Raw genomic sequence first — 109842 nt, forward strand, 5'->3', positions numbered from 1 at the left:
GCGCGCCTGCGGCAGGCGTTGCTGCGCGACCTGAACTGGCTGCTGAACGCGTCGGACGCGTCGTCGCACATCGATTTCGAGGGCCTGCCCCACGCCGAGCGGTCGGTGCTGAACTTCGGCATGAAGCCGCTGGCCGGCCAGTTGCTGTCGGAGCTGGACTGGAAGGACGTGGAAGCGGCCATCCTGAAGTCGATCCTCCAGCACGAGCCCCGCATCCTGCCCCATACCCTGAGCGTGGCGCTGGCGCCCTCCAGCAAGCTGTTCAACCACCACAACACCCTGCAGTTCGAAATCCGTTGCCAGTTCTGGTCCTCGCCCTATCCGCTGGAGCTGCTGCTCAAGACCAGCCTCGACCTGGAGACCGGGCAGGTGTCCGTGTCCGAGCAGCGGTGAGGCTGCGTGCAATGGGCCGCCCCGGGCGGGCCCGCCTGACGGCCGCGGTGGCGCGGCCTGGAGCTTTTCTGACATGAATCCGCGGCTGGTCGAGTACTACAACCGGGAGCTGAGCTACCTGCGCGAACTGGGCGCGGAGTTCGCTGCCGCCTTCCCGAAGGTCGCCGGGCGGCTGTCGCTGCGCGAGCTGGAGGTGGCCGATCCGTACGTGGAGCGGCTGCTCGAGGGCTTCAGCTTCCTCACGGCGCGCATCCAGATGAAGATGGACGCGGAGTTTCCGCGCCTCTCCCAGCGCATCCTGGAGATGGTCTGCCCCCACTACCTGGCCCCCACGCCGTCGATGGTGGTCGTCCAGATGGAGCCGAGCGGCACGGAAGGCAGCCTGATCGAGGGCTACACCCTGGAGGCCGGCAGCGTGATCCGCGGGCGCAAGACCGCGGAAGACCAGACGCCGTGCGACTTCCGCACCGGGCATGCGGTCACGCTCTGGCCCATCGATCTGCTGCAGGCCCGCCTGGGAGGGCCGCCGCTGGATCTGCCGCTGTCGCGCTTCGGCCTGGCGGAAGAGGCCGCGGGGCACCTGCGTTTCACGCTATCGGTGCGCGGCGCCGCGCAGTGGCGCAACCTGCGCATGGACCGGCTCGATCTGCACATCTCCGCGGGAGATGCCGTGGCGTCGCACCTGCAGGAACTGATCCACGAGTCCGTCATGGGCGTGATCGTCCACGACCCGCAGGACGCCTCCAAGGTCTGGGCCCAGCTGCCGGCGGAGTCCGTGCAGCCGGAGGGGTACGAGCAGTCCCAGGCCCTGCTGCCCTACACCCACCGGGCATTCCAGGGGCACCGTCTGCTGCACGAGTATTTCGCGTTCCCTGCGCGGTTCCGCTTTTTCTCGATCCGGGGCCTGCGGGAAGCGCTCGACCGCGTGCCGGGCGCCCAGGTCGGGATCACGCTCCTGCTGCGGCGCGCACAGCCTTCGCTGGAGGCGCAGGTGGACCGCCACAAGTTCCTGCTGCACTGCGTGCCGGCGATCAACCTGTTCGAGCGTCCGGCCGACCGCATCCATGTGTCCCCGGGCGTCAACGAATACCACGTGGTGCCGGACCGGACGCGGCCGCGCGACTTCGAGGTCTACTCCGTCCTGGCGGTGACGGGTCACCGCGAAGGCCAGCTCAAGGACCAGGATTTCGTGCCGTTCTTCGCATCGGTGCACGGCCTGCGGGCGAGCGAACAGGCCTATTTCGCCGTGCGCAGGGAGCCACGCCTCTTCTCGGAACATGCGACGCGCTTCGGGCCGCGTACGCAATACCTGGGCAGCGAGGTGTTCATCTCGCTGGTGGACCAGCGCGCGGCGCCGTTCGCGGACGATCTCAAGCAGCTCAGCGTGCGGGTGCTGTGCACCAACCGCGACCTGCCGCTGCTCATGGGGGGCAAGGGCGAGCAGAGCGACTTCACCCTGGTGGAATCCGCGCCCGTGGCCTCGGTGCGCACGGTGGCCGGCCCGACGCGGCCCACGGCCAGCATCGCGGAAAACGAGATGACGTGGCGGCTGATATCGCACCTGTCGCTCAACTACCTGGCGATGAGCGACCTGTCGGAGGAAGAGGGCGCAGCGACGCTGCGCGATCTGCTGCGGCTCTACATCGACCACGGGGACCGCGACCTGTCCGGCCAGATCGCAGCGATCCGCTCGCTGGAAATCGCGCCGGTCACGCGCCGGCTGCCGCAACACGGGCAACTGGTCTATGGCCGCGGCGTGGGCATCACCCTGGGGGTGGACGAAGGGCCGCTCGCGGGCGTGAGTCCCTGGCCCCTCGCGTCGATCCTGGAGCGCTTCTTCGCCCGGCACGTGGGCGTCAACAGCTATACCGAACTGTCGCTGCGGTCGCGGCAGCGGGGCGCGATCGCGCGCTGGAAGGTGCGTCCCGGCCAGAGGCCCGCGGCATGAGCGACCACGCGCCCGCGCCGGAGGCCGGCCTGGATGCCTCGGGGTTCTGGCAGCGGCTGCGGCGCGATCCGCATCCGTTCGACCTGTTCTTCGCGCTGCGCGTGCTGCAGGCGCGAAGCCGCGGCCATCCGCGCTTCGGCAAGGCCCTGCGGCCTCGGGACGAGCCGCTGCGCCTGGGCCAGGATCCGTCGCTGGCCTTCGCGCCCGCGACCCTCGCGGAAGTGCTGCCGGCCACCGCGGGCCAGCCCGAGCGCCTCACGGTCTGGAACTTCGGCCTGTACGGTCCCAACGGGCCGCTGCCCACGCACCTGACCGAGTACGTGCGCGAGCGGCTGCGTCAGCACGACGACCCGACGATCGCGCGCTTCTCGGACATCTTCCACCACCGGCTGCTGCTGCTGTTCTTCCGGGCGTGGTCCGATGCGCAGCCGGTGACCTCGCTCGACCGCCCGGACAACGACCTGTTCGGGCGCCACCTGCGCAGCCTGATCGGCTATGGCGAGGCGTCGCAGCGCGACCGCGACACCGTGCCGGACCATGCCAAGCAGTACCTGGCGGGCCACTGGACGCGCTGGACGCGCAATCCCGAAGGCCTGGTGTCGGCCCTGCGGATCTTCTTCGAAGTGCCGGTGGAGCTGGTCGAGTTCACGCTGCATTACCTGGAGCTGGACCCGGAGCAGCAGACCACGCTGTCGCGCGTGCCGCGCAACGCGCGCCTGGGCGTGGACACGGTGGTGGGCAGCCGCGTGCCCGACGCGCAGGGCAAGTTCCGGCTGCGCATCGGCCCGCTGCCGCTCGCGCAGTACGAGCGCTTCCTGCAGGGCGGCGAAGACTTCCGGGCGCTGGTGGACTGGGTGCGCAACTACGTCGGCATCGAGTTCGCCTGGGATTACGAGCTGATCCTGCGCCGCGAGGATGTCCCGCCCTGCCAGCTCGGCGGCAGCGTCCGGCTGGGATGGACGACGTGGTCGTTCTCCGGCCCTGCACAGCGCGATCCGGACGATTTCCGGCTCGATCCCGAACTGTGGCTGGCGTCGCGCAGGCGAGCCTCCGCGGATGCCGGCGCGGGGGCGCGGGCCGGGCCCGTCCCGGCGGCCGAGGCGCACTAGCGTGCGGCACCGCTGCCCGTTTCCCTCCTGTTGATCCCTTCACCGATTTCCATTTCCATCCGCGAGGTCCCATGTCTGAAATCAGCCGGCAAGCCCTTTTCGGCAAGCTCAATCCCCTGCTCTTCAAGTCGCTGGAAAGCGCGACCGTGTTCTGCAAGCTGCGCGGCAACCCGTACGTGGAACTGGTGCACTGGCTGCACCAGCTGCTGCAGGAGACGGATTCCGACCTGATCCGGCTGCTGCGCCATTTCGCCGTGGATTCCGACCGGCTCGCGGCCGACGTGCTGCAGAGCCTGGACCGCCTGCCGCGGGGCGCGACCTCGATCAGCGATTTCTCGGCGCAGATCGAATCCTCGATCGAGCGCGGCTGGGTGTATGCCACGCTGATGTACGGCGAATCGCAGATCCGCAGCGCCTACTGGCTGTCGGGCATGGTGCGCACGCGCGTGCTGGCCAACGAGCTGCGCGCGATCTCGGCGGAGTTCAACAAGCTGGGCGAGCCCGCGTTGAGCGAGGTGTTCGGCCGGCTGCTGCCGGATTCTCCGGAGTCGCGCCTGAAGGCCGCGGACGGCAGCGGCCTGGGCGGCGTGCCCGGCGAGGCGAGCGGCGCCACCGCCGAGGCGGCCGGGCCCGGCGAGGCCCTCAAGCGCTACACGGTGGACCTGACCGAGCGCGCACGCCTGCAGGAGCTCGATCCGGTCACCGGCCGCGACGAGGAAGTGCGCCAGATGGTGGACATCCTCATGCGCCGGCGCCAGAACAACCCCATCCTGGTCGGCGAGGCCGGCGTGGGCAAGACCGCGGTGGTGGAAGGCCTCGCGCTGCGCATCGCTGCGGGCGACGTGCCGCCGCCGCTCAAGGACGTGCAGCTGCGCGTGGTGGACATCGGCCTGCTGCAGGCCGGCGCGAGCATGAAGGGCGAGTTCGAGAACCGGCTGCGCTCCCTGCTCGACGAAGTGCAGGCCAGCACGGTGCCCATCGTGCTGTTCATCGACGAGGTGCACACGCTGGTCGGCGCGGGCGGGCAGGCGGGCACGGGCGATGCCGCCAACCTGCTCAAGCCGGCGCTGGCGCGCGGCGTGCTGCGCACCATCGGCGCGACCACCTGGGCCGAGTACAAGAAATACATCGAGAAGGACCCGGCGCTGACCCGGCGCTTCCAGCTCGTGCAGATCCACGAGCCGGACGAGGCCAAGGCGGTGCACATGCTGCGCGGCGTGGCCGCGAAGCTGGAAGGCCACCACAAGGTGCGCATCGGCGAGGACGCCGTGGCCGCGGCAGTCACGCTGTCGCACCGCTACATCCCCTCGCGCCAGCTGCCCGACAAGGCGGTGAGCCTGCTGGACACCGCCTGCTCGCGCGTGGCGCTGGGCCTGCATGCCACGCCCGCGCGGCTGGAATCGGTGGTACGGCAGCTGGAGGCGCTGGAAGTCGAGAAGGGCATCGTGCAGCGCGAACTGGGCCTGGGCGTGGGTGATGCCGGCCGCTTCGCCGACATCGGCACGGCGATCGAGCGCCTGCAGGCCGAGAAGGTCGAACTGCAGGAGCGGTTCGAGCGCGAGAAGGTGCTGGTGCAGCAGATCGTGGACGCGGAGGCGGCGCTGCTGAAGCCGGCGGGCAAGCCCGCGGGCACGGAGACTGCGCCGGCTTCTTTGGAGGCCGGCAGCGGCAATGCGGCTGCCGCCGGTGCGGAGCAGGGCGCGGCGGTGCCCCAGGGGGCTGCCACGCCCGAGGCGCTGGGTGCGCTGCGCCACGACCTGGCCCGCCTGCAGGGCGAGGATCCGCTGCTGCAGCCCGTGGTGGACGCGGGCGTGGTGGCCGCCGTGGTGGCCGAGTGGACGGGCATCCCCGTGGGCCGCATGGTGCGCGACGAGGTGCAATCCGTGCTGACGCTCGCCGACACACTGGAGAAGCGAGTGATCGGCCAGCGCCATGGCCTGGAGGCGATCACGCGGCGCATCCAGACCGCGCGCGCCCAGCTGGACAACCCTGGCAAGCCGATCGGCGTGTTCCTGCTGGCCGGCCCGTCGGGCGTCGGCAAGACGGAGACCGCGCTGTCGCTGGCCGAGGCGCTGTACGGCGGCGAGCAGAACCTCATCACCATCAACATGAGCGAGTACCAGGAGGCGCACACCGTCTCCACGCTCAAGGGCGCGCCGCCCGGCTACGTGGGCTACGGCGAGGGTGGCGTGCTGACCGAGGCGGTGCGCCGCCGCCCCTACAGCGTGGTGCTGCTCGACGAGATCGAGAAGGCCCACCCGGACGTGCACGAACTGTTCTTCCAGGTGTTCGACAAGGGCTGGATGGAAGACGGCGAGGGCCGCTACATCGATTTCAAAAACACGGTCATCATCCTGACCTCCAACGTGGGCTCGGAACTGATCGCCGGCATGTGCCGGGACCCGGAGCTGGCGCCCCAGCCGGAGGCGCTGGCCCAGGCGGTGCGCAAGCCGCTCCTGGAGAAGTTCCCGGCCGCGCTGCTGGGCCGGCTGGTGGTGGTGCCGTACTACCCGATCTCGGACGCGATGCTCGAGCAGATCATCCGCCTGCAGCTCCAGCGCATCCAGACGCGCATCGCCGAACGCCACGGCGCCGTGCTGGACATCGACGATGCCGCCGTGCAGCTCATCCGCCAGCGCTGCACCGAGGTGGAATCCGGTGCCCGGATGGTGGACGGGATCATCACCCAGAACCTGCTGCCGCGGCTGGCGATGCGCTTCCTGCAGAGCTCGGTCGATGCCAAGTCGATCCGCCACATCCGGCTGGGCGTGGCGGACAGCGATTTCGCCATCGAGTACGAGGAGGCCTGAAGCGTCTGCGGTGCGCGGGCCCCCGGCAGGGGGCTTTGCCCGACTTGGTACATAATGGACGGTTTCCGCGGCCGGGGTGAGGTGCCCTGCGGCCGTGGCGCAACTGCCGGAACGCACGGCACCCATTTCGGTCGATACAAGGGAAGCTGCGGCTTCCCTTTTCACTTTGCCGTGCAGGCAGGCATCGCCTGCCTGTCCCCCGGGAGGCCATGCGGACATTGCACGCACCCCGCTCCGGGGTTACGCTCAGGTTCGGAGCCCGGGCGGCGCAGCCGGCGCCCCGATGGTGAAATTGGTAGACACTGCGGACTTAAAATCCGCCGCTTCCTGCGAAGGGGCGTGCCGGTTCGATCCCGGCTCGGGGCACCACTACGATTCGATCATGTCAAGTTACAACGCTCCTTTTGAAATCCATGTCCACGGCCAGGTGCAGATGCGTGCCGACACCACGTTCGAGCAGCTGCAGGACGCGCTGAAGCCGCTCTGGAAGTACGCGGGCGCCCGTTCGCTGGCCGACGGGGCGGCCAGCGCCTACGAGGAAGAGCCCGGCATCGAGTTCGATGCCAAGGAGCACGTGCTGAACATCTGCTGGACGGTGCACGGCGACGAGGATTTCCGCCAGTCGCTCGACGAGATGTGCATGAGCCTCAACGAGCTGTCCGAGCAGGGGGCGGCCCTCGAGGTCACCTTCTACGACACCGAGTTCGACGAGGACGAGGAAGACGACGGCACCGAGGCGCGCGATGATTTCGTCATGCTCTTCGTGGGGCCGACGCCCGCGGCCATCATGCAGGTGCAGCGCGACCTGCTGGTGCAGGACGTGGTCCACATGATGGAGCGCCATTTCGACGGTGCCGAGCTGGGCGGCGTGGTGGCCGAGATCGACAAGCTGTTCTCGCAGCGCTTCGACGCCTTGGTGAATTCGCTGGAGATCGGCAAGCCTCCTCGCGGGTCTGGCGGCCCCGGCGGTGGGGGGCACGGCGGCGGCGGCCGCAGGCCCCGGCATCTGCACTGATCGCGCGGCCTTCCCGTTTCGCGCCTGCCATTGCCGCCCCGGCGGGGGCCGCGTCCTCCGTGCCGCGGCGGTCCTCCGGGGCGTGATTTCCGCATGCCCGCTACCTCCCTTCCTCCCCGCCATCCCATGCCCTACCTGCAGGGCTATCCCGAGGCACTGCGCGCACAGGTGGCCGCGCTGGCGGATGCCTCGGAACTGGGAAGCGTGCTGCTGCGCAGGTATCCGCGTCCCCATGCGGTGCGCGACGACAAATCCCTCTACCGCTATGCGGCCGACCTCCGGGCGCGCCACCTGCGCCATGCGGCGCCGGTCAACAAGGTGGTGTTCGACAGCAAGATCCACGTCATGCGCCATGCCCTGGGCCTGCACACGGCCTCGTCGCGGGTGCAGGGCGGCCGGCTGGCGGCCCGCCACGAGATCCGCGTGGCGTCCATGTTCAAGCAGGTGCCGGACGAGTTCCTGCGCATGATCGTCGTGCACGAGCTGGCTCACCTGCGCGAGCGGGACCACGGCAAGGCCTTCTACCAGCTGTGCATGTCCATGGAGCCGCAATACCACCAGTACGAGTTCGACACCCGCGTGTACCTGACCTACCTGGAAGGGGGAGGCGAACCGCTCTGGCAGGATTGATCCCGGCGCGGCAAGGCCTGCGGCCCATCGCTGCGCCGAGCTCAGCCCGCCGGGCGCGGAAGCCCTGCGATCAGTTTGTCCAGCGTGACGGGATAGTCCCGCACGCGCACGCCGGTCGCGTTGTAGATGGCGTTGGCGATGGCCGCGCTCACGCCGCAGATGCCCAGCTCGCCCACGCCCTTGGCCTTCATGGGAGATGCGCGGGGATCGGGCTCGTCCAGGAACACCACCTCCTGGTGCGGGATGTCGGCATGCACCGGCACCTCGTAGCCGGCCAGGTCGTGGTTGACGAAGAAGCCCAGGCGCGTGTCCACCGCGAGTTCCTCCATCAGCGCGCCGCCCACGCCCATGGTCATGGCGCCGATCACCTGGCTGCGCGCCAAGAGGGGGTTGAGGATGCGGCCCGCCGCGCACACCGCCAGCATGCGGCGCACGCGCACCTCGGCAGTGAACGCATCCACGGCGACCTCGACGAAATGGGCGCCGAAGGTGGACTGCTGGGTTTCCTTCTCCAGCACGCCGAATTCGATGCCGTCCTCGGCCACCAGTTCGCCATCGCGGGCGGCATCGGCCAGCGCCAGGCTGCGGCCTCCAGCCGATACCTGCCCGTCGGCGAACCGGGCATCGGCCGGGTCCAGGCCCAGCTTCCGCGCGACGGCCTCGCGCAGCTTCACGCAGGCGGCATAGACGCCCGAGGTGGAACTGGCCGCCCCCCACTGGCCACCCGAGCCGGCCGAGACGGGAAAGTCGGAATCGCCCAGCCGCACCGCCACGCGCGAGAGCGGCACGCCCATCATTTCAGCGGCGGTCTGCGCGATGATGGTGTAGCTGCCGGTACCGATGTCGGTCATGTCGGTTTCCACCAGCAGGCGGCCCTGTCCGTCCAGCCGCACGCGGGCGGCGGATTTCATGACGGGCGCGCCGCGGTAGGCCGCGGCCACCCCCAGCCCCACCCACCAGGCGCCCTCGCGGCGCCGTGCCGGAAGCGGATTGCGCGCGCTCCAGCCGAAGCGTTCGGCGCCCAGGCGCAGGCACTCCACCAACTGGCGCTGGGAGAAGGGCTTTTCAGGGCGCTTGCCGTCTTGCTTGTCACCGCCCTTTTCCCCGGTGGTGTCAGGCACGACCTGCGTGTCGTTGCGGATGCGCAGTTCCACCGGATCCATGCCCAGCTTCTCGGCCAGTTCGTCCATCGCGATTTCGAGCGCCATGTGGCCGGTGGTCTCGCCCGGCGCGCGCATGGCGTTGGCTTCGGGCAGGTGCAGTTCGGCCAGGCGCGTGGCGGTCATGCGGTTCGCACCTGCGTAGAGCCTGCGGGTCTGATCGACGGCGCCGTCGGCCTGGCCGCCGGGCAGGTCGCCCGACCAGCACTCGTGGCCGATCGCGAGGATCCTGCCTTCCGCGTCCGTGCCGATGCGCACGCGCTGGATGGTGGCCGGCCGGTGCGTGGTGTTGTTCATCATCAGCGGGCGCTGCAGCGCCACCTTGACCGGCCGCTTCGCCGCGCGTGCACCGAGCGCCGCCAGCAGCGCGTCGGCCCGCAGGAAGAGCTTGCCGCCGAAGCCGCCGCCGATGAAGGGCGACACCAGCCGCACCTTGTCCTTCGGGATGCCGAGAGTCTTCGCGAGTTCGCCCTGGCCCCAGGCGATCATCTGGTTCGACGTCCACACGGTGAGCTCGTCGCCCTTCCAGGCGGCAATGGTGGCATGCGGCTCCATCATGGCGTGCGACTGGTCGGGCGTGGTGTAGGTGGCATCGATCTGCACGGGGGCGGCGGCGAAGGAGCCCGCGAAGTCGCCCACTGCCGTGTCGGGCGCGTCGCCGTTGATGTCCTTGGGCCGGGTGGCCGAGTCCCTGGCGGCAGCCAGGTCGTAGCGGCCGGGTCGGCGGTCGTACTCCACGCGCACCAGCTGTGCGGCGGCGCGGGCCTGCTCGAAGGTGCCGGCCACCACCAGCGCCACGGCCTGGTGGTAGTGATCGACCTGCGGGCCGGCCAGCAGCGGCGCGGTGTTCATCTTTCCCTGGCCCAGCTTGCCGGCCGACTGCGCCGTCACGATGGCCAGCACGCCGGGCGCATGCCGGGCGTGCTCCAGGTCGATGTGGCGGATGGTGCCACGCGCGATGGCCGATCCCACGACGAAGCCGTAGGCCGCGTCGGGTACGACGTCGTGCCGTTCATAGGCATAGGGCGCGGTGCCGGTGGTCTTGAGCAGGCCGTCGATGCGGTTCACGGGCCGGCCCACGACCTTGAGCTGGTCGATGGGGTTGGTGGCGGCGGGGGTGTCGAACTTCATGGTGGTCAGCTCCGGGCCTGGGAAAGGGCGGCGGCCAGCGTGCGCTCGGCCAGCGGCAGCTTGAAAGCGTTCTCCTGCGTGGGGCGCGCGCCGGCCAGCAGCTGGCTGGCCACGGCCTGCGCGCCCTGTGGCATGGCGGCTTCCGCCGCCTCGACGCGCCAGGGCTTGTGCGCCACCCCGCCCAGTGCCACGCGGCCCGTGCCATCGCGCTGCACGATGGCAGCGACCGATACCAGCGCGAAGGCGTAGGAAGCCCGGTCGCGCACCTTGCGGTAGATGTGCGTGCCTCCCACGGGCGCGGGCAGCGTCACCGTGGTGATGAGCTCGCCCGGCTGCAGGGTGGTCTCGATGTGCGGGGTGTTGCCCGGCAGCCGGTGGAAGTCGGCGATGGGGATGACGCGGGTCGCGCCGTCGGCACGCACGGTTTCCACCGTGGCATCGAGCACGCGCAGCGCCACGGCCATGTCGCTCGGGTGGGTGGCGATGCAGTCGTCGCTGCCGCCGATCACCGCGAGCTGGCGGCTGAAACCGCCGATGGCCGAGCAGCCGCTGCCCGGCTGGCGCTTGTTGCAGGGCATGTGGGTGTCGTAGAAGTAGGGGCAGCGCGTGCGCTGCAGCAGGTTGCCGCCCGTGGTGGCCATGTTGCGCAGCTGGCCCGATGCGCCCGCCACCAGGGCGCGCGTGAGCACGCCGTAGTCGCGCCGCACGCGCGGATGGGCGGCCAGGTCGCTGTTGCGCACCAGTGCGCCGATGCGCAGCCCGCCCTGCGGCGTGGGCTCCACCGTGTCCAGGCCGATGCCGTTGACGTCCACCAGGTGGGCCGGCGCCTCGATCTGCAGCTTCATCAGGTCCAGCAGGTTGGTGCCACCGGCGATGAATTTGGCGCCCGGCCGGGCGGCGATGGCGGCGGCGGCCTGCGCGGGCGAGGCCGCGCGTTCATAGCTGAAGGGCTTCATGGCCGGGCCTCCGCGACTTCGGTGATCGCATCCACGATGTTGGAATAGGCGCCGCAGCGGCAGAGGTTGCCGCTCATGCGCTCGCGCAGTTCCTCGGCCGACAGCATGGGCCGGGCCACGATGTCGGCGCTGGCATGGCTGGGTGCACCGCTGCGCAACTCGTCGATGGCGCCCACGGCCGAGCAGATCTGCCCGGGCGTGCAGTAGCCGCACTGGTAGCCGTCGTGCTTGACGAACGCTGCCTGCAGCGGATGCGGCGCGGCGGGCGTTCCCAGGCCTTCGATGGTGGTCACGTTCGCGCCCGGGTGCATGACCGCCAGGCTCAGGCACGACACCACGCGCCGGCCGTCCACCAGCACCGTGCAGGCCCCGCACTGGCCATGGTCGCAGCCCTTCTTGGTGCCCGTCAGGCGCAGGTGCTCGCGCAGCGCGTCCAGCAGGGTGGTGCGGGTATCGAGGTCGAGCTCATGCGCCACGCCGTTGACGCTGAGGCGGACGGCGGCATGGACCGGCGCCGGGGCCGCCTCCGGAGGAGTCGCCGCGGAGGCCGGCATGGCGGATGCCGCCGCCGATGAAGCGCTGGCGATCAATAGATCGCGCCGCGAGAGGGGGAGCTGGGCATTGTGTTCCATCGTGGTTCCGTGGGGTGCTGCCGCAAGGCCGGGAAAGCGCTGCGTGCGTGTGGCACGCGCGAATTCCACAGCCTCGTACAGTCCCCGGCCACGCCGTGTAGGCCGTGCGCTGAAACCGCCGTGGGTTCTTGATTCAGGCCGCCTCCCGGGGCACCTCCACCATGGCGCACGCCGAGGCGGGCAATTGCAGCCAGCGGTGTGCGGCCGCCTGCAGCAGGGGCAGGGCACCGGTCGTGAAGAGACTCGCCGTGGCCGTGGCCGTGGCCGTGGCCGGCCCGTCGGCTGCCGTCAGGGTTCCGGCCGCCTCGAGCAGCCGGCGTGTCTGGCGCGCCACGGGCTCACCCGTTTCCACCAGGCGTACCTGCGGGCCGGTGTGCGTGCGCAGCGCATCCTCGGCGAAGATGTAATGGGTACAGCCGAGCACGAGCGTGTCGATCTCGCCGGGGGCGGTGCCGAACCGGCCGAGCGCTGCGGTGTACCGGGCGCAGAGCGCGCGGATCTCGGCGGTGGCCGGGTCGTCGGGGTGGGTGTCGGCCGTGCTGCGCTCGATGGCATGGGCCAGGCCGTCGCAGGGCTGCACCACGAATTCGACGGCGCCCTGCAGCGAGGCCTGCAGGCGCTGGAACTTGGCGCTCGCCAGCGTCCCGCGCGTTCCGATCACGCCCACGCGGCCGGTGCGCGTGAGCGCCAGCGCGGGCTTGAGTGCCGGCTCCACGCCCACCAGCGGCAGGCCGGGATGCCGGGCACGCACCTCGTGGATGGCGGCCGCGGTCGCGGTGTTGCACGCCACCACCAGTGCCTTGATGCCATGCGTTCGCTGCAAATGCCCGGCGATGGCGTGGGTTCGTTCCGCCACGTAGGCATCGCCGCGTTCGCCGTAGGGCGCATGCGCGCTGTCGGCCAGGTAGACGAAGCGCTCGTGCGGCAGCTCGGCACGCAGCGCGCGCAGCACGCTCAGGCCGCCGACGCCGCTGTCGAACACGCCGATGGGGCGCTGCGTGGCGGCCGGCACGTCAGGCGGCCACGAGGCCGATCGACTTGAACTCGCCCGTGGCGATGCGCTTTTGCCATTCGGCCGGACCCGTGATGTGGGCGCTGGTGCCGCCGGCATCGACGGCCACGGTCACGGGCATGTCCACCACGTCGAATTCGTAGATGGCTTCCATGCCCAGGTCGGCGAAGCCGACGACCTTGGCCTGCTTGATGGCCTTGCTGACCAGGTAGGCGGCGCCGCCCACGGCCATCAGGTAGGCGCTCTTGTGGTTCTTGATGGCCTCGATGGCGACCGGGCCGCGCTCGGACTTGCCGACCATGGCGATGAGGCCGGTCTGGGCCAGCATCATGTCGGTGAACTTGTCCATGCGGGTGGCGGTGGTCGGGCCGGCGGGGCCGACGACCTCGTCGCGCACCGGATCGACCGGGCCGACGTAGTAGATCACGCGGTTGGTGAAGTCCACGGGCAGGGGTTCGCCCCTGGCCAGCATGTCCTGGATGCGCTTGTGCGCAGCGTCGCGGCCGGTGAGCATCTTGCCGTTGAGCAGCAGGGTGTCGCCGGGCTTCCAGCTGGCGACTTCTTCCCTGGTGAGCTGGTTCAGATCGACGCGCCGGGACTTGTTGTAGTCAGGCGCCCAGTCGATCTTCGGCCACAGGTCCAGCGACGGGGCCTCCAGGTACACCGGGCCAGAGCCGTCCAGTACGAAGTGGGCATGGCGCGTGGCGGCGCAGTTGGGGATCATGGCCACGGGCTTGGAGGCCGCGTGCGTGGGGTACATCTTGATCTTGATGTCCAGCACGGTGGTGAGGCCGCCGAGGCCCTGCGCGCCGATGCCCAGGGCGTTGACCTTCTCGAACAGCTCCAGGCGCAGTTCCTCCACCTGGTCGAGCTTCTCGCCGCGCGCGGCCTTGGCCTGCAGCTCGTACATGTTCAGGTCGTCCATCAGGCTTTCCTTGGCCAGCAGGACGGCCTTCTCGGCCGTGCCGCCGATGCCGATGCCCAGCATGCCCGGGGGGCACCAGCCGGCGCCCATGGTGGGCACGGTCTTGAGCACCCAGTCCACCAGGTTGTCGCTGGGGTTCATCATGACCATCTTGGACTTGTTCTCGCTGCCGCCGCCCTTGGCCGCGACGGTGATGTCCACCGTGTTGCCGGGCACGATCTGCGTGAAGATCACGGCCGGGGTGTTGTCCTTCGTGTTCTTGCGCAGGAACTGCGGATCGGCCACCACGCTCGCGCGCAGCGTGTTGTCGGGATGGTTGTAGCCGCGGCGCACGCCTTCGTTGACGGCGTCCTCCAGGCCCTGGCCGGCCGGGAAGCCTTCCCAGCGCACGTCCATGCCGATCTTCAGGAACACGTTCACGATGCCGGTGTCCTGGCAGATGGGGCGCTGGCCGGTGGCGCTCATCTTGCTGTTGGTGAGGATCTGCGCCATCGCGTCCCTGGCCGCCGGGCTCTGCTCGCGCTCGTAGGCGCGGGCCAGGTGGGCGATGAAGTCGGCGGGGTGGTAGTAGCTGATGTACTGCAGGGACGCGGCGACGGATTCCACGAGGTCGTGGTACCGGATGGTGGTGCTCATGGTGGGGATGCGTTGTAGGTAGGACTGACGGCCGTGATTATCGCGCCGCGCCCCGGCAAGCGCTTGCCGGCCGTGGAACCTCAGGCCGGTGCGTCCACTGCGGGGTCGAGCGCCTGCAGGTCGATGATGGACGGGCTGAAATCCGCCGCGCCCTCGGGCTTGTCGCCCACGGCCCATGCGAGCAGGGTATCGGCCGGCATGGGCCGGGCGAAGTAGAAGCCCTGCAGTTCGTCGCAGTGCATGGCTGCCAGGATGTCGCGCTGGCCTGCCGTTTCCACGCCTTCGGCCACCACGCGCAGGCCGAGGGCGTGCGCCAGCCGCACCACGGCGTCCACCACGGCGCGGGCGTCTTCCTGCTCCTCCAGGTCGCGCACGAAGCTGCGGTCGATCTTGAGCTGGCGTGCCGGCAGGCTGCGCAGGTAGTGCAGGCTGGAGTAGCCGGTGCCGAAGTCGTCGATGGACAGGTACACGCCGATGCGTCCCAGCTCCTCGATGGCCCGCTGTGTGGCACGCGTGTCCTCCATCGCCACCGATTCGGTGATCTCGCACAGCAGGTGCGAGGCCGGTACGCCATGCCGCTGCAGGGCCTCCCGGATGCGGTCGGCGAGCCCGCTTTCGCGCAACTGGTAGGCCGAGAGGTTGATGGCCACGCGCATGCGCAGCCCGTCCCAGGTCCAGGCGGCCATCTGCCGGCAGGCCTCCTCGATCACCCAGTTGCCGAGCTGCGCGATCAGGCCGAAACGCTCGGCCACCGGGATGAACTCCACCGGGCTGACGTTGCCCCGCTCCGGGTGACGCCAGCGCAGCAGGGCTTCCACGCCGTTGATGCGGCCGCGCCGGGCATCGATCTTGGGCTGGTAGTGCAGCGACAGTTCCCCGCGGGATATCGCCTGCCGCAGGTCGTGCTGGAGCGACAGCTGGGCCGTGGCGTCGGAATCCATGTGCGACTCGAACATCGCATAGCTGTTGCCGCCGGCCCGCTTGGCGGCATACATGGCGGCGTCGGCGTTCGCGACAAGCTTGTCGCGCTCGCCGTGGTCCGGGTATACGACGATGCCGATGGAGCAGGCGATCTGCACGGTCTTGCCGGCCACCTCGAACGGCTGGCCGAGGGAGTTGAGCAGCCGGTGCGCCACCGCGAGGCAGTCGGCCGGGCCGTTCACGTTTTCCAGCAGGAGCAGAAACTCGTCGCCGCCCACGCGGGCCACGGTATCGCTTTCGCGTGCCTGCAGCCGCAGGCGTTCGGCGGCGCTGCGCAGGATGGCGTCCCCCGCCGCATGGCCGAAGGAGTCGTTGATGGGCTTGAAGCCGTCCAGGTCCACGAACATCACGCCCAGGCGCTGGCCTGCATCGCGGCGCCGCAGGCGGTCCAGGCGCAGCAGGGCGTGGGACAGCCGGTCCTCGAACAGCAGCCGGTTCGGCAGCAGGGTGAGGGGGTCCGCGAAGGCCTGCTTCTGCAGCTGGGCATTGGCTTCGGTGAGGCGGGCGTTGCTCTCCTGCAGGGAGGCGTTGAGCTGCCGCGCGGTGCTCTGCATGCGCGCGTCCAGCACGGAGGTGAACAGCGTGCTCAGCAGGAGCATGCCGGACGACAGCACCACCATGGCCGTGAGGCCGGGCCCGCCCAGGCCGTCGGCGCTCAGGCAGATCGAGCCTTCGGGGAACGACGCGGCAGCCATGCCGGTGTAATGCATGCCGCAGATGGCGATGCCCATGACCAGCGCCGCGGCCGCCTGGTACCACGCCCTGCGCCGGTCCTGCCGGATGTGGATCAGCCACTGGAAAATGTACAGCGCGGTGGCCGACGCGAAAAAGGCCACCGCGACCGACAGCGCGACCAGCACCGGGTCCCACACGATGTCGATGGACATCTTCATGGCTTCCATGCCGATGTAGTGCATGCCGCTGATGCCCGTGCCCATGAAGGCCGCGCCGACGATGATCTGCCACCGGCCGAACCGCTGCAGGCTGGCCAGTCCCAGCGCCAGGGCCGAAGCCAGCACCGCGGCGAGCCAGGACAGCAGCGTGAGGCCGCCGGAAAAGCCCAGTGCGACGGGCAGCTGGAAGGCCTGCATTCCCAGGAAGTGCATGGACCAGATGCCCGTGCCCATCACCACCGAGCCCGCGGCCCACCAGATCACGCCGGTGTGCCTCTGCGATGCATGCACCCGGCGCGCGAGGTCCAGCGTGACGTAGCTGGCCAGCACCGCGATGGCGAACGAGGCCGCCACCACCAGCGGGTCGTAACGCGACGGCATGAAGGCGGTGACGGCGAAGCTGGAAAGGGCGGACATGGTGGGGCGGGCCGCAGCATGCAGTGCGGTCCATTATTGTATCGATTGGTTACAGACCTTGTCCGCCAGCGGGGCTTGGCCGGACGGGCGGGGATGAGAATCGTTCCGTTGATTTATGCTGCGACACGAGGCTTCCTCGCCAGCGTGTTCCCGAAGAGAACGCGCCAGCCGTTGCCGGGGTGCACCCCACACAGCGTGGCTGCACCGGTCTTTACACCTTCCATCCAGCGGAAATCCATCCATGTCCACCCGTACGGAACGCGATACCTTTGGCCCCATCGAAGTCCCGGCCCACCGGCTCTGGGGCGCGCAGACGCAGCGCTCGCTGCAGAACTTCGACATCTCCGGCGAGCGCCAGCCGCGCGAGATCATCCATGCCCTGGCCCTGGTCAAGCGTGCCTCCGCCAGCGTGAACCATGCCCTGGGCCTGCAGGATGCGAAGAAGACCGAGGCCATCATCGCCGCGGCCGACGAGGTCACCGCCGGCCGGCATCCGGACGAGTTCCCGCTCGTGGTCTGGCAGACCGGCTCCGGCACGCAGACCAACATGAACATGAACGAGGTGCTGGCCAACCGCGCGAGCGAAATCCTCGGCGGCGAGCGCGGCGAGGGCCGGGCGGTCCACCCCAACGACGACGTGAACCGCAGCCAGTCCAGCAATGACGTGTTCCCCACGGCCATGCACGTGGCGGCCGTGGAGGCGCTCACCCACCGCCTGCTGCCCGCCATCGCGAAGCTGCGCGCCACCCTGGAGAAGAAGGCGGCCGAGTTCGACGGCATCGTGAAGATCGGGCGCACGCACCTGCAGGATGCGACCCCCCTCACGCTCGGCCAGGAAATTTCCGGCTGGGTGGCCCAGCTGGCGCATGGCGAAAGGCACGTGCGCGATGCGCTGCCCCACCTCTGCGAACTGGCGCTGGGCGGCACCGCCGTGGGCACGGGGCTGAATGCGCCCAAGGGCTACGCCGAGGGCGTGGCGAAGGAGCTGGCCCGGCTGACGGGGCTGCCCTTCGTCACCTCGCCCAACAAGTTCGAGTCGCTCGCGTCATGCGATGCGCTGGTGCATGCCCATGGTGCGCTCAAGACGCTGGCCGCCAGCATGATGAAGATCGCCAACGACGTGCGCTGGCTGGCCAGCGGCCCGCGCAGCGGCATCGGCGAGATCACGATCCCCGAGAACGAGCCGGGCTCCTCGATCATGCCGGGCAAGGTGAACCCCACGCAGAGCGAGGCCGTCACCATGCTGGCGGCGCAGGTCTTCGGCAACGACGTGGCCATCAACATCGGCGGTGCCTCCGGCAATTTCGAGCTGAACGTGTTCCGTCCGATGGTGGCCCACAACTTCCTGCAGAGCGTGCGCCTGCTCGCCGACGGCATGGTGAGCTTCAACGACCACTGCGCCGTGGGCATCGAGCCCAACCGCGAGCGCATCGGCGAACTGGTGGAGCGCTCCCTGATGCTGGTGACCGCGCTGAACACCCACATCGGCTACGACAAGGCGGCCTTCATCGCCAAGAAGGCCCACAAGGAAGGTACCTCGCTGCGCGAGGCGGCCGTGGCGTCGGGCCACGTGACGGGCGAGCAGTTCGACCAGTGGGTGGTGCCCGGCAACATGGTGGGCCGCTGACGCGGCAGCCGCTCAGGCCGCCGCCTTGCGGCGCGTGCGCCGCGCCGGGGCGGCAGGCCGGGCGCGGCTTTTCCTGTCGGCGCGTGCGCGGGCCCGGGCCGTGTCCTGCAGGAAGGCCATCAGCCGGCGCTCCACGGCGCTGAGGCCCCGGGCGCCGGCGGCGCGCTCGCCGATGCGCTCCCACACCGCCTGCATGCCGGGCCCCGCGTCCGATGCGAGCCGCGTGCCGAGTTCCAGCACGGCGGGGTGGATGTAGGACTTCCTGCAGACCGCCGGCGTGTTGCCCAGCTGGCGCGCCACTTCGGCCAGGATGTGCTTGGCCGTCGCGACCGGGGCGCCCTCGGGCTGGGTGCAGGCGATGCGCGTGAGCTCCAGGGCCTGCGCCGTGCCGTGCCAGGTCCGGAAATCCTTGGCGGTGAAGCGCATGCCGCCCCCCGGCGCGCTGTCGTCCGTGCCCGCGATCTCGTGGAGATAGTCGTTCACGTCGCCCGAGCCCACGGTGTGCCGCGTGCCGTCGTCGTCCTCGTACTGGAACAGCTCCTGCCCCGGCAGCTGCTGGCAACGGCGCACCACGCGGGCCACGCGCGGGTCGTCCACGGTCGCCTGCTGCTCCACGCCGCTCTTGCCGCGGAAGCGCAGGGTCAGCGTGCTGCCGCGCACACCCGCGTGCCGGTTGCGCAGCGTGGTCAGGCCGTAGGAGCGGTTGGCGGCCGCGTATTCCTCGTTGCCCACGCGCAGGAAGGTGGTGTCCAGGAGCCGGACGATGGTGGCCAGCACCACCGCGCGCGAGAGCGCGGGCTGGCCGCGCCGGGGCTGGAGGTCTCGCGCCACCCGGGCGCGGATGCGGGGCAGGGCCCTGCCGAAGGCCTGCATGCGTTCGAACTTGGCCTCGTCGCGCTGCTGGCGCCACTCGGGGTGATAGCGGTACTGCCGGCGTCCGCGCGCATCCAGACCGGTGGCCTGCAGGTGGCCTTCGGGCAGCGGGCAGATCCAGACATTCGTATAGGCCGGGGGAATCGCCAGCTTGCGGATGCGGGCGATCTCCTCCTCGTCCGTTACCCACTGCCCGTCGGGCGTGCGGAATTTGAAGTGCTTGCCGCGCAGCACCCGGGTGAGTCCCGGCAGGGTGTCGGGGTGGACGTAACGCAGGCCGCCGGGCAGGCGCTCCGGCGGGGCGGGGCGGGGCCCGGCGTCGCGGGAGCGGGCGGTGCGGTCGGCTGGAAGGTACATGGACGGGCCTGTGTGCGGATCTGGAGCCATCACACACGGTTTCGCTCCGCGGCGCTGTAGGAAGCGCCAGGGCCCGCCGGTGGGAAATCAGCGCGATGCGCGGGCCGTCACTCCGTGGGCGGCTCCAGCGAGAAGCCCACGCCGTACACCGACCGGATCCACTCGTGGTCGCTGCCGTCGGCGGCGCGCAGCTTGCGGCGCAGGTTCTTGATGTGGCTGTCGATCGCGCGCTCGTTCACATCGAGCGTGTCGTCGTACGCCATGTCGAGCAGCTGGGCACGCGAGAAGATCCGGCCACTGTGGCTCGCCAGGGCCTGCAGCAGGCGGAATTCGCGCGGCGTGAGCGAAACGGGGGTGCCACGCAGGTGCACCTGCCAGAACGCCTCGTCGAGCAACAGGGGCGCGTCAGGCGCGGCCGGCGAGGGGTACGCGGTGCTGCGGCGCAGCACCGTGCGCACCCGCGCGACGACCTCGCGGGGCGAAAAAGGCTTGCAGATGTAGTCGTCTGCGCCCAGTTCCAGCCCGATGAGCCGGTCCACCTCTTCCACCCGCGCCGTGAGCATGATGATGGGGCGGTCGGTGCGCCGGCGCGCCTGCCGGAGCACTTCCAGCCCATCCATGCCGGGCAGCATGATGTCGAGCAGGGTAAGGTCCGGCGGCGTGGGCCCGGTAAGGCGGGCGATCGCTGCATGGCCGTCGGCCACGTGTTCGGCCTCGAAGCCGGAATGCCGAAGGTAGTCCAGGACGACATCCGCGATGTCGGGCTCGTCCTCGACCACCAGAATGCGTTGGGGGTCATCGGTCATGGATGGGTGTCTCCAGCAAGGGCAGGGTGAGAAGAATGCGCAGGCCGCCCAGCGGCGAGGCCTCGGCCGTGATCCGTCCGCCGTGCGCCTGCACGATGGCCCGGCAGATGGCCAGCCCGAGGCCGGAGCCGCCGGTATCGCCCGCGGCACGGGTGCGGGAGGCTTCGGCACGGTAGAGCCGGTCGAATACGCGCGGCAGCTCGGGGGCGGGAACGCCGGGGGCCGTATCGTCCCATTGCAGCACGAGCCAGGCACCGTCGCCCGCCTGGCGTTCGGTGCGTGCGGCGATGCAGAGCCGGCCGCCCGTTTCGGTGTAGCGCAGGCTGTTTTCCAGCAGGTTGAGGTACACGCGGTGCAACTGCGCCGGGTCGCCGCGCACCACCGGCGGTGGATGGCTGCCCGCGAAGGCGTCCACGGCCGATGTGTCCAGGGCGATGCCGGCATTGTCGAAGCGTGCCTGCATCGAGGCGACGGCCTCCGACAGCAGCGGCAGCGGCTGTACGGGCTCCGGGGCGGAAGGCGTGGCGTCGCCTGCCGCGTCGAGGCTCGCGCGCAGGTCGCCCACCAGCTGGATCAGCCGCATCACCTGGCGGTGCAGGCGCAGCGCCGTCCTGTCGTCGAAGGTGCGCACGCCGTCCTGCACGGCCTCGATCTCCGCGCGCATGGCCGCCAGGGGCGTGCGGAGTTCGTGTGCAACGTCGCCGATCCACTGGCGGCGGGAGGCCTCCAGGTTCGCGAGCTGCTCCGCCATGTCGTTGAAGGTGGAGGCGAGCCGGGCCAGTTCGTCGTCGCCCTGCACCGGCACGCGCGTGTCCAGCCGGCCGCCAGCCACCCGGCGTGCCCCGTGGACCAGTGCGCCGATGGGGGCCAGCCAGCGCCGCGCCAGCCACCAGGACAGCCAGAGCGCGAGGACCAGGCCGGCCGCGCCCGTCCAGGCGACGAACACCAGTTGCTGGCGCAGGAAAGCCTGGTCCGCCTCGGTTTCCATGTCGAGCGGCGGCAGCAGCACGAGCTGGCCGATGGCTTCCCCGCGGGGGCCGCGCAGCACGCGCCGGGCCGTGCCGGGCACCGGCTGCACGCCGGCGACCAGCTGGCGGTCGCCGTCGATCAGCCCCAGGCGGACCGACAGCGCGTGCTGGTTGGGATCGGGGGGCGGCGGGCTGGCGTTGTCCGAAGTCGTCCCGGCGGGGGGCGGCGGGCTGCCGTCGCTGAATGCATAGGCATCCACGTCGCACGTCGCGGGTGGGGTTCGCGCGCCCTGTCGCGCCGCGGCGGCACCCGGGTCGCCGGGCCTGGCAGGCGGGACGGGCTTCGCGGGACCGAAGGTCGCACGGGGCAGCGCATCGCCGGGCTTGTGCATCTGGCGCCACAGCTCGGGCTGCGTGCGCAGGGTCTGCCAGCCCCCGTGCAGCACATAGACGCGTTCCAGCCGCCCCGCGAGCCAGTCCAGCCGGCCGAGTTCGATCTCCGCGATGTAGGGCCCCAGTCCCCGCTGCAGGCCCAGGCGGGAGAAACCCACGAACAATGCCAGCAGAACGGCCAGCAGGATGCTGAGCGCGAGGAAGGCTTTGCTTTGCAGCGTGAGGCGGGGCATCGGCGATCGGCAGGGGGCTCGGTATCGGTTCAACGGGCGGGCGGCGGGCCTCCGGCGCCCGGCGGGCCTCCGGCCGGCATGGCCACGAGGGTGCCATTCATTGTGCGGCATGTGCCCTGCAGTTTCCTGCCGTCGGGCATGGCCAGCGTGACCGAAGCGCCTTCGGTCTGGTCCTTGCAGGCCGTGTAGGCTTCTGGCGGGGGAGATGGTGGTTCGCGTCCGTCGTGCGGAGGCTGCTGCGCTGCGGCGGGTCCGGCGGACAGGAAGGCCGCGAGGGCCGTGGCTGCCCAGGGGAGGGGGCGTGCCAGGCGGAAAGTCGCTGGTGTGGTGGTGGTCATGGTGTGGCGGCAGGTGCCGGAGGAGGAGCGCGGCGAGCGCGCGGGAGCCGCAGGGCTTTGGCCCCGCGGGCGAAAGGCTCAGGCCGCGATGGAAATCGCGGCGGTGGCGGTGTAGCCACCGCTGCCATCGCTGGCCATCGTGGTCATCTGCAATTCGGTACCGTCGCTGAAGACGTTGTCCGTGGCGAAGCTCATGGCCGCCAGGTTCCGCACGCTGGCGCTGTAGCCGGAGTGGGCTGCATAGATGGCGCCGAGGGTGTCGGTCGGAAAGGCGAGCTGCGTGGTCTTGACGCTTTGGGAGGCAGTGGTCGCGAGGGCCAGGCTGGGATAGATCTCCAGGTGCATGTGGGGCATGCGGCCCGCGTAGCATCCGGGCACCACCGTGGAGAAGGTCACCGTGCCGCCGGCATCCGTTACCTGCACACCCCGCAGGTAGTTCGCTGCGATGCTGCGCTCGGTGTAGACCGAGTAGTTGCCCTCCTGGGAGCAGTGCCACAGGTACACCGCGTAGCCCGCCAGCGCGGCGCAGCCCGAGCGCGTGCCGGTGAGGGTGATGGAGATCGACAGCGGAACGCCATCCACGTTGCCGGTGGCTCCGATGCTCTTGCGGATGTCCTCGCGCACGATGCCGCTCAGGGCCAGCACGTTGTAGTTCGCATTGCTGGCACTGGAGCCGTCCGCGGGGTAGGGGCCCGCCGTTTCTTCGGGCACGACGGAACAGGTTTGCGGCGTGCCAGTGTCCGACCCGCCCGATGTATCCGTCCCCCCGCCGGAGCCCGTGGTGCCGGAGCTGCCGTCCGATCCTCCGCCGCACCCCAGCAGGCCGGCGAGCCCCAGGGTTCCGAACGTTCCCAGGGTCCCGAGGGCGATGCGCCGCCGGGCGATCGCGGCGCCCGTGGGGACCGCGCCATAAGGTGCCAGGGGTTGTGTCATGGTTTTCCTCCTTCGTTGTGGAACGGCCCGCACTTTGCGCGCGAATCCGGGAGGAAAAATGGCATCCGGACCGCATGCCACGGCCCGGCGCTGGCGGAGACTCCCCCGGTCAGTGCCCCTCTGCCATGGCCTGCGCGATCCAGCCGTCGAACGTCTTCTGGTGCGCCCGGATCCAGCCATCCACATGGCGTTCGATGTCGGCCTGCCGGTTCTGGCCCTGCTGCATGGCGAGGTTCTGCGCGTTGATGTCGGCCACCGGCAGCTGCATCACTTCGAAGAGCTTCGCGGCTGCCGGGTTCTTCTCGGTGAAGGCCTTGTTCGCCACGATCTTCTGCACGTTCGGCACGAAGCCGTAGTTCTTGCCGTCCGGCAGCTTCGTGTCGATGCCGGCCTGCTCGCCCGGAAGCGAGGAACGCGGCACCTGCAGCCACACCACGTCCCGGCCGGGGCGCAGCACGCCGCTCACCCAGTAGGGCGTCCAGGTGTAGTAGAGGATGGGCTTGCCCTGCTTGTAGCGCGCGATGGTGTCGGCCATCAGCGCCGCGTAGCTGCCCTGCACGTGCGTGACCGTGCCCGACAGGCCGAAATCCTTGAGCTGGTGCTCGATGACCGCCTCGCAGCCCCAGCCCGGATTGCAGCCCGTGAGGTCGGCGCGCCCGTCGCCGTTGGCGTCGAACAGCTTCGCGAGCTTCGGGTCCTTGAGCTGGTCGATGTGGGTGATCTTGTACTGCTCCGCGGTCTTGCGGTCGATCAGGTAGCCCTGGACCGCGTTGGGCGAATACGCGCCCTTGCGCCAGAGCTTCGCGTCGCCGCCGGCATTTTTGTAGAAGTCGGCATGCAGGGGGTCCCAGTGGTCGGCAATGAAGGTGGCGTCGCCGTTGGCGACCGCGAGATGGGCCGTGGCGTACTCGATCTCCTTGATGGGCTGCACCTCGTAGCCGAGCTTCTGCAGCGCACGGGACACCAGCAGCGTCTGGAAGGTTTCCTCGGCATTGGAACTTTGCAGCGGCTGCACGGGGATGCCCTTGCCGGGCAGGGACTGCGCGCCGGCGGGCAGCGCCGCGGCCAGCGTCAGGGCGACGGCGCAGGCAGCGGCGCGGGCCAAGGCCGGCACGCCTGCCGGAGTGGAAAAGGAGCGGTGGAAGGTGATCTGCATGGGTGAATGGGTTCCTGGATGGTGTGTGTCAGCGGGCGGCCCCTGCCAGTGCGGGCTCGTCCGCGGCAGACAGGGCGGGAGCGGGTTGCGCGCCGCCGCCGCGGGGGGCTTGCCCGCGCGCCGGCCGGAGCGCGGTGAAGGCGGCCACCGCCAGGCCTGCGGGGCCGGTCTGCCACCAGTGGCGCGCGCCGCGCCGGGGCTGTCCCATCGCCTGCGTGAGGCGGTCCAGCGTGATCGCGAGCAGCACGATGCCCAGGCCGCCCACGGTGGCCAGGCCCATGTCCAGCCGGCCGATGCCGCGCAGCACCATCTGGCCCAGGCCGCCGACGGCGATCATCGAGGCGATCACCACCATCGAGAGCGACAGCATCAGGGCCTGGTTGATACCGGCCATGATCGACGGCATGGCCAGCGGCAGCTGCACTTTCCAGAGCATCTGCAGCGGCGAGGCGCCGTAGGCGCGGGCGGCTTCCACCAGGTCGGGGCGCACCTGCCGCAGGCCCAGGTTGGTCAGGCGCACCAGCGGCGGCAGCGCGAACACGATGGTCACCACCACGCCCGGCACGTTGCCGATGCCGAAGAGCATCACCACCGGCACGAGGTACACGAAGGCCGGGGTGGTCTGCATGGCATCGAGCGCCGGGCGCAGCAGGCGCTGTGCCCGGTCGCTGCTGGCCAGCAGGATGCCCAGGGGCAGGCCCAGCACGAGGCAGAACGCCAGCGAGGTGAGCACGAGCGACAGCGTCACCATCGCCTCCTGCCAGATGCCCAGCATCGCCACCAGCAGCAGCGATACCACCGCGCCCAGGGCGAGCGCGCGGCCCGCGAACTGCCATGCCAGCAGGCCCACGACGGCGACCATGCCCAGCGTCGGCAGTCCCGTGAGCACCGACTGCACGCCGGCGAGGGTGGCGTCCACGGGCGCGCGCACGGCCTGGAATGCGGGCCGGAAGTGTTCCACCGTCCAGGTCAGGCCCTGGTTGATCCAGTGTTCCACCGGAAGCGATCCGTCCCAGAACTGGGACAGGTGCAGGCCGCCGGCGGCCTGCGACGGATCGCCCGCGCCGCCCAGGGCGTCGTGGGGCAGCGTGGCGCCGCTGGCGGACGCATCCGGTGCGGCGTTCAGCCAGTCCGCGCTGCCGGCATCGGGCCCGGTGGCCGAAGAAGCGGCCCAGGGGTCTGCCGCGGGTGCGGCCGGGGGCGTGGCAGTGGCAGGGTCCGCCTGCGCGCCCAACGGAGCCACGGCGGCGGGGCCGTCGCCTGCTGCCGCCCAGGGGTTGGTGTCGGGCGCGGGGGCGGGATGGACCTGGGCCAACTGGGTGGCCTGGAGGGCGTCGGTACCCGTGGAATTGGAAGAAGGAAGCGTCGGGGTGGCGTTCATGCGTGGCTCCTTGCGGGTTCGGATGCGGCGGGGCTGTTCGCCTGCGCGAGGGACGGAACCGTCGGCGGCACGGGGGGGGTATCGCGGTCCAGGAAGCGCAGCAGCGTGGTCTTGCTGACCACGCCCCGGAAACGGCCGTCGGGATCCACCACCGGCAGGGCGCAGGGGGCCTGCGCGACCTGGCCGAACAGGTCGGCCACGGGGGCATCGGCCGGGATCGTGCCCACCTCGGGGATGAAGGCATGCTGCAGCCCCAGCGGACCCGAGTGGCCCTGCAGTGCGGCCCGCAGCGAATCGGCGGACACCGTGCCCAGGTACCGCTGCGCGGGCGTGACCACGTAGGCGAAGTTGTCGTCATGCCCTTCGATGAGCTGCAGCGCGGGGCGGCAGCCCCGGTCGGTATGCTCGCGCACCACGGTCAGCCGTTTGCGCGCGATGTCGCTCGCCTTGAATACCGCGGCCGCATCCACGCCGCGCACGAAATTGCGCACGTAATCGTTGGCCGGATTGCGCAGGATCTCGTCGGGTGTGCCGACCTGTACCACGTGGCCGTCCTTCATGATGGCGATGCGGTCGCCGATGCGCATGGCCTCGTCGAGATCGTGGGAGATGAAGACGATGGTGCGGCGGCGGATCTGCTGCAGCCGCAGCAACTCGCTCTGCATCTCGGTGCGGATGATGGGATCAAGCGCCGAGAACGCCTCGTCCATCAGCAGGATGGACGGATCGGATGCCAGCGCGCGGGCCAGCCCCACGCGCTGCTGCATGCCGCCGGAGAGCTCGTCCGGATAGCTCTGGGCCCAGGCGGCGAGACCCACCTGTTCCAGCGCGGCGGCGGCCTGCTGCTCCCGCTCCGCCCGGGCCACGCCCGCCAGCTCCAGGCCGAACGCGGTGTTGTCGAGCACCGTCATGTGGGGCATCAGGGCGAACGACTGAAACACCATGCTGATGTCCTTGCGGCGCAGCGCCCGCAGGGCGCGGTCCGGCAGCACGTTGATGTCGGAGCCTTCGACCAGGATGCGGCCGGCGGTGGGCTCGATGAGGCGGTTGAGCATGCGCACCAGCGTCGATTTGCCGGAGCCCGACAGGCCCATGACGACGAAGATCTCGCCGGCCTCGATGGTGAAGGTGGCGTCGAAGACGCCGATGGATTGGCCGGTGCGCTCCAGGATCTCCTGCTTGCTGCAGCCCTGGCGCACGAGTTCGAGCGCGGTATCGGGCGCGTCGCCGAATACCTTGAACACATGGTCGATGGTGATTTGCTTGGCCACGTCGTGGGTCCTCCCTCGGTCGGAACGGGTTGAACGAACACGCCCGGCGGCGATCCTGGGCGCAGGAAAGCCTTCCGGGCACGGGGCCGGTCGATCGGCTGCAACCTGATGCGGCGGCCCCGCGCGGCGCTGCGAAAAAAGCATGCGCCGGCGTTGCCGGAAAGAAGGTGGGCTGGTGGCCCGGGTTTGGCCCGCATGGCACGCAGGACGGTGCGCAAGGGCGAGGGGCGCGCGGCGGAGAGGTCGGGGCTGCGAGGACTCCGCCGGTGCCCCGTGGGGCATCAGGGCCGGGAACCGGCCGTGGCGCCGGCGGACCGCAGGCGAGGCCGCGGCGGTGCCGACTCAATGATCCGGCGCCCGCTGCCCTCCGAAATGGGAGGAGAGGACCGGATTACCTGCACTGCAGGTGGTAAAACACCCACAAAGTGTAAGCATTCGGTGTTTTTGAGTCAAAACACCGGGTTTTACGGATGTGTTATGCGCGGGCGCGGACGTGCCGCCCCGCGCGCCGCCCGCACGGCGGGTTTCAGTGCTTCTCGTGCGAGACGTGCAGCAGCCGGTCCGTGTAGGCGATGGCGATCGCGCTGGCCAGGAAGGCCACATGGATGATGGTCTGCCACATCAGCACCTTGGTGTCGTAGTTGGCCGCGTTGATGAAGGTCTTGAGCAGGTGGATCGAGCTGATGCCGATGATGGACAGCCCCAGCTTCACCTTCAGCACCGAGGCGTTGACATGGCCCAGCCATTCGGGCTGGTCGGGATGGGTGTGCAGGTTGAGCCGGCTCACGAAGGTCTCGTAGCCGCCCACGATGACCATGATGAGCAGGTTCGAGATCATCACCACGTCGATGAGCGCCAGCACCACCAGCATGATCACGGTCTCGTTGAGCGCGACGACCTCCACGCCCGGCTTGTAGCCGATGCTCGTCACCAGCGCCTGCAGCGCCGGCTGGTGGCCGAAGGCGGCCTCCACCAGATGCCAGAGCTCCACCAGGAAGTGCCAGACGTACACCCCCTGGGCGACGATGAGCCCCAGGTACAGGGGCAGCTGCAGCCACCGGCTCGCGAAGATGAGCGAGGCGAGCGGGCTCAGGGCAGGGCCCTGCGGGCGCGGGGCGGAGTCTTTGGGGAAGGCCATATCGGTGGGGAAAAGGGTGGTGAAAACCGGGCAGCGGGAGGGTCGCGGCGGGATTCTAGGGCCTGCCGTCGAGCCGGCGGTGCGTGGGGCTGCTGCCCTGCAGGAGCGGGCGGGAGCGCCGGCCGCACTGCCGCGCCGGGAGTAGCATGTGGGCCGTGCCGGTGGCGGGCTGCCGCCGCATGCGGGCATGCGTCAGTGGCCTGTAAGTGGGCCCCCTGAAAGTACCGGCGAAAACCTCTTCCAACGACTCCCAGGAGACACAAGCAAATGAGTGCGTCATCGTCCACGATCGAATCCGTGTTGGTGGAAAACCGCGTCTTCCCCCCGCCCGCCGCCTGCGAGAAGGGGGCGCGCGTCTCCGGCATGGCCGGCTACGAGGCCCTGTGCGCCGAGGCCGAGCGTGATTTCGAAGGCTTCTGGGCGCGCCTGGCCCGCGAGAACGTGCAGTGGACCAGGCCCTTCACCCGCACGCTCGACGAGTCCAACGCCCCGTTCTTCCAGTGGTTCGCCGACGGCGAACTGAACGCCAGCGCCAACTGCCTGGACCGCCACATCGGCACGCCGGTCGAGAACAAGACCGCGATCATTTTCGAGGCCGATGACGGCGCCGTGACGAAGGTCACCTACAGGGAGCTGCTGGAGCGCGTGGGCCGCTTCGCCAACGCGCTCAAGGCCGAGGGCGTGAAGAAGGGCGACCGCGTGCTCATCTACATGCCGATGACCATCGAGGGCGTGGTCGCCATGCAGGCCTGTGCGCGCATCGGCGCCACGCACAGCGTGGTGTTCGGCGGCTTCTCGGCCAAGGCGCTGCAGGAGCGCATCATCGACGCGGGCGCGGTGGCCGTGGTCACCGCCAACTACCAGATGCGCGGCGGCAAGGAGCTGCCGCTCAAGGCCATCGTCGATGAAGGCATTGCCATGGGCGGCTGCGAATCGATCCGCAGCATCCTCGTCTTCCAGCGCACGGCCACGGCCTGTAACATGGTGGCGGGCCGCGACAAGACCTTCGATGAAGCGCTGGCCGGCCAGAGTGCCGAGTGCGCCCCCGTGCCCGTGGGGGCGGAGCACCCGCTCTTCATCCTCTACACCAGCGGTTCCACCGGCAAGCCCAAGGGCGTGCAGCACTCCACCGGCGGCTACCTGCTGTGGGCCAGGCTCACGATGGACTGGACTTTCGACCTCAAGCCGGAGGACGTTTTCTGGTGCACGGCCGACATCGGCTGGATCACCGGCCACACCTACGTGGCCTATGGCCCGCTGGCCGCCGGCGCCACGCAGGTGGTGTTCGAGGGCGTGCCCACCTACCCGAATGCCGGCCGCTTCTGGCAGATGATCGAGCGCCACAAGGTCTCGATCTTCTACACCGCGCCCACGGCCATCCGCTCGCTCATCAAGGCGGCCGAGGCCGACCAGGCGGTGCACCCGTCCAGCTCGGACTTGTCCAGCCTGCGCATCCTGGGCAGCGTGGGCGAGCCCATCAACCCCGAAGCCTGGATGTGGTACCACAAGAACGTGGGCGGCGAGCGCTGCCCCATCGTGGATACCTTCTGGCAGACCGAGACCGGCGGCCACGTCATCACCCCGCTGCCGGGCGCCACGCCGCTGGTGCCGGGTTCCTGCACGCTGCCGCTGCCCGGCATCACTGCCGCCATCGTCGATGAGTCCGGCAATGACATTCCCAACGGCACGGGCGGGATCCTGGTCATCAAGCGCCCATGGCCCAGCATGATCCGCACGATCTGGAACGACCCGGAGCGCTTCAAGAAAAGCTACTTCCCCGAAGAGCTCAAGGGCTACTACCTGGCAGGCGACGGCGCGGTGCGCTCGGCCGACCGCGGCTACTTCCGCATCACCGGCCGCATCGACGACGTGCTGAACGTCTCGGGCCACCGTATGGGCACGATGGAGATCGAATCGGCCCTGGTCGCCAAGACCGACCTGGTGGCCGAGGCCGCCGTGGTGGGGCGCCCCGACGACCTGACCGGCGAGGCCATCTGCGCCTTCGTGGTGCTCAAGCGCCCGCGCCCCACGGGCGACGAGGCCAGGGCCATCGCCAAGGAACTGCGCGACTGGGTGGCCAGGGAGATCGGCCCGATCGCCAAGCCGAAGGACATCCGCTTCGGCGACAACCTGCCCAAGACCCGCAGCGGCAAGATCATGCGCCGCCTGCTGCGCTCCATCGCCAAGGGCGAGGCGATCACGCAGGACACCAGCACGCTGGAGAATCCCGCCATCCTGGATCAGCTGGCCCAGGCCAACTGATCCGGGGACTGGCGCGTCCTGTAGGACGGAATCTGTTTCGCCGGCTCCGCACCGGCGGGACGGCCATGGCCGGGTTACAACCGGGTGCCAACGCCGCCGCAGCCCTCGCGGCGCGGCGCCCGACACCCTCTCCGGAGAACAACCATGGCCTTCCGATCCATCGTCATCCTGCTCATCGTCGCGGCCATCGCCGTGCTCGCCGCGCTCAACTGGACCACCCTGGCAACGCCCTCGGCGATTTCGCTCGGGTTCACCTCGTTCCAGGCGCCGCTCGGCCTGCTGATGCTGGGGCTTACCGTGCTGCTGGGCGTTTTCTTCATCGCCTACGTGCTGTCCCTGCAGGGCTCCGTGCTCCTGGAGACCCGCCGCCATGCCAAGGAGCTCCAGGCCCAGCGCGAGCTGGCCGACCGGGCCGAGGCATCGCGCTTCACCGAACTGCGGGCCTTCCTGGAATCGCAGCACCAGCAGGGCCAGGCCGCGCTGCTGGCCCGCATCGACGTGCTGGAGTCGCATGTCGCGGCCCGGGTGCAGGAGTCCGACAACGCCACGGCGGCGTATGTCGGCCAGCTCGAAGACCAGTTGCGCACGCGCCGCGATCCGGTGCTGTGACGCGGGTGGGGCGCCATGCGCCCCATGGAAAAAAAGCCGCCCAGGCAGTGCCGGGCGGCTTTTTGCATGCAGGGGTGGGACGGTGGCTGCCTGCCGGCGCCAGCCGCTGCCGCGGCGCTTGCCTGCTTACTTGAGCGACAGCACCCAGGCCGCCAGCTTCTTCGCATCGGCCTCGTTCACCTGGGAGTTGGCCGGCATGGGCACCGGGCCCCACACGCCGGAGCCGCCCTTCATGATCTTGGCGGCCAGCTTGTCCACGGCATCCTTCTGGCCGGCGTACTTGGCCGCCACGTCCTTGTAGGAAGGGCCCACGAGCTTCTTGTCCACGGCATGGCAGGCCATGCAGTTCTTGGCCGTGGCCAGGGCCTGGTCGGCCAGGGCCGGCGTGGCAGCGGAGAACGCCAGCAGGAGGAGGGGGAGCGTGCGCTTCATGGCGGGGCTTTCGTGTGGGTTAGTATGCGGCTCAATGAAATTGTAGTGGGCGGGGTTGACGTGCCGTGGCGCTCTTTCCGCCACCTGCCCGCACCATGCCGGAGTTGCCACCATCATGTATACCCTGGGCCTCGGAATCCTGCTGGTCGTGCTCAAGTACCTGGAGATCGGTCCGGTCGCCCAGTGGAGCTGGTGGTGGGTGCTGTCGCCGTTCGCCGTCACCGCGGCCTGGTGGGCCTGGGCGGATGCCACGGGCTATACCAAGCGCCGTGCCATGGAGAAGATCGACCGGCGCCGCCAGGACCGCATCGACCGTCACAAGGAAGCCATGGGCGTGAAGCCGCGCAGGCCCCGGTGAAGGTCCCGGCCGGTTCCGGGGGCCTGCTGCCGGGGCCGCGATAGGCATGCCGCCCGGCGGGGGAAGGCACTGGAGGATAATTCCGCGTCGCCGAGCGACCGCCCCCTCCAACCGATTTCCCCGATCCACGATGCCCGCATACCGTTCCAAGACCTCCACCGCCGGACGCAACATGGCCGGTGCCCGCTCCCTGTGGCGCGCCACCGGCATGAAGGACGAAGACTTCAGCAAGCCGATCATCGCGGTGGTGAACTCGTTCACCCAGTTCGTGCCCGGCCACGTCCACCTGAAGGACCTGGGCCAGCTCGTGGCCCGCGAGATCGAGGCAGCCGGTGGTGTCGCCAAGGAGTTCAACACCATCGCGGTCGATGACGGCATCGCCATGGGCCACGACGGCATGCTGTATTCGCTGCCCAGCCGCGACATCATCGCGGACTCGGTCGAGTACATGGTCAACGCGCACTGCGCCGATGCCATGGTCTGCATCTCCAACTGCGACAAGATCACGCCCGGCATGCTGATGGCCGCGATGCGGCTGAACATCCCCGTGGTGTTCGTCTCCGGCGGCCCCATGGAGGCCGGCAAGACGCGGCTGGCCAACCCCGTCACCAAGACCATCGAGTTCAAGAAGCTCGACCTGGTGGATGCGATGGTCATTGCCGCCGACGACAAGTATTCCGACGCCGACGTGGCCGAGGTGGAGCGTTCCGCCTGCCCCACCTGCGGTTCGTGCTCGGGCATGTTCACCGCCAACTCCATGAACTGCCTGACCGAGGCGCTGGGCCTGTCCCTGCCCGGCAACGGCACCGTGGTGGCCACGCACGCCGACCGCGAGCAGCTCTTCAAGCGCGCTGGCCGCCGCATCGTGGAACTGGCCCGCCAGTACTACGAGCAGGACGACGAGCGGGTTCTGCCGCGCTCGGTCGGCTTCAAGGCCTTCGAGAACGCGATGACGCTGGACATCGCGATGGGCGGCTCCACCAACACCATCCTGCACCTGCTGGCGATCGCCCAGGAAGCCGGCATCGACTTCACCATGGCCGACATCGACCGCCTGTCGCGCGTGGTGCCGCAGCTGTGCAAGGTGGCGCCCAACACCAACAAGTACCACATCGAGGACGTGCACCGCGCCGGGGGCATCATGGCCATCCTGGGCGAACTGGACCGCGCGGGCCGCCTGCACACCGATGCGCCCACCGTGCACGCCCCCACGCTGGGCGATGCGCTGGCGCAGTGGGACATCACCCGCACGCAGGACGAGGCCGTGCGCCATTTCTACATGGCGGGCCCGGCCGGCATCCCGACGCAGGTGGCGTTCAGCCAGAACACGCGCTGGCCCAGCCTCGACCTGGACCGCGCCGAGGGCTGCATCCGCTCCGTCGAGCACGCCTTCTCGAAGGAAGGGGGCCTGGCCGTGCTGCGCGGCAACATCGCGCTGGATGGCTGCGTGGTCAAGACGGCCGGCGTGGACGAATCCATCCACGTGTTCGAGGGCACGGCCCACGTGACCGAATCGCAGGACGAAGCGGTGGAGAACATCCTGGCCGACAAGGTCAAGGCCGGCGACATCGTCATCGTGCGCTACGAGGGCCCCAAGGGCGGCCCCGGCATGCAGGAAATGCTCTACCCGACCAGCTACATCAAGTCCAAGGGCCTGGGCAAGGCCTGCGCGCTGCTGACCGACGGGCGCTTCTCGGGCGGCACCTCCGGCCTGTCGATCGGCCACTGCTCGCCCGAGGCGGCGGCCGGCGGCGCGATCGGCCTGGTGCAGAACGGCGACCGCATCCGCATCGACATCCCCAACCGCACGATCGACGTGCTGGTCTCCGACGAGGAACTGGCACGCCGCCGCGCCGAGCAGGATGCCAGGGGCTGGAAGCCCGCGAAGCCGCGCCCGCGCAAGGTGTCGGCGGCGCTCAAGGCCTATGCCAAGCTGGTGATGTCGGCCGACAAGGGCGCGGTGCGCGACCTGTCGCTGCTGGACGACTGACCGCGCCGGGCTGCCTGCCGCATGGCAGGCAGTCGCTGCCGGGACAAAAAAAGGCCGCACCGGCGACGGTGCGGCCTTGTTCCATGGGGCAGCGCGCTGCGGGCGCAGCCGGTCAGGGCGTGCCGGGGGCGGTCTGCGACTGCAGGTAGTTCTGCAGGCCCACGCGTTCGATCAGGCCCAGTTGCTTCTCGAGCCAGTAGGCGTGGTCTTCTTCCGTGTCCTTGAGCTGCGCCAGGAGGATGTCGCGGCTCACGTAGTCGCGCACGCCCTCGCACAGGTGCACGCCCGTCTGCAGGGCGGCGCGCACCTCGTATTCGGTGTCGAGATCCTTGCGCAGCATCTCGGGCACCGTGGTTCCGGGCGTGAATTCGCGGGGGCGCATGTCGGGCAGGCCACCGAGGAACAGGATGCGGCGCAGCAGCGCGTCGGCATGCTGGGTTTCTTCCTCCATCTCGTGGTTCAGGCGCTCGTAGAGCTTCACGAAGCCCTGGTCCTCGTAGATCCGCGAATGGATGAAGTATTGGTCGCGCGCGGCCAGTTCGCCGCGCAGCAGATCCTTGAAATAGTCGATGACCTGTGGGTTGCCCTGCATGGTGTGCCCTTTTTCCTTGTTTTTGTGAGGCAGGTAGTATCGCGCCGTTGCGTGACTTTGTCGCATAAAGCCCCCGCCGCGGCGGTTTGCATGCGTACGGGGATCAGAATCGTTCGCGTTGGATGGTTTTGTGCATCAGTTGCGTGCAGCTACCTGTCCTTCCGACTTGCATGCGGTGTTTCGTCCCTGCCGCGGTCCTGGGCGATGCCGGTTAGCTGTATTCGCTTCCCCTGACGTGCGTTCGTCTGCTCGCAGTCGACGGTTCTGCGATGGGTGCATGCTGGCGGCTTTGCCAATTATTCGTGCACGCACGTGTTTCACATGCCGAAGATTCATCAATCCAATGCATCCACCAGCTCCCATTATTCCCGCGACCTGTTGGGGAACTTCGATCAGGAGCCCGTCGTCAAGTTGCACAAGGCGGTTCTTCCGCAGACTCTGGGGCTTTCATCTTTCAGTTCAAAAAAGGTTTCTGTCAAATCAGGCACCTTGGAGAATCTGAAAATTGCGGAAGAGGTGGTAATGAAAACAAAATACCTGCTACCCCACGGTGCAGGTAACCAGAAAACGGACATCAGCTATACGCAAGGAGAGTCGTGGGCTCGGCAATCCATGCTCAGGGATAATGAGTTCTGCCAGGATCCTATCCAGCACGCACGTGAAGCGGCTCGCTATGGGGCCGGAAATTGCGCAGAACATGCCAACGTGGCATACACGGTGTTGGCGTCAAAGCAGTTGAACGCGCCGCTCATGCGGGTAAGCGATAGCCAGCAAGATCATGCCTACGTCTTGGTGGGAGATCCCCGCGATCCCCGTTGGGGCGAGAAAGACACCGTAGTCGTCGATGGCTGGGTTACCCATCCTTCCGCACTTACCCTCGGACAATCCAGGGACCTTGCACCCAGCATGCCGCCGATCAGGCAGCGGCCGCCCGGAAGCGCTCCAGATCCTGACGCGATAGCTGCTTTCAAGAATGTCGAAACCATTCCCCTCCCCGCGGTCAATCAATACCTGGAATCACGAGCCGCTCCCCCGGTGGGTCAGGGGCTGATGGATTATATTAATCAGTATCAAAATACTGACAGATTTTTCCATGAGCAGACATTTGCACGTGATCCCAGCACGCGCTATTCCAGCTCCGCCTTTTCTGCAAGTTCGACGGACAGGATACTCCAGCGGACAGTGGAGGGGGAGAGCGCCGCGTATGTCGCATGGCAGAACAACGGCTTCAGGTGGTAGGGGGCCCGCTTGCGTGCAAGGCGGCCTTGCATCCGCGGGGGGACTGGTTCTCGGGGAAACCCGCGTAACCATCCCTTGAGTGGCATCGAGCCCTTTTGACGGGCCCCATTTCCGGGCAGGCCCCTGGTACCGCGTCCGATTCCTCCAGGTCCTCGGTGGTGGCGGGCACAATACCGCCCACCATGCTCATGTACCCGCATATCGATCCCATCGCCCTGCAGATCGGGCCGCTCGCCATCCACTGGTACGGCCTGACCTACCTGGCCGCGTTCGGCCTCTTCATGTTCCTGGGCACGCGCCGGCTGCGGCACGAGCCGTACGCCTCGTTCACCGGCGCGCAGGCCTGGACCCGCAAGGACGTGGAGGACATCCTCTTCCTGGGGGTGCTGGGCGTGGTGGCCGGCGGGCGGCTGGGCTACTGCCTGTTCTACAAGCCGGGCTACTACCTGTCGCACCCGCTGGAGATCTTCTACATCTGGCAGGGCGGCATGAGCTTCCACGGTGGGCTGCTGGGGGTGATCGCATCGATGGTGTGGTTCGCCCGCTCGCGCCACCGGCCCTGGCTGCAGGTGGCGGATTTCGTGGCGCCCTGCGTGCCGACGGGCCTCGCGGCCGGGCGCGTGGGCAACTTCATCAATGGCGAACTCTGGGGACGGTTCTGCGATCCGTCGCTGCCCTGGGGCATGGTGTTCCCGCAGAGCGGCTCGATGCTGCCGCGCCATCCTTCGCAGGTGTACCAGTTCCTGCTGGAAGGACTGCTGCTGTTCGTGCTGCTGTGGCTGTATGCGCGGCGCGAGCGCCGGCAGGGCGAGGTGGCGGCGGCGTTCCTGGTGGGATATGGGTGCTTCCGCTTCATCGCGGAGTATTTCCGTGAGCCGGACGCGTTCCTGGGCATCCTGTCGCTGGGCATGAGCATGGGCCAGTGGCTCTGCGTGCCGATGATCGTCGCCGGGGCGTTGCTCTGGGCGTGGGCGCGTCGGCAGCCGGCGCGCGTGGCGCCGGCACACTGAGGGATTCCGGGCCGGCCCGGCGCAGCCTGGACCTGGAGGCGGGCGCTCAGGCCACGGGCCGCAGACCGGTGCGGATCCACAGCACGGCGCAGGCCAGTGCCAGCAGGGGCAGGGCGGCCAGGTTGATGGCCGTCCAGCCGATGCCGGCCAGCAGGACGCCCGAGCCGAAGGACATGACCACTGCCGTGGCGCCGTTGCACAGCTCCATCAGCGCCTGCGCCGCGCCGCGTTCTTCCGGCGCATGGCTTTCCGCCAGCAGCGTGGTGCCGGCGATCACCATGAGGTTCCAGCCCAGGCCCAGCAGCAGCGAGCTGGCGAAGAAGTGCGCCATCTCCAGGCCCGACAGGGCCGTGCAGGCGCTGGCGGCCAGTATGGCGGCACCGGCGGCCGCCACGCGGCGCGCGCCGAAGCGGTCCACCATCGGGCCGGCGAAGAAGGCCGGCAGGAACATGCCGATCACGTGCCACTGGATCACGGTCGCCGCCGACGCGGTGGAAAAGCCGCAGCGGTCCATGGCCAGCGGCGTGGCGTTCATCACCAGGATCATCAGGCCATGGCCGATGGCCGTCATCAGCACGGCGGCACGCAGGGCCGGCCGTGCCAGCAGCAGGCGCAAGGTGCCCGGCGCGGGCCGGGGTGCCGCCACCGCGCCGCCGGGCAGCCGCGAGACGGTGGCCACGCCCAGTGCCGCCAGCCCGGCGATCACCAGATAGGCCCCCGCGAACGGCGTGGCCAGCGCGTCGCGCGACCACACCGCCAGAGGCGGTGCCAGCACCGCCGCGCAGACGCCGCCGCCCACCACCCAGGCTGCGGCGCGGCCCCGGCGCTGCGGCTCCACGGCCTCCAGAGCCGCGTGGCGGTAAAAGCCCGATGACGCCTGGTACACGCCGATGCCCGCCGCGCCCAGGCACAGCAGCGCGAAGCTGCTCTGCCGCAGCGCCAGCGCGCAGAGCAGTCCGCCCGCCATGCCGAGCGCCGCGCCCAGCATCAACGCCCGCCGCCGCCCATGGCGCTGCATGGCGGCCGACAGCGGTATCACCGCCACCAGATTGCCCAGCACCAGCAGGGCCAGCGGCAGCGTGGCGAGCGCCTTCCACGGAGCCAGGTGCAGCCCGGCCAGCGAGGTCAGCGTGATGCCGATGATGGAGCACGACCAGTAGAGCGCCTGCGCGGAAAACAGCAGGCGGAGGGTGGGATGGCGCAGAAGAAACATGGGGCGGTGTGGAAAGGGAGTGGATCGATGGGCGCGCGGCGGGGTCAGCCGGCATCGGCGGCGCCTGCCGGCCCGAAGCGCTGCGCGAAAGCCTGCGGGCTGACCGAGAGATGGCGATGGAAGGCGCGCCGCAGGGTCTCCGGGTGCTGGAAGCCGCAGAGGCGGGCGACCGTCGTCACCGAGGCCTGCCCGTGCGAGAGCAGGGCCGAGGCGGTTTCCACCCGCACCCGTTCGACATAGCGTGCCGGCGTGGTGCCCAGCTCGCGCTGGAACACCCGGGTGAGCGTGCGCGGGGCCATGCACGAGCGCACCGCCAGTGCTTCCAGCGACAGGTCTTCGCCCAGGTGGCCGGGAATCCATTCCAGCAGAGGCGTGAGGCGGGGCGTGTGCTCCGCATCGGGCGCCACCAGGCGGCTGAACTGCGCCTGCCCGCCCGGCCGGCGCAGGTAGATCACCAGGCGCCGCGCCACGGCCAGCGCCAGGGTGCGGCCCAGGTCATGTTCCACCAGTGCCAGCGCCAGGTCGATGCCCGAGCTCACCCCCGCCGAGGTGAAGACGTGGGCGTCGCCGTGCACGCCGGCCGGGTCATAGGTGTGCAGCCGGTCGCCCTGCAGATCGATGCCGGGATGGCGTGCTCGGAATTCGGCCACGCGTTCCCAGTGCGTGGTGGCGGGGCGGCCGTCCAGCAGGCCGGCCTGCGCCAGCAGCAGCGCGCCGGAGCACACCGAGCCGAGTCGTGCCACCACCGGCTCCGCCTGCTGCAGCCAGCCCAGCAGGGCGGCGTTGTCCAGCTGGCTGGCCACGCCCTGGCCCCCGGGCACGATCAGCGTGTGAATGCCGGCCAGCGGTTCGCCGGCATAGGCGGCCTGCGCCACCGTCTCGAAGCCGGCCGAACAGGCCACCGGCCCGGGTGCCTCGGCCAGCAGGCGCAGCACATAGAGCGGCGCGCGCCCCTGGCGGACCAGCTCCTCGTTGGCGGAGGACATGACCTGCAGGGGACCGACCACGTCCAGGCTCATGAAGCCGGGGTAGATCAGGCAGGCGAACGTGATGGGCGAGCGGAGCATGCGGGAAGTGTCGTTGGCGCTGTCTCTGGCCGCAATGACAACGGTCCCACCTTTCCGGCCACATTTTTTTTTTTTTTTTTCAGCGCCAGTCGGCTGCCACGCCTGGATGGATTTTTTGAGGCCAGGCGGGCCGATCGGACGATCCAGCCATTGACCTGGATCTGTAATTATGAAAAATTACGTGAAATGACGGATGGGCGTCGCCCTCCGATCCCTCCGTCATGCCACCTGAGGAATGCCATGCCCCCTGCGCTCGCCATCGTCCGGTCCCAGGTCCCCTCGCTGCACGAGGAGGTGGCAGAGCGGCTGCGCGAGCAGATTTTCGCGGGCGCGCTGCCGCCGGGCAGCCTGCTCGACGAGGTGGCGCTGTGCGAGCGGCTGGCCATCTCGCGCACGCCGCTGCGCGAAGCGCTGAAGGTGCTGGTGGCCGAGGGCCTGCTGCGCCATGAGCCCCGGCGGGGCTGCTTCGTGGCCGAGGTGACGGAGCGGGACCTCGACGAGATCTTCCCCGTGATCGCGCTGCTGGAGGGCCGCGCCGCGCACGAGGCGACGCTGCGCGCCGGCATGGCCGACGTGGCTGCGCTGGAGGTGCTGCACGACCGGCTGCAGGAACACGCTGCTGCCGGCCGCATTGCCGAGTACTACGCGGCCAACCATGCGATCCACGAAGCCTTCATCGTGCTGGCCGACAACCGCTGGCTGGCCCAGGTGATCGGCGACCTGCGCAAGATCCTGCGCCTCGCGCGGCTGCAGCAATTGCACGCGCCCGGCCGCCTGCAGCAGAGCCTGGCGGAGCACCTTGCGGTGTTCGCCGCGCTGCGGCGCGGAGACGCCGAGGCCGCCGAGCAGGCCATGCGCAACCATCTTCTCGCGCAGCGCGTGGCGCTGCGCGACATTGCCCGCCACCATCACTCCAGGATCGCCCCATGAATGCCGCTTCCGAATGGATCACGCGCAGTGTCGCCCGCCTGCGCACCGAAGCCCCGCTCGCCGACGTCGATGCCGCGGGTGCGGCAGGAGGTGGCCGACCGCCCGCCCCTGCTGCCGCTTCCCCTGCCGCTCCGGCTCCTGCACCGGCCAAGCCACCGCCGCCGCGTTCCACGTCGGAGCGCCTGGCGGCGACGCTGCGGCGCGGGCAGGAGGCCCTGTCCCCGCGCGCGCTGCGCCGGCTGCTGGCCGACCTGCAGGCGGTCGCGGCGCCACAGGCCAGCGAGGTGGAGGGCGGCCGGCAGGCCGAGGCCGTGGCTGCCTGGTATGCAGAGGCCAAGCCCGAAGAGCGCCGCGACATGTGGCTGCTGATGTGCGAGCAGTTCGCGCCCGATGCAACCCGCTTCAAGACGGCACAGAAGCGCTATGAGGCCGCCGCCGGCACGGAGGACGAGGCGCATGCTGAAGTGCACCTGCGCCGCGCGCTGGTCTCGCCGCGCACGCGGCTGCTGCAGCGCTTCGCGGTATTCCCGCAGGGCATGCGCTTCCTCGTGGACCTGCGCGCGGAACTGCTGCCCCAGCTCAAGGGCGACAAGCGGCTGCTGCCGCTGGACGCGGAACTGGAGCAGCTGTTTTCCACGTGGTTCGACGTGGCCTTCCTGGAGTTGCAGCGCCTGTCGTGGGATTCGCCGGCATCGCTGCTGGAGAAGCTCATCAAATACGAGGCCGTGCACGACATCCGCAGCTGGGCGGACCTGAAGAACCGTCTGGACAGCGACCGCCGCTGCTACGGTTTCTTCCATCCGCGCCTGCCGAACGAGCCGCTCATCTTCGTGGAGGTGGCGCTGGTCAACGAAATATCGGACAGCATCACTCCGCTGCTGGACGAAGACGGCGCGGCGGTGGACATCGCGCGCGCCAATACCGCGATCTTCTATTCGATCAGCAACACGCAGACGGGCCTGCGCGGCGTGAGCTTCGGCGATTCGCTCATCAAGCACGTGGTGGAGACGCTGTCGGCCGAGTTCCCGCGGCTGCGCACGTTCGCCACGCTCTCGCCGATTCCGGGTTTCCGCGCATGGTTCGGCAAGCACTGCGCGGGCATGCTCGAAGCCCTGGACGACAAGCGCCGCGCCGAACTGGGCCGTGCCATCGGCGCAGAGGCTCCGCAGGCCGCACAGGTGATCGCCGCAGCCGAGAAGGCGCTGGAGCTGCCCGTGAAGTCGCCGCTGCGGCAGTGGCTGCTGCAATGCGCGGCCCGCTACCTGGGTCGCGAGTTGCAGGACGGCCGGCCCGTGGATGCGGTGGCGCGGTTCCACCTCGGCAACGGCGCGCGCGTGGAGCGGCTCAACTGGGCGGGGGACCCGTCTTCCAAGGGACAGAAGCAGTCTTTCGGCCTCATGGTGAACTATCTCTACGACCTCAAGCGCATCGACAAGCACCGGGCGCTCCTGGCCCAGGGCCGGGTGCCGGTGTCGGGAGACATCGACAGCCTGGCCCGCGGATGAGCCCTCCGGCCGGCCATGCCGGCCCCCGGTTTCGGATATCGGATCGACGAATCACCACAACGACGACAGGAGACAAGACCGATGCCAGTGAATCCTTTCCATGCGCCCGCTGCGGCGCTGCCGCGGCGCGCCGTGCTGCGCGGGGCCGCCGCGACGGGCCTCGCGCTCGCAGCCGGCCATGCCTTCGCGAACGACCCCTGGCCGGCCAAGCCGGTCACGCTGGTGGTGCCATTCCCGGCCGGCGGCGGCACCGACGCGTTCGCCCGGCCGCTGGCGGCGCAGTTTTCCAAGTCCACCGGCAAGACGCTGGTCATCGACAACCGCGGCGGTGCCGGCGGCACGGTGGGCGCGAGCTATGCGTCCAAGGCCGTGCCGGACGGCTACACGCTGTTCATGGGCGGGACGCACCACGTGATCGCTCCGTCGATGTATCCGCGGCTGGACTACGACATCGAGAAGGATTTCATCCCGCTGGCGCTGCTGGCCAACGTGCCGCAGGTGCTGGTGGTGAACCCGCGCAACGTGCCGTTCACGGCGTTCCCGGCCTTCCTCGACCATGTGCGGCGCAACCCGGCCAAGCTCAACTACGCATCGGCGGGATCGGGGACCTCCCATCACCTCGCGGGGGAGCTTTTCAAGCTGCAGTCGAACACGTTCATCACGCACATTCCCTATCGCGGCGCGGGGCCGGCGCTGCAGGACCTGATCGGCGGCAACGTGGACATGATGTTCGACGGACTGGGTTCTTCCGCGGCGCACATCAAGGGCGGGCGCATCCGTGCGCTGATGGTGTCGGGCAAGCAGCGCAACCCGGCCTTTCCGGACGTGCCGTGCGCGGCCGAGGTGGGCCTGCCCGACTACACAGTGACCACGTGGTACGGCCTCTGGGCGCCGAAGGGCACGCCGGCGGACCTGCAGGCGCGCATCGTGGAGGAGGTGCGGCGCATCGGCGCGGCCGACGAGATCAAGGCCGTGTGGGCGAAGAATGGCGCCGACTACGGCGGGCTCACGCAGACGCAGTTCGGTGCCATGGTGGGGACGGAGGTGAAGCGCTGGGCGCAGGTGGTGAAGGCTTCCGGGGCGAAATTGGAGTGAACCCCCCTGAGGCGCTGCGCGCGGAAGGGGGGACGACGCCGGTGGCCCGGCGGAGCCGGTTCCACGGCGTCTGCTGGCTTGGCCTGCTCCGCGGCCTCTTGAACGGAGGCATCGCGCGGGTTCCGGGATTTGTGGGCTTGGCGATGGTCGGGTGAACAGATGAACTTTTGTTGAACAGGGGGCCGTGGAATGGCAGGTGGTGAGGTCGGGGTGGTCTGGCCGCAAGAGGGTGCGCCGGATGGGCGTGGCATCGTGCGTGTCACGTTGCGGCATCCGGGGCGGCTCAATGCCATGTCGCGGGCGATGTGGCGGCAGTTGCGGGAGGTGTTCGAGGGCATCCAGGCCCGCGAGGATGCGCGCTGCGTGCTGATCGAGGGGGAGGGCGATGCCTTCTGCGCGGGCGGCGATATTTCCGAATACCCGGCGTTCCGGTTCGATCCCGGGAGCCTGCGCGACTTCCATGAACGCGAGGTGTGGGGCGGGCTGTCGGCGATGCTGGCGTGCGACGTGCCGATCGTCGCCGCGATCCGTGGTGCCTGCATGGGCGCGGGGGTGGAGATCGCGGCCTGCTGCGACGTGCGGTTCGCCGCGGAATCCGCGCGCTTCGGTGCGCCGATCGCACGGCTGGGGTTTCCGATGGCGCCGCGCGAGGCCGCGCTGGTGGCGCAGGCCGTGGGCGATGCGCTGGCCCGCCGCATGCTGCTGGAGGCCGCCACGGTCGGGGCCGGGCCGCTGGCCGCGCAGGGTTTCCTGGCGGCCGTGGTGGCGGACGACGGACTGGCCGCGCAGGCGTGGGCGAGCGTGGAGCGCATCGCGGCGCTCGCGCCCCGGGCGGCTCGGCTCAACAAGCAGACGCTGCGTGCGTGCCGGCAGGGCGGGGGCGGTGGGCCGCAGGCCTTGTCCGACCCGTATGCCTACGCGGCCGGCGCGGAGCACCGCGAGGGCATCGCGGCCTTCCTCGAGAAGCGGCCACCGCAATTCTGAGAGAAGCGCCAGCCATGCTGCCCATCGCTACTGCACTCCACCGCCCTCCGGCATCCCTCCGTTCCCGTTGTCTTTCCTGATTCCTTTTCGTCGATCATTGCCAACCATGTCTTCCCAACCGCTCGCATCGCCTTCCCGCACGCCGGACTCCGCACCGTCCGCCGGCCACCAGAACCTCTACAGCGCCCTGCGCGCCGCCTTCCCGGCGGACCTGGACGGCATCGCCGTCGAGGCCACGTCGCCCGAGGGGCTGCCCCTGCACTACAGCTGGGCGGACCTGGAGCAGGCCAGCGCCCGCATCGCCAATCTGCTCGCATCGCTGAAGCTGCCCGAGGGCAGCCGCATCGCGGTGCAGGTGGAGAAGTCGGTCGAGGCCATGCTGCTGTACCTCGCGACGCTGCGCGCGGGTTTCGTGTTCCTGCCGCTGAACACCGCCTACCAGAGCGCGGAGATCGAATACTTCATCGGCAATGCCGAGCCGGCGGTGGTGGTCTGCACGCCGGCGAATTTCGGCTGGGTCTCCAAGCTGGCCTTCACGGCCGGCACGGCGCATGTGTTCACGCTCGGCGACGACCGCACGGGCACGCTGCTGGAGCGCGCGACGCACCATTCCAGCGTCCACGAGCCGGTGGCACGTTCGGCGGATGACCTCGCCGCCATCCTCTACACCAGCGGCACCACGGGCCGCAGCAAGGGCGCGATGCTCACGCACGGCAACCTGCTGTCGAACGCATTGGTGCTCAAGGACTACTGGGGCTGGCAGCCCGGCGACGTGCTGATCCACGCGCTGCCGATCTTCCACGTGCACGGCCTGTTCGTGGCGATCCACGGGGCGCTCATCAACGGCAGCCCGATGGTCTGGTTCGCGAAGTTCGACCCGAAGGCGGTGATCGCCGCGATGCCGCGCGCCACCGTGTTCATGGGCGTGCCCACGCTCTACGTGCGGTTGCTGGCCGAGCCCGCGCTGAACCGCGAGAGCACGGCCCGCATGCGCCTGTTCGTGGCCGGCTCCGCGCCGCTGCTGATCGAGACGTTCAAGGAGTGGCAGGACCGCACGGGCCACACCATCCTGGAGCGCTATGGCATGAGCGAGACCATCATGCTCACCAGCAATCCGTACGCGGCCGACGCGCGCCACGGCGGGCAGGAGGAGCGCCGCGGCGGCACCGTGGGCTTCCCGCTGCCGGGCGTGGGCCTGCGCGTGGTGGACGACGCGGGCCAGCCGGTGGCCACCGACGACATCGGCCATATCCAGGTGCAGGGGCCCAACGTGTTCCAGGGCTACTGGCGCATGCCGGAGAAGACGAAGGAGGAGTTCGCCGTCGACGGGCAGGGCGGCCGCTGGTTCAAGACGGGCGACGTGGGCAAGATCGATGCGCGGGGCTACGTCCACATCGTGGGGCGCAGCAAGGACCTCATCATCTCCGGCGGCTACAACGTCTATCCGGCCGAGATCGAGGGCTTCATCAACGAGATGCCCGGCGTGGCCGAGAGCGCGCTGGTGGGGGTGCCGCACCCGGACTTCGGCGAGGTGGGCGTGGCGGTGGTGATCCCCAAGGCCGGTGCGCAACTCGATGGCGAGGCGATCATCGCGGCGCTCAAGGCGCGCCTGGCGAACTTCAAGATTCCCAAGCGCTGCTTCGTCACCGAAGAGCTGCCACGCAACACCATGGGCAAGGTGCAGAAGAATTTGCTGCGTGAGCAGTACAAGCGGCTGTTCAACTGAATGCCGGACGGCCCGGGACCGGGCGCATGGCATCATGCCGGGCGAGAGCCTTGCCATCGCCCACGCGTCCGGGCCCGTTTTCGATGCCATGAAGATTTCCGAGCTTCTTTCCCTGGTGCGCCTGCGACACAGCATGCGCCTGCGGCCCTGTCCCGTTTGTGGCTCTGGCGCGTCGCGTGAACTCCTGCGCTATGACCGGTATCTCCTGCCCGGCCGCATCCGCGAATGCGAGGGCTGCGGAATGATCTACTACGGCAACATGCTGCCGCCGCAAGAGCTCGAGGCTTTCTACGTGTCGCTGTACGGTGCCTTGATGGGCTTCGAAGCGTCCGAGCGCCAGGTTGCCGTCTATCGCGACGAGGCGCGTTTTCGCGTGCAACTGATGTCCGGCCACCTGGGCCCGCTGGACGATGTGCTGGAAATAGGCTCGGGCTACGGCTATTTCCTCGATGCATGCCGGGAGGCAGGAGCGACGCGCCTGCGGGGCATCGAACCGTCCGCCGCCGGAACCCGCCATGCCTCTTGCGTGCTGGGCCTCCAGGACGTGGTGGTCCACGCCCCGCTCCTCGGTGCGGGCAATCCGCCGTTCGTTCCCCGCGTCGTGGCGCTGTTCCATGTGCTGGAGCATCTCGCCGATCCCGGGGCCGCCCTGGCACTGCTTTCGAGCTGGTTGCCCGATGGCGGCCACCTCGTCGTCGAGGTACCGGACACCGCGGGCGACTGGTCGTCGCTGGGCATCGCCAACTTCCATCTTTCCCATGCGAGCTACTTTCGCGAGGAGACGCTGGCGGCGCTGTTGCGCCGGCACGGGTTCCGCCCCGGCCGCGTCGATCGCGAGGCCTGCGGAATCTACCCCGGCAATCTGCGCGTTTTCGCGGTCCGCGACAGCGCGGTCGCCGCGGCCGGACCGGAGGCGCCTCCGCCCTCGCTGGCAGGCCACGTGGCGCGGCTGGCCCGGCACTGGTCGCTGAAGAACGGTTACCCGCGCATGGCGGCGCGCCTGGCGCGGTCGCTGGCGCGGCGCTGAAGATCGGGCCTTCGGCCCGCGGATGGCCGCGGTTCAGGCCGTCTCCGCCGTGCAGAAGATGCAGCCTTCCGCAGGGAAGGCGGTGCCATGCGCCGCCGATGGCGCGTGGCTGCAGCAGTGCTCCAGCCACGCGGCCACCAGCTTGTAGACCGACAGGTTGGTGCGGGCCGTGGGCGCGCACAGGTAGTAGCCCAGAGGGCTTTCGAACCGCCGCCCGAGCGGCTCCACCAGCGTGCCCGCCTGCAGTTCGTCTTCCACGAGGCAGGTGGGCACGATGCCCACGCCGAAGCCGGACACCGCGGCGCGGATGATGAGCGAATAGAGGTTGAACCCCGGCCCGAAGCGGCTGCCGGCGGTGTCGCACTGGTGCGCCTCCATCCAGTCGTGCCATGCGAGCGGCACCTCGATGTGCTGCAGCAGCGTGGCGTGCTGCAGGTCCTGCGGCGTGCGCAGGCGCAGGGTGTCGCGCAGCTGGGGGCTGCAGACGATGCTGGTCTCCTTGCCGATCAGGTAGCGGGCATTGGCGCTGGGCCAGTTGCCGTAGCCGTACTGGATGGCGGCGTCGAATTCATGCGGCACCGCGAAATCGTGCGCATGCTGGTAGCGCACGAAGTTGAGCGCCACCTGGGGCAGGGTGCGCTTGAAGTGCCCCAGCCGCGGGAACAGCCACTGTGCCGCGAAGGTGGGCGGCACCGAGAAATTGAGCGCGCCGCCGCTGCCGCCATAGGACATGAGCTGCGCCGTCGCCGATTCCAGCGCCGCCATCGCGGGCCGGGTGGCGTTGAGGTACGTGGCGCCCGCGTCCGTGAGTTCCAGCCCACCCGCCTTGCGGATGAACAGCTTTTGTCCGAGGTAGTCCTCCAGCGATGCGATGTGGCGGCTGATGGCGCTCTGCGTCACGCACAGTTCGCGCGCGGCCATGGTGAACGCCTGGTGCTTTGCCGCGGAGTGGAAAGCGTTCAGTTCGGAGATGGTCGGGCAGAGGCGGCGCATAGGGCGTATGAGTCCTGCTCATGGGGTGGTGAGATTTTAGGCGTTGCGGCCGGGGTGACTCTGGCCCGATAAATGCGTCCGTGACGTCCATGTGACCCAGGCAATCCAGGTGCCGGGCGCCTTCGCACCACCGGGGTGCGGCGCTGGCGGCGACTGCGGGCTCGGGCCATGGTGCCATGAGTAATTGCGAAGCCGACCCTTCCATCCAACGACACAATTCATGACTTCCCTGCTGATCGAAAACAGCCGCGTCCTGGACGTGCATGCGCTCGTGCTGCGCTCCGGCGTCTCGGTGCTGGTGACGGACGGCCGCATTGCCGCGGTGGGCGAACAGGTGCAGGCCCCCGAGGGCACTGTGAAGATCGACGCCCGCGGCATGACGCTCATGCCGGGCCTGATCGACTGCCACGTGCACGTGGTGGCGTCCTCGTTCAATCTGGGCGCGGTGGCGAAGATGCCCAATGTGTTCACGATGCTGCGCTCGCTGCCGATCATGAAGGGCATGCTCGATCGCGGTTTCACGTCGGTGCGCGACGCGGGCGGCGCGGACTGGTCGCTCGCCGAAGCGGTGCGCACGGGCCTGGTGCAGGGGCCGCGCATCTTCCCCTCGGGCAAGGCGCTGTCGCAGACCGGCGGCCACGCGGACTTCCGCCAGCGCAACGACGACCTGGATGTGTGTTCGTGCGCGTACAAGCTGGGCAACATCGGCCGCGTGGTCGATGGCGTGGACGCCTGCCGGCTCGCGGTGCGCGAGGAGATCCTCAAGGGCGCGACGCAGATCAAGGTGATGGCCTCGGGCGGCGTGGCCTCGCCCAACGATCCGATCGGCAACCTGGGCTACTCGGAGGCCGAGCTGCGCGCCATCGTCGAAGAGGCCGACAACGCCAACACCTACGTCATGGCCCATGCCTACACGCCGCGCGCGATCGCCCGTGCCGTGCGCTGCGGCGTGCGCACCATCGAGCATGGCAACCTGGTCGATGCGGCCACGGCCGGCCTGATGGCCGAGAAGGGCTCCTTCATGGTGCCCACGCTCGTCACCTACGAGGGCCTCGCCAACGAGGGCGAGCGCTATGGCCTTCCGGCCGTGTCCATCGCCAAGATCGATACGGTGCGCGGCCAGGGCAAGCAGGCCATCGAGATTCTGGCGAAGGCCGGCGTGAAGATGGGCCTGGGCAGCGACCTGCTGGCCGAGACGCACTACCTGCAGTCCGACGAACTGCGCCTGCGCGCCGAGATCCTGGGCAATGGCCCGGTGCTGCAGCAGGCGACCCTGATCGGCGCCGAGATCCTGGGTCAGCAGGGCCGGCTCGGCGAAATCACACCGGGCGCCATCGCCGACCTGCTGCTGGTCGATGGCGACCCGCTCGCCGACATCGCCTGCCTGCTGGGCCAGGGCGAGCGCATCCGCGCCATCGTCAAGGACGGCGCCTTCGTCAAGAACATCCTGTAATCCACCCCCTGTCCGGAGACCACCATGCAACGTAGAAACCTCATGAAGCTCGGCGGCGCCGCGGCTGTCCTGCAGTGCCTTCCCTCCATCGGCTTCAGCCAGCAGGGCGAGGCGTTCCGCATCGGCTCGCTCACGCCGATCACGGGCGCGGGCAGCCCCTACGGCCCGGGCATGCAGCAGGCCATCCGCCTGGCCGTCGATGAAGTGAACGCCGCCGGCGGCGCCGGCGGACGCAAGCTGGAGCTGTTCACCGAGGATTCGCAGACCAAGCCCGATGCCGCCGTGCTGGCCGCCAAGAAGCTCATCGAGGTGAACAAGGTGCAGGCCGTGCTGGGCACCTGGGCCTCGGGCGTGTCGCTGGCCGTGCTGCCGCTGACCGAGGCCGCAGGCATCATCGAGATGAACGTGTCGGGCGCGCCGGCCATCTCCACGCTCGACACCAAGGATCTGGTGTGGCGCTTCCAGGCGACGAACGACCGCTTCGGCGCGGCCTTCGCCGAGATCTGCGCCAAGCGCGGCTTCAAGCGGCCGGCCACCATGGCGTTCAACAATGCTTCGGGCCTGGGCAACGTGGAAGGCTTCACCAGGGTGTGGGAAAAGCGCGGCGGCAAGGTGGTCGCGAACGTCACGTACGAACCCAACCGCCCCAGCTACCGGAGCGAACTGCAGAAGATCCTGGCGGCCAAGCCCGACGTGATCGTGATGGGCTCCTACCTGCCCGACACCACCATCATCCTGCGCGAGTGGTTCCAGTCCGGCGCGGAAAACAAGTGGGTCATTCCCGGCTGGGCGGCCAACCCCGACCTGGTGAAGGCCCTGGGCCCCGAGGTGTGCGAGGGCATCATCTCGGTGGACACGGTGTCCAACGAGAAGAGCGCCTCGTTCGCGAACTTCGATGCGGCTTTCACCAAGGCCACCGGCAAGTCCGCCGCCACCAATATCTACGCCGCGATGGCCTACGACATGGTGATCTCGCTGGCGCTGGCGATGGAAGCCGCCGGGCCCAAGGCCACGGTGGAGCAGGTCAACGCGAAGATCCGCGACGTCTCCAACGCACCGGGCACCGCCGTCCATACCTTCGCCGAAGGCAAGGCGCAGCTCGCGAAGAAGGCCAAGGTGAACTACGAGGGGGCTTCCAGCAAGCTGGATTTCGACAAGTACGGCGATGCGACGCCGGACTTCGGCGTGTACGTGATCGAAAAGGGCCAACTGGTGCGCCGCGACGTGGTGTCCATCGCGGTGTGATGGCGCGGCGGGGCGGCCCCGGTGCCGCGCCGCCTTTGGTTCTTCCCTGTTTCCGGACTGCAATGGCGGGTGGCCTTCTGCACCCGCCAGGGGCGATGCACGAGATGACGCAATGACCTGGATCGATTTCGCAAACCTCCTGATCAACGGCTTGATCGAAGGCCTGGTGGTGGCACTGCCCGCGCTGGCCATGACCCTGGTGATGGGCGTCAACCGCTTTCCCAATGCCGCCACGGGCGACCTGATGACCACCGGCGCCTACGCGGCGGTGGGCGTGCAGCTGCTGGGCGGCGTCCCGCTGTGGCTGGCCGCCATCGCCAGCGTGGCGGCGACCGCGGCGGTCTCGGCCGGGTCCTACCAGCTCATCTTCCGCAAGCTGGCGGGGCGCCCCATGGTGGCCTCGATGCTGGCGGCCATCGGCCTGGGCTTCGTGCTGCGCAGCCTGATCTCGTTTTTCGCGGGTCACGACCAGCGAACGTTCGAGATGCCGCTCATGCGCGCCTGGAACTTCGGCGGCATCCGCCTGCTGCCGACCGACCTGCTGATCGCGGCCATCGCCGCGGCCTGCCTGGCGGTGGTGTTCGTGCTCATCTACCGCACCAGCTTCGGCCGCCAACTGCGCGCCGTGGCCGACAGCGCCGACCTGGCGCGCGCCAGCGGCATCCGCGCGGGCGGCCTGATGCTGTGCCTGTGGCTGCTGGTGGGCGCGCTGTCGTCCATCGGCGGCGTGCTGCTGGGCATGAAGGCCGTTGTCACGCCCGAGATGGGCTGGGAGAGCCTGATCCCGGCCTTCGCCGCCATGGTGCTGGGCGGCATCGGCAGTCCGGTGGGCGCGGTGCTGGGCGCGCTGCTGCTGTGCGTGGTGCAGGAGTTGTCGGTGCCGCTGCTGGGGCCGTCGTACAAGCTCGTGCTGTCGTTCGTGGTGCTCGCGCTGGCGCTGCTGCTGCGGCCCGCCGGGATCATGGGCCGCGTGCAACTGGTGCGCTGAAGGGAGCGAGGAAAAGACATGATTGCCTATCTCTGTGCCATCGGCATCGTCGCGTTGATCTACTGCCTGCTGGCGCTCGGCCTGAATCTGCAGTTCGGCCTGACGCGGCTGGTCAACTTCGGCGTGGTGGCGTTCTTCGCCGTCGGCGCCTACACCTCGGGCCTGCTGTCGCTCAAGGGGCTGCCGCTGCCGGCATGCTTCGTCGCCGCGGGCGTGCTGTCGGGCCTGCTGGCGCTGCCCATCGGGCTGCTGTCGCTGCGCCTGCGCGACGACTACCTGGCCATCGTCACGCTCGGCTTTTCCGAAGCGGTGCGCATCACCATCCAGCAGGAGAGCTGGCTCACGAACGGCGTGCAGGGCCTGCCGGGCCTGCCCAAGCTGTTCGCCGGCTGGGGCCCCGGGGCGTCCGACCTCGCCATCTTCGCCGCGCTGGCGCTGATCGTGGGCCTGGTGTGCTGGGGCACGGTGCGCCTCACGCGCAGCCCCTTCGGCCGGCTGCTCAAGGCCATCGGCGACGACGAGGCCGCGCTCTCCGCCCTGGGCAAGGACCCGGCGCGCTTCAAGGTGCAGGTGTTCATGCTGGGCGCGGCGCTGGCCGGCGTGGCGGGCGCCTTCTACGCGCACTTCATCACCTTCATCACGCCCGAGCAGTTCATTCCGCTCATCACCTTCTACGTGTGGATGGGGCTGGTCATGGGCGGCTCGGGCACCGTGCGCGGCGCGATGTTCGGCTCGCTGCTGCTGATGGTGTTCCTGGAGGGCTCGCGCTTCGCCAAGGACTGGGTGCCGGGCGTTTCGGAGGTGGGCATGGCCAGCCTGCGCCTGGCCGCCGTGGGGCTGGCGCTGATCCTGGTCACGCTGTACCGGCCGCACGGCCTGTTCGGAGGCAAGGCGAAATGAGCATGCTGCAAGTGGAGGCCGTGACGCGGCTGTTCGGAGGCTTCAAGGCGGTGGATCACGTGTCGCTGCGCCTGGCCGAGCGGGAAATCCTGGGCATCGCCGGTACCAACGGCGCGGGCAAGAGCACGCTGTTCGCCGCCATCGCGGGGCAGCAGCCGGCTGACGCCGGGCGCATCGTTTTCGCGGGGCAGGACATCACGCGCCTGCCGCCGCACCGCCGTGCCCGCCTGGGGCTGGTGCGCACTTTCCAGATCCCGCGCGAATTCAAGAGCCTGACGGTGCACGAGAACCTGATGGCCGCTGCCGCCAACCCGCAGGGCGAGCGGCTGGTGAACGCCTTTTTCCAGACGCGCGGCCTGCGCGAGCACGAGGCGCGGCTGGCGGCCAAGGCGGACGGCATCCTGCAGTTCCTGAACCTGGCGCGGGTGCGCGACGTGCCGGCCGGGGGCCTGTCGGGCGGGCAGAAGAAGCTGGTGGAGCTGGGCCGCGTGCTGATGCTGGACCCGCGCTGCATCCTGCTGGACGAGCCTTTCGCGGGCGTGAACCCGGTGCTGATCGAGGAGATCTGCGACCGCGTGCGTGAGCTGCAGGGCCGCGGCATCGCCTTCATCGTCATCGAGCACCACCTGCAGGCGCTCAAGGCGCTGTCGCAGCGCATGATCGTGATGGACCGGGGCCGCATCCTGGCCGAGGGCGACCCGCACCGCGTGCTGGACGATCCGCGGGTGCAGGAAGCGTACATGGGAGGGGTGGTATGAGCGGCGCAGCCATGAATGCACAAAACCTGCTGCAGATCGGGCAGCTGCGCGGCGGCTATTCCGAAGTGGACATCATCCACGGCATCGACCTGGCGGTGGCGCCGGGGCAGATCGTGACCATCGCCGGTACCAACGGCGCGGGCAAGTCCACGCTGGTGAAGGCGCTGCTGGGCCTGCTGCCGCGCGTGGCGGGCTCCATCCACCTCGATGGCCGCGACATCACGCGGCTGTCGGCCGAGGACCGATTCGACGCAGGCCTGGCCTACGTGCCCCAGGTGGCGAACGTGTTCCCCTCGCTCACCGTGCGCGAGAACCTGCAGGTGGTGCGCGGCGTCAAGCACCTGAAGCAGCGCATGGAGCAGGTGCTGGCCGACTTCCCCGCGCTGGTGGAGCGGCTGCCGCAGCCGGCGAGCAACCTCTCGGGCGGCGAGCGCCAGCAGCTGGCCTTCGCCCGCGCGCTGATGCCGTCGCCGCGCATCATGGTGCTGGACGAGCCCACGGCCGCTCTCGCGCCCTCGCTGGTCGGCAAGGTGTTCGACATGGTGCAGCGGCTGCCGGCCGCCGGCGTGGCCGTGCTGATGGTGGAGCAGCGCGCGCGGCAGGCGCTCGCCATCAGCCAGCAGGGCTACATCCTGGACCAGGGCCGCTGCGTGCTGCACGGCCCCGCGCAGGAGCTGCTGGAAGACCAGCGCATGGCGCAGCTGTACCTGGGCAGCCACTGAGCCGGCGGACCCGGTCTCAGCGCAGCACGAGCACGGGCACCTTCGAGTGCGTGAGCACGTGCTGGGTCTCGCTGCCCAGCAGCAGGCGCTTGATGCCCTTGCGGCCGTGCGAGGCCATCACGATGAGGTCGCAGTCGTGCTTGGTGGCCGCGGCGATGATCGCCTCGGCGACGAGGTCCGACTTGGTCACCACGGGCTTGACCTTGACCCCCTGGGCGTCGCCCAGCTGCCGGATGCCGTCCACCAGCGCCTGGGCGTTGGTGGCCCACTGGCTCTCGATGCGCCGGGCCTCGGCGGCATCTACCGGCGAGCCGCCTTCGAAATAGCTGCGCGGGTAGCGCGGCACGACCTTGAGCGCGACCACGCGGCCGCCCGAGAGCCGGGCCAGGGACAGCCCGTGCTCGACGGCCTTGGCGGACAGGTCGGAGCCGTCGGTGGCGATGAGGATGCGGCGGTAGGACATCGTTGTTCTCCTGGAAAAGATGGGAGATGCCGGGGCCGGCACGGCTTTGGCGTGACGGCAGAGTAGGGTGAAGTGGTTGCCCGTGTCTTGACATGCGTCAACGCGGACCGGTGCCATGGGGCCTAGCCTCCAGGGCCATGATGTCCGATCCTTCCGCGCCGGCGGGCGCCGACGATTCCGCTGCCGAGCTGCTCGACGATCCGCAGGAGTGGCCTGCCTTCGGGCGCCCCGTGAGCGCACAGGCCGGCGGCGCGGCGCAGCCGGCGCGCGACAGCGAAGGTGTCTGGGAGTCGCACGTGGTGCTCGGGGGCATGCATTGCGCGGCCTGCGCGCTCACGGTGGAGGATGCGTTGCGTGCCGTGCCCGGCGTGCTGCAGGCCGAGGTGAGCGCAGCCACGCACCGCGCGCGGGTGGTGTGGGATGCCCGGCACGTGCGCCCGTCGGGCTGGATGGCCGCGGTGGCCCGCGCCGGCTACCCCGCTTTGCCGGCGATGGATGCGCTGGCGCGCGAGCAGCGCCGCCGCGAGGGCCGCCGTGCCCTGTGGCGCTGGCTGGTGGCGGGCTTGTGCATGATGCAGGTGATGATGTACGCGTGGCCCGCGTACGTGGCGCAGCCGGGCGACCTCACGGCCGAGATGGAGCGGCTGCTGCGCTGGGCCTCCTGGGTCATCACGCTGCCGATGATGATCTTCTCGTGCGGCCCGTTCTTCTCCAGCGCGCTGCGCGACCTGCGCCTGCGCCGCGTGAGCATGGACCTGCCGGTGGCGCTGGGCATGGGCATCACCTTCGTGGTGAGCACGGCGGGGACTTTCGATCCGGCCGGCGCCTTCGGCCGCGAGGTCTATTACGACTCGCTGACCATGTTCGTGTTCTTCCTGCTCACCGGCCGCTGGCTGGAGATGCGGCTGCGCGACCGCACGGCGGGCGCGCTGGAGGCGGTGATGAACCGCCTGCCCGACAGCGTGGAGCGGCGCGGCACCGATGGCGCGTTCACGCGCGTGGCCGTGCGCCGGCTCGCGGTGGGCGATGTGGTCCGCATCCTGCCGGGCGAGGCCTTCCCGGCCGACGGCCGCATCGAGCGCGGCAGCACGCAGGTGGACGAGGCGCTGCTCACGGGGGAGTCGACCCCGCTGCCGCGCGCGGAAGGCGCGGCCGTGACGGCTGGCAGCTACAACCTGCGCGCGCCCGTGGAGGTGCGCGTGGAGCGCGTCGGCGGCGATACCCGCTTCGCCGAGATCGTCGTGCTGATGGAGGCCGCTTCCGCGCAGAAGCCGCGCCTGGCGCAACTGGCCGACCGCATCGCGCGGCCCTTCCTGGTGGGGGTGCTGCTGGCTGCGGGCCTGGCTGCGGCGTGGTGGTGGAAGACCGACCCGGAACACGCACTCATGGTCGCGGTGGCGGTGCTCATCGTGACCTGCCCGTGCGCGCTTTCGCTCGCCACGCCGGTGGCCATGCTCACGGCGGCGGGCGCGCTCGCGCGGCAGGGCGTGCTGGTGCGCAACCTGCAGGCCCTGGAGGCGCTGGCGGCCGTGGACACGGTCGTGTTCGACAAGACCGGCACGCTGACGCAGGACGGCATCCGGATCGCGGGCGTGCATCCGGCGCAGGGCTTCACGCAGGCGGATGCGCTGGCCCTGGCGGCGGCGCTGGCGCGGCACTCGCTGCATCCGCTCTCCCGCGCGCTGGTGGAGGCGGCCGGGCCGCAGGGAGAGGGCGCCGGCGCGCGCTGGCGGCTGAGCGATGTGCGCGAAGTGGCGGGGCGGGGCCTGGTCGCGAGGGTGGATGACCTGCAGGGCCTGCGGGCGCCTGCCGTGCTGCGCCTGGGCCGGGCCGTGGATGCCGGTGCAGCCGCCACGCAGCGGGTGGCCCTGGGCGCGGAGCCTTTGCCGGCCTGTTCCCCGGCCGGTTCCCCGATGGACGGGACGGTGCCTGCCGGCGCGTCCCTCGCCGCGTGGCCCGCGGAGGTCGCATCTTTCGACTGGCGGGAGGATCTGCGGCCCGACGCAGCCGGTGTCGTCACGCGCCTGCGCGAGGCCGGCCTGTCGGTCGAGCTGCTGTCCGGCGACCGCGCCGATGCAGTGGCGCGAGTGGCCGCCAGCGCGGGCATCGACGCCGCGCGCGGCGATTGCTCGCCGCAGGACAAGCTCGACCGCATGCGCGCGCTGCAGGCCGCCGGCCGGCATGTGGCGATGGTGGGCGACGGCCTCAACGACGGTCCGGTGCTCGCGGGCGCGCATGTGTCGTTCGCCTTCGGCCGGGCCGTGCCGCTCGCGCGGTCGCGTTCGGATTTCGTGGTGATGGGCGACCAGCTCGCGATGGTCGAGCGCAGCGTGCGGCTCGCGCGGCGCACGCTGCGCGTGGTGCGGCAGAACCTGGCCTGGGCCGCGGCCTACAACGCGCTGTGCGTGCCATTGGCCGTGGCCGGCTGGATGCCGGCCTGGCTCGCGGGGCTGGGCATGGCGCTCAGTTCTCTGCTGGTGGTGGCGAACGCGGCGCGCCTCGCGCGGGGCGCGGGCAGCGATGCCGGCACGGCCGCCCCGGGGGCGGACGCAGCCCTGCGGCCCGCCTCCGCGCCCCTGGCGCAGGGAGCCGTGTGATGGACATCCTGTACCTGCTGATTCCGCTGTCGGTCGTGCTCGTGCTGCTGATCCTGGTCGGGCTCTGGTGGGCCATCGACCGGGGGCAATTCGACAACGTCGAACAGGAAGGCGAACGCATTCTTCGGGACGATTGACGCTTGTCAAACGGCTCCGGGGCCCCCCTCGTCAGAATTTGTAAGCAAACCAAAAGAGGTGCCCGATGGATTCTTCTGTCTCGAATGCCGCGCACTACAACGACACGGTCGTGCGGCAGTTTTCAATCATGGCCGTGGTGTGGGGGGTGGTCGGCATGCTGGTGGGCGTGGTCATCGCCGCGCAGCTCGCCTGGCCCGAACTCAACTTCGGCATTCCGTGGCTCAGCTACGGCCGCCTGCGCCCGCTGCACACCAACGCGGTGATCTTCGCGTTCGGCGGCTGCGCGCTGTTCGCCACCAGCTACTACGTGGTGCAGCGCACGGGGCAGGTGCGCCTGTTCGCGGGTCCGCTCGCCTCCTTCACGTTCTGGGGCTGGCAGGCGGTGATCGTGGCCGCGGCCATCAGCCTGCCGCTGGGCTACACCACGGGCAAGGAATACGCCGAGCTCGAGTGGCCGATCGACATCCTGATCACGCTGGTGTGGGTGTCGTACGCCATCGTGTTCTTCGGCACCGTGGGCAAGCGCCGCGTGAAGCATATCTACGTGGCCAACTGGTTCTTCGGCGGCTTCATCCTCGCGGTGGCGCTGCTGCACGTGGTCAACAGCGCGGAAGTGCCCGCGGGCTGGATGAAGAGCTACTCCGCCTATGCGGGCGTGCAGGACGCGATGGTGCAGTGGTGGTACGGCCACAATGCCGTGGGCTTCTTCCTCACCGCCGGCTTCCTGGGGATGATGTACTACTTCATCCCGAAGCAGGCCGGCCGCCCGGTGTACAGCTATCGCCTTTCGATCGTGCACTTCTGGGCGCTGATCTTCACGTACATGTGGGCGGGCCCCCACCACCTGCACTACACCGCGCTGCCCGACTGGACGCAGTCCGTGGGCATGGTGTTCTCGCTGATCCTGCTGGCCCCCAGCTGGGGCGGGATGATCAACGGGATCATGACCCTGTCGGGCGCGTGGCACAAGCTGCGCGACGACCCGATCCTGCGCTTCCTGATCGTGTCGCTGTCGTTCTACGGCATGGCCACGTTCGAGGGCCCGATGATGTCCATCAAGACGGTGAACGCCCTGAGCCACTACACCGACTGGACCGTGGGCCACGTGCACGCCGGCGCGCTCGGCTGGGTGGGCCTGATCACCATGGGCTCGCTCTACTACCTCGTGCCGCGTCTGTTCGGCCGCGAGAAGATGCACTCCATCAAGGCGATCGAGCTGCACTTCTGGATGGCCACCATCGGCATCGTGCTCTACATCGCCGCCATGTGGATCGCCGGCGTGATGCAGGGCCTGATGTGGCGCGCGGTGAATGCCGACGGCACGCTCACCTACACCTTCGTCGAGAGCGTCAAGGCCACCTATCCCTTCTACGTCATCCGCTTCGCCGGCGGCCTGCTGTACCTCGCGGGCATGGTGGTGATGGCCTGGAACGTGTGGAAGACCGCCATGGCCGGCCGTTCGGTCAAGGTGCAGATCCCGGCCGTGGCACCCGCCCACGCCTGAACCCAGGAGCGCTTTCCATGTCCGACAACACAACGACAAAAGCCGGCTTCTCCCACGAGAAGATCGAGACCAACAACTTCCTCATGATCGTGCTGATCGTGCTGGTGGTGGCCGTCGGCGGCCTGGCGGAGATCGTGCCGCTGTTCTTCCAGAAGTCCACCACCGAGCCGGTCAATGGCGTGCAGCCCTACACGGCCACGCAGCTGCTGGGCCGCGACATCTACCTGCGCGAGGGCTGCTACAACTGCCACTCGCAGATGATCCGTCCGTTCCGCGCCGAGACGCTGCGCTATGGCCACTACTCCGTGGCCGGCGAGTTCGTCTATGACCACCCGTTCCAGTGGGGCAGCAAGCGCACGGGTCCCGACCTGCACCGCGTGGGCGGCAAGTACAGCGACGAGTGGCACCGCATCCACCTGAACAACCCGCGCGACGTGGTGCCGGAGTCCAACATGCCGGCCTACCCGTGGCTGGAGAAGACCGCGGTGGACCCGTCCGTCGCCGCGCCCCGCATGAAGGCCCTGCGCACCGTGGGCGTGCCCTACACCGACGAGCAGATCGCCGGTGCGGCCGATGAGGTCAAGGGCAAGACCGAGCTGGACGTGCTGGTGGCCTACCTGCAGGTCATGGGCCGCGCGCTCAAGTAAGGGGAGGCCGCCATGGACATCACCACCGTCCGCATCGCCGCGACGCTGATCTCGTTCGCCCTGTTCCTCGGAATCCTGGCCTGGACGTTCTCCCGCGGCAACCGGTCCCGGTTCGAGGAGGCGGCGCAACTGCCGTTCACCGAGCCGGACGCTCCCCTGAATTCTTTCGAGAACGAGAAGAACCATGAGTGACTTCACCCACAATTTCTGGTCGGTGTACGTCGTCGCACTGACCCTCGGCGGCATCGCCGGCTGTCTCATCCTGCTGTGGATCACCGCGAGCAAGAAGGTCGAGCCGCGCGCCGACAACACCACGGGCCACGTCTGGGACGGCGACCTCACCGAGATGGACAACCCCATGCCGCGCTGGTGGATGTGGCTGTTCGTCATCACCATCGTATTCGGCCTGGGCTACTTGGCCGCCTATCCGGGCCTGGGCCGCTTCAGCGGCCAGCTGGGCTGGTCGCAGCGCGGCGAGTACGAGAACGAAATGGCCAAGGCGAAAGCCGAGCTGGAGCCGCTCTATGCGCGCTTCGCCGCGATGAGCACCGAGCAGGCCGCCGCCAGCCCCGAGGCCATGGCCATCGGCGAGCGCCTGTTCATGAACAACTGCGCGCAGTGCCACGGCTCCGATGCGCGCGGCAGCAAGGGCTTCCCGAACCTGGCCGACAACGACTGGCTGCACGGCGGCGCGCCCGCCAACATCCGCGAGACGATCGAGAAGGGCCGCATCGGCACCATGCCCCCCATGGCGGCGGCCGTCGGTTCGGCCGAGGACGTGCGCAACCTCGCGCACTACGTGCTGAGCCTGTCGGGCAGCCCGCACGATTCGCTGCGCGCCTCGCTGGGCAAGTCCAAGTTCACGGTGTGCGCGGCCTGCCATGGCATGGACGGCAAGGGCAACACCGCGCTGGGCGCGCCCAACCTGACCGATGACATCTGGCTCCACGGCTGGGGCGAGGGCGCCATCACCGCCATGGTCAACCACGGCAAGGTGAACCAGATGCCCGCCCAGGCCGGCAAGCTCACCGACGCGCAGATCGGCGTGCTGACCGCCTATGTCTGGGGCCTGTCGAACAAGCCGGGCGCGAACACCGCCGCGGCGGCCCCGGCGAACTGAACCGCGGGACCGGACACGGGGGCGCCGCCGGCCGGCGCGGCCCCCCCTCCGGTCCCACGCGCAACGCCTGCTCCCACGACACGATACAGCCGGCCCACAGAGCAAAGCAGAACCCACATGAAGCCCCCTGACGGAAAGCCGCGCAAGGTCATTCCGATCGCCCCTGCCCCGGCGGACGGCGCATCGGCACAGGCCGAAGTCGTCTCCCTCTACGAAGCCCAGAAGAAGATCTACCCGAGGTCCATCGCCGGCGTATTCGCGCGCTGGCGGTGGGCCATGGTCGCCTTCACGCAGCTGGTGTTCTACGGGCTGCCGTGGCTGCAGTGGGGAGAGCGGCAGATGGTGCTGTTCGACCTGGGCGCGCGGCGCTTCTACCTGTTCGGCCTGGTGCTGTACCCGCAGGACTTCATCTACCTGACGGGACTGCTCATCATCTCGGCGCTCGCGCTCTTCCTGTTCACCGCGGTGGCCGGGCGGCTGTGGTGCGGCTTCTCGTGTCCGCAGACCGTCTATACCGAGATGTTCATGTGGATCGAGCACAAGGTCGAGGGTGACCGGAGCGCGCGCCTGCGGCTGGACAACGGTCCCTGGACCTTCGAGAAGCTCCGCAAGAAGGGCCTGAAGCAGTTCCTGTGGATCGCGGTGTCGGCCTGGACGGGTTTCACCTTCGTGGGCTACTTCGTGCCGATCCGCGAGCTGGGCACCGAGTTGATGGCGCTGCAGGGATCCTGGCAGCTCTTCTGGGTGGTGTTCTACGGTTTCGCCACCTATGGCAACGCCGGCTTCCTGCGTGAGCAGGTCTGCAAGTACATGTGCCCGTACGCGCGCTTCCAGAGCGCGATGTTCGACAAGGACACCCTGATCGTCACGTACGACGAAGTGCGCGGCGAGCCGCGCGGCCCGCGCAACAAGTCGGTGGACCACCGCGCCAGGGGCCTGGGGGATTGCATCGACTGCACGCTGTGCGTGCAGGTCTGCCCCGTGGGCATCGACATCCGCAACGGCCTGCAGTACGAATGCATCGGCTGCGGCCTGTGCGTGGATGCGTGCAACACCGTGATGGACAAGATGAAGTACCCGCGCGGGCTGATCCGCTACTCCACGCAGAACGGTGTGGCGAACCGCTGGACGCAGTCGCAGATGCTGCGCCGCGTGCTGCGGCCGCGCGTGCTCATCTACACGGCCGTGCTGGTGGCGCTCAGCGTCGGCATGCTCACGAGCCTGGCGCTGCGCACGCCGCTCAAGGTGGACGTGGTGCGCGACCGCGCGGCGCTCTCGCGCATCGTGGCGGGCGGGCGGCTGGAGAACGTGTACAGCCTGCAGATCATGAATGCCACCGAGGCGCCCCAGCGCTACCGCATCGCGGCGTCCGGACTGGAAGGGCTGGCTGTCGCTTCGGAGGCCGAGGTGGAGATCGGCGCCGCGCAATCGCGCTGGGTGGCGGTGCGGCTGCAGATTCCGTACGGCTCGGCCGCGCCGGGCTCGCACCCGGTGGCCTTCGAGGTGCAGGCCCTGGAGACGAAGGCCCACGTGAAGGAGAAATCCATCTTCCTCGTGCCGCGCTGAAGCGGCGAGGACGGTTGGTGTTATTCAGTATGGCAGGCCCCTGCCACCCTGTGGTGTGATGGGGCCGAGGTGACGAAGGAAGGAGTTCGAGATGATGGCGAACAAGACGACATCGGCCGCCGCGGCGGCCCAGCCCTGGTGGAAGTTCGGCCACGTGTGGATGGTGATCGCCGGGCCCGCGATCGTGGTGGTCGCCGGCACGGCGACGGCATGGCTCGCCGTGCGGCAGCCCGATCCGGTGGTGGCGGAAGACTATTACCGCCAGGGCATCGAGATCAACCGCACGCTGGAGCGCGAGCGCGCGCGCTCCTCCGCGATGGAGCCGGCGATGAAGGCGCGCAACCACGCGGCCACGCCGGCCGAAGACCAGCCCCGCTGATCCGGCCGCCCCGCCTGGCGGGCCCCCGGGCCCGACGTGTTCCGTTCGTTTTCGACACCGATGACTGCAAAGGAGGAGATCGCGATGAGAACCCAACGCTGGATGTGGATCGCCTGGCCCGCCTTCCTGGTGGCCGGACTGATCGAGATGGTGGTATTCGCCTTCGTGGACCCTGCCGCACTGCACTGGTCCGACCAACCCCTCGCCCTCTCGCGCGAGGGCGTTTATACGGTGGCGTTCTTCGTGTTCTGGGCGCTGTGCATGCTCTCCAGCGCCCTCACCACGCTGCTGTCCATGTCGCCCTTCGAACTCAACCGCTGCCCCGTTCCCGCGGGAGAGCGCCCGATGGAGTGCGGCAAGTTTTCGCAGTGAAGGTTGGGTACTGTCGGCAGATGTGAGGGCTCGCCAATCGGGATGATGTCCCGCATGCAACCAGGCAACCAGAGTCTGCCAGGTCAGGCAGGTCAGGCAGGGGCCCAACATTTGTCGCAGAGCGTTGGCGCAGCGAAAGGCCGACGGACACGCACGGCCTCACCCATCAGAAGGCCGCGGAGCAGGCCAGGCCAGCAGACGCCGTGGAACGGGCTTCGCCCGGCCACCGGCGTCGTCCCCCTTCCCGCCGTGCGCCGCACGGCGAGAGAAGGGGGAAGGCGCGCAGCGCCTCAGGGGGATGTCAGTTACATGCCTGGCTGTTCACGATCCGCTTCAGCGCATCCGGCTCGACGATGCGCACGTGCCGCTGCTTGACCTCGACGATGCCTTCCTCGACGAATTTCGAGAACGTGCGGCTCACGGTCTCCAGCTTGAGGCCCAGGTAGCTGCCGATCTCCTCGCGGGTCATGCGCAGCACCAGTTCGGACTGCGAGAAGCCCCGCGCATGCAGGCGCTGCACGAGGTTGAGCAGGAAGGCCGCGAGGCGCTCCTCGGCGCGCATGCTGCCCAGCAGCAGCATCACGCCGTGCTCGCGCACGATCTCGCGGCTCATGATCTTGTGGACATGGTGCTGCAGGGCCGTGACCTCGCGCGACAGCTCCTCGATGCGCTCGAAGGGCATGACGCACACCTCGGCGTCCTCCAGCGCCACGGCGTCGCAGGTGTGGTGGTCGCTGACGATGCCGTCGAGCCCGATGATCTCGCCGGCCATCTGGAAGCCCGTCACCTGGTCGCGTCCGTCCTCGGTGGCCACGCAGGTCTTGAAGAAGCCCGTGCGGATGGCGAAGAGCGACGTGAAGGCCTCGCCGTTGCGGAACAGCGTGCCGCCGCGCTTGACCTTGCGGCGCGTGGCGACGATGTCATCGATGCGCTGCAGCTGCTGCTCGTTCAGGCCCAGCGGCATGCAGAGCTCGCGCAGGTTGCAGTTCGAGCAGGCGACCTTGATGGTGTGCGGATTCATGGATGAGCAGCCTTCCCTTCTGTGTTCTATCTCGCTGTGCATGCAGGCCGGCCACGGTGCGGACGCATGGCAGGAGCGCAGGCGTGCAAAAAAGAATGTGGCGGGCGACTGTGATGCGTCAATTGTCGCAGCGACGCGCGTCCAAATGCTTGACCGGCGTCAAGGACACGGGCGCGGGACATGGGGCACATTGTGAATTGATAAGGAATTCCGCACCATGAACGCTGTGACTCCCGAGCTTCTGCGCCGATTCGACGTGCCGGGCCCCCGCTATACCTCGTACCCGACCGCGGACCGGTTCGTGGAGGCCTTCGGCGCCGACGAGTACGTGCTGGCGCTGCAGCAGCGCCGCCTCGGCTCGGCCGCCAAGGCCGTGCCTCTTTCGCTGTACGTGCACATCCCGTTCTGCGAATCGCTGTGCTACTACTGCGCGTGCAACAAGATCATCACGCGCCACCCCGAGCGCGCCGACGTGTACCTGCGCTACCTCAGCCGCGAGATCGACCTGCACATGGCGCACTGCGCGCCCGGCCATGCGGTGAGCCAGCTGCACATCGGCGGCGGCAGCCCCACCTTCCTCGGCGACGAGGCGCTGCAGGAACTGATGAACATGCTGCGCCGCAGCTTCACGCTCGTGCCCGGGGGCGAGTATTCCATCGAGGTCGATCCCCGCACGGTGGATGCCGGGCGGCTCGCACGGCTGGCGGAACTGGGCTTCAACCGGCTGAGCTTCGGTGTGCAGGATTTCGACCCGGCCGTGCAGAAGGCGGTGCACCGTGTGCAGCCGGCCGAGCAGGTGTTCGCGCTGGTGCAGGAGGCGCGCCGGATCGGCTTCGAATCCGTCAACGTGGACCTGATCTACGGACTGCCGCGGCAGACCCCCGAATCGTTCGACCGCACGCTGGCCCAGGTGTGCGAGCTGCGGCCCGACCGCATCGCGCTCTATGCCTACGCCCACCTGCCGGAGCGCTTCAAGCCGCAGCGGCGCATCGTGTCGGCCGAGCTGCCGATGGCGTCCGCCAAGGTGTCGATGCTGTCGCGCTCGCTCAACGCCTTCCAGGACGCGGGCTATGTGTACGTGGGCATGGACCACTTCGCGCTGCCGGGCGACGCCCTGGCCGTGGCGAAGCGGCAGGGCCGGCTGCACCGCAACTTCCAGGGCTACAGCACCCAGCCCGACTGCGACCTGATCGCGCTGGGCGTCTCCGCCATCGGCCGCATCGGCGCCACGTACAGCCAGAACGCCAAGACCCTGGACGAGTACTACGATCTCATCAACCAGGGCCGGCTGCCGGTGGTGCGCGGCCTCGCGCTGACGCGTGACGACCTCGTGCGCCGCTCCGTCATCATGGCCCTCATGTGCCAGGGCGAGGTGCTGTTCGAGCCGATGGAGCAGTCGTGGCTGATCGATTTCCGGCGGTACTTCGCGGCGGAGCTCGAGGCGCTCGAAGGCATGGCCGGCGACGGCCTCGTCACGGTGGGCGAGGACGGCATCACCGTGACGGAGATGGGCTGGTTCTTCGTGCGCGGCGTGGCCATGGTGTTCGACCGCTACCTGCAGGCGGACCGCAACCGCGCGCGGTTCTCCCGGATCATCTGAACGTCCTCTTCTTCCCGCAGGAGACGCCATGCCCGATGCACTGATCTGGACGGCCTTCGCCATGGGGCTGGCGGGCGGGCCGCACTGCCTGGCGATGTGCGCGGCTCCCTGCGCCGTGATCGTGGGCGGCGCGCAGCAGGGCAACGGAGTGCCCGCGCAGGCGCCGCTGCGCCGGTACGGCTCCGTGCCTGCCACGGCGGGGGCGCCCGCCGCCTGCGCCGCGCCGGCGGCGACCGGCCTGCTTCGCGGCGGCATGGCGCGCACCGCGGTTTTCCACGTGGCCCGGATGGCCGGCTACGGGCTGGCCGGCGCCGCCGCGGCGCTGGCCATGGACCGCCTGGCCTGGCTCACGCAGCAGTCCGCGGCCCTGCGGCCGGCATGGACGCTGCTGCACGTGGGCATGCTGGCCTGGGGCCTCCTGATGGCCCTGCAGGCGCGCCAGCCGCTCTGGGTGGAGCGCGCAGGCCGCGCGGTCTGGGCCCGTGTCGGCCCGGGCGTGCGCGCTCCGGGCGGGCTGGCGGTGGCGGGGCTGGCGTGGGCCCTGATGCCGTGCGGGCTGCTGTATTCGGCCCTGCTCGTGGCGGCGCTGGCCGGCAGTCCGGCGCAGGGGGCTGCCGCGATGGCCGCGTTCGGCGGTGGAGGCGCACTCTGGCTGCTGGGCGGCGCCTGGGCCTGGCGTCGCCTCCGCTCCCGGGTGGACGCGGCGCGCGCCACCTGGGGAGCGAGGCTCGCCGGCCTGCTGCTGGCGGCCGTGGCCGCCTGGGCGCTCTGGATGGACGTGGGACGCCAGGCGCTGGAGCCCTGGTGTCGCTGAAGCGGTACATTTCTTTCGCATCAGGAAACAGCTACTCACGAACTGGTGATAATGGTTTCGAATGAGAGGCGTTACGCGCCTCTCTCATTTCGTGACCTCCCCGTGAACTCCTCCCTCCTCATCGACGTCGCCCTGTTGCGCGTCGGCATGTACATCCAGTTGGAGCTGGGATGGATGAACCATCCCTTTCCGGTAAGCAGCTTCCGGATTGCATCCGGGGACCAGATCGCCACCCTGCAATCCCTGGGGCTGGAGCAGGTGCGCTGGGTGCCTGCGCGCAGCGATGCCGCGGTGCGCGCGGCGATGGAGGCGCCGGCATCCGCTGCGCAGGGTTCTGCGGAGCCGGCCCCGGTGCCCGGAGCCGGCTCCGGCACCCCGGCCGCCGAGCCGGCGGGCACGCTCCATGCGCGCCTGGAGTCCCAGCGCCGGGCCCTGGCCCGCTGCGACGAGCAGTTCGCGCGGGCCACCCGGGTGTACGAGCGCCTGGCCCTGCACGTGGAGCAGGATCCGGCCGAGGCGCGCAAGGCCACCGAGTCCCTGGTCCGCGGCTGCGTGGACGAACTCATGGCCCACGGCGATTCCGCGGTCCGCCTGCTGTCCGAGCGGGCCGGCACGCGCGCCGCGCTGCATTCCGTCAACGTGGCGGTGCTGTCCCTGCTGCTGGGCAAGTCGCTGGGAATGCGCGGGGAAGACCTGGGTGACCTGGGCATCGCGGCACTGCTGCACGACCTGGGCAAGATCTCCCTGCCGCCGCACGTCGCGCAGCCCAGCGCCGCGCTGGGCCCGGCCGACCAGGCCCTCTACGAGGCGCACGTGGGCGAATCCGTCGTATTGGCGCAGCGCATGGGCCTGGGCCGGGCGGTGGTCTCGGCCATCGCCCAGCACCACGAACGGGCCGATGGCGGCGGTTTTCCGCTCGGACTGCGCGGGGCCGACCTGGGCCGGGCGGGGCAGGTGCTCGCGCTGGTGAACCACTACGACCGGCTGTGCAATCCGCTGCGCGGCGCGGCCCCGCTGACGCCGCACGAGGCGCTGTCCGTCCTGTTCGCCCAGCACAAGTCCCGTTTCGACGCGCAGGTGCTGCAGTGCTTCATCCGCCTGATGGGCGTGTACCCCGCAGGGTCGATCGTGCAGCTCACCAATGAACGCTATGCCATCGTGGTGGCGGTGGACTCGGCCCGGCCGCTGCGGCCGCAGGTCATCGTGCACGACGGCAGCGTGCCGCGCGACGAGGCGCTGGTGCTCGACCTGGAGCGCTCGCCGGACCTGGGCATCCGCCGCAGCCTGCGCCCTGCGCAGCTGCCGCGCGATGCGCTGGACTACCTGTCGCCGCGCAAGCGCATCTGCTACTTCTTCGAAAGGGCACTGGTGGCCGGCGCGGACGAGGTGCCGGAATGAACGGCCCGGCCATCGATATCGCGTGGCGGTCGCTGTTCGCGGGCCTGCGCGAGGCGCTCTGGCTGGTCGATGCGCAGTCGCTGAACGTGGTGCTGTGCAACCGGGCCGCGGCCGAACTGGCCGGCCGGCCGCAGGAAGCCATGGAAGGGCGGCCGGTGCACCTGCTGGCCAACACGCCCGAGGATCTCGCGTTCTGGTCGCAGGACCTGGCCGGGCTGCGGGCGGGCATCCATTCGCACTCGGGCATGCTGCGCCCCGACGGCTCCCTCGTGCCGGTGGACCGCCGCGTCGCCGCCGTCGAGTCGCCGGAGGGCATGCCACTGCTGGTGCTGGGCATGCTGGACCGCAGTGAGCAGGCATCCATCCAGGGCGAGCTGGAACGCCTGCTCTCGGAACTGCGCGCCACGCTCGACTCCGCCGCCGACGGCATGATGGTCTGCGACATGGGCGGTCGCGTGCGGGCCTTCAACCAGCGCCTGGCCTGGCTGTGGAACATGCCGGCAGACCTGCTCGTGCAGCGCGACGACGCGGCCGTGGAAGCGCACATGGCCGGCCAGGTGGCCGACGCCGATGCCTACCGTGCGCGGCTGCTGGGCATCGCGCAGTTCCCGGAAGAGGAAACCCTCGACATCCTGCACCTGCGCACGGGCACCGTGATCGAGCGCCGTTCGGTACCCCAGATGAGCCAGGGCCGGCCCATGGGGCGCGTGTATTCCTTCCGCGACCTCACCCTGCAGCATGCCGCGCAAAAGCGCATCGAGCAGCTGGCGTACAGCGATGTGCTCACCGGCCTGCCCAATCGCCTGCTGCTGTCGCGCTGCGTCGCCTCGGCGCTGGAGACCGCGCGCGTGCAGGGCGGCGGGTTCGCCATCCTGTTCATCGACCTCGACCGCTTCAAGATCATCAACGATTCGCTGGGGCATCTCTTCGGCGACCGGGTGCTGCAGCTCGTGGCGCAGCGCCTGCAGGGCTGCCTGCGGCAGAACGACATGCTGTGCCGCCTGGGAGGGGACGAGTTCGTCCTCCACCTGGATGCGGGCGACGCACCCATGGCCGAATCCGTGGCGCGCCGCATCCTGGAGGACATGCGCCAGCCCTTCATGCTCGACGGCATGGGGTTTTCCATCCAGTGCAGCATCGGCATCGCGCTGCACCCCCGGGACGGCGAGACGCTGGACGACCTGATCAAGCAGGCGGACACCGCCATGTACCGGGTCAAGGAGCGCGGCCGGGGCAGCTACGGGTTCTACCAGCCGCAGATGAATGCCGACATGCTCTCGCGCATGCAGCTGGAGCATGCGATGCGCCAGGCGCTGGACCGCGGCGATTTCGCGGTCCACTACCAGCCGCAGGTGGCGATGGCCTCGGGCCGGGTGGTGGGCGCCGAGGCCCTGCTGCGCTGGAATGATCCCGGGCTGGGCGCGGTGTCGCCGGGCGTCTTCATCCCGCTGGCGGAGGAGTCGGGCTACATCGTCACCCTGGGCGCCTGGGTGCTGGAGCAGGCGATCCGCGAGGCGGCCCGCTGGATGCAGGCCGGCACGCCCCTGGTGGTGGCGGTGAACGTGTCCGCGCTGGAATTCCGGCAGTCCGGCTTCGTGGAGCGCCTCGTGGCGCTGCTGCGCAGCCACGGGCTGCCGGCCTCGCTGCTGGAGCTGGAACTGACCGAGACCATCCTGCTGCAGGACGCCCAGGAAATGGCGCAGCGCCTCGCGGCCCTGGCCGAGCTGGGCGTGGGCCTGTCGATCGACGATTTCGGCACGGGCTATTCGAGCCTCGCCTATCTCAAGAAGCTCCACATCCACAAGCTGAAGATCGACCAGTCGTTCGTGCGGGGCCTGCCGGACGACGAAAGCGACCAGGCGATCATCGAGGCGATCGTGCACATCGGCCGGGCGCTGCGCATCCAGGTGGTGGCCGAGGGGGTCGAGACGCCGCAGCAGCGCGAAGCGCTGCAGGCCATGCAATGCCACTACTTCCAGGGATTCCTGGTGGCGCCGGGATTGCCCGCGGAGGACTTCCGCGCCCTGGTCGCGCGGGATGCGCAGGGCGACCGCGCACCGGCATGAGCCCGATACGGCGGGCGGGCCTGCAGGGAGGCCCGCAACGCAAAAGCGCCGCGGGGATGCCGCGGCGCTCGGGGAAGAAGGTGTCTGCAGTAGCCACCGGACCGTCATCCTGAACCGGGGGTTCAGGGGGGCGAGGGCAGCCAGGCGTTGGGTTCATCTGACGCGAGATGATCACGCTCACCGGGCAATGTACCAAGCCCTTGCTCATGGAGCATTGGTTCAAGGAAATATAAAGCCCGGCGGCACTGCAGACGCCCCCATTGTAGGCGCGCGAATCGCCCTTTGGAAGTACGGGGTCAGGCCGGCCGGCCGTCCTCGCCCAGCGCATGGTCCAGGCGCCGCAGCAGCGCCTGCAGCGCGTCGCCGTCCGGCGCTTCGCCGTCGGCCAGCAGGCTGCGCTGGGCAGGCCCGTCGGCAGACGGCGCGGCGGCAGGCGGTGCGGCCTGCGCCTCCGCGGCTGCGTACGTTTCTGCCGAAGGGGGAAGGCCCGGGGGCTCCTGCGCGGCCGGCTCCTCGGCGGGCGCGGCTGCCGCACGGGCCTGGTCGGCCAGTTCGAAGGCCAGATTCAGGGCCGCCAGCACGGCGATGCGCTCGCGCGCGCGCACCTTGCCGGCGTCGCGGATGCGGACCATGGCCGCATCCACGCGCTCGACCGCCTGCAGCAGCCGTTCCTGCTGGCCTTCCGGACAGGCGAGGCGGTAGCTCTGCTGCATGATCTGCACTTCGATCTGGTTCATTCGGCCTCCTTGGGCAGGTCGGTCGGGGTGGCCGGGGCATCGGCCGGCGGGGGCGGCATTTTTTCCAGCAGCGCGTCGATGCGCGTGCGGGCCGTGTTCAGGCGCGACCGGAGCGAGTCGCGCTCCTGCGTGAGCGAGACCACCTGGGCGGTGAGCAGGGCGTTGGCGCGCCGCAACTCGGCATGGCGCGCGAGCAGCCGCTCCACGCGCTCGGTGATCTGGTCGAGGGGGGAGGGTGAATCCATGCACGGATTGTAGGGTTGGGGCCGGACGGGGGAATATGTATCGAAACGTCCTAGAATCCGCTGCGTTGGTGCCAGCGGCCTGGTTCACAGGCCGCGGTTCAACGGGAAGCAGGGAGGCGCCGTCCGCCACGGACGCGCCGTGCCTGCGCTGCCCCCGCAACGGTCCGTGGAAGAAAGCTGCCCGCCCCTTCCGGCGCAGCGGCTTTCGCCGCCTCCTGCACAAAGCCACTGGGTGCCTTGAACAAGCGCCTGGGAAGGCGCAGGAGCGTGTCGTCCACCAGCCCGGATACCGGCCAACACGGAGGCCGCGCCCCCCGGTGAACTGCCGGGAGCGCGGCCGTGTCGCCCAATGCCGGCGGGGAGGCCGGCGCGGGCTCGTTTTCTGCGATCGCTTCCATGCATTCTTCGACTCCCCGGTTCCCCGGCGCCGCCGGCGCGCGTGCGGCTCTTCTTCCCCTCCGTGCGCCCGCCGCACTGGTCCTGCTCGCCACGGCGGGCCTGTCGCTGGCCCCGGCGGCGCATGCCGCCGCCCCCATGGGCGAGGTCGTGGTGACCGCCAACCGCACGCCCCAGCCCCTGGCCGATCTGGTGGCCGACGTTTCCATCGTGGACCGCGACACCATCGAAGCCAGCGGCGCCACGGGTCTGGCCGACGTGCTGGCCCGCGTGCCGGGCATCGAGATTTCGCGCAACGGCGGGCCGGGCACGACGACCAGCGTGTACCTGCGCGGCGCGGAGCAGCGATTCACCGCCGTCTATATCGATGGCGTGCGCGTGGATTCGCAGACCACGGGCGGCGCGCCCTGGGAGGCGATCCCGCTGGGCCTCATCGACCGCATCGAGGTGCTGCGCGGCCCCGCCGCCGCGGTGTACGGATCGGACGCCGTGGGCGGCGTGATCCAGATCTTCACGCGCAAGGGCGAGGGCCCGGCGCAGCCCTACGTGGGCATCGGCGCCGGCAGCCACGGCACCTACAAGGCCGAGGCCGGCGTGAGCGGCTCGGCGGGCGAGGGCCGCGCGGTGGACTATGCGCTGGGCTTCGAGCGCGAGATCAGCGACGGCTTCAACGCCCGGCCCGTCGCGGGCCAGAACCCCGACAAGGACGGTCTGCGCCGCTCCGCCGTGAACGCGCGCGTGGGCCTGCAGATCGATCCGCGCCAGCGCCTCGAAGGCACGCTGCTGGGGGCCGACACCAACGCGGGCTACGACACCACGCCCCTGGGCAACGACGACCGCGCCCTGCACCGCATGCATGCGCTGGGCCTGAACTGGCGCGCGCAATGGAGCGACCGCTACACCACCCGCGTATCGGTCACGGATTCGCGCGAGCGCTACGAGACGCGTCCCTCGCCCTACACCGCCGACACGCGCCTGCGGGGCTACCTGTTCCAGAACGAGTGGCGCGAGGGGGCACACCTCTTCACTGCCGCGCTGGAGCGCCGCGAGGACGAACTGCGCAACGGGAGCCTCGACGGCGACCGCTCGCAGGATGCGCTGGCGCTGGGCTACGGCTTCACCGCCGGACCGCACGCGCTGCAGATCAACGCACGCCACGATTCGGACAGCGAGTTCGGCGGCCACAACACCGGCAGCATCGCCTACGGCTATGCGATCACGCCGCAGTGGCGGGCCACGGCGTCGGCCGGCACCTCCTTCCGCGCCCCCACGCTCTACCAGCGCTTCAGCCCCTACGGCGTCGCGTCGCTGAAGCCGGAAGAGGGCCGCAATGTGGAGCTGGGCCTGCGCTGGGCTCAGGGCGCGAGCAGCGCTTCCGTGGTGGCCTACCGCAACCGCGTGAAGAACCTCATCGTCTTCGGCGATGCCGGGCCGTGCCAGGATGAGTTCGGCTGCTATGCCAACGCGGGCCGGGCGAAGTACGAGGGCGTGACGCTCTCGGCGCAGCACACCCTGGGCGGCGTGCAACTGCGCGCATCGGTCGATCTGCAGAACCACAGCGACGAAACCACCGGCCGCCTGCTGCCCCGCCGCGCCAAGCGCCACGCGACGCTGGGCGCCGACACGCGCATCGCCGGCTGGACGGTCGGCTCCGAGGTACAGGCCGAGGGCCGGCGCTTCGACAACGCCGCCAACACCACGGTGCTGGGCGGCTACACGCTCGTCAACCTGTACGCCAGCACCCGGGTGGCGCAGGACACGACGCTGCTCGCGCGCGTGGACAACCTCGCCGACAGGAACTACCAGACCGCGCGCACCTATGCACAGGCGGGCCGCACGTTCTATGTGGGCCTGAAGTGGGCGCCGCGTTGAGCCGGGCCATGGGCACGGCGGGCGGCATCCGCTGTCCGGCGATCGCGATCGCCGCGCCCTCGTCGGGGCAGGGCAAGACCACCGTGACCGCCGCGCTGGCACGCCTGCACGCGCGGCAGGGGCGGCGCGTGCGCGTATTCAAGTGCGGGCCGGACTTTCTCGACCCCTGCTGGCTGGAGCAGGCCAGCGGCGCGCCGGCGCATGCCATCGATCTCTGGATGACCGGCGAGCAGGATGCGGCCGAACGGCTGCACGCCGCCGCGCAGGACGCCGACCTGATCCTGGTCGAGGGCGTGATGGGCCTGTTCGACGGCACGCCCAGCCTCGCGGACCTCGCCCGGCGCTTCGGCCTGCCGGTGCTGGCCGTGGTGGATGCCTCGGCCATGGCGGGCACCTTCGGCGCGCTGGCCTGGGGCCTGCGGCACTACCGCCCGGGCCTGCCCTGGGCGGGCGTGCTGGCCAATCGCGTGGGCAGCGCGCGCCATGCCGGCATGCTGCAGGAGAGCCTGGCGGACGCGGGCGACTGGATGGGCGCCCTGGCGCGCGTCGCCCCGCCCGCGGCGGATGTGCCTGCGGGCGGCGCGCCACCGGGCCGCCAGCGCGCGGGGCTGCTGCCCGAGCGGCACCTGGGCCTGGTGGCCGCGCATGAGCTGGCCGACGGCCTGGCGCGCATCGACCTTGCGGCCGATGCGCTGGCGCAGACGCCCCTGGGCCGCCTGTCGCCGCAGGAATGGCAGGAGCGGTTCTCCGTGGAGTTCGCAGCGCCCGCGCCCCGCGCCGCGGTGCCGCCGCTGCTGGCCGGCCGCACCGTGGCGGTGGCCGGCGATGCCGCGTTCTGCTTCGTGTACCGGGCCAACCTGCAGACGCTGGAAGCCCTGGGCGCACGCGTGCTGCGCTTCTCGCCGCTGCAGGACGCGGAACTGCCGGCCTGCGACGCCGTGTGGCTGCCCGGCGGATATCCGGAGCTGCACGCCGACCGCCTGGCCGCCAACACCGGCATGCAGCGCAGCCTGCGGGCCCACGTGGAGGCCGGCCGGCCCGTATGGGCAGAATGCGGCGGCATGATGGCGCTCTTCGAATCGATCACCCTCGCGGACGGCGAGCGCAAGCCGCTCTGGGGGCTGCTGCCGGGCCACGTGGCCATGCAGCGGCGGCTGGCCGCGCTGGGGCCGCAGCAGCTGGACCTGGACGGCCACGTGCTGCGCGGCCACACCTTCCATTACTCGACCTGCGAGAGCAGCGCCCCCGTGCGCGCGCGCACCCGCCGCCCGGATCCGGGCGAGGGCGGCGCAGGCGAGGCGCTCTACCGGCAGGGCAGCATCCACGCGAGCTATTTCCATGCCTGGTTCCCCTCCAGCCCCCGGGCCGTGGCGGCGCTGTTCGGCGCCGAAGGCGCTCTGGCGGAGCCGGCGCCAGGGCAGGCGGTGGCGCCGGAGACCGCGGCATGACGGCCCTGGCGGGCACCTCCGCGGGCGATGGCGTCGGCGGTGGCATGCCGGGAGCCCCGCTGTCGGTCGCGCGCAGCGAGTTCATCCTGGGCGGGCAGAAGAGCGGCAAGTCGCGCCGTGCCGAGATGCTGGCGCGCAGCTGGATGGAGGCCTCCGGCGCGCACCGCGCGGTGCTCATCGCCACCGGCCGCGCCTGGGACGATGAGATGCGCGAGCGCATCGCCCGCCACCAGCGCGAGCGCGCGCTGCGCGTGCCGGGCATGGAGACGGTGGAGGAGCCGCTGGACGTGGCCGGCGCGCTGGCGCGCTGCTCGCGTGCCGGGACGCTGGTGGTGGTCGATTGCCTCACGCTGTGGCTCACGCAGTGGCTGATGCCGCTGCCGGAGGCGCCGCCGCCGGGCGACTTCGAGCCCCAGTGCCGGGCCTTCCTGGAGGCCGTCCGTCAGGCGCCGGGGCCGGTGGTAGTGGTCGGCAACGAGATCGGGCTGGGCGTCATCCCGCTGGGCCGCGAGGTGCGAGCCTTCGTGGATGCGCTGGGCCGCCTCAACCAGCGCACGGCCGAGGCCTGTGCGCGCGTCACCCTCATGGCTGCCGGCCTGCCGCTCGCACTGAAGGAGTCGCCCCAGCCATGAACCGGTGGTGCCGCGTGACTCCTTTCCTGCAGCGCCTGGGGGCGGCGGTCCTGCTGGCATGGTCTGCCGGCGCGCCGGGACCGGTGCTGGCGCAGGTGCCACCGAAGCCCGCCACCGCGGTTTCTGCGGCCGCCGCGGTGCCCGATGCGCCCGCGGGCGGCGTGGCGATCACTGACGGCCGCGGCCGCCGCATCGCCTTCGCACGGCCGCCGCAGCGCATCGTGAGCCTGCTGCCCTCGCTCACCGAATCGGTCTGCGCGCTGCAGCAGTGCGCGCGGCTGGTGGGCGTGGACCGCTATTCCAACTGGCCCGAGTCCGTGCGCGCGCTGCCGCAGATGGGCGGCGGCATCGACCCGAACATCGAGGCCATCGCCGCCCAGCGGCCGGACGTGGTGCTGCTGGCGACCAGCTCGCGCGCGAGCGACCGGCTGGAGGCGCTGGGCATCCCCGTGGTGGCGCTGGAGCCCAAGACACATGCGGACGTGCGCGAGGTGCTGCGCACCCTGGGCACGCTGCTGGCCGTGCCGCCGCAGCAGGGTGCCGACCGCGTGTGGCGCGAGATCGACGCGGGCGTGCAGGCGGCCGCGCAGTCGCTGCCGGAGCGCGCGCGCGGCGCGCGGGTGTATTTCGAGGTGAGCCGGGGGCCCTATGCGGCCGGCACGTCGTCCTTCATCGGCGAGACGCTGGCCCGCCTGGGCGCGCGCAACGTGGTGCCGCCCGAGCTGGGGCCGTTCCCGCGGCTCAACCCCGAATTCGTGGTGCGGGCGCAGCCGGACATCATCATGGTGGGCAACAGCAGCATGCAGGCCCTGGTGCCGTACCCGGGCTGGGACAGCCTGCGCGCGGTGCGGGGGCAGCGCGTCTGCGTGTTCTCCCCGCGCGAGGCCGACGTGGCGGTGCGCCCCGGCCCGCGCATGGCGGATGCCGCGCGCATCATGGCGCGCTGCCTCGCGGACAAGGCGCCATGAGGCCGGCGGACGACGGGGCCGGTGATGCCGGCGGTGCCCGCCGGGCGGCATGGCTGGCCGCGGGGCTGCTGCTGGCCGGCGCGGCCCTGGCGATGCTGGGCGCGAGCGTGGGCAGCACCGGCATCGGGCTGGCCTGGGGCCCGGATGCCGACCCCGTGGCCCGGCAGATCCTCTGGGACATCCGCCTGCCGCGCACGCTGGGCGCCTGGCTCGCCGGGGCGTTGCTCGGCCTGTCCGGCGCGGTGGCGCAGGGGCTGTTCCGCAATCCGCTGGCCGACCCGTACCTTCTCGGCAGCGCCTCGGGCGCGGCGCTCGGGGGCGCGCTGGCCATGGCGCTGTTCGGGCTGTCGCCCAGCGCATCGCAGTGGCTCGCGCGGCTGGGCGTGACGGGCATGGCCTTCCTCGGGGCCGTGGCGGCCGTGATGCTCACGCTGGTGCTGGCGCGCGGCGTGCAGCACACGCTGCGGCTGCTGCTGGCGGGCGTGATCGTGGGCGTGGTGCTCGGCGCCGCGCGCGACCTGGTGGAGCTGGCCTCGCCCGAGATCCTGCAGGCCATGCAGGCCTTCACCCTGGGCAGCACCAGCTTCGTGGGATGGATCGCCTGCGGGCTGATGGGCGGGGCCTGGGCGCTCAGCGCCGGCACCGCCTGGGTGCTGGCGCGCGCGCTGGACGGGCTGGTGCTGGGCGAGGCCACGGCGGCCAGCCTGGGCCTGCCGCTCGCGCCCATGCGCGCGGGGCTGGTGGCGGCGATGGCGCTGGCCACCGGCACCGCGGTGGCGCAGACGGGCCTGATCGCCTTCGTGGGACTGGCCGCCCCGCACCTCGTGCGCTCCATCGCGCCGTCCACCCACCAGCGCCACGTGGTGCTTTCCAGCCTCATGGGCGCGGTGCTGCTGCTGGCCGCGGACATCCTCGCGCGCTGGATCGTCGCGCCGCAGGAACTGCCCGTGGGCGTGCTCACGGCGGCCCTGGGCGGCAGCTACCTGCTGTGGCTCATGCACCGGCGCACCCGGCTGGGCCGCGGAGGCTGAACGCATGGACCGCACCATCGCCCTGCAGGCGTCCGGCCTTTGCGCATCGTTCGGCGGCACGCCCGTGCTGCGTGACGTGGACCTGCGCATTCCCGCCGGCTGCTGGACCAGCGTGGTCGGGCCGAACGGCGCCGGCAAATCGACCCTGCTCAAGGCCCTGGCGGGCCTGCTGCCGGGTGGCGCCGTGCGTGGCCGCATCGATTTGATGGGCCGACCGCTGCCACGCTGGGGGGCGCGGGAGCGCGCGCGCCAGCTCGCGTGGCTGGGGCAGGGCGAGGCCGGCTCCGACGGCCTGCCTGCCTACGAAATCGCCATGCTGGGCCGCCTGCCGCACCAGCCCTGGCTCGCGCCGCCCAGCCCGGCGGACCATGCGGCCGTGCGCGCCGCGCTGGAGGCCACGCAGGCCTGGGCATGGCGCCACCGCCCGCTGGCCGAACTCTCCGGCGGCGAGCGCCAGCGCGTGCTGCTGGCCCGTGCGCTGGCCGTGCAGGCCCCCGTGCTGCTCATGGACGAGCCGCTCGCCCACCTCGATCCGCCCCACCAGGCCGACTGGCTGCAGACCGTGCGCGGCCTGGCGCGGCAGGGCTGTGCGGTGGTGAGCGTGCTGCACGAGGTGTCTTTCGCGCTGCAGGCCGATGCGCTGGTCATCCTGGCCGAAGGCCGGGTGCTCCACCATGGCCCGGGCGATGATCCCGCCACCCATGCGGCGCTGGAGGCCGTGTTCGACCACCGCATCCGCGTGCGCGAGGTGGATGGCCTGCGCGTGGCGGTGCCGTGCGTGGAGCACGCCGCTCCCGGCGGCTGAGGCCGTGGTGCCGGGCCGGATCTTTTTCTTCTCCCATTCATCTTTCTTCCGCATGCAGATCGAATCACCCCCCACCGAGCGCCGCTCGGACAAGCCGGACGGCGAGCGCCGCGGCCTCGTGCTGGTGCATACCGGCGACGGCAAGGGCAAGAGCACGGCGGCCTTCGGCCTCGCGCTGCGCGCGCACGGCCGCGGCAAGCCGGTGAAGATCTTCCAGTTCATGAAGGTGCCCAGCGCGCGCTTCGGCGAGCACCGTGTGTTCGAGCAGCTCGGCATCCCCATCGAGGGGCTCGGCGACGGCTTCAGCTGGAAGAGCCGCGACCTGGAGCATTCGGCCGCGCTCGCCCGCGCCGGCTGGGAACGGGCCCGGGAGGCCATTCTGGGCGGCGGGCATTTCCTGGTGGTGCTCGACGAGATCACCTATCCGCTCATCTACGGCTGGGTGCCGCTGCAGGAGGTGCTGCAGGCGCTGCGCGATCGGCCGCGCGACGTGCATGTGGTGCTCACGGGGCGCCGCTGCCCGCAGGAGTTGATCGACCTGGCGGACACGGTCACCGAGATGGGCCTGGTCAAGCATGCGTTCCAGGCCGGGGTGCCGGCGCAGCGCGGCATCGAGGACTGACGCTTGCATACGGAAGGCACAGGCATGGCACCCGGCGAATCCGGTGCGGCAGCGGGCGAGGCCTACAGCGCCGCGGAGCGCGAGGCCATCTACCGCGCCATCCGCGAGCGGCGCGACATGCGCCACTTCGCGGGTGGGCACGTCGAACCCGCGGTGCTCGAGCGCCTGCTGCGCGCCGCGCACGAGGGGCCCAGCGTGGGCTTCATGCAGCCCTGGCGCTTCATCCGCGTGTCCGATGCCGCGCTGCGGCGCCAGCTGCGCGCCTGCGTCGATGCCGAACGCCTGCGCACGGCGGAGGTGCTGGGCGCCAGCGCCGCGCCGGATGCGGCCGGGCCGGCGGTGCAGGGCGCGGGGCGGCAGGCAGAGTTCCTGCGTCTCAAGCTGGAAGGCATCCTGGATGCGGCGGAGCTGATCGCGGTGGTGCTGGCCGACGGGCGGGATGCGCACGTGTTCGGCCGCCGCACCATGCCCCACATGGACGTGGCCTCGGTGGGCTGTGCCATCGAGAACCTCTGGCTGGCCGCGCGCGCCGAAGGGCTGGGGATGGGCTGGGTGTCGATCTTCGACCCCTTTGACGTCGCGCGCCTGCTGGGCCTGCCGCCCGGCGCCGAGCCGGTCGCGCTGCTCTGCCTGGGGCCGGTGCATGGCTTCTATCCATCGCCCATGCTGGAGCGCGAGCGCTGGGCGCGCCGCGCGCCGCTGGCGTCGGTGGTGTTCGACGGGGGCTGGGGGCGCCCGGCGCGCTGGCTGTCCCGTGCGGAAGACGGAGGGGCCGACGGTGGCTGACGGCGGCTCCGCGCTGCTGCAGGCCCTGCTGGCCGCGCTGCCCTGGGCGGCCGCCCTCGCGGCCGCGCTGGCGATCGACCGGTGGTGGGGCGAACCGCCGGTGGCCGTGCATCCGGTGGTCTGGATGGGGCGGGCGCTGCACTGGTGCGGCGAACGCACCGCGCCCGCGCAGCCTGTGGCCGGGGATGCCCGGGCGTTCGTGCTGGGCGCGGCGGCCTGGCTGCTGATGGCCTCGGTGGTGGCCGGCGCCGAGTGGGCGCTGCAGCACGCGGCACGGCAGTTGCCCGCATGGTGGGCCGTGCCCGTGCTGGCCCTGCTGCTCAAGCCCCTGCTGGCCTGGCGCATGCTGCGCGACGAGGTCGTGGCCGTGGAGGATGCCCTGGCGCAGTCGCTGGAGGCCGGCCGCGAGCGGCTGTCGCGCCTGGTGAGCCGCGATGTCCACGCGCTGCAGGCGGTGCAGGTGCGCGAATCCGCCATCGAGTCGCTGGCGGAGAACCTCAACGATTCCGTGGTGGCGCCGCTTTTCTGGTTCGCGCTGCTGGGGCTGCCGGGTGCGGCGCTCTACCGCTTCGCCAACACCGCGGATGCCATGTGGGGCTATCCCGGCATGCGCGGCGGACGCTACTGGCAGTGGGCCGGCAAGTGGGCGGCGCGCGCGGACGACGTGCTCTCGTGGGTGCCCGCGCGCATCACGGCGGTGCTGCTGGCGCTGTGCGCGCGGCGCGTGCGCTGGGCCGCGGTGGCCCGGCAGGCGCGCAGGACGCCTTCGCCCAACAGCGGCTGGCCGATGGCCGCGATGGCGCTCGCGCTGGATGTACGGCTGTGCAAGCCCGGCGTGTACACCCTGCACCGCTGCGGCAGGGCCGCCGCCCCGGCGGACACCCACCGGGCCGCCGTGCTGGCCGCGCGGGCCGTGGCATGGTGCCTGCCGCTCGCCCTGGCCGCGCTCTGGGCGCTGGAGTGGCTGCGTGGTGCCCTGCATGTTGTCCTGCATGTCGCCCTGGGAGTCGTGTTTCCATGACGCCAGAGGCGCTCGACGGCGGCGCGGCCGCGCAGGGGTTGCCGGTGCACGGCGGCCCGGATGCGCTGGGCGTTCCGCTGCACGATTTTTCCACCAACGCGAACGCCTGCGGGCCCTGTCCGGCCGCCCTGGCAGCCGTGCGCGGGGCCGACGCCGCACGCTATCCCGACCCGGCCTACACCGCGCTGCGCGAGGCCCTGGGTGCCTGGCACGGCGTGGCGCCCGGGCGCATCCTGCCGGCCGCGAGCGCCAGCGAATTCATCCACCGCTTCACCGCGTGGGCCGCGCGGCAGGGCGTCGTCGGGGTGGTGGTGCCTGCACACGCCTATGGCGACTATGCGCGCGCGGCGCGGGCCTGGGGCCTGCCGCTGCTGCCATGGCCGGGAGCGGAGGAGGGCCCGGAGAAGGATTCCGGAAAGGCCGTGCTGCACTGGGCCTGTGAACCCGGCAGTCCCCTCGGCACACCCGATCCCGCACTGGAGGCATGGCGCACGCTGGCATGCCATGGCGTCGCCGCTCCGGATGCCGGCCTGCGCATCGTCGATTGCGCCTATGCGCCGCTGCGGCTGGAGGCTGCTGGCGGCCCGCTGCCCGCGAATGCCTGGCAGCTCTGGACGCCCAACAAGGCCCTCGGCCTCACGGGCGTGCGCGCTGCCTATGCCATCGCCCCGGCCTGCGTGCCGCGGCACGACCTGGATGCACTGCAGGCCATCGCGCCCTCCTGGCCGATCGGCGCGCACGGCGTGGCGATGCTGTCGGCCTGGGTGGCGCTGGAGGTGCAGGACTGGCTCGCCGCGTCGCTCGGAACGCTGCGCGCATGGAAGGCGGCCCAGCGGGCGTTGTGCGAGGACATGGGCTGGGCCGTGCAGGCTGGAAGCCGTGCCAACTATTTCGTGGCGCGTCCTCCCGTGGAGGATCTGCCGCCGTGGCTGCATGCCATGCGGCTGCAGGGCGTGAAACTGCGCGACTGCGGCAGCTTCGGGCTGCCCGGCTGCGTGCGGCTCGGCGTGCTGCCGCCGGCATCGCAGCAGGCGTTGCGGGCCGCATGGCGGGGGGGTGGGGCCGGCTGCCGCCGCATGAGGCCTGTGGCCGTCGGTGGCGCCTCGCTACCATTGCCGCTTTTGCCGCCATCCATGCCATCCTTCCACCCCGGTCCCGGAGCTTCGCCGTGCGTACCATCACCGTAAGCCGTTATGTCACGCCGCTGCGCGAGGGCGGCTCCATGCCGGCCGTCGTCGAGGGCGACGACCTGGGCGTCTATGTCCTCAAGTTCCGTGGCGCCGGGCAGGGCGTGCGCGCGCTCATGGCAGAGATCATCGCCGGCGGCATCGCCCGTGCGCTGGAACTGCCCGTGCCCGAGATCGTGCTGGCCCAGCTCGATCCGGCCCTCGCGCAGACCGAGCCCGATCCCGAGATCCAGGACCTGATCCGCGCGAGCGCGGGGCTGAACGTGGCGCTCGACTATCTGTCCGGTGCGGTCAACTTCGATCCGGCGGTGGACCGCGTCACGCCCGACTTCGCCTCGCGCCTCGTCTGGTTCGACGCGCTGGTGGGCAACGTGGACCGCACCGCGCGCAACACCAACCTGCTGGTGTGGCACCGCAACCCGTGGCTGATCGACCATGGCGCCTCGCTCACCTTCCACCACGCCTGGAACGGCACGGTGGCGCAGCCCGCCAAACCGTTCGCGCCGATCGCCGACCACGTGCTGCTGCCCCTGGCCACGGAACTGGCGGCGGTGGATGCCGGGCTGGCGGCGCGCCTGACCCCGCAATGCCTGCAGGCAGTGCTGGCCGAGGTGCCCGACCTGTTCCTGGCGCAGGCGGCAGAGGGCCATGGAGACGGGCCGGGCGATGGCCCGCTCGCCGATCCGGCAGCGCACCGGCAGGCCTACGTCGATTATTTCCTGGCGCGGCTCGCGGGCCGGCAGGCCTGGCTGCAGGGGGCGATCGATGCACGCGGCTGATGTCTATGACTACGCCATCGTGCGCGTGGTGCCGCGCGTGGAGCGCGAGGAATTCATCAATGCCGGCGTGATCCTCTCGTGCCAGCGTTCCGGCTTCCTGCAGGCCGCGACCGCGCTCGACGAGGCGCGCCTGCTCGCGCTCGACCCGCAGGCCGACCTGGACACGGTGCGGCGCCACCTGGGCGCCATCGTGGCCATCTGCGCGGGCGATCCGGGCTGCGGTCCGATCGCGGCGCTGCCCTACCGGGCGCGCTTCCACTGGCTCACCGCCCGGCGCAGCGCCATCATCCAGACCTCGCCGGTGCACACCGGGCGCTGCACGGACGCAGCGGCGGCGCTGGAGCACATCATGGACCGCATGGTCCGGCGCTGAAGAGCCCGGCGCGCGTTCGCTGCGCGGGCCCGCTGCCGGGCCCGTTGCCGGACTGCCGGCGGGATGCCCTCCGACAGGCATACGGCGCCGAAGGCGCACGGACGTGGGGGCGGGCCGCGCGAAGAATGGACGTTTGCTTTCCACGCAGACCCCACGAAAGGAACGTCCCATGGCATCCCCCTCTTCGCAGTCCAACTCCTCCACTCCGTCCCGGCGCTTCGCCGGCAAGGTCGTCATCGTCACCGGGGCGGGCTCCGGTATCGGCGCCGCCACCGCGCGCCGCTTCTCGCAGGAGGGCGCGATGGTCGCCATCGCCGACCTGAGCGACGACAAGCTCGCCGCCACGCGCGCCGACCTGCCGGCCGACCGCACGCTCGCGCACCCGGCCGATGTCTCGAAGTTCGAAGACGTCCAGGCGCTGGTGGACGCCACGGTCCAGCGCTTCGGCCACCTCGACGTCATGGTGAACAACGCAGGCATCGCCGTGCAGGGCAAGGTGACCGAGGCCAGCCTGGACGACTGGCAGCGCGTCCTCGCCACCAACGTCTCCGGCGTGTTCCACGGCGCGCGCGCCGCCATGCCGCACCTGCTGAAGACCCGGGGCTGCATCGTCAACACCTCGTCGGTCTCGGGCCTGGGCGGCGACTGGGACATGAGCTTCTACAACACCTCCAAGGGCGCCGTCTCCAACTTCACGCGCGCCCTCGCCCTGGACCACGGCAAGGACGGCGTGCGCGTGAATGCCGTGGCGCCCAGCCTCACCTTCACGGGCATGACGGAGGACATCAAGAGCGATCCCGAATTGCTGGCCAAGTTCGCCGAACGCATTCCCCTGGGCCGCGGTGCCGAGCCCGAGGAGATCGCCTCCGTGATCGCGTTCCTCGCGAGCCCGGACGCCGGCTTCGTCACCGGCGTGGTGCTGCCGGTGGACGGCGGCGTGTCGGCGTCGAACGGTCAGCCGCCGCAGGGCTGAGCCGCGGCCGGGCCGCGAACCCGCGTCCGGGCCCCGCTGCGCAGGGGACAATAGGCGCATTGCGCGATCCGGGCGGCCGCCCGTCCGGACGGGCGCCCACCTTCCCTGCTGCCGTGCCGTGACCCCGACCCCCGACCATCCCCGTACTGCACCCGAACCGCTCCGCCGGGCCGCGAACGCCGAGCACCGTCCATCCTCCGGCGAAGGGGCCGCCTGCACGGCGACGGAGGCGGCATGACTGCCCGCTGCATCATGGTGCTCGGCACCTCCAGCGGCGCCGGCAAGAGCTGGCTCGCCACCGCGCTGTGCCGCTGGTTCAGCGACCAGGGCCTGCGCGTCGCGCCGTTCAAGGCGCAGAACATGAGCAACAACGCGCGCGTGGTGGTGGCGCCGGGCGGCGGGCAGGGCGAGATCGGCAGCGCGCAGTATTTCCAGGCGCTGGCCGCGCGCGCCGAGCCCGAGGTGCGCATGAACCCGGTGCTGCTCAAGCCCGAGGCGGACACGCGCAGCCAGGTGGTCCTGATGGGGCAGGTGAGCGAAGAACTCACGCGCATGCCCTGGCGCGGGCGCAGCGTGCACGTCTGGCCGCACGTGGCCGCGGCGCTCGATGCGCTGCGGGCCGAGAACGACGTGGTGGTCATCGAAGGCGCGGGCTCGCCGGCCGAGATCAACCTGCACGCGAACGACATCGTCAACATGCGCGTGGCGCGGCATGCGGACGCGCACGCGTTGCTGGTGACCGACATCGACCGTGGCGGCGCCTTCGCCCACCTCTACGGCACCTGGGCGCTGTTGCCCGAAGACGAGCGCGCGCTGATCCAGGGCTTCGTGCTCAACAAGTTCCGCGGCGACGCCGCGCTGCTCGCGCCCGCGCCCGACATGCTGCGCGAGCGCACAGGCGTGCCCACGGTGGCCACCATTCCCATGCAGTGGCGCCACGGCCTGCCCGAGGAGGACGGCGTGTTCGACGACGCCGGCCACGTGCGCGCGGGTGCCGGTGGCACGGTGCACACCACGGTGGCGGTGGTGGCGTACCCGCGCATCAGCAACCTCGACGAGTTCCAGCCGCTCAAGGGCGTGCCGGGCCTGCGGCTCGTGTGGGCACGCAGCCCGGCCGAGGTGGCCGGAGCCGACTGGATCGTGCTGCCCGGCTCCAAGGCGACCGCGGCCGACCTGGCCTGGCTGCGCGCCCAGGGCCTGGATGCCGCCATCGCCGCCCACGCCGCGCGCGGCGGCCGCGTGCTGGGCATCTGCGGCGGCCTGCAGATGCTGGGCGAGGCGCTGATCGACACCCACGGCGTGGACGGAAATGCGCCCGGACTGGGCCTGCTGCCCCTGGTCACCGCCTTCGAGCCGTCCAAGACGGTGCGCCGCACGCGCACCGCCTTCGGCGCGCTGCAAGGCGCCTGGAGCGCGCTCTCGGGCGTGGCGGTGCAGGGCTACGAGATCCACCACGGCCGCACCGCACAGCACCCGGCCATGGCCGCGGCCGGCGACGTGGCGCATGAGCCTATCCCCGGGCTGGCGTGGCAGAACGCGCGTGGCAACGTGCTGGGCCTGTACCTGCACGGCCTGTTCGAGGATGCGGACGCACTGCGCGCGCTCTTCGGCGCGGATGTGCCGACGCTGGATGCGGTGTTCGACCGGCTGGCGCGTGGCGTGGACGAATGGTTCGACCCCGCCTGGCGCGCGGCGCGCCGCGCCGGCCGATGATGTTTGCGGCACCGTGCCCTGCCGCGGTGCGTTTCCTGGAATCCGAAAGCCCCCCATGACCACGAAGTTCCCCACCCCGGCCGGCGCCACGGAGCGCCCCCAGGATGCAGCCCTGGCCGCGCGCCTGCGCCACCGCATGGACCACAAGACCAAGCCGCTGGGCGCGCTCGGCCGCCTCGAGGCGCTGGCCGTGCGCATCGGCTGCATCCTCGGCACCGAATCGCCGGAACTGCACGCGCCGCAGATGCTGGTCTGCGCGGCGGACCATGGCATCGCCGCGCGTGGCGTCTCGGCCTATCCCAGCGAAGTCACCGCCCAGATGGTGGAGAACTTCCTGGCAGGCGGCGCGGCGGTGAGCGTGCTCGCGCGCCAGCACGGCCTGGCCCTCACGGTGGCCGACTGCGGCGTGGCGGCACCCGTCCCGCCGCGTGACGGCGCCCCGGGCATGCCGCGCCTGCTGAGCCACTGCCGGGTGGCGGCCGGCACCGCCGATGCGTCGGCAGGCCCCGCCATGACGGCGCAGCAGTGCGCGCAAGCCGTGGAGAACGGCCGCTCCATCGTCCGCGCCCTGCCGGGCAACGCGCTGCTGCTGGGCGAAATGGGCATCGGCAACACCTCGGTGGCCAGCCTGCTGCTCGCGCGCCTGTGCGGCATCGCGCTGGAGGACTGCACCGGCGCGGGCACGGGCCTGGACACCGACGGCATCGCGCGCAAGCGGGCCGTGCTGCGGCAGGCGCTGGAGGCCAACGCCGCCGCCACCGCGCCGCTCGACGCACTGGCCGCCCTGGGCGGGCTGGAGGTGGCGACCCTGGCGGGCGCCGTGCTGCAGGCCGCGGCGGAGCGCCGCGTGGTGGTGGTGGATGGCTTCATCACCAGCGCCGCGGTGCTGGTGGCCAGCCGCATAGAGCCGGCCGTGCTGGAATCCTGCGTGTTTTCGCACCGCTCCGGCGAGCCCGGGCATGCGCACCTGCTCGCCGCGCTGGGCGCCGAGCCGCTGCTGGACCTGGGCCTGCGCCTGGGAGAAGGCTCGGGCGCGGCGCTGGCATGGCCGCTGCTCGTGTCCGCCTGCGCGATCCTGCGCGAGATGGCGAGCTTCGAGCAGGCCGGCGTCTCGCGCCAGCGCGACTGATCAGGCCGTGGCGCCGGCCTCGCGGCCGGCCATCTCCTGCAGCAGCGCCACCAGCGGATCGTCCGGCAGGGGCTGGTGCGTTTCGGGCCGGCGCGGGTCCCAGCCGGGGTTGTGGCGGTTGAGCCAGGCCCCGGCGACCAGCTGGCGCGCGAATTCCCGGCGGGCTTCCTCGCCGGCTGCCTCTGCCGAAGCATGGGCTCCAGCGTCCTGCGCGGCCAGCAGCGCCTGCTCCACCTCCGCCACGGCCTGGCCGAAGTCGCGCAGCACGTAGCGCGCGAGCAGCGCCCGCGCGTCGAAGGGTTCGCCAGGGCTGTCCGGCGGCATCACGAAAGCGGGGAGGGCGGTGCGGGCCGGGGCATCCGGCGCGGTGGTGGCGTCCATGGGGCGGGGCCTTTCCTCAGAAGAAGTGGGGGAAGCTCACGAAAGTGCTGAATGCGGAGAACGGGTTGAGCCGGTGCGAGAAGTAATCCAGCGCCGCCATGGGCGACATCAGCGTGGACTGCAGCATCGACGCGCCGTAGATGAAGGAGTTGAGCGACCGTCCGCCCGAGGCCCCCACGCCGTGCGCTGGCGCCTGGTATTGGAAGGCGCTGCTCTGCTGCGCCAGGCGACCCGCATTGAAGTGCTGGAACGCGGGGAGCGCATGGCCTGCCGCGGGGTAGGCCGCGTGGCCCCCGTGGCCCGCCCCGTAGTGCGGCGCGGCGTAGGCGGGCGGCTGGAAGGCCTGGAAGTGCATCGGGGGCGGCATGTGCGCAGGCGGCTGCAGGTGGGGGGCATGCCCGAAGCCATGTGCCGGCCCGTGCAGGGCCGCTCCGGGGTGGAAGCCCCGGCTGGCATGCCCGTGCGGCGCCATGCCGGGCAGTGCGGAGCGGGGCTGCATGCCGGCGCCGCCGTGCGCGGCCTGCATGCCGCCGCGCCCGAACAGGCCGGTGCTGCTGGACAGCACGGAACGCGGGCGCTCGGGCGCGGATTCGGGGGCGAAGGTGGGGTGGCGTGCCGCGGCAGGCGCCACGCCGGCGGAATGTCTGAACCGGACATCGTTCATGGGAAGCTCCAATCGGGTCTGCAGGAGCGGTATGCCGCCCCGCTGTACTGTTGGACGCGATGATCGTTGCGCGGCCCCGCCCGCCGGGCGCCCGATCCGAAGCCGCGTGCCGCCCCGCGAAGCGGCGGGCCCTGGCCTGGGGCCGTACCCGCCCGTTCCCGGTGCGTGTCCCGCCACCCTGGTGCGTCGCATGCAGTTTGAGTCCCTGATTTGTATACAAAACGGTGCGCAAACCGTATGCGGCGCTGGCATGCGGTTTGCGTACTGCCAGCGCATGGACGCCTCCACCCTTGTTCCGGCACCCGCCGCCATCGAGATCGTCGCGCTGATCAAGCGCTATGCCTCCGGCCAGCCCGCGGTCGATGGCATCGACCTGCGCATCGCGAGCGGCAGCTACTGCTGCCTGCTGGGCCCCTCGGGCTGCGGCAAGAGCACCACGCTGCGCATGATCGCCGGGCACGAATCGGTCACCAGCGGCGACGTGCTGCTGGACAACCGCAACATCACCGACCTGCCCGCCGCCGCGCGCGGCACGGCCATGATGTTCCAGAGCTTCGCGCTGTTCCCGCACCTCACGGCGCTGGACAACGTGGCCTTCAGCCTCAAGATGAAGGGCGTCGGCCGTGCGGAACGCCACCGCCGCGCGCAGGACCTGCTGGAGCGCGTGGCCATGGGCCACCTGGCCCAGCGCAAGCCGGGCGAGCTTTCCGGCGGGCAGCAGCAGCGCGTGGCGCTGGCGCGCGCGCTCATCACCGAGCCGCGCGTGCTGCTGCTCGACGAGCCCCTGTCCGCGCTCGACCCCTTCCTGCGCGTGCAGATGCGCGCGGAACTGCGGCGCTGGCAGAAGGAGCTGGGCCTGACTTTCATCCACGTCACGCATTCGCAGGAAGAGGCCATGGCCCTGGCCGACACCATGGTGGTGATGAACCAGGGCCGCATCGAGCAGGCCGGCTCGCCGCACGACATCTACAACCGCCCGGCCAGCGAATTCGTCGCGCGCTTCATGGGCGGCCACAACGTGCTGGCCACCCCCGCGGGCACCGTGGGCGTGCGCACCGACCGCATCCGCATCGATCCGCCCGGCACGCCGCTGCCCGAAGGCGGCATGCACCTGGCGGCCCGCGTGACGGATGTCGAATACCAGGGCACGCACGTGCTCATCGGCCTGCGGGACGAGGTTCCGCCCGCGCTGCCGGGCACCGCCGCGCAGGCCGGCCCCGCGACCGCGACCGCCGCCTATTCGGCCATGGTGTCCGAGCAGGCCTTCGCCGCGCGCCCCTGGCAGGTGGGCGACGCGGCCCTGCTGCACTGGACCGCCGACATCGCCCACCCGCTGGCCTCCGAACCGCACTGACCGGCCGGCCCGACCGCTTTCCTCTCGCGCATTCCCTGTCCCCGTCCCCAACCAAGGAGCTGATCCATGTCCGACGTGATTTCCGATTCCCCGTCCTCCGCCGATGGCCCGGCGCTGCGCCGCCGCACGCTGCTGCAGGGCACGGCGGGCATCCTCGCCGCGGGCGTGTTCCCGGCCATCCATGCGCAGGAAAAGATCGTGCTGCGCTACCTCGGCACGGCGGTGAACCAGGACAAGGCCATCGCCGAGAAATTCAAGGCCGACACCGGCATCGAGATCCAGTACGTGGCCGTCACCACCGACGACGTCACCAAGCGCGCGGTGACCGCGCCCAACAGCTTCGACCTGATCGATACCGAATACTTCTCGCTCAAGAAGATCGTGCCCACGGGCAACCTCAAGGGCATCGACACCCAGCGCATCAAGAACGCCGACAAGATCACCACGCTGTTCACGCAGGGCACGGTCGCCGGCAAGGCCGTGGGCGACCAGGGCACGGCCCCCAAGAAGGTGATGTTCCTCGAAGGCGAGAAGAGCAAGGTCTTCGCGAAATCGCCCACGCAGTTCATGTCGCTGATCCCCACCGTGTACAACGCCGACACGCTGGGCATCCGGCCCGACCTCATCAAGCGCCCCATTTCCTCCTGGGCCGAGTTGCTGAACCCCGAGTTCAAGGGCAAGGCCGCCATCCTCAACATCCCCTCGATCGGCATCATGGATGCGGCCATGGTGGTGGAGGCCATGGGCCTCTACAAGTACCCCGACAAGGGCAACATGACGAAGAAGGAGATCGACCTCACGATCAAGACGCTGATCGAAGCCAAGAAGGCCGGCCAGTTCCGTGCGCTGTGGAAGGACTTCAACGAGAGTGTCAACCTCATGGCCTCCGGCGAGGTGGTGATCCAGTCCATGTGGAGCCCCGCCGTCACCGCCGTGCGCACCAAGGGCATCGCCTGCAACTTCCAGCCGCTCAAGGAAGGCTATCGCGCCTGGGCGGCCGGCTTCGGCGTACCCGCCACGCTCTCGGGCCGCAAGCTCGATGGCGCCTACGAGTTCATCAACTGGTTCCTCGACGGCTGGGCCGGCGCCTACCTGAACCGCCAGGGCTACTACAGCGCCGTGCTGGAAACCGCCAAGGCCAAGATGGAGCCCTACGAGTGGGCCTACTGGATGGAAGGCAAACCCGCCGAGAAGGACATCCTGAGCCCGCAGGGCCAGGTGCTCGCCAAGGCCGGCACCGTGCGCGACGGCGGCAGCTACGAGGCCCGCATGGGCGCCATCGCCTGCTGGAACGCGGTGATGGACGAGAACAACTACATGGTCCAGAAGTGGAACGAGTTCGTCGCTGCATGAGGGCTACCCCCTGAGCGGCTGACGCCGCTTCCCCCTTCTCTCGCGCTGGCGCGCGGGAAGGGGGACGACGCCGGTGGCCGGGCGGAGCCCGTTCCACGGCGTCTGCTGGCGTGGCCTGCTCCGCGGCCTTTTGATGGGTGAGGCCCTGCTGATTCGGAGGCCGCCCCGAAGTCGCAGCCTGTCGATGTTCCCATTCCTTTCCAGTTCATGGTTCTTATGAGCACTGCCGTTTCTCCTCCTCCTGCGGCCCGCATGCCGGCGAAGCAGGGCGTTGCCGCCTGGTGGCAGGCGGCGCCGCTCACGCTGGTGTTCGTGCTGTTCTTCCTGGTGCCGCTGGGGCTGGTGCTGATGGTGAGCTTCTGGGATTTCAGCGAGTACGAGCTGCTGCCCGGGTTCACGTTCAAGAACTACGTGTCCATCTTCGAGGGGTGCGGCAACCTGGGGCAGCTGTGCGTCACGCTTGGCACCTACCTGTCCACGCTCAAGTTCAGCCTGCTGGTGTGGGGCATCACGCTGGTGCTGGGGTTCGCGGTGGCGTATTTCCTGGCATTCCACGTGCGGTCGGCGGGGCTGCAGACGCTGCTGTTCGTGCTCTGCACCATCCCGTTCTGGACGTCGAACGTGATCCGCATGATCTCCTGGGTGCCGCTGCTCGGGCGCAACGGGCTGGTGAACCAGACGCTGATGCAGATGCGCCTGATCGATTCGCCCGTCGAGTGGCTGCTGTTCTCGGATTTCTCGGTGGTGCTCGCGTTCGTGCACCTCTACACCATGTTCATGATCGTGCCCATCTTCAACAGCATGATGCGCATCGACCGCAGCCTGATCGAGGCCGCGGGCGACGCGGGCGCGAGCGGCTGGCAGACGCTGTGGAACGTGGTCATTCCGCTGTCGCGCACCGGCATCGTCATCGGTTCCATCTTCGTCATCACCATCGTCATGGGCGACTTCGTCACCATCGGCGTGATGGGCGGGCAGCAGATCGCCTCGGTGGGCAAGATCATCCAGGTGCAGACCTCGTACCTGCAGTTCCCGCTCGCGGCCGCCAACGCGGTCATCCTGCTGGCGATCGTGCTGATGATCATCTGGGGCCTCACCCGCCTCGTGGACCTGCGCAAGGAGCTGTGATGGCCCGTCCCCGCGAACCCCGCCCGGCCAGCTTCTGGCCGCTCGCCTGCGTCTTCGCCCTGTTCGTGCTGTTCATGTACGGGCCGATGCTGGTGATCTTCATCCTGAGCTTCCAGGGCCCCGAGGGCGGCCTCACCTTCCCGCTGCGCGGGCTGTCGCTGCACTGGTTCCACCAGCTCGCCGAAGGCCTCGGCGTGGTGGACATCGGCGCCGCGCTGCGCCGCTCGCTGGCCCTGGGCCTGGCCGTGATGGCCTGCACCGTGGCGTTCTCGGTGCTCGCGGGCCTGGCTTTTCGCAAGCGCCTCGCGGGCGGCAACCTGCTGTTCCTCATGGTCGTGGCCAGCCTCATCATGCCGTCCATCATCGTGTCGCTCGGCATCGGACTGGAGTTCCGCCTGATCGACACCGGCGCCAAGGCGGTGCTGGAACGGCTGGGCTGGCAGGAGGCGCTGGAGGGCTACGGCACTTCGCTGGGCCTCTTCACCTCCGCCCTCGGGGCGCACCTCACCTGGACGCTGCCCTTCGGCCTGCTCATCATGTTCGCGGTGTTCAACCGCTTCAATCCCGCCTACGAAGAGGCCGCGCGCGACCTGGGCGCCACGCCCTGGCAGACCTTCCGGCACGTGGTGCTGCCGCTCATCGCGCCCTCGGTGGTGGGCATCGGCATGTTCGGGTTCACGCTGAGCTGGGACGAGATCGCGCGCACCTCCCAGGCCATCGGCGACGTGAACACGCTGCCGCTCGAACTGCAGGGCCTCACCACCACCGTCACCACCCCCGCCATCTACGCGCTGGGCACGGTGACCACCGTGGTCTCGTTCGCGGTCATGGGCGCGGCGCTCGCGCTGGCCTGGATGCTGCGGCGGCGCGGAGGGCGCGCCCGATGAGCACCGGCCTGCCGCCGCGGCGGCGCAGCTCGGGCGGCGCGGCCCGCGCCAGGACCGCGCCCCGGCCGGCCAGGCCCTGGCCAGCCGGCGAAGAGCCCGGTACGGAGCCCGGCAGCGGTGCCGAGGGGCTGAGCGACCAGCAGATGTACGAGCGCATGGTCTCCGCCATCCTGGACCACCGCCTGCCGCCCGGCACCAAGCTCGTGGAAGACAAGCTGGCCCTGGCCTTCGGCGTCTCGCGCACCCGCGTGCGGCCGGTGCTCGTGCGCCTGGCCGGCGAGCAGGTGGTCACGCTCACGCCGCGGCGCGGCGCCTCCATCGCCCGCCCCACGGTGGACGAGGCCCGCGAGGTGTTCGAGGCCCGCCGCCTCATCGAGCCGCGCCTCGTCGCGCTCTTCGTGCAGCGCGCGGCGCCTGCCGACGTGGCGCGACTCGTGGACACCGTGGCGCAGGAGGAGGCGGCCCGCCAGGGCGGCGACATGCGCCGTGCCATCCGCCTCTCGGGCGACTTCCACCTGCACATCGCGCAGGCCGCCGGGCACGCCACCCTGGGCCGCATCCTCAGCGAACTCGTGTCCCGCACCTCGCTCATCCTCATGGCCTACAGCCCCAGCCATGCCCAGGCGCGCGAGGAGGCCACCGCCTGCGGCTGCCGCGAGCACCGCGCGCTCATCGACGCCATCCGCCTGCGCGACGCGGCGGAGGCTGGCCGGCGCATGCTGGACCACCTCGCTCGCATCGAATCGCAACTGGCGTTCGAGCCGCCGGAGGGCGGAGTCCCGGACCTCGTGGAACTGCTCGGGGGCGGCGCATGAGCGGTGCATCCCCTGCGCCGCAGGCCCGCGCACGCACGCTGCTGGTCATCAATCCCAACACCTCCACCGCCGTCAGCGGGCTGCTGCAGCGCCACGTGCAGGCCGCTGCCGTCCCCCATGCGGCCGTGCGCACGGTGACTGCGCGCTTCGGCGCACCCTACATCGCCTGCGAGGCCAGCTACGCCGTGGCCGGCCACGCCGTGCTGGACGCCTGGGCCGAAGCGCTCGCGGCGCCGCCGCCCGCGCCCGACGCCGTGCTGATCGGCTGCTTCGGCGACCCGGGCCTGTTCGCGCTCCGGGAATGCAGCCCCGTGCCGGTCACCGGGCTGGCCGAGGCGTCTTTCCTGGCGGCCGCGCGCCATGGCCGCTTCGGCATCGTCACGGGCGGTGAACGTTGGGAAGCCATGCTGCTGCGGCTCGCGCAGGCGCTGGGCCATGCGGACCGGCTGGCCGGTGTGCGCACCGTGGCGCCCTCGGGCGCGGAGCTGGCGGCCGATCCCGCCGGAGCGCAGGCCTTGCTCGCCCGCGCCTGCCAGGCCATGGCGCGCGAGCCCGGCGTGCAGGCCGTGGTGCTGGGCGGGGCAGGGCTCGCGGGCATGGCGAAGGTCGTGCAGCCCCAGGTGGATGTGCCCGTCATCGACAGCGTGGAGGCCGGCGCGTGGTGGGCCCTGCAGGCGCCGTTGCCCGCAGGGCGGGGGGCACCCGGCTGCGATGTGGCGTGGCAGGCGGTATCCCCTGCGCTGGCCCGTCTTGGGATCGTGGAGGGCGCACGGTGATAGCGCCCTTTCCGTCCCTGCGGATCTCCGGGAATCCGCGCGTCAGTTGCCTTCCAGCGGCGTGATCGTGATGCCGCCGTAGCGGATCTCGGAGCGGGTGGGCGCTCCACCGTCCGGGCCGACCGGGACGATCGTCACCGAGACGGCCGGCGCGTCCGCGAGTACGGATGCCAGGTCTTCGTCGATCAGGAAGGAATAGCGTGCGCCTCCGTGGTGCGCGTGCCCGGAGGCCGTGCCCCGTGCCTTGGCCACGCGCGAGATGAAGCCCACGAACTGCGGTGTCTCGGTGCTGGTCTCGGCCGTGGCGTTGGGCATGTTGACGAACACCTTGGCGCTGACGCTGAGATGCGCAGGGGACGAAACGCCGTCGATGTTCAGCAGGTACAGCCGTGGCGAACTGTTCGCCGCGAGCGCCTGCAGGGGGCGCCGCAGCGTGGGCGGGATGCGCACCGAGAACGTGGCCGGAGCGGAGCGCAGCACGCGTTCCTGCGGCCCGGTGAGCACCAGCGGTGCGGGGGCGGGCGCCGATCTGGCGGGTGAGGGCGGCGTGGCCGCTGCCGCCGCCATCGGCCGGCGGCGACCCAGGCGGCCCAGCGGGGGCGCCTTGGCAAGCGAGTCATAGGCATAGCCCAGCGCCTCGGAGCGGAGCACGTCCTGCACCTTGATCGAGGTCCAGACGCCGTTCTCGTCGTAGAAGTTCCAGGCATGGTTGAGCCAGGCGGCGTCGGTGGGATTGGCGTTGCCGGGCGACGTGGCAAGCCAGCTCGGCCACATCCGGTCCACGTTGGCGTGGTGGCAGAAGAAGACCGGATCCCGCGCGGCTGTGGCCAGCACCCCCATGTCGGAGCCGTAATTGGGCGCCATGCCCTGCGCGGTGCCTGTCCAGACGTGAATCTTGTTATGAGGGATGCGCTCGAGCTGGCCGGGTCCCGCGTTCGGCTGGCTCGGATCGGTTCCCCCGAACAGCGAGAACGTCGGCGCGCCCAGCACCAGGTACATCGCGCGCGGGCCCACGTATTCCAGGGGAATCCGCGCACCCGGCTTCACGTGCTCGGGATCGCGCAGCGGGTTGTAGAGTGCGCTCGACGGGTTTGCGTAGATCTGCGGGAAGGTCTGGGTGTCGGGGCTCTGCGTACTCCAGTCCCAGTAGGGCAGGCGAAGGTCGGGATCGCCCGAGGCCTTGACCAGGGCACGCTCCAGGAAAAACAGGTAGGAGCGGTGCCACGGCAGGAACCACCAGCTGTCGTGGATCTCCTCCCCCTGCATGCCGTCGGTGCCGCCTCCGCAGGCCCAGCAATGCACGTAGCTCTGCCGCAGCCAGCCGATGGGGCTGGCAGGGTCCTTCTCCGTCAGGGCCTTCAGGTTCTGCCAGCCCCGGGTAAGGCTGGCGATCTCCGTGTCGGTCAGCGCGAAGGCGCTCTTGCGCGGCCTGACGGGAATTTGGCCGCCGGCAAACGGCTTCGCCGGGCCCGTGGGCTTGGGCGGTGCGCAATCCTGTGGGTTGTCCGCGGGGATGTCGTCGGCCCGTGCCGGGCCCGCCGCGAAGAAGCTGGCCGTGAGGCCCGCGAGTTGAAGAAGCGCGTCCCTGCGGGACGTGTCTGGTCGATGCATGGTGGATTCCCTCCGGTGATTGTTGTCGATGGCTCATGGGCCTGCACGGGATCGCGAGGCGTCCCGTGCAGGCCAATGTATCCCGGAGGCCGGAATCCGGCAATGGGGCGGATGCTCGGGCCTCGCGTCCTGCCCGCCACGCACGCGTCAATGATCGTGGTGCAGATAGCTCGCCTGCCGCGGCAGCCGCAGGCTCACCAGGAAAGCCACGACCATCATCACCGTCACATACCAGAAGAACGCCGACTCGTGCCCCAGCGACTTCAGGCCCAGCGCGACGTACTCCGCCGAACCGCCGAAGATCGCGTTGGCCACCGCGTAGGCCAGGCCCACGCCCAGCGCGCGCACCTCGGGCGGGAACATCTCCGCCTTCACGATGCCGCTGATCGAGGTGTAGAAGCTCACGATGGCCAGCGCCACCACGATCAGCGCGAACGCCGCCACCGGGCTCGTCACGTGCTGCAGCGTGGTGAGGATCGGTACCGTGCCGATGGCGCCCAGCGCGCCGAACAGCAGCATGTTGTTGCGCCGCCCGATGCGGTCCGACAGCGCGCCGAAGAGGGGCTGCATGCACATGTAGAGGAACAGCGCGCCGGTCATCACGTAGCTGGTCGTCTTGATCGGCAGGCCCACCGTGTTCACGAGGTACTTCTGCATGTAGGTCGTGAAGGTGTAGAAGATCAGCGAGCCCCCGGCCGTGTAGCCCAGCACCGTGAAGAAGGCGGCCTTGTGGTGGCGGAAGAGGCCGCCGATGCTGCCGGCGTCGTCCTTCTTCCTGTTCTCGTCGCTCTGCGTCTCGTGCAGCGTGCGGCGCAGCATCAGCGCGACCACCGCCGAGATGGCGCCGATCACGAACGGGATGCGCCAGCCCCAGGCCTTGAGCTCGGCCTCGGACAGCAGCGTCTCCAGGATCACGATCACCAGCACCGCCAGCAGCTGCCCGCCGATCAGCGTCACGTACTGGAACGACGAGAAGAAGCCGCGCTGGCCGCGCAGCGCCACCTCGCTCATGTAGGTGGCCGTGGTTCCGTATTCGCCGCCCACCGACAGGCCCTGGAACAGCCGGCACACCAGCAGCAGGAGGGGCGCCCACGCCCCGATGGCCGCGTAGGTGGGCAGGCAGGCGATCACCAGCGAGCCTGCGCACATCATGGTGACCGAGATCAGCATCGAGGTCTTGCGGCCGTAGCGGTCCGCGATGCGGCCGAACAGCCATCCGCCGATGGGCCGCATGAGAAAGCCCGCGGCGAACACGCCCGCCGTGTTCAGCAGCTGGGCCGTGGGGTCCGACTTCGGGAAGAACGCCGGCGCGAAATACAGCGCCGCGAACGCATACACGTAGAAATCGAACCATTCCACGAGGTTGCCCGACGAGGCCGCCATGATCGAGAAGACCCGGTGGCGCTTCTCTTCGGCCGTGTAGGCGCGGGGTTCGGGGTGCGGCGCGCCGGCCGCGGAAGGGGTGTGCGTGCTCATGGAGAAGTTGCCTTTCTGGCCGTGCGCGCCGCAGGGCCGGCACGCAGAGTGTGATGTTGTTTCTGGCCGGCAGGTATTGTGCGGGCGCTGCGGAGGGCTTGATGTCAGTCAACCGCCCATGCGTTGCGGCCCGGCCGCTGCGTACTGTGTTGCTATCGTCCGAGGAGCATGAATCCGCGTGGATGCAAGGGGTTCCGGCCTACGCCGATTCGGCATGGGCTGCCGGCGGAGGGAACCAACGTCACCGGCTACGCTCTGTCGGGCAGGCAGCCGGTGCTCCATCACCGCGTGGCGCGGCGGCCTTTGCACCCATCCACCACCATCCACCGTCACCGACAAGGATCCCTTCGCATGCAGCCTGAACAGACCCGCGCCGTCATGACCCTGGCCCTGATGGCCGCCTTCGCCGACGACCACAAGGACGAGCGCGAGCGGGAGCACATCCGCGAACTGGCCCAGTCCCTGGGCGCCGCCAGCGGGGCCGACCTGATGAAGACCTACCAGGACGTGCTGCTCGGCCGTGCGCGCCTGGAAGACGCCGTCGCCGCGCTCGAGACGCCCGCGCAGCGCCTGCTGGCCTTCGAGATGGCGGTGGGCGTGTGCGATGCCGACGGCGTCTGCAATGCCCAGGAAAAAGCGTTCCTGGAGCGGCTGCGCGCGGCCCTGGCCATCGCCCCGTCCGATGCCGGCGCCGTCACCGAGCAGGCCGACGCCCTGGCCGGCGCTCCCGTGCGGGCCGCGCCCGTGGAGGGAGAGGACGTGCCCCCGGCCGCATTGGCCGTCGCCGCGGCGCCCGTGGCCGCCAGCGCGGCGGTATCCGCGCAAGATGGTACGGGCACTCCCGGCCTGCGTGCGGCCTCGGTGAGCGATGCGGAGATCGATGCCATGGTGCTCAACGCCGCCATCCTGAACGGCGCGCTGGAACTGCTGCCGCAATCCCTCGCCTCCATGGCCATCATCCCGCTGCAGACGCGGCTGGTCTATCGCATCGGCAAGGTCCATGGCTACGAGCTCGACAAGGGCCACATCACCGATTTCCTGGCCACCGTGGGCGTGGGCCTCACCTCGCAGTACGTCGAGCAGTTCGGCCGCAAGCTGGTGGGCGGCCTGCTGGGCAAGGTGATGGGCGGCCTGGGCCGCGCCGTGGGCAGCGCCGCCACCGGGTCCGCGTTCTCCTTCGCCACCACCTACGCCCTCGGCAAGGTCGCGCAGCGCTACTACGCCGGTGGCCGCACCCTGGGCGCCGACGCGCTCAAGTCCGCCTTCGCCCGCACGGCCGAAGAGGCCAGGGGCCTGCAGCAGCGCTATGCGCCCCAGATCCAGGAACGCGCCCGCGGCCTGGACGTGGGCAAGCTGCTGAAGGAACTGCGGGCCTGATGGCGGGCGCAGCGGCCCTGCGCCGTGGACTGCCGCACGCCGTGCGGATCCGCCCCGCCACGCTGCAGGATGCGGCACACCTGCCGGCCATCGAGCAATCCGCGGCCGGCTTGTTCCGTGGCGCGGCCGGCCTGGAATGGCTGGCCGACAGCCCCGGCATGGCGCAGGCGGAACACGAGCGGCTCATCCTGCGGGGCTCGGTCTGGGTGGCCGAGGCAGCGCCCGGCCACCTGGCCGGCTTCCTGGATGCCGAGGCCTTCGGACAGGAACTGCACCTCTGGGAATTGTCGGTGCACACGGACTGGCAGAGCATGGGCATCGGCACGAGGCTCATCCAGGCCGCGCAGGAGCATGCCGTGGCGCAGGGCCTGGCTGCGCTGACGCTGACCACCTTCGCCGACCTGCCGTGGAGCGCGCCGGCCTATGCGAGGCTGGGGTTCCGCCCGGTCTCGCCCCCCGGGCCGCGGCTGCAGGGGGTGATGGACGTGGAGGCTGCGCATGGGTTGCCGGTGGGGCGGCGGGTGGCGATGCGGATGGGGGTGACTCGGCCTTTGATGTAAGAGGTTCCGCGCATGCGCAGCGCTGTCGCGTGGTATGGCGGAGCCGGTCGGGGCGTTGACTGCATCCCATGCTCGCACGGGGTGTGGACCGACGACGAACATCTTGCCGATACGCCTCTCGTTGTTTCGATCCGCGCGCCCATGCAGGGCGCGACCGAAAGCTCGTGCGTGATGCGAGCCGTACAGTTATTGTTTCGACCCACGCGCCCGTGCGGGGCGCGACGCCCGAGAGCATCACCAGCTCACGATCCCCGCCTATGTTGCAACCCACGCGCCCGCACAGGGCGCGACCGGCATGCTGCTGCCGTACGCGTAGGCCTCGGCGTTGTTTCAACCAACGCGCCCGCACAGGGCGCGACTTGCCTGAGTCGTCTGGATACCAGGGGGTGGCAGTGTTTCAACCCACGCGCCCGCACAGGGCGCGACGGGCTGGCTCAATCGGACCCTCAAGGAGGCCGCATGTTTCAACCCACGCGCCCGCACAGGGCGCGACACGATCACTTTTCTCTCCTCATGAGAGGGCTGAGTTTCAACCCACGCGCCCGCACAGGGCGCGACGCCATAGCCAGCAGCGCAGCCTTTTGGTTCAGGGGTTTCAACCCACGCGCCCGCACAGGGCGCGACCGGGATCGATGTCGTTTCGAGCACTTGCGACAACGTTTCAACCCACGCGCCCGCACAGGGCGCGACCCGGCCGTGCCTTCGGCCCACGCGATCATGTCCAAGTTTCAACCCACGCGCCCGCACAGGGCGCGACGGTTTTTGCTTGGGGAGGCCGTCGAGCCACCAAATGTTTCAACCCACGCGCCCGCACAGGGCGCGACTTGCGGAGGTTGGTCAGCCAGCTTTCATAAGGCAGCGTTTCAACCCACGCGCCCGCACAGGGCGCGACGATTCGGCTGGCTACTCGTACGTGATCGCCCGAAAGGTTTCAACCCACGCGCCCGCACAGGGCGCGACTCGCCCCGAGGCAAAGGCGTCAACCTGGTTGTAGGTTTCAACCCACGCGCCCGCACAGGGCGCGACCCGGCACGACCTTCGCGCGCTTGAGGGAAGCCGTGTTTCAACCCACGCGCCCGCACAGGGCGCGACGACCGTGACCAAGCCTACAAGTACATGCGCGAGATGTTTCAACCCACGCGCCCGCACAGGGCGCGACGGCTGGAGGCGTCTGGAGCAGATGGAGGCCAGGATGTTTCAACCCACGCGCCCGCACAGGGCGCGACCATCTCTCGCAGCGAGTAAACGCGGTACGACTGCGTTTCAACCCACGCGCCCGCACAGGGCGCGACGATGCGCAGCGTCCGGTCGGCGTCGTTGCCCTCGTTTCAACCCACGCGCCCGCACAGGGCGCGACCATGGTGCTGCTGCGCAAGCGCGGGGAAATCACGGTTTCAACCCACGCGCCCGCACAGGGCGCGACCCAAGTACCGGTCGATCAAGCTGACGTGCGGCAACGTTTCAACCCACGCGCCCGCACAGGGCGCGACGAAATCGCCGACGTGAAAGACACCGCGTGGGCCGAGTTTCAACCCACGCGCCCGCACAGGGCGCGACGCGCGCCGCTCATGTCGTTGATGTACAGGCGCTGGTTTCAACCCACGCGCCCGCACAGGGCGCGACGCAGGACCAGCTTCCACCGGGCAGCGTCCGCCCAGTTTCAACCCACGCGCCCGCACAGGGCGCGACTGGCTACATCTCCAACAACGTTGCTGCGATCGTGTTTCAACCCACGCGCCCGCACAGGGCGCGACCAGATGGGCCGCGTCCCCTGCCCGGCCGGCGGCACCGTTTCAACCCACGCGCCCGCACAGGGCGCGACCGTAGTAGTACCGCGGCCCCTTGGAGAGCAGGAGTTTCAACCCACGCGCCCGCACAGGGCGCGACCGATCTGGCGGGCATGACCGACCCCCACAAGATCGCCGTTTCAACCCACGCGCCCGCACAGGGCGCGACTGGAGTTCCGCAGCCGCTCCTGTGCCACCAGGTCGTTTCAACCCACGCGCCCGCACAGGGCGCGACGAAGCGACCGGCACGGCCTGCCGTGGAAACGCCGCAGTCGTTTCAACCCACGCGCCCGCACAGGGCGCGACGGCACCTTTATAAACCCACGCCACCACACCCATTTCTCCCGCACATTCGCGAACCTGCCCCAGTCGACCCTCGGCCCGCGTATCCCGTCCGACACGCATTAAAAATTCCCTTTGCTCCCCACCACTTGCACCCGCGCGAACCCCAGGCGGAGAAGCCGGTCACTCCCGGTTCGCAACGCCCGGCAAAAAGAAGGAAGGACAGAGAGGAAGCAGGGCCCGGCCTCAGGGCGCCGGCGTCTTCGGCTGGTAATCGCACCACGGCGCCACCACGCATTCCCAGCAGCGCGGCTTTCTCGCCTGACAGACGTAGCGGCCCAGCAGGATGAGCCAGTGGTGCGAATCCACGGCATATTCGGCGGGCACGCGTTTCAGCAACTGCATTTCCACGGCCAGCGGGTTCTTGCCGGGGGCGAGGCCCGTGCGGTTGCTCACGCGGAAGATGTGCGTGTCCACCGCCATGGTGGGCTGGCCGAAGGCCACGTTCAGCACCACGTTGGCGGTCTTGCGGCCCACGCCGGGCAGGGCTTCCAGTTCCTCGCGCGTGCGTGGCACGGTGCCGCCGTGGCGCTCCACCAGGATGCGGCAGGTCTCCATCAGGTGGCGGGCCTTGCTGCGGTAGAGGCCAATGGTCTTGATGTAGCCTTCCAGCCCTTCCAGGCCCAGGTCGAGGATGGCCTGCGGCGTGCCCGCCACCGGGAACAGCTTGCGCGTGGCCTTGTTCACGCCCACGTCGGTGGCCTGGGCCGACAGCAGCACGGCGGCCAGCAGCTCGAAGACGGTGGTGTATTCCAGCTCGGTGTTGGGCTGGGGATTGGCGGCCTTCAGCGCGGCGAAGAAGGGTTCGATCTGCGCGGTTTTCATGGTGGTGTGGGGCGTCGTTGTCGATGCGGTTCGCCCGTGCATTGTCCCGCAGCGCACCGCACGCATGAAACATGCGCGGCCATTGGCGACAATGGGGGTCTTTCGCCAACACACCTTGAACACGCCATGCAATTCGCAGACCGCCTGAACAACGTCGAAACCTCTGCCATCCGGGAGCTGTTCAAGCTGCTGGGCAAGCCCGGCATCATCAGCTTCGCCGGCGGCTTTCCCGACAGCGCGATGTTCGATGTCGAGGGCATCCGCGAGGCGAGCGAGCGGGCACTGAGCGAAGAGCCCGGCACGGCACTGCAGTACGGTGCCACCGAGGGCTACAACCCGCTGCGCGAACAGCTCTCGGCCTTCATGGCCTCCAAGGGCGCGCAGGGCGTGCGGCCCGAGGACCTGATCGTCACCACCGGCAGCCAGCAGGCGCTGGACCTGCTGGGCAAGACCCTCATCAGCCCCGGCGACAAGGTGATCGTGGAAGGGCCCACCTTCCTCGCCACCATCCAGTGCTTCCGCCTCTACGGCGCCGAACTGGTGAGCGCGCCCGTGGACGGCCACGGTGTGGATGCCGACGCGCTCGAGCGGCTCATCGTGGAGCACCGGCCCAAGTTCGTCTATCTCATCCCCACCTTCGGCAACCCCAGCGGTGCGCTGCTGTCGCTGGAGCGCCGCCGCAAGATCCTGGAGCTGGCCGTGCGCCACCAGGTGCTGATCGTCGAGGACGATCCCTACGGCGACCTGTACTTCGGCGAGGCGCCGCCGCCCAGCCTGCTGGCGCTGTCGGCCACGGTGCCCGGCAGCCGCGAACTGCTGGCCCACTGCGGCAGCCTCAGCAAGGTGCTCAGCCCCGGCCTGCGCGTGGGCTGGCTGATCGCGCCCGCCGAGCTGCTGGCCAAGGCCACCATGTGCAAGCAGTTCAGCGACGCGCACACCAGCACCTTCGCGCAGGCCACGGCCGCGCAGTACCTGCGTTCAGGCCGCATGCCGGCCACGCTGGCGAAGGTGCGCGCGGTGTACGCCGAGCGCGCGCAGGCCATGGGCGAGGCACTGCGGCGCGAACTCGGCGAGGCGATCGACTTCGTCCAGCCCCGGGGCGGCCTGTTCGTGTGGGCGCGGCTCACGGGGGCGGGCGGCGCGGTGGCCGACGGCAACGTGCTGGCCAAGCTGGCCATCGACAAGGGCGTGGCCTTCGTGCCCGGCACGCCGTTCTTCTGCGCGAACCCCGACCATGCCACGCTGCGCCTGTCGTTCGCGACGGCCGACGTGGACAGGATCCGCGAAGGCGTGGCGCGCCTCGGCCAGGCGCTGCGAGGCTGAGCCATGCCGGGCCCCGACCGCACCCCCTCCGAGCGCCTCGACGAGCTGGAGATCAAGGCCAGCTACGCCGAAGACCTGCTGGACCAGCTCAACGTCACCGTCTATCGCCAGCAGCAGCAGATCGATGCGCTGCAGCGCGCCCTGGCGGCGCTGCGCCAGCAACTGCCCGAGCCGGGTGGCACGGCGCCCGGCGGCAGCCTACGCGACGAGATCCCGCCGCACTACTGACCCCGCACCCTGCGTGCGCCCCATTCCCTGAAAGGCCAGCCCCATGCAATACCGCCGCCTCGGCCGCAGCAACCTGCAGGTTTCCGCCCTCTGCCTGGGCACCATGATGTTCGGCGACCAGACCGGCAGCGAAGAGGCCGCGGCCATCGTGGCCGATGCGCGGGAGCGCGGCGTGAATTTCATCGACACGGCGGACGTCTATACCAAAGGCGCATCCGAATCGATGCTGGGCGACCTGCTGGCGGGCCAGCGGCACGACTGGGTGCTGGCCACCAAGCTGGGCAACCGGATGTCCGACCGCGTGAACGAGAGCCACTATTCCCGCACCTGGATGCTGCGCGAGGTGGAAGCCAGCCTGGCACGCCTGCGCACCGACCATGTGGACATCCTCTACCTGCACCGCGATTTCCTGGGCATGGACCTCGAGGAGCCGCTCTTCGCCATCGATGCGCTGCTGCGCGCGGGCAAGATCCGCTACTGGGGCGTCTCCAACTTCCGCGCCTGGCGCATCGCCGAGCTGGTGCACGGCGCCGCGCGCATCGGCATGCCCGGGCCCGTGGTCTGCCAGCCCTACTACAACCTGCTCAACCGCATGCCGGAGGTCGAGATCCTGCCGGCCTGCGCGCACCACGGCCTGGGCGTGGTGCCCTACAGCCCCATCGCGCGCGGCGTGCTCACCGGCAAGTACCTGCCGGGCGAGGCGCCCGCGGCGGGCACGCGCGCCGGGCGGGGCGACAGGCGCATCGCGGAAACCGAATTCCGCCACGAATCGCTGGTGCTGGCGCAGGAGCTGAAGCAGCACTCCGAGGCCCGCGGCGTGACGCTGGCCCAGTTCGCCACGGCGTGGGTCCTGGCCCACCGGGCGGTCTCCGCCGTCATCGCGGGCCCGCGCACCCTGGCCCAGTGGCAGGACTACGCCCCTGCGCTCGAATACACCGTCACTCCGGAGGACGAAGCCCTGGTGGACGGCATGGTGGCGCCGGGCCATCCCTCCACGCCGGGCTACAGCGACCCGGCATACCCCTCGCCGCCGCGTGTTTAGACCCGAGCGGGGCTACCGCGGAGTCGGTCCGTTCGTCGCATGTTGCTATTGAAATCATAGTGCGCCGGCGCGGGCAGGTTACGATGGGCACATGCGAAAGACCTATGTGCTCCATATCGAAGGCAAGAACCGCGACCGGCTGCTGGACGCGGCCCGCCACGACATCCACCGCTACCTGCGCCGCGAGCGCCGCCGCGCGCTGCCCGAGGGTGCGCGCTTCTGGGACTTCGACTGCCGCTTCGGCCGCACGCAGGAGGATGCCCGCAGCGTGCAGGTGGAGGAGATCACCCGCCTGATCGACGGCGTGGCGCAGTCCGGCGACGCGCAGTTCTACGTGGAGATCGTCGCCAAGCCCGGCGAAGGCATGCCCCGCAAGCCGGCCGCGCGCCCGGCGGACTCCGGCGGCGACGGCTCGCATGCCGAGGATGGCGACGGCGCCGACGGCGGCGCGGATGGTGGAGGCGACGGCGGGGACTGACGCCACCTGCCGCGCGGCCCGCCTCAATCTGCCGTGGGTTCTCCGGTGCCGCCGGCCTGCGCGGCGGCCGCCGCGGCAGCGGCCCGCAGCTTGTCCTTCTTGCTCGGGCGCCGGCCCTTGATGCCGCCCGTGCCCGGCGGCAGCTTGCCCGGGCGCGCAGGCGCATCTTCCGCGGCGCCGGCTTCCTGCGCAGCGGGCCCGAGCGCCACCTCGAATCCCGCGACCTGCTCCACCGGCAGCGCCTGCAGTCCGTGCCGCCGGGCGAGCAGCCGCCAGTGGGGTGCGGCCTCGGGCGTGACGAAGCTCACCGCCACGCCGCTGGCGCCGGCACGCCCCGTGCGGCCGATGCGGTGCACGTAGTCGGCCGCGGCCCGGGGCAGATCGTAGTTGACGACGGCCGGCAGCCCGGCGATGTCGATGCCGCGCGCGGCCAGGTCGGTGGTCACCAGCACCTGCCAGCGTTCGTCGCGGAATTCCTGCAGCACCTGTCGGCGCGTGCCCTGGCTCAGGCCGCCATGGAAGGGCGATGCGTAGATGCCGGACTGGTAGAGCTTCTCCGCCACATGCTCGGCCGCGTACTGGGTGGCCACGAACACCAGCACCCGCGTCCAGCCGGGCTCCTGCGTGAGCAGCTGCTTCAGCAGCTGGGTGCGGCGCGGTGCCTCCACCGCGATGGCGCGCTGGGCGATGTCGGGCGCCGTGCCGGGCGCCTCGGCGATCTCGATGCGCAGCGGATCGCGCAGCAGGCCCTCGGCCAGCCGGGCCACGCCCGGCTCGAAGGTGGCGGAAAACAGCAGGTTCTGGCGCCGCGCCGGCAGCAATGCCAGTACGCGCTGCAGCTCTTCGGCGAATCCCAGGTCCAGCAGCCGGTCGGCCTCGTCCAGCACCAGCGCCTGCACCTGCGAGAGCGACAGGGCGTTGTGCTCCACGAGGTCCAGCAGCCGGCCCGGCGTGGCCACCACCGCGTCCGCGCCGCCGCGCAGTGCCATCAGCTGCGGGTTGATGGACACCCCGCCGAACGCGATCGCGATCTTCAGCCGCGGCCCGGGCAGATGGCCCGCCAGGTCGCGCAGCACCTCGCCCACCTGCGCCGCCAGCTCGCGCGTGGGCACCAGCACCAGGGCGCACGGGCGCCGCGGCCCGGGGCGGGCGCCGGCCTGCTGCGCCTGCGGCAGGAGCCGCTGCAGCAGCGGCAGGCCGAAGGCGGCCGTCTTGCCCGAGCCCGTTTGCGCGCGGCCCAGCACGTCGCGCCCGTCCAGCACGGCGGGAATGGCCTGCGCCTGGATGGGCGTGGGCGTGTCGAAGCCCAGGGCCCCGGCGGCGTGGACGAGGGCGGGCGAGAGGCCGAGGGCGGCAAAGGGCATGGCGGGCAAGGGGCAGGCGGCCGCGGCACGAAGGGGGCCGCAGCGGGAACAAAGGGCGAGAGAACCGGAGCGGGCGCAAAAGCGCCCACGCGGATTGTGCGGCACCGCCGCCTGCCCGGGATAATCGCGCCATGCCCATTCATGCCGCCACCTCCGCTTCCACCCCCGCCGCCGGCCGGCACCGGAGCCTTCCATGCGCCTGAGCGACCTGGGCGGCCTCGTCTATTCCACCGAATCCGGCCGCATGTGCCCTGCGTGCCGCCAGCCGGTCGCGCAATGCGCCTGTGCCGCCGCGCGCGCGGCCGCGGTGCCGGCGGGCGACGGCATCGTGCGCGTCTCGCGCGAGACCAAGGGCCGGGGCGGCAAGGCGGTGACCGTGGTGAAGGGCGTGGCGCTGCCGGCGGCCGAACTGGCCCAGCTGGGCAAGCAGCTCAAGGCCGCCTGCGGCACGGGCGGCACCGCCAAGGACGGCGTGATCGAAGTGCAGGGCGACCATGTGGAGCGCGTGATGCAGGCGCTCCAGGCGCTCGGCCACAAGGTCCGGCGCGCGGGCGGGTGAGGGGAGGGCGGCCATGGACCCGGCACAGCTCGAGCGGCTCGTCACGGTGGTCATGCCCTTTGGCAAGCACAAGGGCACGGCGATCGCCGACCTGCCCGGCAACTACCTGAACTGGTTCGCCCGCGAGGGCTTCCCGCCCGGCGACATCGGCCGGCTGCTGGCGCTGATGCACGAGATCGACCACAACGGCCTGTCGGACCTGCTGGCACCGCTGCGTGCTGCCGCCCGCAAGGGCTGACCTGGGGGCGCGCCGGCCAGGGCCGGCCTCAGTGCCCGTGGCCGGCGGTTGCCGCGAAATCCGGCAGCCGCCCCACCAGAGTGCGGAACAGGTTGCGCGCCACGCCGTGCGCCGCCTGCTGCAGGTCGTGGGCGACGTCCGGCGCGAAGCGGCGCTCCGTGTGCTGCTTCCACAGCCCCACCCACGCCGCGAAATGCGCGGGCGTCACGCCCTGCAGGGCCCCATGGCGCTGCTGCACGTTGCCGCGGTAGCTTCGTGCGCCGAGTGCCACCGTGGCCCAGAAATCGACCATGCGCGCGAGGTGCGGCTCCCACCGGTCCGCCAGCGCCTCCTCGAAGACCGGGCCGAGCAGCGGATGGGCGCGCACGTCCGCATAGAACCCGTGGACCAGCGCGGCGATGGCGCCGTGGTCCGGCGGGGCTGGCGCGACCTGCGTGGCCGGGGAGGGGAAGGAGGAGGGTGGAAGCTGGTGCGGATCGGGCATGGCAGGAAATCCGTCGTCCTGCGCGGCGTGGCGCGGCGTGGAGCGTTGCACGGATTGTGGCAGGCCGGCGCCAGCGCTGCGCACCGGCATCCGCATCCATGTGCGCGTTCGCTCACGCCGCAGGATCGCGCCGACGCCTGCACGCGGCAGGTGCCTGCGCCCCCCCGCGTCCGCGGCTTCCCGGCGGATCGCCGTGCATTGCGTATCCTGGGGCGGGCCGGCCTGCGGACAGTCCGGCGGAAGGAACCGACATGGACCCAGTGAACCAGAACCTGCTGCCCGGCCGCCTGCTGCGCCGTCCGGGCCGGCCGATGGCGGATCCGGATTTCCCGGGCGTCCGCACCGGGGCCGCGTGCCTCGCGGAGGTGCTGGCGCCCGACGCACCGCTCTGGGTGCTGCACGAGGGCTCCATACATGCCGAAGGCCCGGCGTGGCAGGCATCGCATCGGCGCCTGCTGTTCTCCGACGTGCCCAACCGGCGCATCAATGCCTGGTATGAGGAGGACGGCCGGGTGGAATCGCTGATCGACCCGGCCTGGTTCCCGAACGGCAATGCGGTGGCGGCGGACGGCAGCGTCTATCACTGCGAGCACGGGCGTCGCTGCATCAGCCGCTCCGCCCCCGGCCTGCAGGGCGAGCCGGAGCCGGTGGTGACGCATTACGAGGGCCGGCGGCTCAATGCGCCCAACGACGTGGCGGTCGCGCCCGATGGGGCGGTATGGTTCACCGACCCGGTCTTCGGCATCGTGATGCCCGCCCAGGGCGCGCTGGCCGAACCCGAACTGACGCACCGCAGCCTCTACCGCTTCGATCCCGCCAGCGGCGTGCTCGCGCGGATGGCCGATTTCGAACAGCCGAACGGCGTGGCGCTCGCGCCCGATGGCCGCACGCTGTACGTGACCGACACATCGAGGGCGCTGGGCGAGGCCCCTGGCGGTTCCCCGGGAAGCAGGCATGAAGTCGAGGCCTTCACCCTCGGCGCTGGCGGAACACTCTCCGGCCGGCGCTTCTTCTGCTCGCCCGCGCAGGGCAATCCCGACGGCCTGGCGGTGGACAGCCGCGGCTGGGTCTGGTGCAGCGCGGCGGACGGCGTGCACATCTGGTCGGCGGACCAGGAGTACCTTGGGTCGGTCCCCATCGCGGAGACGGTGTGCAATGTCTGTTTCGGCGGCAGCAGCGGGCGGCGGCTCTTTATCGCGGCATCCACGCGGCTGCTCGCGATCGACCTGAGCGAAGCTTGAAAACCGGGGCATCGCGCCCGCCGGCCTTGGGGGGCGATGGGCTATGCGCCGGCTTGCGCCGCGCCAGCGATCTGGTGGATATGCCCGTCCGGGTCGCGCAGCAGCGTGGGGGCGGAGCCCTGCCAGACGATGCGGGTCGCGGCCACATCGTGGATCGCCCAGGGCTCCACCGGCGGCGTGCCCTGCGGATGCCGGTAGTGCAGCAATTCGACATGCGGCCCCGGCCCCGCGGGATGCATTGGCACCACGTCCACGCGCACACCGTCCAGGCCGTCGAGCGCGACCTGCGTCGGGCCGCGGTTCAGCGTGGCGTCGCCGCAGGCCAGGCCGTGGGCACGGTAGAAAGCGCGGGACCGCTCCACATCCGCGACCGCGATCGCGCTGTGGTCGATGCCGAGGATGCCCTGGCCCCGCCAACCCCTGCGGCCACCGTCCGGAAAGTGGATCAGCTCCAGCGGGTGGCCCTCCGGGTCGCGGAACTTGACCGCGATGACTCCGCCCGAGGAAGCGGGCAGCGTGACCGGGCCGGTGCGGCTGATCGGTGTGGCGCCGGCCGCCTGTGTGTGCTTCCAGGCGGCCTCGATGTCGTCGGTGGCCAGCGCGAAATGCTGGAAGCAACTCGACGCGGCATCCGCAGCTTCGGGGTAGGGCCGGCCGGGCCAGTCGTACTGGTCGATCCACAACCGTGCCGTGCCCAGGCGCATCGCGCGCCGCATGCCGCCGCCCGCCAGGCCGAGGATCGCCGACTCGGCGGCGGCGATCGGCCAGGCTGCTCCTTCCTGCACGAAGCCCAGCGCGGCGTAGAAACGCGCCAGGGCCGCTCCGTCGTGGGCGACCAGACAGAAGGCGACGATGCGGTCCAGCGCCGCGCCCTGCCGCATGGCGTCGCGTGGCGCATCGCCGTCGCGGAATGGCGGGAGGATCACCCCAGCTCGCACGGCCGCCGCACCGGCGCGCGGTGCAGCTGCACCGTCATCAGGCAGCAGGGTTCGTCGCCCACGGTGCCGGAGCGGTGGCCCTTCCTGCCATCGACCTCGGCGCAGCCCTGGTCACCCCCGAACGAAAACTCGCCCGGGCCCTGCTCGATGCGGGTGCCGTCCATCGCCTCGATCCACCAGCGGCCCGAGAGCACGACGATCCATTGCGGGGCCGGGTTTTCGTGCCACTCGCCCACCCAGCCGACCGGCTGCACGGTGAAGACGACGGTCGAATCACCGCGCTCCATGGAGTTGTTCCACTGCGGATCGGCGGCGCCGACGCGGTGCAGTTCATAGTCGGTGAGCGCACAGGACTGGAAGCGGCTGACGCCGTCGGCATCGGTGTAGAGGTGCTGGTAGGGCACGGAAGGGCGGGGGCCGGGATCGGACATTCAGGGGCTCCGGTAGGGCTGGCTCGACGCGAAAGGCGCATCGAGGAAGGGCTGCAGGCCGGACCCGTCGGTGCCGACCACCAGCAGCAGGAAGCCGGCGCCCAGCGCCAGGTTCTTGAGGAAATCCCAGAACAGGCCGCGCGCCCTGCCGTCGGGGTTCGACCAGAAGTCGCCGGGCTTCCAGAACGGCTTGAACAGCACCGCGGTCGCAAAACAGTAGCCCGCGATCACGAAGGCCGCGGCCCGGTCGGACACGCCGCTGACCACGCCCAGGCTGCACACCACCTCGATCGCCAGCCCGGCCAGGATCACGGCGCGCGCCAGCCAGCGCGGCTTGAACACTTCCTGCGCCTGCCCTACCGCGTGGCCGAAGCCCAGCAGCTTGTCGAGCGCGCTGAAGGGCAGGAACAGCAGCACCATCACGCAGCGCACGAGGAAGGTCACGGCGATGGCGGCGGTCACAGGCGCCCCTTCAGGATGTCGGCGACGCGCAATGCGTTCGCGATGATGGTGAGCGTGGGGTTCACCGCGCCGATCGAAGGGAAGAAGCTCGCGTCG

The 109842-nt window shown here is 70.3% G+C and carries 103 protein-coding genes, 1 tRNA gene, 1 CRISPR repeat array and 1 riboswitch (2 of these 106 cut by a window edge); of the genes, 69 read left to right on the forward strand and 35 right to left on the reverse strand.

From position 1 onward, the window contains the following. From tssE to ACGHC0_RS08000, 7 genes are all read left to right on the forward strand, one after another. Nucleotides 1-393, forward strand: partial view of a type VI secretion system baseplate subunit TssE gene (gene tssE / locus ACGHC0_RS07970; RefSeq protein WP_368354713.1) — the 3' portion only. The gene continues 129 nt to the left of window position 1, outside the view; 393 of the gene's 522 nt are visible here — the last part of the coding sequence; its start codon lies beyond the left edge, outside the window; the stop codon is at nucleotides 391-393. A gap of 73 nt (nucleotides 394-466) precedes the next feature. Continuing rightward, nucleotides 467-2341 carry a type VI secretion system baseplate subunit TssF gene (gene tssF / locus ACGHC0_RS07975; RefSeq protein WP_415267875.1) on the forward strand — a complete coding sequence of 625 codons (1875 nt, stop codon included), beginning with the start codon at nucleotides 467-469 and terminating at the stop codon, nucleotides 2339-2341. After that, a complete protein-coding gene (gene tssG / locus ACGHC0_RS07980; protein ID WP_415267876.1) occupies nucleotides 2338-3450 on the forward strand; it encodes a type VI secretion system baseplate subunit TssG in 1113 nt (370 codons plus the stop codon). Before tssF ends, tssG begins: the two co-directional genes overlap by 4 nt. Nucleotides 3451-3521: 71 nt before the next feature. Further along, nucleotides 3522-6260, forward strand: a complete 2739-nt coding sequence (gene tssH / locus ACGHC0_RS07985; protein ID WP_415267877.1) for a type VI secretion system ATPase TssH — start codon at nucleotides 3522-3524, stop codon at nucleotides 6258-6260. A 277-nt stretch (nucleotides 6261-6537) separates the two neighbouring features. Further along, nucleotides 6538-6629 (forward strand) — tRNA-Leu (locus ACGHC0_RS07990). A 13-nt stretch (nucleotides 6630-6642) separates the two neighbouring features. Beyond that, nucleotides 6643-7275: a DUF6806 family protein gene (locus ACGHC0_RS07995; RefSeq protein WP_026434464.1), complete on the forward strand. Its 633-nt coding sequence runs from the start codon at nucleotides 6643-6645 to the stop codon at nucleotides 7273-7275. 126 nt (nucleotides 7276-7401) lie between these two features. Then, nucleotides 7402-7905, forward strand: coding sequence for a M48 family metallopeptidase (locus ACGHC0_RS08000; RefSeq protein ID WP_415267878.1), 504 nt, complete (start codon nucleotides 7402-7404; stop codon nucleotides 7903-7905). Nucleotides 7906-7946: 41 nt separating this feature from the next. Here ACGHC0_RS08000 and paoC read toward each other — a convergent pair whose 3' ends face one another. From paoC to ACGHC0_RS08030, 6 genes are all read right to left on the reverse strand, one after another. Further along, nucleotides 7947-10196: an aldehyde oxidoreductase molybdenum-binding subunit PaoC gene (paoC, locus tag ACGHC0_RS08005; protein WP_415267879.1), complete on the reverse strand. Its 2250-nt coding sequence runs from the start codon at nucleotides 10194-10196 to the stop codon at nucleotides 7947-7949. 5 nt (nucleotides 10197-10201) lie between these two features. Next, the gene (locus ACGHC0_RS08010) at nucleotides 10202-11152 is read right to left on the reverse strand and encodes an FAD binding domain-containing protein (RefSeq protein WP_415267880.1); all 951 of its coding nucleotides are present in this window, start codon (nucleotides 11150-11152) and stop codon (nucleotides 10202-10204) included. Next, nucleotides 11149-11784, reverse strand: a complete 636-nt coding sequence (paoA, locus tag ACGHC0_RS08015; RefSeq protein WP_415267881.1) for an aldehyde dehydrogenase iron-sulfur subunit PaoA — start codon at nucleotides 11782-11784, stop codon at nucleotides 11149-11151. Before paoA ends, ACGHC0_RS08010 begins: the two co-directional genes overlap by 4 nt. A gap of 133 nt (nucleotides 11785-11917) precedes the next feature. Then, entirely contained in the window at nucleotides 11918-12796 is an 879-nt protein-coding gene (murI, locus tag ACGHC0_RS08020) for a glutamate racemase (RefSeq protein ID WP_368354721.1), read from the reverse strand. A gap of 1 nt (nucleotide 12797) precedes the next feature. Then, nucleotides 12798-14357, reverse strand: coding sequence for a fumarate hydratase (locus ACGHC0_RS08025; protein WP_368354722.1), 1560 nt, complete (start codon nucleotides 14355-14357; stop codon nucleotides 12798-12800). 80 nt (nucleotides 14358-14437) lie between these two features. Further along, entirely contained in the window at nucleotides 14438-16648 is a 2211-nt protein-coding gene (locus ACGHC0_RS08030) for a putative bifunctional diguanylate cyclase/phosphodiesterase (protein ID WP_368354723.1), read from the reverse strand. A 241-nt stretch (nucleotides 16649-16889) separates the two neighbouring features. Between ACGHC0_RS08030 and fumC the strand changes: the two genes are divergently transcribed. Beyond that, nucleotides 16890-18275, forward strand: coding sequence for a class II fumarate hydratase (gene fumC, locus ACGHC0_RS08035; protein WP_368354724.1), 1386 nt, complete (start codon nucleotides 16890-16892; stop codon nucleotides 18273-18275). Nucleotides 18276-18287: 12 nt separating this feature from the next. Here the strand turns inward: fumC and ACGHC0_RS08040 are convergent, their stop codons facing one another. The 9 genes from ACGHC0_RS08040 to ACGHC0_RS08080 all read right to left on the reverse strand — a co-directional run bounded on the left by ACGHC0_RS08040 (nucleotide 18288) and on the right by ACGHC0_RS08080 (nucleotide 28122). Then, nucleotides 18288-19505, reverse strand: a complete 1218-nt coding sequence (locus ACGHC0_RS08040) for a DNA topoisomerase IB (RefSeq protein WP_415267882.1) — start codon at nucleotides 19503-19505, stop codon at nucleotides 18288-18290. Nucleotides 19506-19612: 107 nt separating this feature from the next. Continuing rightward, the gene (locus tag ACGHC0_RS08045; protein WP_415267883.1) at nucleotides 19613-20311 is read right to left on the reverse strand and encodes a response regulator; all 699 of its coding nucleotides are present in this window, start codon (nucleotides 20309-20311) and stop codon (nucleotides 19613-19615) included. Beyond that, nucleotides 20301-21905: an ATP-binding protein gene (locus ACGHC0_RS08050; RefSeq protein ID WP_415267884.1), complete on the reverse strand. Its 1605-nt coding sequence runs from the start codon at nucleotides 21903-21905 to the stop codon at nucleotides 20301-20303. Before ACGHC0_RS08050 ends, ACGHC0_RS08045 begins: the two co-directional genes overlap by 11 nt. A 29-nt stretch (nucleotides 21906-21934) precedes the next feature. Then, complete coding sequence (locus ACGHC0_RS08055) at nucleotides 21935-22243, reverse strand: hypothetical protein (protein WP_415267885.1); 309 nt, start codon at nucleotides 22241-22243, stop codon at nucleotides 21935-21937. 78 nt (nucleotides 22244-22321) lie between these two features. Continuing rightward, complete coding sequence (locus ACGHC0_RS08060; RefSeq protein WP_415267886.1) at nucleotides 22322-23176, reverse strand: intradiol ring-cleavage dioxygenase; 855 nt, start codon at nucleotides 23174-23176, stop codon at nucleotides 22322-22324. Nucleotides 23177-23285: 109 nt separating this feature from the next. Next, a complete protein-coding gene (gene proX, locus ACGHC0_RS08065) occupies nucleotides 23286-24332 on the reverse strand; it encodes a glycine betaine/L-proline ABC transporter substrate-binding protein ProX (protein ID WP_415267887.1) in 1047 nt (348 codons plus the stop codon). 28 nt (nucleotides 24333-24360) lie between these two features. Further along, nucleotides 24361-25713 carry a glycine betaine/L-proline ABC transporter permease ProW gene (gene proW / locus ACGHC0_RS08070; RefSeq protein WP_415267888.1) on the reverse strand — a complete coding sequence of 451 codons (1353 nt, stop codon included), beginning with the start codon at nucleotides 25711-25713 and terminating at the stop codon, nucleotides 24361-24363. Beyond that, nucleotides 25710-26984, reverse strand: coding sequence for a glycine betaine/L-proline ABC transporter ATP-binding protein ProV (gene proV / locus ACGHC0_RS08075; protein ID WP_415267889.1), 1275 nt, complete (start codon nucleotides 26982-26984; stop codon nucleotides 25710-25712). Before proV ends, proW begins: the two co-directional genes overlap by 4 nt. A 526-nt stretch (nucleotides 26985-27510) precedes the next feature. Beyond that, nucleotides 27511-28122, reverse strand: a complete 612-nt coding sequence (locus tag ACGHC0_RS08080) for a TIGR00645 family protein (protein WP_208944185.1) — start codon at nucleotides 28120-28122, stop codon at nucleotides 27511-27513. Nucleotides 28123-28389: 267 nt separating this feature from the next. Between ACGHC0_RS08080 and acs the strand changes: the two genes are divergently transcribed. Together acs and ACGHC0_RS08090 are read left to right on the forward strand one after the other, a co-directional pair. Beyond that, nucleotides 28390-30384, forward strand: a complete 1995-nt coding sequence (gene acs / locus ACGHC0_RS08085; RefSeq protein ID WP_415267890.1) for an acetate--CoA ligase — start codon at nucleotides 28390-28392, stop codon at nucleotides 30382-30384. A gap of 144 nt (nucleotides 30385-30528) precedes the next feature. Continuing rightward, on the forward strand, nucleotides 30529-30993 hold the full coding sequence (locus ACGHC0_RS08090; protein ID WP_368354734.1) for a LapA family protein: 465 nt from the start codon (nucleotides 30529-30531) through the stop codon (nucleotides 30991-30993). Nucleotides 30994-31119: 126 nt separating this feature from the next. Here ACGHC0_RS08090 and ACGHC0_RS08095 read toward each other — a convergent pair whose 3' ends face one another. Then, the gene (locus ACGHC0_RS08095; protein ID WP_013593984.1) at nucleotides 31120-31425 is read right to left on the reverse strand and encodes a c-type cytochrome; all 306 of its coding nucleotides are present in this window, start codon (nucleotides 31423-31425) and stop codon (nucleotides 31120-31122) included. Between the two features lie 115 nt (nucleotides 31426-31540). Here ACGHC0_RS08095 and ACGHC0_RS08100 point away from each other — a divergent pair, with 115 nt between their 5' ends. After that, nucleotides 31541-31783 (forward strand): TIGR04438 family Trp-rich protein, encoded by a 243-nt coding sequence (locus tag ACGHC0_RS08100; protein WP_368354735.1) that lies wholly within the window; start codon nucleotides 31541-31543, stop codon nucleotides 31781-31783. Between the two features lie 130 nt (nucleotides 31784-31913). Then, the gene (ilvD, locus tag ACGHC0_RS08105; RefSeq protein ID WP_288536647.1) at nucleotides 31914-33773 is read left to right on the forward strand and encodes a dihydroxy-acid dehydratase; all 1860 of its coding nucleotides are present in this window, start codon (nucleotides 31914-31916) and stop codon (nucleotides 33771-33773) included. A gap of 112 nt (nucleotides 33774-33885) precedes the next feature. Here ilvD and bfr read toward each other — a convergent pair whose 3' ends face one another. Further along, the gene (gene bfr, locus ACGHC0_RS08110) at nucleotides 33886-34365 is read right to left on the reverse strand and encodes a bacterioferritin (protein ID WP_368354736.1); all 480 of its coding nucleotides are present in this window, start codon (nucleotides 34363-34365) and stop codon (nucleotides 33886-33888) included. Between the two features lie 321 nt (nucleotides 34366-34686). Between bfr and ACGHC0_RS08115 the strand changes: the two genes are divergently transcribed. Both ACGHC0_RS08115 and lgt read left to right on the forward strand, forming a co-directional pair. Further along, entirely contained in the window at nucleotides 34687-35604 is a 918-nt protein-coding gene (locus ACGHC0_RS08115) for a type III effector (protein WP_415267891.1), read from the forward strand. Nucleotides 35605-35786: 182 nt separating this feature from the next. Beyond that, complete coding sequence (gene lgt / locus ACGHC0_RS08120) at nucleotides 35787-36614, forward strand: prolipoprotein diacylglyceryl transferase (RefSeq protein WP_415267892.1); 828 nt, start codon at nucleotides 35787-35789, stop codon at nucleotides 36612-36614. 46 nt (nucleotides 36615-36660) lie between these two features. Here lgt and ACGHC0_RS08125 read toward each other — a convergent pair whose 3' ends face one another. Continuing rightward, nucleotides 36661-37827 (reverse strand): MFS transporter, encoded by a 1167-nt coding sequence (locus tag ACGHC0_RS08125; protein WP_415267893.1) that lies wholly within the window; start codon nucleotides 37825-37827, stop codon nucleotides 36661-36663. A 44-nt stretch (nucleotides 37828-37871) separates the two neighbouring features. Continuing rightward, on the reverse strand, nucleotides 37872-38894 hold the full coding sequence (locus tag ACGHC0_RS08130; RefSeq protein WP_415267894.1) for a GlxA family transcriptional regulator: 1023 nt from the start codon (nucleotides 38892-38894) through the stop codon (nucleotides 37872-37874). 240 nt (nucleotides 38895-39134) lie between these two features. On the opposite strand from ACGHC0_RS08130, the gene ACGHC0_RS08135 reads away from it, so the two are divergent. The 6 genes from ACGHC0_RS08135 (at nucleotide 39135) to ACGHC0_RS08160 (ending at nucleotide 46161) form a co-directional block, all read left to right on the forward strand. Beyond that, nucleotides 39135-39824 carry a GntR family transcriptional regulator gene (locus tag ACGHC0_RS08135; protein WP_415267895.1) on the forward strand — a complete coding sequence of 230 codons (690 nt, stop codon included), beginning with the start codon at nucleotides 39135-39137 and terminating at the stop codon, nucleotides 39822-39824. Further along, a complete protein-coding gene (locus tag ACGHC0_RS08140) occupies nucleotides 39821-41329 on the forward strand; it encodes a malonyl-CoA decarboxylase (protein WP_368354742.1) in 1509 nt (502 codons plus the stop codon). The genes ACGHC0_RS08135 and ACGHC0_RS08140 overlap by 4 nt, the downstream gene beginning before the upstream one ends. Nucleotides 41330-41410: 81 nt before the next feature. Then, a complete protein-coding gene (locus ACGHC0_RS08145; RefSeq protein ID WP_415267896.1) occupies nucleotides 41411-42424 on the forward strand; it encodes a Bug family tripartite tricarboxylate transporter substrate binding protein in 1014 nt (337 codons plus the stop codon). 189 nt (nucleotides 42425-42613) lie between these two features. Next, nucleotides 42614-43408 (forward strand): enoyl-CoA hydratase/isomerase family protein, encoded by a 795-nt coding sequence (locus ACGHC0_RS08150; protein ID WP_415267897.1) that lies wholly within the window; start codon nucleotides 42614-42616, stop codon nucleotides 43406-43408. 106 nt (nucleotides 43409-43514) lie between these two features. Beyond that, the gene (locus ACGHC0_RS08155; protein WP_415267898.1) at nucleotides 43515-45134 is read left to right on the forward strand and encodes a malonate--CoA ligase; all 1620 of its coding nucleotides are present in this window, start codon (nucleotides 43515-43517) and stop codon (nucleotides 45132-45134) included. Nucleotides 45135-45168: 34 nt separating this feature from the next. After that, nucleotides 45169-46161, forward strand: coding sequence for a class I SAM-dependent methyltransferase (locus ACGHC0_RS08160; RefSeq protein WP_415267899.1), 993 nt, complete (start codon nucleotides 45169-45171; stop codon nucleotides 46159-46161). Nucleotides 46162-46194: 33 nt separating this feature from the next. Here ACGHC0_RS08160 and ACGHC0_RS08165 read toward each other — a convergent pair whose 3' ends face one another. Next, the gene (locus ACGHC0_RS08165; protein ID WP_368354747.1) at nucleotides 46195-47154 is read right to left on the reverse strand and encodes a LysR substrate-binding domain-containing protein; all 960 of its coding nucleotides are present in this window, start codon (nucleotides 47152-47154) and stop codon (nucleotides 46195-46197) included. Nucleotides 47155-47374: 220 nt separating this feature from the next. Between ACGHC0_RS08165 and ACGHC0_RS08170 the strand changes: the two genes are divergently transcribed. From ACGHC0_RS08170 to ACGHC0_RS08195, 6 genes are all read left to right on the forward strand, one after another. Continuing rightward, nucleotides 47375-48607: a metal-dependent hydrolase family protein gene (locus ACGHC0_RS08170; protein ID WP_415267900.1), complete on the forward strand. Its 1233-nt coding sequence runs from the start codon at nucleotides 47375-47377 to the stop codon at nucleotides 48605-48607. A gap of 24 nt (nucleotides 48608-48631) precedes the next feature. After that, nucleotides 48632-49852: an ABC transporter substrate-binding protein gene (locus ACGHC0_RS08175; RefSeq protein ID WP_415267901.1), complete on the forward strand. Its 1221-nt coding sequence runs from the start codon at nucleotides 48632-48634 to the stop codon at nucleotides 49850-49852. A gap of 112 nt (nucleotides 49853-49964) precedes the next feature. Then, the gene (locus ACGHC0_RS08180) at nucleotides 49965-50840 is read left to right on the forward strand and encodes a branched-chain amino acid ABC transporter permease (protein ID WP_415267902.1); all 876 of its coding nucleotides are present in this window, start codon (nucleotides 49965-49967) and stop codon (nucleotides 50838-50840) included. A gap of 18 nt (nucleotides 50841-50858) precedes the next feature. Next, nucleotides 50859-51740: a branched-chain amino acid ABC transporter permease gene (locus ACGHC0_RS08185; RefSeq protein ID WP_368354751.1), complete on the forward strand. Its 882-nt coding sequence runs from the start codon at nucleotides 50859-50861 to the stop codon at nucleotides 51738-51740. After that, nucleotides 51737-52498 (forward strand): ABC transporter ATP-binding protein, encoded by a 762-nt coding sequence (locus tag ACGHC0_RS08190; RefSeq protein ID WP_368354752.1) that lies wholly within the window; start codon nucleotides 51737-51739, stop codon nucleotides 52496-52498. The genes ACGHC0_RS08185 and ACGHC0_RS08190 overlap by 4 nt, the downstream gene beginning before the upstream one ends. Before the next feature lie 11 nt (nucleotides 52499-52509). Next, entirely contained in the window at nucleotides 52510-53220 is a 711-nt protein-coding gene (locus ACGHC0_RS08195) for an ABC transporter ATP-binding protein (protein ID WP_368354753.1), read from the forward strand. Between the two features lie 16 nt (nucleotides 53221-53236). On the opposite strand, the gene ACGHC0_RS08200 is transcribed toward ACGHC0_RS08195, so the two are convergent. Further along, nucleotides 53237-53683, reverse strand: a complete 447-nt coding sequence (locus ACGHC0_RS08200; RefSeq protein ID WP_019700105.1) for a universal stress protein — start codon at nucleotides 53681-53683, stop codon at nucleotides 53237-53239. 137 nt (nucleotides 53684-53820) lie between these two features. Here ACGHC0_RS08200 and ACGHC0_RS08205 point away from each other — a divergent pair, with 137 nt between their 5' ends. The 9 genes from ACGHC0_RS08205 to ACGHC0_RS08245 all read left to right on the forward strand — a co-directional run bounded on the left by ACGHC0_RS08205 (nucleotide 53821) and on the right by ACGHC0_RS08245 (nucleotide 62006). Then, complete coding sequence (locus tag ACGHC0_RS08205) at nucleotides 53821-56280, forward strand: heavy metal translocating P-type ATPase (protein ID WP_415267903.1); 2460 nt, start codon at nucleotides 53821-53823, stop codon at nucleotides 56278-56280. After that, nucleotides 56280-56417, forward strand: coding sequence for a cbb3-type cytochrome oxidase assembly protein CcoS (ccoS, locus tag ACGHC0_RS08210; RefSeq protein WP_011794659.1), 138 nt, complete (start codon nucleotides 56280-56282; stop codon nucleotides 56415-56417). The genes ACGHC0_RS08205 and ccoS overlap by 1 nt, the downstream gene beginning before the upstream one ends. A 65-nt stretch (nucleotides 56418-56482) precedes the next feature. Continuing rightward, on the forward strand, nucleotides 56483-57922 hold the full coding sequence (ccoN, locus tag ACGHC0_RS08215; protein ID WP_026434442.1) for a cytochrome-c oxidase, cbb3-type subunit I: 1440 nt from the start codon (nucleotides 56483-56485) through the stop codon (nucleotides 57920-57922). Between the two features lie 17 nt (nucleotides 57923-57939). After that, nucleotides 57940-58569: a cytochrome-c oxidase, cbb3-type subunit II gene (gene ccoO, locus ACGHC0_RS08220; protein WP_019700107.1), complete on the forward strand. Its 630-nt coding sequence runs from the start codon at nucleotides 57940-57942 to the stop codon at nucleotides 58567-58569. Nucleotides 58570-58581: 12 nt separating this feature from the next. Next, complete coding sequence (locus ACGHC0_RS08225; RefSeq protein WP_013594007.1) at nucleotides 58582-58761, forward strand: CcoQ/FixQ family Cbb3-type cytochrome c oxidase assembly chaperone; 180 nt, start codon at nucleotides 58582-58584, stop codon at nucleotides 58759-58761. Continuing rightward, a complete protein-coding gene (gene ccoP, locus ACGHC0_RS08230) occupies nucleotides 58754-59689 on the forward strand; it encodes a cytochrome-c oxidase, cbb3-type subunit III (RefSeq protein WP_368354755.1) in 936 nt (311 codons plus the stop codon). Before ACGHC0_RS08225 ends, ccoP begins: the two co-directional genes overlap by 8 nt. A gap of 117 nt (nucleotides 59690-59806) precedes the next feature. Then, complete coding sequence (gene ccoG, locus ACGHC0_RS08235) at nucleotides 59807-61255, forward strand: cytochrome c oxidase accessory protein CcoG (protein WP_368354756.1); 1449 nt, start codon at nucleotides 59807-59809, stop codon at nucleotides 61253-61255. Between the two features lie 94 nt (nucleotides 61256-61349). Then, the gene (locus ACGHC0_RS08240; protein ID WP_368355604.1) at nucleotides 61350-61634 is read left to right on the forward strand and encodes a FixH family protein; all 285 of its coding nucleotides are present in this window, start codon (nucleotides 61350-61352) and stop codon (nucleotides 61632-61634) included. An 84-nt stretch (nucleotides 61635-61718) separates the two neighbouring features. After that, nucleotides 61719-62006 (forward strand): hypothetical protein, encoded by a 288-nt coding sequence (locus tag ACGHC0_RS08245; RefSeq protein ID WP_368354757.1) that lies wholly within the window; start codon nucleotides 61719-61721, stop codon nucleotides 62004-62006. A gap of 301 nt (nucleotides 62007-62307) precedes the next feature. Here ACGHC0_RS08245 and fnr read toward each other — a convergent pair whose 3' ends face one another. Then, complete coding sequence (gene fnr / locus ACGHC0_RS08250; RefSeq protein WP_013594012.1) at nucleotides 62308-63027, reverse strand: fumarate/nitrate reduction transcriptional regulator Fnr; 720 nt, start codon at nucleotides 63025-63027, stop codon at nucleotides 62308-62310. 217 nt (nucleotides 63028-63244) lie between these two features. Here fnr and hemN point away from each other — a divergent pair, with 217 nt between their 5' ends. The 4 genes from hemN to ACGHC0_RS08270 are packed head-to-tail and all read left to right on the forward strand — an operon-like array spanning nucleotide 63245 to nucleotide 68905. Next, nucleotides 63245-64627, forward strand: coding sequence for an oxygen-independent coproporphyrinogen III oxidase (gene hemN, locus ACGHC0_RS08255; protein WP_368354758.1), 1383 nt, complete (start codon nucleotides 63245-63247; stop codon nucleotides 64625-64627). 28 nt (nucleotides 64628-64655) lie between these two features. Further along, nucleotides 64656-65441: a sulfite exporter TauE/SafE family protein gene (locus ACGHC0_RS08260; protein WP_415267904.1), complete on the forward strand. Its 786-nt coding sequence runs from the start codon at nucleotides 64656-64658 to the stop codon at nucleotides 65439-65441. A 51-nt stretch (nucleotides 65442-65492) separates the two neighbouring features. After that, complete coding sequence (locus ACGHC0_RS08265) at nucleotides 65493-66839, forward strand: HD-GYP domain-containing protein (RefSeq protein WP_368354760.1); 1347 nt, start codon at nucleotides 65493-65495, stop codon at nucleotides 66837-66839. Continuing rightward, the gene (locus tag ACGHC0_RS08270; protein WP_415267905.1) at nucleotides 66836-68905 is read left to right on the forward strand and encodes a putative bifunctional diguanylate cyclase/phosphodiesterase; all 2070 of its coding nucleotides are present in this window, start codon (nucleotides 66836-66838) and stop codon (nucleotides 68903-68905) included. Before ACGHC0_RS08265 ends, ACGHC0_RS08270 begins: the two co-directional genes overlap by 4 nt. A gap of 296 nt (nucleotides 68906-69201) precedes the next feature. Here ACGHC0_RS08270 and ACGHC0_RS08275 read toward each other — a convergent pair whose 3' ends face one another. Both ACGHC0_RS08275 and ACGHC0_RS08280 read right to left on the reverse strand, forming a co-directional pair. Continuing rightward, a complete protein-coding gene (locus tag ACGHC0_RS08275) occupies nucleotides 69202-69642 on the reverse strand; it encodes a cell division protein ZapA (protein WP_415267906.1) in 441 nt (146 codons plus the stop codon). After that, nucleotides 69639-69887, reverse strand: a complete 249-nt coding sequence (locus tag ACGHC0_RS08280) for a DUF904 domain-containing protein (RefSeq protein WP_368354763.1) — start codon at nucleotides 69885-69887, stop codon at nucleotides 69639-69641. Before ACGHC0_RS08280 ends, ACGHC0_RS08275 begins: the two co-directional genes overlap by 4 nt. Before the next feature lie 49 nt (nucleotides 69888-69936). Further along, nucleotides 69937-70200, forward strand: a riboswitch (cobalamin riboswitch). A gap of 83 nt (nucleotides 70201-70283) precedes the next feature. On the opposite strand from ACGHC0_RS08280, the gene ACGHC0_RS08285 reads away from it, so the two are divergent. The 15 genes from ACGHC0_RS08285 (at nucleotide 70284) to cobT (ending at nucleotide 85622) form a co-directional block, all read left to right on the forward strand. Further along, nucleotides 70284-72155, forward strand: coding sequence for a TonB-dependent receptor domain-containing protein (locus tag ACGHC0_RS08285; RefSeq protein WP_415267907.1), 1872 nt, complete (start codon nucleotides 70284-70286; stop codon nucleotides 72153-72155). 8 nt (nucleotides 72156-72163) lie between these two features. Further along, nucleotides 72164-73603: a cobyrinate a,c-diamide synthase gene (locus ACGHC0_RS08290; RefSeq protein WP_415267908.1), complete on the forward strand. Its 1440-nt coding sequence runs from the start codon at nucleotides 72164-72166 to the stop codon at nucleotides 73601-73603. After that, complete coding sequence (locus ACGHC0_RS08295) at nucleotides 73600-74235, forward strand: bifunctional adenosylcobinamide kinase/adenosylcobinamide-phosphate guanylyltransferase (RefSeq protein WP_415267909.1); 636 nt, start codon at nucleotides 73600-73602, stop codon at nucleotides 74233-74235. Before ACGHC0_RS08290 ends, ACGHC0_RS08295 begins: the two co-directional genes overlap by 4 nt. Then, the gene (locus tag ACGHC0_RS08300) at nucleotides 74232-75203 is read left to right on the forward strand and encodes an ABC transporter substrate-binding protein (protein ID WP_415267910.1); all 972 of its coding nucleotides are present in this window, start codon (nucleotides 74232-74234) and stop codon (nucleotides 75201-75203) included. Before ACGHC0_RS08295 ends, ACGHC0_RS08300 begins: the two co-directional genes overlap by 4 nt. Continuing rightward, complete coding sequence (locus ACGHC0_RS08305) at nucleotides 75200-76234, forward strand: FecCD family ABC transporter permease (protein ID WP_368354767.1); 1035 nt, start codon at nucleotides 75200-75202, stop codon at nucleotides 76232-76234. The genes ACGHC0_RS08300 and ACGHC0_RS08305 overlap by 4 nt, the downstream gene beginning before the upstream one ends. A gap of 4 nt (nucleotides 76235-76238) precedes the next feature. Further along, on the forward strand, nucleotides 76239-77039 hold the full coding sequence (locus ACGHC0_RS08310; RefSeq protein ID WP_415267911.1) for an ABC transporter ATP-binding protein: 801 nt from the start codon (nucleotides 76239-76241) through the stop codon (nucleotides 77037-77039). A 52-nt stretch (nucleotides 77040-77091) separates the two neighbouring features. Then, nucleotides 77092-77661: a cob(I)yrinic acid a,c-diamide adenosyltransferase gene (gene cobO / locus ACGHC0_RS08315; RefSeq protein WP_107130828.1), complete on the forward strand. Its 570-nt coding sequence runs from the start codon at nucleotides 77092-77094 to the stop codon at nucleotides 77659-77661. A gap of 24 nt (nucleotides 77662-77685) precedes the next feature. Beyond that, a complete protein-coding gene (gene bluB / locus ACGHC0_RS08320; protein ID WP_415267912.1) occupies nucleotides 77686-78447 on the forward strand; it encodes a 5,6-dimethylbenzimidazole synthase in 762 nt (253 codons plus the stop codon). Beyond that, the gene (cbiB, locus tag ACGHC0_RS08325; RefSeq protein WP_415267913.1) at nucleotides 78440-79468 is read left to right on the forward strand and encodes an adenosylcobinamide-phosphate synthase CbiB; all 1029 of its coding nucleotides are present in this window, start codon (nucleotides 78440-78442) and stop codon (nucleotides 79466-79468) included. Before bluB ends, cbiB begins: the two co-directional genes overlap by 8 nt. Then, the gene (locus ACGHC0_RS08330) at nucleotides 79465-80655 is read left to right on the forward strand and encodes an aminotransferase class I/II-fold pyridoxal phosphate-dependent enzyme (RefSeq protein WP_415267914.1); all 1191 of its coding nucleotides are present in this window, start codon (nucleotides 79465-79467) and stop codon (nucleotides 80653-80655) included. Before cbiB ends, ACGHC0_RS08330 begins: the two co-directional genes overlap by 4 nt. Further along, nucleotides 80637-81434, forward strand: coding sequence for a HipA family kinase (locus ACGHC0_RS08335; protein ID WP_415267915.1), 798 nt, complete (start codon nucleotides 80637-80639; stop codon nucleotides 81432-81434). The genes ACGHC0_RS08330 and ACGHC0_RS08335 overlap by 19 nt, the downstream gene beginning before the upstream one ends. Then, the gene (locus ACGHC0_RS08340) at nucleotides 81421-81807 is read left to right on the forward strand and encodes a DUF3037 domain-containing protein (protein ID WP_011794687.1); all 387 of its coding nucleotides are present in this window, start codon (nucleotides 81421-81423) and stop codon (nucleotides 81805-81807) included. The genes ACGHC0_RS08335 and ACGHC0_RS08340 overlap by 14 nt, the downstream gene beginning before the upstream one ends. A gap of 169 nt (nucleotides 81808-81976) precedes the next feature. Beyond that, entirely contained in the window at nucleotides 81977-82780 is an 804-nt protein-coding gene (locus ACGHC0_RS08345) for an SDR family NAD(P)-dependent oxidoreductase (protein ID WP_368354772.1), read from the forward strand. Between the two features lie 234 nt (nucleotides 82781-83014). Then, complete coding sequence (locus ACGHC0_RS08350; protein ID WP_415267916.1) at nucleotides 83015-84493, forward strand: cobyric acid synthase; 1479 nt, start codon at nucleotides 83015-83017, stop codon at nucleotides 84491-84493. 55 nt (nucleotides 84494-84548) lie between these two features. Continuing rightward, the gene (gene cobT, locus ACGHC0_RS08355) at nucleotides 84549-85622 is read left to right on the forward strand and encodes a nicotinate-nucleotide--dimethylbenzimidazole phosphoribosyltransferase (protein WP_415267917.1); all 1074 of its coding nucleotides are present in this window, start codon (nucleotides 84549-84551) and stop codon (nucleotides 85620-85622) included. On the opposite strand, the gene ACGHC0_RS08360 is transcribed toward cobT, so the two are convergent. Beyond that, nucleotides 85623-86003 (reverse strand): hypothetical protein, encoded by a 381-nt coding sequence (locus ACGHC0_RS08360; protein WP_415267918.1) that lies wholly within the window; start codon nucleotides 86001-86003, stop codon nucleotides 85623-85625. A gap of 16 nt (nucleotides 86004-86019) precedes the next feature. Then, nucleotides 86020-86667, reverse strand: a complete 648-nt coding sequence (locus tag ACGHC0_RS08365) for a hypothetical protein (protein ID WP_415267919.1) — start codon at nucleotides 86665-86667, stop codon at nucleotides 86020-86022. A 274-nt stretch (nucleotides 86668-86941) separates the two neighbouring features. Between ACGHC0_RS08365 and ACGHC0_RS08370 the strand changes: the two genes are divergently transcribed. The 6 genes from ACGHC0_RS08370 (at nucleotide 86942) to ACGHC0_RS08395 (ending at nucleotide 92980) form a co-directional block, all read left to right on the forward strand. Then, a complete protein-coding gene (locus tag ACGHC0_RS08370; RefSeq protein WP_415267920.1) occupies nucleotides 86942-88021 on the forward strand; it encodes an ABC transporter ATP-binding protein in 1080 nt (359 codons plus the stop codon). Nucleotides 88022-88087: 66 nt separating this feature from the next. Beyond that, nucleotides 88088-89374 carry an ABC transporter substrate-binding protein gene (locus ACGHC0_RS08375; protein WP_415267921.1) on the forward strand — a complete coding sequence of 429 codons (1287 nt, stop codon included), beginning with the start codon at nucleotides 88088-88090 and terminating at the stop codon, nucleotides 89372-89374. A gap of 216 nt (nucleotides 89375-89590) precedes the next feature. Next, nucleotides 89591-90502 carry an ABC transporter permease gene (locus ACGHC0_RS08380; RefSeq protein ID WP_208908793.1) on the forward strand — a complete coding sequence of 304 codons (912 nt, stop codon included), beginning with the start codon at nucleotides 89591-89593 and terminating at the stop codon, nucleotides 90500-90502. Continuing rightward, on the forward strand, nucleotides 90502-91389 hold the full coding sequence (locus ACGHC0_RS08385) for an ABC transporter permease (RefSeq protein ID WP_415267922.1): 888 nt from the start codon (nucleotides 90502-90504) through the stop codon (nucleotides 91387-91389). The genes ACGHC0_RS08380 and ACGHC0_RS08385 overlap by 1 nt, the downstream gene beginning before the upstream one ends. Beyond that, nucleotides 91386-92204, forward strand: coding sequence for a GntR family transcriptional regulator (locus ACGHC0_RS08390; protein ID WP_415267923.1), 819 nt, complete (start codon nucleotides 91386-91388; stop codon nucleotides 92202-92204). The genes ACGHC0_RS08385 and ACGHC0_RS08390 overlap by 4 nt, the downstream gene beginning before the upstream one ends. Beyond that, nucleotides 92201-92980 carry an aspartate/glutamate racemase family protein gene (locus ACGHC0_RS08395; protein ID WP_415267924.1) on the forward strand — a complete coding sequence of 260 codons (780 nt, stop codon included), beginning with the start codon at nucleotides 92201-92203 and terminating at the stop codon, nucleotides 92978-92980. The genes ACGHC0_RS08390 and ACGHC0_RS08395 overlap by 4 nt, the downstream gene beginning before the upstream one ends. Nucleotides 92981-93022: 42 nt before the next feature. On the opposite strand, the gene ACGHC0_RS08400 is transcribed toward ACGHC0_RS08395, so the two are convergent. After that, nucleotides 93023-94591 (reverse strand): tyrosinase family protein, encoded by a 1569-nt coding sequence (locus tag ACGHC0_RS08400; protein ID WP_415267925.1) that lies wholly within the window; start codon nucleotides 94589-94591, stop codon nucleotides 93023-93025. Between the two features lie 147 nt (nucleotides 94592-94738). Continuing rightward, nucleotides 94739-96067, reverse strand: a complete 1329-nt coding sequence (locus ACGHC0_RS08405; RefSeq protein WP_415267926.1) for an MFS family transporter — start codon at nucleotides 96065-96067, stop codon at nucleotides 94739-94741. A gap of 351 nt (nucleotides 96068-96418) precedes the next feature. On the opposite strand from ACGHC0_RS08405, the gene ACGHC0_RS08410 reads away from it, so the two are divergent. Together ACGHC0_RS08410 and ACGHC0_RS08415 are read left to right on the forward strand one after the other, a co-directional pair. Beyond that, nucleotides 96419-97444 carry a YcjF family protein gene (locus ACGHC0_RS08410; protein ID WP_415267927.1) on the forward strand — a complete coding sequence of 342 codons (1026 nt, stop codon included), beginning with the start codon at nucleotides 96419-96421 and terminating at the stop codon, nucleotides 97442-97444. Then, nucleotides 97444-98004 carry a GNAT family N-acetyltransferase gene (locus ACGHC0_RS08415; protein WP_415267928.1) on the forward strand — a complete coding sequence of 187 codons (561 nt, stop codon included), beginning with the start codon at nucleotides 97444-97446 and terminating at the stop codon, nucleotides 98002-98004. The genes ACGHC0_RS08410 and ACGHC0_RS08415 overlap by 1 nt, the downstream gene beginning before the upstream one ends. Nucleotides 98005-98127: 123 nt before the next feature. Beyond that, nucleotides 98128-100097: a CRISPR direct-repeat array (repeat unit 32 nt; unit sequence GTTTCAACCCACGCGCCCGCACAGGGCGCGAC). A 222-nt stretch (nucleotides 100098-100319) separates the two neighbouring features. Here the strand turns inward: ACGHC0_RS08415 and nth are convergent. After that, nucleotides 100320-100958, reverse strand: a complete 639-nt coding sequence (nth, locus tag ACGHC0_RS08420) for an endonuclease III (protein WP_017439002.1) — start codon at nucleotides 100956-100958, stop codon at nucleotides 100320-100322. Between the two features lie 126 nt (nucleotides 100959-101084). Between nth and ACGHC0_RS08425 the strand changes: the two genes are divergently transcribed. The 4 genes from ACGHC0_RS08425 (at nucleotide 101085) to ACGHC0_RS08440 (ending at nucleotide 104029) form a co-directional block, all read left to right on the forward strand. Continuing rightward, nucleotides 101085-102281: a PLP-dependent aminotransferase family protein gene (locus ACGHC0_RS08425; RefSeq protein ID WP_415267929.1), complete on the forward strand. Its 1197-nt coding sequence runs from the start codon at nucleotides 101085-101087 to the stop codon at nucleotides 102279-102281. Nucleotides 102282-102284: 3 nt separating this feature from the next. Beyond that, the gene (locus tag ACGHC0_RS08430; RefSeq protein ID WP_368354789.1) at nucleotides 102285-102509 is read left to right on the forward strand and encodes a SlyX family protein; all 225 of its coding nucleotides are present in this window, start codon (nucleotides 102285-102287) and stop codon (nucleotides 102507-102509) included. A gap of 43 nt (nucleotides 102510-102552) precedes the next feature. Then, nucleotides 102553-103551, forward strand: coding sequence for an aldo/keto reductase (locus ACGHC0_RS08435; protein ID WP_415267930.1), 999 nt, complete (start codon nucleotides 102553-102555; stop codon nucleotides 103549-103551). A 91-nt stretch (nucleotides 103552-103642) separates the two neighbouring features. After that, a complete protein-coding gene (locus ACGHC0_RS08440) occupies nucleotides 103643-104029 on the forward strand; it encodes a DUF6172 family protein (RefSeq protein WP_368354791.1) in 387 nt (128 codons plus the stop codon). Between the two features lie 23 nt (nucleotides 104030-104052). Here ACGHC0_RS08440 and ACGHC0_RS08445 read toward each other — a convergent pair whose 3' ends face one another. Further along, the gene (locus ACGHC0_RS08445) at nucleotides 104053-105393 is read right to left on the reverse strand and encodes a DEAD/DEAH box helicase (RefSeq protein WP_415267931.1); all 1341 of its coding nucleotides are present in this window, start codon (nucleotides 105391-105393) and stop codon (nucleotides 104053-104055) included. Between the two features lie 193 nt (nucleotides 105394-105586). On the opposite strand from ACGHC0_RS08445, the gene ACGHC0_RS08450 reads away from it, so the two are divergent. Together ACGHC0_RS08450 and ACGHC0_RS08455 are read left to right on the forward strand one after the other, a co-directional pair. Continuing rightward, a complete protein-coding gene (locus tag ACGHC0_RS08450; RefSeq protein WP_011794705.1) occupies nucleotides 105587-105952 on the forward strand; it encodes a translation initiation factor Sui1 in 366 nt (121 codons plus the stop codon). 13 nt (nucleotides 105953-105965) lie between these two features. Continuing rightward, a complete protein-coding gene (locus ACGHC0_RS08455; protein ID WP_368354793.1) occupies nucleotides 105966-106190 on the forward strand; it encodes a DUF3820 family protein in 225 nt (74 codons plus the stop codon). A gap of 28 nt (nucleotides 106191-106218) precedes the next feature. Here ACGHC0_RS08455 and ACGHC0_RS08460 read toward each other — a convergent pair whose 3' ends face one another. Then, nucleotides 106219-106674: a group III truncated hemoglobin gene (locus ACGHC0_RS08460; RefSeq protein WP_415268392.1), complete on the reverse strand. Its 456-nt coding sequence runs from the start codon at nucleotides 106672-106674 to the stop codon at nucleotides 106219-106221. A 251-nt stretch (nucleotides 106675-106925) separates the two neighbouring features. On the opposite strand from ACGHC0_RS08460, the gene ACGHC0_RS08465 reads away from it, so the two are divergent. Continuing rightward, nucleotides 106926-107915 (forward strand): SMP-30/gluconolactonase/LRE family protein, encoded by a 990-nt coding sequence (locus ACGHC0_RS08465; RefSeq protein WP_415267932.1) that lies wholly within the window; start codon nucleotides 106926-106928, stop codon nucleotides 107913-107915. 41 nt (nucleotides 107916-107956) lie between these two features. Here the strand turns inward: ACGHC0_RS08465 and ACGHC0_RS08470 are convergent, their stop codons facing one another. The 4 genes in view from ACGHC0_RS08470 to ACGHC0_RS08485 are tightly spaced (each overlapping or abutting the next) and all read right to left on the reverse strand, a layout consistent with a single transcriptional unit that may run on beyond the window. Further along, a complete protein-coding gene (locus ACGHC0_RS08470; protein WP_415267933.1) occupies nucleotides 107957-108841 on the reverse strand; it encodes a VOC family protein in 885 nt (294 codons plus the stop codon). After that, entirely contained in the window at nucleotides 108838-109284 is a 447-nt protein-coding gene (locus ACGHC0_RS08475) for a cupin domain-containing protein (RefSeq protein ID WP_415267934.1), read from the reverse strand. The genes ACGHC0_RS08470 and ACGHC0_RS08475 overlap by 4 nt, the downstream gene beginning before the upstream one ends. Next, nucleotides 109285-109746 carry a DoxX family membrane protein gene (locus tag ACGHC0_RS08480; protein ID WP_415267935.1) on the reverse strand — a complete coding sequence of 154 codons (462 nt, stop codon included), beginning with the start codon at nucleotides 109744-109746 and terminating at the stop codon, nucleotides 109285-109287. It abuts the gene before it with no gap. Then, nucleotides 109743-109842: the final stretch of a GMC oxidoreductase gene (locus tag ACGHC0_RS08485; protein WP_368354798.1), read on the reverse strand. The gene runs 1460 nt beyond the window's last position; only the last 100 of its 1560 coding nucleotides appear in the window; the start codon falls outside the window, past its right edge; the stop codon is at nucleotides 109743-109745. The genes ACGHC0_RS08480 and ACGHC0_RS08485 overlap by 4 nt, the downstream gene beginning before the upstream one ends.

Origin of the sequence: Acidovorax sacchari (genome assembly GCF_042847045.1) — a bacterium.
Taxonomy (GTDB): Bacteria; Pseudomonadota; Gammaproteobacteria; order Burkholderiales; family Burkholderiaceae_C; genus Paracidovorax; species Paracidovorax sacchari.

What these genes read in the sequence shown, in the direction of transcription:
- tssF (WP_415267875.1), top strand. Translation starts at nt 467, where the DNA reads ATGAATCCGCGGCTGGTCGAGTACTACAACCGGGAGCTGAGCTACCTG.
- tssG (WP_415267876.1), top strand. Translation starts at nt 2,338, where the DNA reads ATGAGCGACCACGCGCCCGCGCCGGAGGCCGGCCTGGATGCCTCGGGG.
- tssH (WP_415267877.1), top strand. Translation starts at nt 3,522, where the DNA reads ATGTCTGAAATCAGCCGGCAAGCCCTTTTCGGCAAGCTCAATCCCCTG.
- ACGHC0_RS07995 (WP_026434464.1), top strand. Translation starts at nt 6,643, where the DNA reads ATGTCAAGTTACAACGCTCCTTTTGAAATCCATGTCCACGGCCAGGTG.
- ACGHC0_RS08000 (WP_415267878.1), top strand. Translation starts at nt 7,402, where the DNA reads ATGCCCTACCTGCAGGGCTATCCCGAGGCACTGCGCGCACAGGTGGCC.
- paoC (WP_415267879.1), bottom strand. Translation starts at nt 10,196, where the DNA reads ATGAAGTTCGACACCCCCGCCGCCACCAACCCCATCGACCAGCTCAAG.
- ACGHC0_RS08010 (WP_415267880.1), bottom strand. Translation starts at nt 11,152, where the DNA reads ATGAAGCCCTTCAGCTATGAACGCGCGGCCTCGCCCGCGCAGGCCGCC.
- paoA (WP_415267881.1), bottom strand. Translation starts at nt 11,784, where the DNA reads ATGGAACACAATGCCCAGCTCCCCCTCTCGCGGCGCGATCTATTGATC.
- ACGHC0_RS08025 (WP_368354722.1), bottom strand. Translation starts at nt 14,357, where the DNA reads ATGAGCACCACCATCCGGTACCACGACCTCGTGGAATCCGTCGCCGCG.
- ACGHC0_RS08030 (WP_368354723.1), bottom strand. Translation starts at nt 16,648, where the DNA reads ATGTCCGCCCTTTCCAGCTTCGCCGTCACCGCCTTCATGCCGTCGCGT.
- fumC (WP_368354724.1), top strand. Translation starts at nt 16,890, where the DNA reads ATGTCCACCCGTACGGAACGCGATACCTTTGGCCCCATCGAAGTCCCG.
- ACGHC0_RS08040 (WP_415267882.1), bottom strand. Translation starts at nt 19,505, where the DNA reads ATGTACCTTCCAGCCGACCGCACCGCCCGCTCCCGCGACGCCGGGCCC.
- ACGHC0_RS08045 (WP_415267883.1), bottom strand. Translation starts at nt 20,311, where the DNA reads ATGACCGATGACCCCCAACGCATTCTGGTGGTCGAGGACGAGCCCGAC.
- ACGHC0_RS08050 (WP_415267884.1), bottom strand. Translation starts at nt 21,905, where the DNA reads ATGCCCCGCCTCACGCTGCAAAGCAAAGCCTTCCTCGCGCTCAGCATC.
- ACGHC0_RS08055 (WP_415267885.1), bottom strand. Translation starts at nt 22,243, where the DNA reads ATGACCACCACCACACCAGCGACTTTCCGCCTGGCACGCCCCCTCCCC.
- ACGHC0_RS08060 (WP_415267886.1), bottom strand. Translation starts at nt 23,176, where the DNA reads ATGACACAACCCCTGGCACCTTATGGCGCGGTCCCCACGGGCGCCGCG.
- proX (WP_415267887.1), bottom strand. Translation starts at nt 24,332, where the DNA reads ATGCAGATCACCTTCCACCGCTCCTTTTCCACTCCGGCAGGCGTGCCG.
- proW (WP_415267888.1), bottom strand. Translation starts at nt 25,713, where the DNA reads ATGAACGCCACCCCGACGCTTCCTTCTTCCAATTCCACGGGTACCGAC.
- ACGHC0_RS08080 (WP_208944185.1), bottom strand. Translation starts at nt 28,122, where the DNA reads ATGGCCTTCCCCAAAGACTCCGCCCCGCGCCCGCAGGGCCCTGCCCTG.
- acs (WP_415267890.1), top strand. Translation starts at nt 28,390, where the DNA reads ATGAGTGCGTCATCGTCCACGATCGAATCCGTGTTGGTGGAAAACCGC.
- ACGHC0_RS08090 (WP_368354734.1), top strand. Translation starts at nt 30,529, where the DNA reads ATGGCCTTCCGATCCATCGTCATCCTGCTCATCGTCGCGGCCATCGCC.
- ACGHC0_RS08095 (WP_013593984.1), bottom strand. Translation starts at nt 31,425, where the DNA reads ATGAAGCGCACGCTCCCCCTCCTCCTGCTGGCGTTCTCCGCTGCCACG.
- ACGHC0_RS08100 (WP_368354735.1), top strand. Translation starts at nt 31,541, where the DNA reads ATGTATACCCTGGGCCTCGGAATCCTGCTGGTCGTGCTCAAGTACCTG.
- ilvD (WP_288536647.1), top strand. Translation starts at nt 31,914, where the DNA reads ATGCCCGCATACCGTTCCAAGACCTCCACCGCCGGACGCAACATGGCC.
- bfr (WP_368354736.1), bottom strand. Translation starts at nt 34,365, where the DNA reads ATGCAGGGCAACCCACAGGTCATCGACTATTTCAAGGATCTGCTGCGC.
- ACGHC0_RS08115 (WP_415267891.1), top strand. Translation starts at nt 34,687, where the DNA reads ATGCCGAAGATTCATCAATCCAATGCATCCACCAGCTCCCATTATTCC.
- lgt (WP_415267892.1), top strand. Translation starts at nt 35,787, where the DNA reads ATGCTCATGTACCCGCATATCGATCCCATCGCCCTGCAGATCGGGCCG.
- ACGHC0_RS08125 (WP_415267893.1), bottom strand. Translation starts at nt 37,827, where the DNA reads ATGTTTCTTCTGCGCCATCCCACCCTCCGCCTGCTGTTTTCCGCGCAG.
- ACGHC0_RS08130 (WP_415267894.1), bottom strand. Translation starts at nt 38,894, where the DNA reads ATGCTCCGCTCGCCCATCACGTTCGCCTGCCTGATCTACCCCGGCTTC.
- ACGHC0_RS08135 (WP_415267895.1), top strand. Translation starts at nt 39,135, where the DNA reads ATGCCCCCTGCGCTCGCCATCGTCCGGTCCCAGGTCCCCTCGCTGCAC.
- ACGHC0_RS08140 (WP_368354742.1), top strand. Translation starts at nt 39,821, where the DNA reads ATGAATGCCGCTTCCGAATGGATCACGCGCAGTGTCGCCCGCCTGCGC.
- ACGHC0_RS08145 (WP_415267896.1), top strand. Translation starts at nt 41,411, where the DNA reads ATGCCAGTGAATCCTTTCCATGCGCCCGCTGCGGCGCTGCCGCGGCGC.
- ACGHC0_RS08150 (WP_415267897.1), top strand. Translation starts at nt 42,614, where the DNA reads ATGGCAGGTGGTGAGGTCGGGGTGGTCTGGCCGCAAGAGGGTGCGCCG.
- ACGHC0_RS08155 (WP_415267898.1), top strand. Translation starts at nt 43,515, where the DNA reads ATGTCTTCCCAACCGCTCGCATCGCCTTCCCGCACGCCGGACTCCGCA.
- ACGHC0_RS08160 (WP_415267899.1), top strand. Translation starts at nt 45,169, where the DNA reads ATGCCGGGCGAGAGCCTTGCCATCGCCCACGCGTCCGGGCCCGTTTTC.
- ACGHC0_RS08165 (WP_368354747.1), bottom strand. Translation starts at nt 47,154, where the DNA reads ATGCGCCGCCTCTGCCCGACCATCTCCGAACTGAACGCTTTCCACTCC.
- ACGHC0_RS08170 (WP_415267900.1), top strand. Translation starts at nt 47,375, where the DNA reads ATGACTTCCCTGCTGATCGAAAACAGCCGCGTCCTGGACGTGCATGCG.
- ACGHC0_RS08175 (WP_415267901.1), top strand. Translation starts at nt 48,632, where the DNA reads ATGCAACGTAGAAACCTCATGAAGCTCGGCGGCGCCGCGGCTGTCCTG.
- ACGHC0_RS08180 (WP_415267902.1), top strand. Translation starts at nt 49,965, where the DNA reads ATGACCTGGATCGATTTCGCAAACCTCCTGATCAACGGCTTGATCGAA.
- ACGHC0_RS08185 (WP_368354751.1), top strand. Translation starts at nt 50,859, where the DNA reads ATGATTGCCTATCTCTGTGCCATCGGCATCGTCGCGTTGATCTACTGC.
- ACGHC0_RS08190 (WP_368354752.1), top strand. Translation starts at nt 51,737, where the DNA reads ATGAGCATGCTGCAAGTGGAGGCCGTGACGCGGCTGTTCGGAGGCTTC.
- ACGHC0_RS08195 (WP_368354753.1), top strand. Translation starts at nt 52,510, where the DNA reads ATGAATGCACAAAACCTGCTGCAGATCGGGCAGCTGCGCGGCGGCTAT.
- ACGHC0_RS08200 (WP_019700105.1), bottom strand. Translation starts at nt 53,683, where the DNA reads ATGTCCTACCGCCGCATCCTCATCGCCACCGACGGCTCCGACCTGTCC.
- ACGHC0_RS08205 (WP_415267903.1), top strand. Translation starts at nt 53,821, where the DNA reads ATGATGTCCGATCCTTCCGCGCCGGCGGGCGCCGACGATTCCGCTGCC.
- ccoS (WP_011794659.1), top strand. Translation starts at nt 56,280, where the DNA reads ATGGACATCCTGTACCTGCTGATTCCGCTGTCGGTCGTGCTCGTGCTG.
- ccoN (WP_026434442.1), top strand. Translation starts at nt 56,483, where the DNA reads ATGGATTCTTCTGTCTCGAATGCCGCGCACTACAACGACACGGTCGTG.
- ccoO (WP_019700107.1), top strand. Translation starts at nt 57,940, where the DNA reads ATGTCCGACAACACAACGACAAAAGCCGGCTTCTCCCACGAGAAGATC.
- ACGHC0_RS08225 (WP_013594007.1), top strand. Translation starts at nt 58,582, where the DNA reads ATGGACATCACCACCGTCCGCATCGCCGCGACGCTGATCTCGTTCGCC.
- ccoP (WP_368354755.1), top strand. Translation starts at nt 58,754, where the DNA reads ATGAGTGACTTCACCCACAATTTCTGGTCGGTGTACGTCGTCGCACTG.
- ccoG (WP_368354756.1), top strand. Translation starts at nt 59,807, where the DNA reads ATGAAGCCCCCTGACGGAAAGCCGCGCAAGGTCATTCCGATCGCCCCT.
- ACGHC0_RS08240 (WP_368355604.1), top strand. Translation starts at nt 61,350, where the DNA reads ATGGCGAACAAGACGACATCGGCCGCCGCGGCGGCCCAGCCCTGGTGG.
- ACGHC0_RS08245 (WP_368354757.1), top strand. Translation starts at nt 61,719, where the DNA reads ATGAGAACCCAACGCTGGATGTGGATCGCCTGGCCCGCCTTCCTGGTG.
- fnr (WP_013594012.1), bottom strand. Translation starts at nt 63,027, where the DNA reads ATGAATCCGCACACCATCAAGGTCGCCTGCTCGAACTGCAACCTGCGC.
- hemN (WP_368354758.1), top strand. Translation starts at nt 63,245, where the DNA reads ATGAACGCTGTGACTCCCGAGCTTCTGCGCCGATTCGACGTGCCGGGC.
- ACGHC0_RS08260 (WP_415267904.1), top strand. Translation starts at nt 64,656, where the DNA reads ATGCCCGATGCACTGATCTGGACGGCCTTCGCCATGGGGCTGGCGGGC.
- ACGHC0_RS08265 (WP_368354760.1), top strand. Translation starts at nt 65,493, where the DNA reads ATGGTTTCGAATGAGAGGCGTTACGCGCCTCTCTCATTTCGTGACCTC.
- ACGHC0_RS08270 (WP_415267905.1), top strand. Translation starts at nt 66,836, where the DNA reads ATGAACGGCCCGGCCATCGATATCGCGTGGCGGTCGCTGTTCGCGGGC.
- ACGHC0_RS08275 (WP_415267906.1), bottom strand. Translation starts at nt 69,642, where the DNA reads ATGAACCAGATCGAAGTGCAGATCATGCAGCAGAGCTACCGCCTCGCC.
- ACGHC0_RS08280 (WP_368354763.1), bottom strand. Translation starts at nt 69,887, where the DNA reads ATGGATTCACCCTCCCCCCTCGACCAGATCACCGAGCGCGTGGAGCGG.
- ACGHC0_RS08285 (WP_415267907.1), top strand. Translation starts at nt 70,284, where the DNA reads ATGCATTCTTCGACTCCCCGGTTCCCCGGCGCCGCCGGCGCGCGTGCG.
- ACGHC0_RS08290 (WP_415267908.1), top strand. Translation starts at nt 72,164, where the DNA reads ATGGGCACGGCGGGCGGCATCCGCTGTCCGGCGATCGCGATCGCCGCG.
- ACGHC0_RS08295 (WP_415267909.1), top strand. Translation starts at nt 73,600, where the DNA reads ATGACGGCCCTGGCGGGCACCTCCGCGGGCGATGGCGTCGGCGGTGGC.
- ACGHC0_RS08300 (WP_415267910.1), top strand. Translation starts at nt 74,232, where the DNA reads ATGAACCGGTGGTGCCGCGTGACTCCTTTCCTGCAGCGCCTGGGGGCG.
- ACGHC0_RS08305 (WP_368354767.1), top strand. Translation starts at nt 75,200, where the DNA reads ATGAGGCCGGCGGACGACGGGGCCGGTGATGCCGGCGGTGCCCGCCGG.
- ACGHC0_RS08310 (WP_415267911.1), top strand. Translation starts at nt 76,239, where the DNA reads ATGGACCGCACCATCGCCCTGCAGGCGTCCGGCCTTTGCGCATCGTTC.
- cobO (WP_107130828.1), top strand. Translation starts at nt 77,092, where the DNA reads ATGCAGATCGAATCACCCCCCACCGAGCGCCGCTCGGACAAGCCGGAC.
- bluB (WP_415267912.1), top strand. Translation starts at nt 77,686, where the DNA reads ATGGCACCCGGCGAATCCGGTGCGGCAGCGGGCGAGGCCTACAGCGCC.
- ACGHC0_RS08330 (WP_415267914.1), top strand. Translation starts at nt 79,465, where the DNA reads ATGACGCCAGAGGCGCTCGACGGCGGCGCGGCCGCGCAGGGGTTGCCG.
- ACGHC0_RS08340 (WP_011794687.1), top strand. Translation starts at nt 81,421, where the DNA reads ATGCACGCGGCTGATGTCTATGACTACGCCATCGTGCGCGTGGTGCCG.
- ACGHC0_RS08345 (WP_368354772.1), top strand. Translation starts at nt 81,977, where the DNA reads ATGGCATCCCCCTCTTCGCAGTCCAACTCCTCCACTCCGTCCCGGCGC.
- ACGHC0_RS08350 (WP_415267916.1), top strand. Translation starts at nt 83,015, where the DNA reads ATGACTGCCCGCTGCATCATGGTGCTCGGCACCTCCAGCGGCGCCGGC.
- cobT (WP_415267917.1), top strand. Translation starts at nt 84,549, where the DNA reads ATGACCACGAAGTTCCCCACCCCGGCCGGCGCCACGGAGCGCCCCCAG.
- ACGHC0_RS08360 (WP_415267918.1), bottom strand. Translation starts at nt 86,003, where the DNA reads ATGGACGCCACCACCGCGCCGGATGCCCCGGCCCGCACCGCCCTCCCC.
- ACGHC0_RS08365 (WP_415267919.1), bottom strand. Translation starts at nt 86,667, where the DNA reads ATGAACGATGTCCGGTTCAGACATTCCGCCGGCGTGGCGCCTGCCGCG.
- ACGHC0_RS08370 (WP_415267920.1), top strand. Translation starts at nt 86,942, where the DNA reads ATGGACGCCTCCACCCTTGTTCCGGCACCCGCCGCCATCGAGATCGTC.
- ACGHC0_RS08375 (WP_415267921.1), top strand. Translation starts at nt 88,088, where the DNA reads ATGTCCGACGTGATTTCCGATTCCCCGTCCTCCGCCGATGGCCCGGCG.
- ACGHC0_RS08380 (WP_208908793.1), top strand. Translation starts at nt 89,591, where the DNA reads ATGAGCACTGCCGTTTCTCCTCCTCCTGCGGCCCGCATGCCGGCGAAG.
- ACGHC0_RS08385 (WP_415267922.1), top strand. Translation starts at nt 90,502, where the DNA reads ATGGCCCGTCCCCGCGAACCCCGCCCGGCCAGCTTCTGGCCGCTCGCC.
- ACGHC0_RS08390 (WP_415267923.1), top strand. Translation starts at nt 91,386, where the DNA reads ATGAGCACCGGCCTGCCGCCGCGGCGGCGCAGCTCGGGCGGCGCGGCC.
- ACGHC0_RS08395 (WP_415267924.1), top strand. Translation starts at nt 92,201, where the DNA reads ATGAGCGGTGCATCCCCTGCGCCGCAGGCCCGCGCACGCACGCTGCTG.
- ACGHC0_RS08400 (WP_415267925.1), bottom strand. Translation starts at nt 94,591, where the DNA reads ATGCATCGACCAGACACGTCCCGCAGGGACGCGCTTCTTCAACTCGCG.
- ACGHC0_RS08405 (WP_415267926.1), bottom strand. Translation starts at nt 96,067, where the DNA reads ATGAGCACGCACACCCCTTCCGCGGCCGGCGCGCCGCACCCCGAACCC.
- ACGHC0_RS08410 (WP_415267927.1), top strand. Translation starts at nt 96,419, where the DNA reads ATGCAGCCTGAACAGACCCGCGCCGTCATGACCCTGGCCCTGATGGCC.
- ACGHC0_RS08415 (WP_415267928.1), top strand. Translation starts at nt 97,444, where the DNA reads ATGGCGGGCGCAGCGGCCCTGCGCCGTGGACTGCCGCACGCCGTGCGG.
- nth (WP_017439002.1), bottom strand. Translation starts at nt 100,958, where the DNA reads ATGAAAACCGCGCAGATCGAACCCTTCTTCGCCGCGCTGAAGGCCGCC.
- ACGHC0_RS08425 (WP_415267929.1), top strand. Translation starts at nt 101,085, where the DNA reads ATGCAATTCGCAGACCGCCTGAACAACGTCGAAACCTCTGCCATCCGG.
- ACGHC0_RS08430 (WP_368354789.1), top strand. Translation starts at nt 102,285, where the DNA reads ATGCCGGGCCCCGACCGCACCCCCTCCGAGCGCCTCGACGAGCTGGAG.
- ACGHC0_RS08435 (WP_415267930.1), top strand. Translation starts at nt 102,553, where the DNA reads ATGCAATACCGCCGCCTCGGCCGCAGCAACCTGCAGGTTTCCGCCCTC.
- ACGHC0_RS08440 (WP_368354791.1), top strand. Translation starts at nt 103,643, where the DNA reads ATGCGAAAGACCTATGTGCTCCATATCGAAGGCAAGAACCGCGACCGG.
- ACGHC0_RS08445 (WP_415267931.1), bottom strand. Translation starts at nt 105,393, where the DNA reads ATGCCCTTTGCCGCCCTCGGCCTCTCGCCCGCCCTCGTCCACGCCGCC.
- ACGHC0_RS08450 (WP_011794705.1), top strand. Translation starts at nt 105,587, where the DNA reads ATGCGCCTGAGCGACCTGGGCGGCCTCGTCTATTCCACCGAATCCGGC.
- ACGHC0_RS08455 (WP_368354793.1), top strand. Translation starts at nt 105,966, where the DNA reads ATGGACCCGGCACAGCTCGAGCGGCTCGTCACGGTGGTCATGCCCTTT.
- ACGHC0_RS08460 (WP_415268392.1), bottom strand. Translation starts at nt 106,674, where the DNA reads ATGCCCGATCCGCACCAGCTTCCACCCTCCTCCTTCCCCTCCCCGGCC.
- ACGHC0_RS08465 (WP_415267932.1), top strand. Translation starts at nt 106,926, where the DNA reads ATGGACCCAGTGAACCAGAACCTGCTGCCCGGCCGCCTGCTGCGCCGT.
- ACGHC0_RS08475 (WP_415267934.1), bottom strand. Translation starts at nt 109,284, where the DNA reads ATGTCCGATCCCGGCCCCCGCCCTTCCGTGCCCTACCAGCACCTCTAC.